We start from the raw sequence: 114104 nt of genomic DNA, 5'->3' as shown, positions 1-114104 counted from the left end.
TTGGCCGACGGCTTTGACCGGGCCAGTGTCGGCAAGGCGCTTCGCGCACGACGCACCTTTGCCACGACCGGCGAGCGCTCGTTCGCCAGTCTGCGCCAGGGCGAACATTTCATGGGCGAGGTCTTCACCGCCGATTCGACCGCCGCGCTGGACTATCGACTGCTGGGAGAGGCCGGCTGGGAACAGGTCGACCTGTTCGACGGCGACCAGCTGATCTGGTCGCGCAACCTGCATCAGGAGCTGGGGTTTTCCACGCAACGCATCCGTCTTCGCCTGGGCGGTGCACGGATCAAGGACCGTTATCGCGGGGCCTACTGGACCGGCGAGATTCGCATCACCGGCGCCGTCATCAAGGGCTTTCAAGCGTTGGGCCTCGATCACCCCGAGCAAACAGTCTGGCGCCAGGATGCTACGGTCCTGGCCTTCCGTACCGACACCAATGGCGATACCGACAGCATCGAAATCGAGCTGTCGCAACTGGCTGGCGCCACGCTGCAGATCCACAGTCGCATCGACAACTACATCAAGGTCGGCGATCCATCGGAACCGCAGTCCTACGTGCATGCGCCTACGGTGCGGATGGAAGTGCCCGGCGAGCAATTGCTGGCGCTATCGGAGGTGGTTGAAGAGCTGCCGGGTGCGGAACTGAAGGTGTCCCTGGAGAGGGTCACGGCTGCGCCGCTGCCTCGCGAGTTGCAAGGGGCGATCGACCTTGCCGGGTTGAATCTGGAGCGAGGTCGTGAACACTCTCTGTTCATTTGCGCCCGGCAACGGGATCAGTCACGGGTCTGGACATCGGCGCTGTTTTTGACCTTGCCTGCCTGAGGTTGCTCCCGGAGCAGATCGCTCTTGCGTCATTCGAGACCTTGTCTAGAACGATTATTTCTTACGGTTATTTACATAGGCATTGATTGCATATCCATAACCGCTCAATCGATTCGATCACTGACAAGGTTTCTGCAATGAAAGCGAAATATGTGCAATGACGGATGATCTGGCGTTCCTGGCTTCGCCAGGCTGCTCGAGCATGCATTCGCGCTGTTGGATCGCCATCTTGTTGGGCTCGACTCAAGGCTTAGAATCCGCGCCATCAGTCTTGTCCACTCTCGATCCTTGAAGGAACACACCATGATGAACGCCATGCAGATGCAAATGCCGATGAACGCCAACATGCCGATGATGGGAATGCCGATGATGATGGCTACCATGACCTGCGAGATAATGGATGACGGCATGATGTGCAAAATGATGCCGGCAGCCGGCATGGACATGGCGATGTTCAAGAACAGCGCCGAAATGATGCAGATGATGATGAACTGCGGCATGCCGATGATGATGCACTGCGGCAACATGAGCATGATGTGCATGTCCCAGGCGAGCATGGCCATGCCGATGGCGAACATGATGATGCCTATGCCGATGATGGGCATGCCGATGCCATCGATGAAATGCGTGATGGAATGCACGGTCATGGCTGACTGCATGATGTGCAAAGTCATGCCGATGGCCGGCATGAACATGGACCTGATGAAAAACTGCTGCAACCTGATGATGAAGATGATGAACGACTGCGGCATGCCGATGATGATGAGCTGCAATGGCATGCCGATGATGTGCTGCACCTGCTGAGTCTTACCAGGACCCCTGTGGCGAGGGAGCAAGCTCTCTCGCCGCAGGTTCACCTGCTTTTCAGTCCAGGCGTTCCGGATAGGTCACTACCAGGTACGCCACCGCTTCGCTGTCGGCCGGGTTGCGATAACGGTGCGCCTGGTCGGCATAAAACAGAATCGAGTCGCCCGTGGAGAGCAGGTAGCGTTCGTCGCTGACGCTGATTTCCAGCACGCCTTGGGATACCACCAGGTTTTCCTGGACGCCGGGGCCGTGTCCATCGGATTGTTCCTCGCCCAACGGGCTCAGGCGCAGCTCGTAGAATTCCGACTGACGTGCGACGTCGAAAGGGAACAGCGTGCGGCTGACAAAGGCGCCATTGGCGCTGACCAAACGTTTGCTCTGGCTGGCCGCCAGCACCGTCACGCCCTCGAAAGCCCGGTGCTCAAGAAATGCAGCCACGGAAACTTTCAAACCCTTGGCGATTTTGCACAGCACTTTGATCGAGGGCACGCTGCGCCCGGATTCGATCTGCGCGAGCATGGCCCGGCTGACACCGCACTGGCGGGCGAGGGCGTCGAGGGAGAGGTGTCGCTTGCCCCGCAGGCGTTGCAGGTTCTGCGCAACCCGTTCGCAGATAGGGTCCTCGTCCAGCGCTTGCAGGTTATTCAGTTCCACTTCAGGGTCGTCGGAACTCGCCAGAAAACGCGAAGGTTCCAGGGCGCTCACGCCTGGTACGTCCGGGTGGGCTGAGAGGCTTGAAGCCACTGGAACGTCGGGTAGCCGGCATTACGCGCGTACATTTCCCACATGGCGTGGGCCCGTTGTTGGGCCTGCTTGCGTTTGCGGAATTGGACGAAGTCGATAACGTTGTCAGTCGGTTTCATAAGGCACTTCACTGTCGTGGACGGTGGCGGAATGAGTTGAGATTACGTGGTTATTTTTATAACCATAAATATTGATTTTTTATTTATTAATTCCTTTTGGTTGTTTTCTGGGGCGGCTGATCAGATGACATGGGCGTTGCGCAATTCGCCGAGGGCCAATGCCTTGAGCCGCGCCAACAACGGGTCGCGCCGGTCCCGCGGGTGCTCCAGTTGCACCGTCAGCTCTTGGCGAATGCTGCTGGGGCGAGTGTCCATCATCAGTACCCGGTCGCTCAGGTACAGCGCCTCGCCCACATCGTGCGTCACCAGCAACAAAGCGATGGCGTGTCGCTCGGCCAGTTGTAGTAGCAGGTCCTGCAATTTCATCCGGGTGAAGGCGTCCACGGCGCTGAAGGGTTCGTCCAGCAACAGCACCCGTGGTCGCGAATACAGGCCGCGGGCAATCGCCACACGTTGTGCCATGCCGCCGGACAATGCCTTGGGCAAGGCGTCGGCGAAGCCTGTGAGGCCGACCTCGTCGATCAACTGCGCAACCCAGGCTTCGTCGTAATCGTTGTCATCGCTGAAGCCGATGTTCTGCTGCACCGTCAGCCAGGGCATCAATCGCGCCTCCTGGAACACGAAGGCCAGTTGTTCGGTGTCGCTGAGCAGATGTCCTTCGAAGTCTTTTTCCAGGCCGGCGACGATGCGCAGCAAGGTGCTTTTGCCGCAGCCACTGGGACCCAGCAGGCTCACGGTTTCCCGAGGTTGCAGTTGAAGGTGGATGTTACTGAGCACCGTGGTGGTGGCGAAGGTCTTGCGCTCGACATGGATATCCAGCAGGGCTTGGGTCATGGCTCATTCCTCGGTGCCGGTAAAGGTGTCGCGCCAGGCCAGGAAACGTTTTTCCAGGCCGGCAAGCATGCCGTCGCTGAGCTTGCCCAGCACGGCGAGCACGATGATCGCTGCCAGTACGATATCCGGGCGCGAGGTTTCGCGGCCGTCGCTCAACAGATAGCCCAAGCCCTTGGTGGCGGCGATCAGTTCGGCGGCGACCAGGAACATCCAGGCCAGGCTCATGCCGCTGCGCAATCCGGTGAACAGGCCGGGCAGGGCGGCGGGCAGGAGAATCCGGCGCACCAGGCGGCGGCGATTGAAACCGTACATATGGCCGACCTCCACCAGCTTGCGGTCGATGTTGCGAATCGCTGCCACGCCATTGAGGTAGACGGGAAAGAACGCGCCGATGGCGATCAGCACCACCTTCGAGGTTTCGTCGATGCCCAGCCACAGCAGGAGCAACGGCACCCAGGCCAGGCTGGGGATCGAACGCAGGCCGGCGAAGGTGGGTTCCAGATAGGCTTCGGCTTCCCGGCTCAAGCCAACCCAGGCGGCGAAGATCAATGCCAGGCTGGCGCCAATGGCGAAGCCCAGCAATACCCGCAGCAGGCTGGCGCCGATGTGTTTCCACAGCGCACCTTCGGCTAGATCGCCCAGCGTAAGGGCGATCTCGCTGGGGGCGGGCATCTGGTAGGAGGGCAGCCAACCGATGCGCACGATGATTTCCAAAATCAAGATGATCAGCACCGGCAGCGCCAACCCCTTGAGCCGCAGGCGCCAGTCGGGGTTGAACGGGGGCGCTTTGCTCGCCAGTGACAGGGCCAGGCGTGGGCTGGAAAGGTCTTTGCTATGACTGCTCATGGTGGTTCTCCGGCAATGGCGAATCCGCGCCAGGCGCGGATCGGTTATTGCCTGGGTTATTGACGGGCCACGGCCTGCTGGCGACCGGTGTCGAGCAGTTGGTCGATCACCTGGTCCACATTCACCCCGCGACGGACCAGTTCCTCGGAGACCAGAATCGGCGCGGCAGCCTTGGAGGCCAGCACATCCTCGGCGCTCAGTTGTGGGTTACCCAGGTCAGTGCGCGACAACTGCAATCTGGCCACTTCCAGCGACAATCCGGATTCGTCGGCCAGCAACTTGGCCAGCTCCTGCGGATGACCGACCGCCCACTCACGCGCTTGTTCGTAGGCGGCCAGCACGGTCTTGATGGTCTGCGGGTGCTCCTGGGCATATTTCTCCGTGACGCTGACCACGCCGTAGCTGTTGAAAGCGGGGTTGCGATACAGCAGGCGCGAGCCGGCCTGGACTTCGCTGGCGGCCATGTGCGGGTCGAGGCCTGCCCAGGCGTCGACGTCACCTTTTTCCAGGGCGGTGCGACCGTCCGGATGTTGCAGGTGCACCAGCTCCACGTCGTCTTTGTCCAGTCCAGCCTGTTGCAGGCTGCGCAGGGTAAACAGATAGGGATCGGTGCCTTTGGTGGCGGCGATCTTCTTGCCCTTCAGGTCGGCGACCGTCTGGTACGGCGAATCCTTGCGCACCACCAGGGCCGTCCATTCGGCGCGGCTGTAGACATACACCGACTTGATCGGGCTGCCGTTGGCGCGGCTCAACACCGCCGCCAGGCTGGCGGAGGAGGCGAAATCGACGCCGCCGCTGTTGAGGTATTCCAGGGAACGGTTGCTGCCCTGGCTCAAGACCCAACTCACCTTGGTCTGGGGCAGGGCCTTTTCCAGATAACCCAAGTGCTTGAGCACCAGACTGACCGGCGAGTAATAGGCGTAATCCAGATGCACCTCGGCAGGCGGGCTTTCTGCGGCCCGGGTCATGGACGGCAAGCCCAGTGCCAGGATGCAGGCACTGATCAGGAATCTGGCACGGGCCAGGGAGACGCGGGAGGCGGGGTTCATGGAACAGCTCCAGGCAAGGCGGCGAGAGGGCGATTTTTTTATTTCCAGAAGATCGGAAGGCAGGAGCAAATCCCGCTTGCCTGGAAGATTGCAGGCTCTGTGCCATAGCTGGGAAAGGACTATTTTCCGGACCTTCAACGGGGTGAGCCCCCTCCGGAAGATGTTGCAGGCCCAACAGTCTGTTACTGCACTGTTGCGCCATGAGCAGTGGAGACAGGTAACGGTGAGCTATGCGCCAATGGAATTTCGAATCAATCGGGGAGGGCGCTACGTTCTATTTTCCCGTGTGTGCTTGATGTCTTTCGACGGTGGGGAGCCGAAGCGTCGAGCGTACTCGCGACTGAATTGGGCGACGCTTTCATAGCCGACTCTCAGCGCGGCGGTGTTCACGTCCACCCGCTCGGTCAACATCAGGCTGCGGGCGGCCTGCAGCCGTAACGATTTCTGGTACTGGACGGGGCTGGTGCCCGTCAGTTTGCGAAAGTTGTGGTGCAGGGTGGAGCAGGCCATGCCTGACCGTTGAGCGAGATCGGCCACGTGCAGCGGCTTGTCGTAGTGGTGTTTCAGCCACTCAATGGCTCTCACAGTGCCTTTGTCCCGGTAACCATCGCGAGCGACGCTGCGCAACCACGGGCCCGCACCGCTGAGCAACAGACGTACGCATATTTCTCGCTTGATAAGATCCGACATCACGCCCGCTTCAAGCGGCCGTTCGATCAGCGTGGTCAAGCGAATGAAGGCGTCGAGCATCTCGCCTGACGCCGCTCCGGATGCGAAGCCGCGTGCGACCGATGCCACTTCCTGCCTGGGGGATTCCAGGGCCTGGATCACCTCGTTGAGCATGGAAAGATCGAGCTTCAACACAACGGATAAATAAGGCGTTCGTTCGTCAGCCGCTGTAACGCGAGCCAGTGTGGGAATGTCGACTGACGTGACGAAGAACGCCCCCTGTCCGAACTCACAGGCTTGCTCACCGAACGTGATCTCCTTTGCACCTTGCAAAATGATGGCCATGCACGGTTCATAAATGCAGTACGTGGGCGTACCCAACTCGGCCATTCGATAAAAAGTCAGGCCTGGGATCGATGTCGGGCAGACCTCGTTCAAGCCAATCTGGCTCGTGACTTTTTCGATGAGCCTTCCAAGTGCCTGGAGGCGTTCGTTGGGCTGGGCGGGTTCGCCTGCGCCCGGGGTGCGGCTCAGACCGAACTGCGAGAAAGAACCGCTAGTCATCACGTATGTCCTGTTCACGGAGTGTCCGAGTGTGCTGAGCGTGTGTGCCTGGCACAAGGGTATCGGCAGGATTGTGCAGAAAATATGGCGTATTTGGCTCACCCGGTTCCGCTTCGTTGCTCTAGTTTCTGGCCTGTGTACAGCCCGTGAAACCCAGTCGCGAAAGGAATGTTGGATGGACAGACGAGATTTTCTTACCTACTCGGCGGCGGGTGCTGTTGCAGCCGCTCTACTGCCAGCCTCGAGCCTGGCCAGTTCAATGACTACCGCCTCCACGGCCGCCGCGCTGACAGAGCGCGGAAGCGTCATGCGTACAGAAGGGCGACTCGTGCGCACAGACCTGCCGGTCAATGCGTCCTCGCATACGATGAGGTACATGACGCCCCAGCGCTTTGGTATGGGCGGAACGCAGATCGGTAATATTTTTGCGCCCATCAGCGATGAGCAGGCGAGGTCGGTTCTGCAGGCTGCGTGGGGCGAGGGCGTACGTCTTTACGATACCTCGCCATTCTATGGGTTTGGCTTGAGCGAATATCGCCTGGGGCGCTTCCTGCATGACAAGGATCCAGACGACTACGTGGTATCCACCAAGGTCGGCCGCGTATTGACGGCCGCGGGTGGCCGGCGTGCGGACCATGCCATCTGGAAATCGCCGGCGCCCTTCAACTACCGCTATGACTACACCGCGGCAGGCGCACGTCGCTCCGTAGAAGACAGCCTGCAGCGTCTGGGCCTGCCACGCATCGATATCGTCTTTATCCATGATCTCTCACCCGATAACACCGAACTGGATGGCGGCTGGGAAGCGGCGTATCGAATTGCGCGCACGGGGGCGATGGTCGAGCTTGAAAAGATGCGTGACGAGGGACTCATCAAAGCCTGGGGCTTCGGAGTCAATGCCCCGGACGCCGTGGTCCGGGCACTGGCCGGTGATGACCCGGTTCCGGACATCGTTCTGCTTGCCTGCCAGTATTCCCTTCTTGACCACGGCGATGCCTTGCGCAGTACCTTACCGGCGTTGAAAAGCAAGGGCACCAGCGTCGTGGTTGGAACCCCCTGAACGATGGATTCCTGGGAGGACGCAATCGATACAACTTCAGCCAGGATCTACCCGCCGGAGCGGTGGAAAAGCGCGCGCGAATCATGGCCATAGCCCGTCGACATGGTATTGATATCCATACTGCCGCCTTGCAGTTTGCGGCGGCACATCCGCAAGTGTCCGCGATCATTCCGGGGGCGCGTTCGTCGGGGCAGGTCGTTTCCAATATCCAGGCGATGAAGGTCGGTATTCCTGCGGCGTTCTGGGATGATTTGAAACGTCACGGACTGATCGATGCCCAAGCGCCGGTACCTTCCTGAGCCCTCATTTGCCGCCGGTCACGTCGAGGAACGTACCGGTCACGAAGGAGGCTTGCGCGCTGGCCAGCCACAGGATGGCCCGTGCCACTTCCTCGGGTTGGCCGCCGCGCCCCATGGGGATCGAGTCCTTGACGCGCTCGACCCGTCCCGGCTCGCCGCCGCTGGCATGCATGTCGGTGTAGATGTGGCCGGGGCGGATGCAGTTGACGCGAATGCCTTCGCGGGCCACTTCCTTGGCCAAGCCGATGGTGAAGGTTTCCAGGGCGCCCTTCGACGCCGCGTAGTCGACATATTCATTGGGGCTGCCGAGGCGGGCCGAGGCCGAGGAGACGTTGATCACCACGCCGCCCGGTCCGTTGTGTCGATGGGACATGCGCTTCACCGCCTGCTGGGCGCAAAGCATCGGGCCGATGGCGTTGACCGCGAAGATACGCTGCATGCGCTCGAAGCCGAGGTCTTCCAGGCGGGACTGGGTTTGCAGCACACCGGCGTTATTCACCAGTACGTCGATGCGCCCGAAGGTGCGGTCGATGGCCGTGAACAAGTCGGCGACCTGCACCGGGTCTGCGCTGTCGGCCCGTATCGCCAATGCCCGACGTCCCTGCGCCTCGACATCTGCCACGACAGCTTGTGCCGCAGGCTCGTTGGCCACGTAGCTGATCGCCACGTCATAGCCTTGCGAGGCGGCCAGGCGCGCGGTGGCGGCACCTACTCCGCGACTGCCACCGGTGATCAGGATCAGCGGTGCCTGCGAGACGTTTTCCATAGGGGTTACCTCCTGCGACGGTGAGAAAAGTCGTGTCAGCCGATGATGAGGATGCCGCTGGCGATCACTGCGCAGGCCAGGATTCGGCGAACGGTGAGTGCCTCGCCGAGGAACAGGCCGCCAATCAACGCCGCGAACAGCACGCTGGTTTCGCGCAATGCAGACACCGCGCCCATGGGCGCTTCGTTCATGGCGTAGATGACGATGGCGTAGGCCAACAGGGAGACCAGCCCGCCGGCCAGGGCGGTCAACAGGCCTGGCCGCACCGCGAACAGGCTACGGGCGTCGCGCAGGCCGATGTACACCATAGGCATCATCACGCCCCACAAGGTGCACATCCACACGGTGTAGGCCAGTGGCGCGCCGGAGAGCCTGGCGCCGATGCCGTCGGTGACACTGTAGGCGGCGATGAAACAGCCGGTTCCCAGCGCATAGGACAGACTCGGAGTGGACAGCTTGCGTCCGCTCAAGGCCAGCGAAATGATGCCGCCCGACACCAGCGCGATGCCGAGTAACGTGCCAGGCGAGATGCTTTCCCCGGCAAAGGCCGCGGCGCCCAAGGTGATCAGGACCGGTGATGAACCACGGGAAATCGGGTAGACCTGCCCCAGGTCGCCGAGCCGGTAGCTGCGTACCAGAAACAGGTTGTAGCCAACGTGCAGCAGCGCTGAAAGCAACGCATAGCCCCAACTGGCGGGCGCCGGCGTCACCATGAACGCGGCGGTCACGGCGCTGGCGATGGCCACGGCAATGCACATGATCGTCATGGACCAGAGTCGATCGGCGCCGCCACGCAGCAGGGCATTCCAGCTGGCATGCAAGAGTGCGGCGAAGAGAACCAGGAGTGTGATGTGGATAGGCATGCGGGCCAGTGTATGCAACGCCGTGCCCGGATTACAGAGAAGTCTCCTCATTGTTTCATGAGCAAAACCTCATGCATCACCCATAGGCTTGCTGGGCTTTCAGCGCCTCGCTCAATAGCCACTGGCGAAAGTTGACGATGTGTGGCTGTGACTCGATGCCTTTCGGACAGACAAAGTAATAGGCAAGCGGGGAGGGAAACGGCACGTCGAACAACCGCACCAGACGCCCATCGCTGATTTCGCTTTCCACGTGCCCGCTGCGCACCAGGGCGATGCCCTGGCCGAGCAGGGCTGCCTCGACCGTCATGTTGGTGTCGCCGAACCTCACGCTTTCCTTGAGCGGGAGGAACTCCAACCCGACCTTCTGGAACCAGACTTCCCATTTCGGCACCAGCTCGGCGCCATCGCGGGTCAGCAGCGGGTAGTGCAACAGTTCGGCAGGGCTCTGCGGTGTCCCGAAGCGCAGCAGCAACTCGGGACTGGCCACCGGAAACACCTGCTCGCCGAACAGGAACTCCGAATGCAGGCCGGGGTAACTCCCCTTGCCGAGCCGGATCGCGACGTCGGCCTGGGCGTTGGAGAAATGAATGATCTTGTCCGTGGTGTCCAGCGAGACGAGCAGTTCGGGATGCAGGCGCGAGAGACCGGGCAGGCGTGGCAGTAGCCATTTCAGAGCGAAGGAATAGGTGGTACTGACTTCGAGCCGGACCCGGTCTTTCTGCTCGCGCAGATCGCCGAGGGTTGCCTCCAGGCTCATGAAGAACTCCCGCACGATGGGCGCCAGCGTAGCCCCCGCGGCCGTGAGGCTCAGGGACTTGCCACGCTCGAACAGCTGCAATCCCCACAGCGACTCGAGGTGTTTGAGTTGGTGGCTGACCGCGCTTTGCGTGACATGCAACTCCTGCGCGGCAGCGGTGAAGGTCGTGTGCCGGGTGGCGACTTCGAAGGCACGCAAGGTGGCGGTCGGTGGCAGATCTCTCATGTAGAGGGGGTCCCGGCAGGTCATCAGAAAGGCTCGTCATGAGCACAAGCTCATGATAGAGCATCCTTAGGCGCTGACGGGTCACCTGATCAGATCACGTCGGTATGCAGGTCCGGTCCGGCTGTGCCGATCAACGTCAGTTCCACCTGCTCAGGCAGGGAGCCGCCTGCGTTGTTCGCCGCACTGAACAGCAGGTTGCTTTCGTTGAGTTGGGCGGTGACGTTGCCATCGATCACCAGTTCGAAACGCTGGCCATCGGCATTGGCCTCGAAGCTTTTCAGGTAGGTGCGGGTGTCGTCGGCGTTGTTCTGGATCGCCAGCGTGCCGGCGTATCCGTTGCCGATGCCGGTGAAACCCAGGGCGCTGAGGTCGATGCGGTCCTCGCTGGGGTTGAAGTCGAGCAGGCGATCACTGCCGGTGCTGTCCGCGGTGCGAAAGCTGTCGGCCACACTGGCATAGCGAAAGACATCGTGGCCTGCGCCGCCGGAGAGCAGGTCGCGACCAAGATTGCCTTGCAGCAGGTCGTCTCCGGCCAGTCCACGCAGGATCTCGTCCGTATTGACGCCCAGCAATTTATCGGTGCTGGAGGAACCCACCAGTCGCGCGTTGCCATCCGGGCTGGCGAAGGTTGTGTCCAGGCTGCCATCGGCGTTCAGCCGGACCGCCGCGTAATCGGAGCCGCCATTGGTGTAGGTATCCCCGCTGAGCAAAATCTTGCCGTCGTCGAGCAAGGCAATTTCACTGCCATAGGCCGCTTCGCCGGGCAGATTGATACTGACCAGGCCTTGCTGGCCGAAACTGAGGTCGGGACTGCCATCGGCGTTGAGCCGCAGTACGGCAAAATCCTCGTATGTGGTGGAGCCGGCAATCAATAGCTTGCCGTCATCCTGCACGACCATGTCGCCACGCAACGTGGTGAAGATGGGCAGCGGGACGCTACCGTCACCGCCAAACTGGGTGTCCAGCTCCCCGTCTGCCGTGTACTTGAGCACGCTGTTCTGGACGCCGGGTGAGCCGTGGACCAGCAGGCTGCCATCCGCCATTTTGAAAATGCTCTCCAGAAAGATGAACGGTGCGGGCGCTTGCAGCGTGAGGAGACCGTCTGTGCCGAACGATGTGTCCAGCGTGCCATCGGCATTCAACTGGGCCACGTTCAAAAGACTGCCTTGCACCGCGCTGACCAGGACGCTGCCGTCGGCATTGGCTTGCACGATGGACTTGGTGCCGAAGCCGCTGGACAGGCTGGCCTCGGCGTTGCTGTTGAACGCTGCATCGGCTTTGCCGTCGGGGCCCCAACGCTGGACGATGGCGGTGTCATCGTGGCCTGCGTGGGTCGTCACCACCGCGCCGTCAGCCTGGACTTGAAGGTTGTAGTCTTTTTCGAAGGGGATCTGTTTATGGATCACCTGTCGCCCGGCGTGACCGTAGCCGGTGTCCACGCTGCCGTCGGGATTGAGGCGGGTGAGCGAAAAGTCCCTACCGTCATCCAGCGCGTTGCCGTAGTCGCTGAAACCGGCGATCAGGATTGAACCGTCGGGCTGTATGACGACGTCCTGGGCGTTGTCTGTACGTCCGGCGATGTCGACGACAAGGAGGCCGGGGGCACTGTAGGTCGTGGTCATGTTGTCGGTCCTTTGAACTTCGCAAAGCGTTGACTCTAGTCCAGTCCTCCTGATGTGCCAGGGGCTCTGGACCGGTGGTCGCGAGTAGTGCTGCGGGTAACGGCAGGCCGGTTGACGTGCCGCTGCCCGGATTGCGACGCCTCATTGAATTTATGCGCCGATGATCGAGTCATTTATTGGGAAGGGTGCGATGCACCTTCGTACCCCACTCTTGAAGCCGCCCCCTGGCTGTTCGCCCAGGCAGTGGGCCTGCCCTAAGGATCGACAATGACTTTTTTCATCTTTCTATTGGCTTGTGCCGCCGCCGCGAGCACGGGGATCATTTTCAAGCCGGGCCCTTGGTACGCGTCCCTCGTGAAACCTGGCTTCACGCCACCCAATTGGCTGTTCCCAGTGGCATGGACCGTGATCTACCTGTTGCTGGCCTGGGCGGGTTATCGCTTGGCGCTGATCCCGGGGAGCCAGACCGTGATCGCATTGTGGGCGGCGCAGATCGCGCTCAACACACTTTGGACGCCGGTGTTTTTTGGTGCGCACCAGATGTTCGCCGGCCTGGTGATCATCACACTGCTCTGGCTGGTCGTGGCCGTCATGGTGGTCCTGACCTTGCGCCTGGACGTGATCACCGGGTTGATCCTGTTTCCTTACCTGGCCTGGTTGTGCGTGGCCGCCGCGTTGAATTTTTCCATCTGGCGCAATAACCGTTAGGGCCGGATTGGCTGGATGGCCCTAACGGTTTCAGCTCGGCCCGCGCGCGACCAGCCCCTTTGCACCCTCAGGACTTCCTGGGGGCCGACAAGGGCAGGTCGATGCACGGGCTGTGCGGTGCGCGCCGCGCGGGCAAGGGAAACAGTGCCGCGAGTTCTTCTTCGACGATCTGATTGCGCAGGGTCAATTCCAGCTCAGGGCAGTCGATGCTCAGGCAGTCACCGTGCTGAAGCGACACTTGGGTGGTGCGGTGGCTCAAGCTGTGGAAGACGTAGTGGACGAGGCCGGGTTCGAGAAACTGCTCATGCTTCTCCAGGAACGCCTGCGAGTATCGACGCAGGCTTTGCCAACCATGCAAGCTCATTCGATGGTGACTGGCTGCCAGTGGCTGGCCGTCGCGTTCCACCTGCACGTTGATGGCCAGGTCGGCCTGCATTTCTCCCAGTATCAATGCCGGGGCCACGGCGCAGGTGCGCAGGCGGGCCTGTGCCGAAGAAATCGCATCACGGCCGTGCAACACGTGATCATGGAGGTCGTTGCCGAGGGTGAAGCCCATGAAGCGCAGCGCGCCAAAGTGGTCGACCCAGTAGAGGCAAACGATGCACGGCTCGCTGCTGATGCTTTGGGCATGGTAAGGCACCTGCAGGGGATCGCCATCCGTCCTGAGCAGGCGTCCGTTACCTTTGTAGTACCAGGCTTGTTCTGTCTTGGCGGTGCAGAGGGTGACTTCGCTGAGCTGCACCGCCAGGTTGTTATCGGGCATGAGCGGTGGCCGGTATTTCACCGCGGCGGACGTGAGCGGGTAGGGGGTCGAGGGCTGCTCCTTGAGGTAGGTTTCCCAATCCAGGTTTCCCTGGGCGCAATGGGTCAGCGCTTCGTACAGGTTGCCCTGCGATGGGCGCACTTCCAGGCTCTGCCCGGATTTGAAATCGAACACACCAAGGCCGCGTTGCGGCTCCGGAGCGTCCAGTAACATCACGTAATGCGTCATGACTTATCCTCCAGGGTCAAGTGAGCGGGTAGGGGGCTGAAGTCGTCGCGCCCGTCGAACGCAGGGTTGGCTTCCTTGAGCCGCAACGACAGCAACCCGCCTGTCAGGCTGCCGGCCAGCGCCAGGAACAGGATGGCGGTCAGTCCCCAGTTCATTGCGATGTAGCCGGCGACCACGGGCGCGACGCCACCGCCCAGAATCTCTCCGCAGCCCACCACCAGGCCCGTCGCGGTGGCCAGCAAGCTGGGTGGCACCGATTCGCTGGTCAGCGGCCCGACGGTGATGCAGATCAGGCTGAAGTTGATGAAGGACAGGAAGAACAACTGGAGGAACAGCAGCCACGGCAAGGGCGGGCTGACGATGAGCAGGCCCACCAGCAGTGCACTGAGCATGAAGCAGACGGAAACGACGGGCTTGCGACCCAGTTGGTCGGACAGCCCGGGAATGACCAACTGGCCAAAAAAACCACCCAGGCCGATCGCGGAAATGATCATGGCCATGGAGAAATCGCTCAGGTGCAAGATGTCGGTGAGGTAGCTGGGGAGCAGGGCACACAGAACGAACTGGCACGTCAGTATACAGAGCATCAACGCAATGTTAAGCCGCACGTTGCCGCTGGCCAGGGCTGTTCGCCACTGGCTGTGGGTAGGGCGGTCGATGGGGGGAGTGTGCGGCCCCTGGGCCGGTTGATAGCTTCTGTACAGGTACCAGGCCACGAGCAGCCCCGGCAGCGAGATGATGGCGAACACCGCGCGCCACGATCCGAAAAATTCCAGCAGGACACCCGCTAGCAATGGCCCGAGGCACAGGCCGATGATGGGAAACAGGGCTTGTTGGATTCCCAGGTTGAGTCCCCGTCGGCAGGGCTGGGACACTTCATCGGTGACGATGATGCTCACGGGCGTGAAAGCCCCTTCACAAACGCCCATCAATGCACGCAGCAGCACCAGGCCGACCAGGCTGGTGATCAATGCTGAAGCCCCGGCCAACAGCGACAGCAGGGTGATCGACAGCACCAGCAGTTGCTTGGTGCCCAACAGCCGGATGGCCGCGCCCATGAACAGGGCCGAGCCGCCCCATGCGAATGCCAGGATCGCCGACAACAGGCTCAAGTCCTGATAGTCCAGCGCCAGGTCACGCATGATCACCGGGAACAGCGGCATGATGATGAACCGATCCAGCCCTACCAGCCCGAAGCTCAATGACAAAAGGACGACCATGCGCCTTTCATAGCCACCCCAAGGTCGGGCGGCCAGATACTTCCTCTCCATGTTCCTTCCCCTTCTATCCTTAGCCCTTTGGAAGCCCTCTTGAACGAGGTGGATGCTTGCGACCAAATACCTGTAGCCGGGGGCAGGTGTGCCCCCGGCTGGGTACCTGTGCAGTGGTTTCGGTGTGTCAGGCGACCCACTTGCCCACGGCCATTTCGGCCGTGAAGCCGGGGCCGAAGGCGGCCAGCATGCCGGTCGCACCCGCATCAGGCCCGCTGTCGAACTGACGTTTGAGCACGTCGAAGACCACCACGCTGGCGATGTTCCCGGCTTCGCTCAAACTGTCGCGCGACTGCGCGACCCTGCCGGGTTCAAGGTCCAGTTGCAGGACCAGTTCATCGAGGATTTTCCGTCCGCCGGTATGGAAGATGAAAAAATCATTCTGGGCGCAGTGCTGATTGAAGGTCTCGTAGTTCAACTCTTCCATCATGGGTGCCACGTCTTTGATGGAGTTCATGACGGCCTTGTCCAGGGTGAAGTGGAAGCCACTGTCCTTGACGTCGTATTTGATGTAATGCTCGCTGTTCGGTAGGAAGTAAGAGCCGGTCTTGGCAATCTTGAATCCAGGCGCCTTATCGTCGGCGCGCATCACGCAGGCAGATACGGCATCGCCAAACAGCGCAGCGGATATGAACGCGTGCAACTTGGTGTCGTCGGGTTGATAGCACAACGACGAGAACTCCAGGGACACGATGAGCACATGGTTTTGCGGCGACAGACTGGCAAAGTCATTGGCCCGGTTAATGGCCGCAGCGCCCGCGACGCAGCCCAGTTGGGCAATCGGCAGTTGTACGGTCGACGTTCGCAGCCCCAGGTCATTGATCAGGTGGGCGGTCAGCGAGGGCATCATGAAGCCGGTGCACGAAGTCACGGCGACCATCCGGATGTCGTCGGTGGTCAGCCCGGCATTCTCGATGGCCTCCCGTGCCGCAAGGGACGACATGCGGCGGGCCTCGCGCTCGTAGACGATGCTGCGATGGGTGAAGCCGGTGTGCACCGCCAGTTCATCGATCGGCAGCACCAGGTGGCGCTCATTGACCTGGGTGTTCTGGATCATCCGTTTTGCAAGGGCCATGCGAGGATGGTCATCGTGCAAGTGTTCCAGATGGTCGATCATTTGTTGCTGGGTAATCTTGTGTGGCGGGAACAGCAAGCTGGGTTTGCAAAGAGTAGACATGACAAGTCCTCGGCTTAAAGCCAATAAAGAGTTAGGTAACACGTTTAAGGCAATGGCGAAGCAGGACTCTGAAGAACAGAATCAAAGTAACGGGCTGATAGGCCGGAAATATCGACTGTTGTTATTAATAACGCGGGATAGGGCGGACAACTCGCTTGTTATTTCACCAGTACGAACTTATAGGCATATTGCCAAGCCAAGTTACTTTCTCGGACATGTTTACGAACTACCATGCGGACAGGCGCGCCGCTGACAACTTGTCGTGGGTCGACCACGTCGACGATTTCCGACGCAATCACCAGGCCGTCATCCAGGCGCACCATCGCCATGAAGCGCGGTACGGTTTCCCCATAGCCCATGGCGGCGAGGATGGGGTTTTCAGCATGGGCACTGACCTGAATCGTGCCGGTGCGCGCGCAGCGGTACGGCTGCACGTTCATCGAGTTGCAGGCGCCGCATACGGTTCGCCGAGGAAAGAAAATCTCCTCGCAATCCTGGCAACGGCTGCCTTCGAGACGGTACTTGCCGCCGTGCTCGCGCCATTCGCGCAACATGCTGGCGGTGGTCATGCGGTGGATTTGTTCTGGGTACAGGGACATGGTCGGCTCCTTAATCGTTGGAAAGCACAATGACGCTGTTATGCGCGGCGTAACCGCCCAGGTTTTGCGAGACGCCAATGCGCGCGTTCTTGACCTGGTTGTTGGACTCGCCACGAAGCTGTCGGAACAGTTCGGTAATGTGCAGGATGCCGTCGCAACCGGAAGCGTGACCGCGCCCGATATTGCCGCCATCGGTGTTCAACGGCAGTTGCCCGTCGAGGGCGATACCGCCTTCCAAGACAAAGTCACCGGCCTGGCCCGGGCCGCAGACACCCATCGATTCCATCTGGATCAGGCCCGCCCCCAGCAAGTCGTAGACCTGTGCCACGTCAATGTCTTTGGCGGTGATGCCGGCTTTTTTGTACGCGATTTCGGCACAGGCAATGGAGTTGGCGGAAACCGCCATGCCCACGTCTTTCGGCAGGCCCGCGTGTTTCAGGGTCGGGTTGTGATAACGCGTCCCGAAGTAATGCGACACGCCGGTGTAGGCGCAGCCACGGATGAACACCGGTTGGCTCGTGTAGTGATGCGCCAGGTGTTCGGCCACCAGGATCGCGCAACCACTGGCCTCGCCCCAGGCCAGCATCGAGCCGCAGGCCTCGCTGTTCTTGAGGGTTTCCAGGGACGGAATCGGCACGCCAAAGCGGGTCGCGGTGGGGGTGTTGTGGGCATAGATGCGCATCTGCCGACCAAACGTGGCCAGGACATCCGCTTCACGTCCCGCATAGCCGAATTTTTCAAAGTATTCGGCCGTCGCCAGGGCGAAGGCGTCGGTGTGTGAAATCCCCAGGAAGTAATCGTACTCACACTCCGTACTGGAGCCGATGTATTCGGCGTAGTTGAAGTGATCGGTCATTTTTTCAAAGCCGCCGCACAGGACGATGTCGTATTCACCTGAGGCGACCATCTGGTGGGCCATCTGGAAGGACACCGAACTGCTGGTGCAGTTGGCAGTGCTCATGAACGTCGGGGCAGGGCTGATGCCCAGGGCATCGGAGATGGTCGGGCCCAGGCCGCCGTACTCGGAAATGCCTTCACCGTGGTAGCCATAGGCGACCGCCTGAAGCTCGCGGGGATGCATCTTGATGGCGTTGAGTGCCTGGTAGGCGGACTCGACGATCATCTCTTTAAAGGTCTGACGAACTCGGGAGCTGCCGGGCTTGGGGGTATAGGCAGCCGAAACGATAGCAACGCGTCGTGCGCACATAGAAGGTGCTCCTTGCTGGATAGATAGAAATCAGAGGTAGGCAGTCAGGGCATAGTCAGGTCGCAAGTACTTGAATTCGTACTTGATCGACGTCCCGTAATCCACGTAATACTTATCCTCCAGCAGCGTGCGCAGCGGGACGTTGGTCTTTTGGTAGGCTTCGATGGCAGGCGTCACCGTCAAGGCAATCGCATCGCTACCCGCGCCAAATCCATAGGACACCATGAGGATCTTCTCACCGGGTCGCGCTCGATCCAGTATGTTCACCAGGCCCAGCAAAGGGCTCGCCGCGCCGGTATCGCCGACACTCTGGGCATAGATGCCCGGCTCGATCTGCGCTGTCGTGAAGCCCAGGCCCTTGCCGAGGGAGAAGGGCGTCGACACCAGGTTCTGCTGCAATACGACATAGTCGAAATCGCCGGCCTGCAGCTTCATCTTGGTCATCAGGCCCGATGCGGCGCGGTGGGTCTGCTCTTCCAGGCCGATGCTGTTTTTGTCGGAGCCCAATCCCATCCCGGAACGGATGTAGCGATCACCCTGGGGACGAATGTTGTCCGCGATATCCGCCGCGCAGGAAAAACTGGCGTCGAATTGCGCGATCACGTTTTCAGTGCCCAGCAGCAAGGCGGCCGCTCCTGCTCCGGCATAGGACTCTGTCAGGTCGCCGGGGGCGGTGTTGCGGTTGATCGTGTCGGCGCCAATGGCCAAGGCGTTGCCGCTCATGCCCGAAGCGACCAGGGCGTAGGCGATTTGAAGGGCACTGGTGCCCGACTTGCCGGCGAACTGTACGTCTGCGCAGAAGGCGTCGTAGCCGCAGCCGAGCATTTCCAGGATGATCGACGCGGATGCGCGGGAGTCATACGGGTTGGTGCATGTGCCGAGGTAAAGGGCATCCAGGTGGGAGAGGGGCGCTTTGTCCAGCGCGCGTTGAGCGGCGAGTACGCCGAGGGTGATGACATCTTCGTCGGGTTGAAGGACGGCTCTTTCAATGACACCGAGCTGGTTCGTGACCAGGCTCAGGTCAGTGTTCTTCCATACGTGGATCACATCCTCCACTTTGAGACGGCACACCGGAATGCCTGCGCCATAGCTCACAATTCCTACTTTATTCACGTGTACTTCCTCCAGATTCCTTTCTCCACCTGCCAGCGGCGTGGCCGTGACGGATGCATGAAATATTTAGAAACTATCTAATGGTGCCCGCAAAGTGTCATTGGCAGTCCTATGCCCGTAAACCGGGGGCTTCAGTGGAAAAAACTGGCGTTCCACTGATGAGCGATGGGTTTATTATCTCCTTTTTATTATGTATGATACGAAACGTACCGTATCGTTAAGGTCGCATTAAAAATTTATGACTATTCTCTCCTTTTCTTTCCACAATGCGGTGCATACCGCTACCGAGGTGCGCGGTTAAGCAGAAGTCGAGATCAAATAATCATACAAAACGAAACGATCCGTTTCATTGCTTTTCGAGAGAATCCTATACCCTGCTTTTCTTTTGTCAAGCGCCATATTGGAGATTTTGAATTATGGCCCGTAAACCGTCTCGGAGCTCCATTGGCTCATTGAGGAGCCCACACACGCACAAAGCGATCATCATCTCTGCCATAGAAACCCTCAAGGAGTGCGGTTATTCAGGGTTGAGCATCGAGGCTGTGGCTCGGCGCGCCGGAGCGAGCAAGCCGACAATCTATCGATGGTGGGGCAACAAGGCGGCGTTGATAGCCGAGGTCTACGAGAGCGAAAGCGAGCAGATTCGCAAGGAGCCGGATAAAGGTTCCTTCAAGGAAAACCTTAATTTTCTGTTGCTCAATCTCTGGAAGGTCTGGCGGGAAACGATTTGCGGGGAAGCCTTTCGATGTGTCATCGCTGAAGCCCAGCTCGACCCCACGACGCTGCCCAAACTTAAAGATGAATTCATGGAACGGCGTAGGGAATTGCCTCGCAAGCTGGTGGAAAACGCCATTCAACAAGGGGAGCTGCCCAAGGACACGTCCCGTGAGTTGCTGTTGGACATGATCTTCGGGTTCTGCTGGTACAGGTTGTTGACCGAGCAGTTGGAAGTAGAGGGGGATATCAACGAGTTCACGACTTTACTGATGAACGGTGTGTTGCGGACCACTTCGGCGGCGGTTTAAGGCGCCGCCGAAGCCTGGTCAAGGGAGGGAAGTGGGTTACGCGGCGCCACTGAACTGTGCATGAAGGCTTGGCAGGATGCTGGCCAGGTGGTTGAACTCACACAAATCATGCACAGCAAATTCATAAGCCAGCGTTTCCAGCTCGGCTTCGCCAAAGCCGTTTTTTTTCAGCAACTGCGCGGCCTGCTCGGCGCCTGGAAAACGTTGCATGGCTGGGTGGCTGCCGACCCAGTAACGGCTGGTCAGGTACAGGCCTTCGGGGCATTCCTTGAACAGGTGGACCATCAGCGAGACAGGCACTTGCGGCTGGTCCGCCAGGCTCATCAGAGCGCTGACGCTGCCATCGATTTTCGATTCACGGTACATGTCCGGGCAGAAACCCAGTTCACAGGGATCTCTGAAATGAATATGCAGGTGCATGAGGCGATCGCCGACATATTCGCAGGCGCAGAAGGTGTTTCCATACAGGCTGTCTTCGAAGCTCAAGCTGTCGTCGACCAGCCGCTCATGATGCACGCAGGGATTTTCAACATGCGCATAGGGAAACCACAAGGTGTAGCGCTCGGCTTCGAGCGGGTGCCACATGAACCACCACTTGAGCATCTGCGCCGTGCAACCGGGGAAGAATTTGCGGCTTTGCACGTAGGCCATCGGGCCGGGCAACAGGGCGTATCCAGCCTCCTCGCTGACAAAGTCCGCCGCCAGCATGCGATTGAGGTCTTCGATGCTGGGCGTCAGCGTGTCGGACAAAGGCATCGGGCCTTGTTGGATTTTCTCGACGGCACTGAGCGGTACGTTGATCTGCGAACGGAAAAAGTCGGCGTAGGGCTTACCCTGAACGGCTTTCTGATTGACCAGGAACTGCTTCTGCATGGGCAATGAGAAGTAGGTGAAAGGTGTCATTACGCGCGCTTCCATGACGGTGATTCCTTGATGAGGCGAGAAAGCCTGCGCACATCCAGGCAGGCCTTCACGCAGGGTTGTAAAGGGGCAGTGACAGGACCAAAATAGGTACGCCAAAATAAAAAGTCAAATTTGAATTAGAACTATCGAGAGATGAGCTCATGGACAATGCTTCTGGCAAGCCTTCCGTCGCCCGCGCTTCGCGACTCGACGGGCGGGCAACGCGGCTGCAGATTCTGGAGAAAGCCGGCGAGTTGTTCGCCGAACAGGGCCTGGCCAACACCACCAGTAAACAGATTTGCGAGCATTCGCAGGCCAACAGCGCGGCCGTGAATTATCACTTCGTCAACAAGGAAGGCTTGTACCGGGCCGTATTGCTCGAAGCCCATGCTCGATTCCTGCAGATGCAAACGCTGGTTTCGCTCAGCGAGCAACCGGGTTCGCCACAGGACAAGTTGCGCGCACTCATCACCCTGCTCGTCGAGCGCATCCACAATCATCCGGATGGTTGGGCCTTGAAAGTGCTGACGCGCGAACTGCTTTCGCCTTCCCCCGAGTTCGAGGCGGTCCTCAGGGAGCAGTCCTTTCCCAAGGCGCACATACTGCGCAGCCTGCTGGGGCAAATCATGAACCTGCCGGCCGATCATCCCACCACGCTGCGCAGCGCGATCAGCGTCTTCGCGCCGTGCCTGTTCTTGCTGATTGCACACCAGCCCTTGACCCGGCATGTGCTGCAAGGGTTGAGCATCGAGCCGCAGGGGCTGATCGAGCACATGGTGAGCTATGCGCTCGGGGGGCTTCAGGCCGTGGCGGCCACGGCACACGAGGCACCGAACGAATGAAGGGAAAATAACCTTGCGCCTCAAGGCGATGAGGCCCTGAGGGCGCGACTTCAGGACCGGTTTACGGCATGCGGGATCGGCTCGCAGCCTTACTCTGCCCAGATCCCCACATCACGAGCATCCACCGATCGGGGCAACAGCCCTGCGGCAAAAAAAGCATCGGCGATTTTCTGCTGCTCATCCAGTTGGTCGGCTTTCACCGGTTGAACCTGATAGCTGCGATGAGCATTGGCCGCTTCGACCGTTTCCACATCGAGATTGCCCCACAACGGGCTCAGGACCTGCGCTGCGTCGCGCGGGTGATTCTTGATCCAGTTGCCGGCCTCCTGCAATTGCCCGTAGACCACCTTGAGCACTTGCGGGTGCGCCTGGGCATAGCGGGTGCTGGTCAGGTAGTAGCGCTTGTAGCTGGCCAGCCCACTGCCGTCGGTCAGGGTTCGGGTGGGCAACTGTCGTTGCACGCCACTGAGGAACGGTTCCCAGGTGACCCAGGCATCGACTTTTCGATTCTCGAAGGCTGCCCGACCGTCGGCGGGGGACAGGTAGGCCGGTTGGATGTCCGAGAATTTCAGGCCTGCCTTGTCCAGAGCCGCGATCAACAGGTAGTGGGCTCCAGCGGCCTTGGTGACGGCGACTTTCTTGCCCTTCAGGTCCGCCAGTTGCTGCAAGGGCGAATCCTTGGCGACAACGATGGCCTGGGCCGAAGGCGAAGGGGCTTCCTGCGCAAAATAGGTCAGCTTGGCCTGCGCCGCCTGGGCGAATACAGGCACGGTATCGGCCACGTCAGCGCTGATGTCGACATTGCCGACATTCAACGCTTCCAACAAGGGCAGGCCGCTGGGGAACTCATGCCAGCTGACTTCGATATTCGCTTCGGCGAGGGCTTTGTCCAGCGTGCCCTGGGTTTTCAGCAGCGTGATCAGGGTCGACGATTTCTGGTAGCCGATGCGCAGGGTTTCCTGAGCCTGGGCCGGTAGCGCGAGAGTGGACACGGCCAGCGCAACGACCAGGCTGGCCAGGGAGGTGCGGCGCCGTATCACGGCGTATTTGCTGAGGGGTTTTGACATGGCGTGCTCGATATTCAAGGAAAAAAGGAGAGGCGCTGGAGAATCCTATGGTTCTAAAAACTAATTTATAAATACTTTTTGGGCATTAGCTTAAGCAGCGATGCCGGGCCTCAAAAAGCGTACTGGAGGCGGGTGTAGTAATAGCCGCCGGTGAAGCCGAAAGGGGAGTAGCTGCCCCAGTTGTCGCCGAACGAAGCGTTACTGACGCCAATATGATCGGGGTATTTGTCGAACAGGTTCTGTGCCCCGAGGGCGACGGTCAGTTGCTTGTTGATTGCATAAGCCACGTCCAGATCAGTGATCCATTTGGCGCTATAGCGGCGGTCCAGGCTCGGGTCGCTTGAGCTGTTGACCTCGGTGTACGTGCCGTAGCGGGTCAGGCGCAAGTTGACATCGAAGTCGTTGATTGCCCAGTCGGCGGAGAAAATCATCTTGCTGCTGGGGGAGGTCTTGGTGATGAGGGCCCGCGACTGGCGCCCCATCAATTCGAAATTGCTGCCCAGGGCGGTCAGTTGCGAAGGTGTTTCGGCGACGCTGAGGATCTTCGTGTGGTTGTAGTTCAGCGCCGCGGTCCAGCGCACCGAGCCATAACGCTCCAGGTTCTGTCGGTAGTTGCCGACCACATCGACCCCGGACGTGCGGGTGTTGGCACCGTTGGTGAAGTACTGCGCGCCCGCGGTCGCCGGCACGCCAATGCCGTCGAGCAGGGCGGCGATTCCCGGGCCCTGGAAGCGTTCGCTCAGGACCAGGCGATCGCGCAGGTTGATCACGTAGCCGTCCACCGTCAGGCTCAGGTCTTCGCTGGGTGTCAGGGCGAAACCGAGGCTGAAATTGGTCGAGCGTTCGGGTTTCAACGCCTCGGCTCCCAGCGCCTGGGCACCCGCCGAATCCACAGGCAGGATCACATAGTTGTAGGGCTGGTAGACGCCATTGATGGTGTCGAAGCCGGTGGAGCGGGCGGTGAAGATCTGGTTGGCCAGCGAAGGGGCGCGAAAGCCGTTACTGATGGTGCCGCGGACTGAGAACACCGGGTTGAACTCGTAGCGGGTGCTCAGCTTGCCGCTGCGGGTCGCGCCGATGCCTTCGTTGTAGTGCTCGTAGCGTGCGGCAAGCCCCAGGTACCACTGTTCGGTGGGATAAAAACCCAGGTCGATGTAGCTGGCGACGCTGTTGCGGCTGACTTTTTGCGCGTCCTCGGGCGTGATGCCGTTGGTGACCTGGGCACCCGGATCGGGCCGCTCCCCGGCGCGTGGATGGCCGGCCGGGAACACGTAGCCGCCGTCGATGTAGGAGGCTTCGGAGCCGGCGCGTGTCTCGTAGCTTTCGCGTCGGTGTTCGAAGCCGAAGGCCACATCCAGCGGTTTCGCCAGGCCGATTTCATAACTGTTCTTCAGGTCCAGGTTGCTGGTCAACTGGTCGGCAATGTAGATGCCCGACGTGAATTTGTTCGGCGTGTTTTCCCCCAGCGAAGGGTTCTGGTTGTTGTAGGTGCGTTGCTTGGCGTAGTTGCGTCCGTAGGTGCTGCTCAGGTCCCATGCCCAGCCGGCGGCTCTTTCACCCTTGGCACCGAACGCGGACTGGAAGTCGGTTTCGTTCACCAGCCAATAGGGGCTGTAGCCACCGGGGTAGCCATTGGGCCCGGTGGTAATGGTGTTGCGCCCGTTGGGCAGGCGAAAGTTTTGTCCGTCGTTGTTTTCCCGGGTGGCCAGGGTGGAGAACGAATAGAGCGTCACGTCGTCGTTCAGCGGCAGGTCGAGGTTGTAGCCGACATCGGCCAGTTGGCTGCGGGGCAATCCGTAGCCTTTGTAGGTGTGGTGGCTTGCGCCGGCCTCGCGTGGGTCGGGCGAGTCGTCGGCTTGCGGGTAGTAATGGTTGCTGTAGCCGTTGCTGCCGGCCTTGTTGTCGCGCTCCTGGTAGCGTGTGTCGAATGAGACGTTGAGCACGCCGGCTTCGCCCACCTGGAACCCATAGTTGAGCGCTTGCTGTGCGGTCCCGCGCTTGCCGTCGTAGCCCTGGCCAAGGGTGGTGTCGGAACTGCCGCCGGTGGTCTGCTTGAGGATGATATTGATCACCCCGGAAATGGCATCCGAGCCGTACTGCGCCGCCGCGCCGTCGCGAAGCACTTCGATATGGTCGATGGACGCCACCGGGATCAGGTCCAGGTCGCTGGGCGCGGCACCGCTGTTGATACCGTTGATGTTCAGTGTCGCGCTGGTGTGCCGGCGCTTGCCGTTGACCAGCACCAACACGTGGGACGCCGTCAGGCCGCGCAGGGTGGCCGAGCGGACCACGCCGCTGGCATCCCAGCCGGCGCGGTCGGGCAGGTTGAAGGAGGGAATGAACTTGCTCAGCGCCTCCAGCAGGCTCGACTTGCCCACCGCTTGCAGTTGCGCGCCGGTTACCACATCGATGGGCGTCGGGCTGCTGGTCACGGTGCGTTCGACGGTGCCCCTGTTGCCGGTGACCACCACGGTATCGAGGGTGGACGCGCTGCTTTCGGCGGCCTCGAGGCTGAAAGAGGCAAGGCCACAGGCAAATGACAGCGGCAGCAGCAACGGGCGATAAGCGGGCGCGGCGAGGTGTCTTTGGCGGTTGGGCATGAGGGTGAGCTCCTGATTGTCGGCTGAGGTCCGTGTCACTTCTTGCGAGCGGCGACGGCTTCGATTTCCACCAGGCCGCCGGGCAACGGCAGCGCGACGACTTGCACGGCGGTGCGTGCCGGCTTGTTCGGTTGTTCGGCGCTGCCGAAGAACGGCGTATAGCCTTGCTGCAATCCGGCGAAATCCAGTTGGCCGCCCTTGGCCGGATCGCCCACCAGGAACACCCGCAGTTGCACCACGTCCGCCAGGTCCAGGCCCTGGGCTTGCAGCACGCCCTTGAGTTTGTTGAGGATCGATGTGGTCTGGGTCGCTGTGTCGCCATAGGCGGCGAAGGAATTCTTGGGCGCGCTCGGATCGTGCAGGTCGGCGAGCAGGCCGCTGACAAACAGCAGGTCGGTTTGTGCCGGCACCGACACCGCCAGGGAAATCGGGAAGTTGGAGTTGGGCAGGGCGATGCGCTTGATGTCGTCGGCCTGGCTGGCGAAGGCGGTGGCGGTCATGAGAAGTCCTGTAAGTAACGGGGTGGTTTTCATCGCAAGGTCCTTTATCGAAAAATCATCAAGCGGCAAGGCCGGCTTGCAGGCGCTCGGCGTGGCGGCCGATCAGCGACACGATGCGGCGCGCCGAGTCGGCGGCGGTGTTCTGCCAGATGCCGACGCCGCCGTGGGCGAGGGCATCGCTGGCCAGGTAGGTGCGGCCCTGGGGTTCGTTGAGGATCCGGTAGGCCTGCTCGCCCACTTCGTCGTTGACGATCCACGGGCCTTTGCTGAAGGGCACCTTCGACCAGTTGATGGCGACCGGTTTTTGCAACTTGGCGCTGTGGCCGGGGTGCAGCAGTTCGACGGCCTGCCTTGAGGAGGCGAACTGCTCGGCGAGGGATTTGCTGCTGAAGGACTGCGCCGTTTCACTGGTGTTGTAGGCGGCCACCAGGATGCCTTCGGCGCTGTTCAGGCGATCGCTGGGGTACCACAGGCCTTTGACTTCATGATCCAGGTAAGACAGCCCGCCAAAGATGTTGAAGTCGGTTTCCCAGAAGCGCGGCGACTGCCACGCGACCTTGTTCGCCTGGTCGCTTTGCGCGCTGAGGATCGCTTGCTTGAAGGGCGTGGTGAAATTGCTCGGCAGCTTGGCCAGCAGCGGCAGGGGCACGGTGACGATGGCGTAGTCGGCGTTCAGGGTGTGGGACTTGCCCGTCTGCCGGTCGCGGTAGGTGATGCGACTGCCTTGCTCCGACGTCTGGATGTCGCTGACTTCGGCATGAAAACGCACCACGTCCTTGAGTCGCTCATGGAACGCCTGGGGAATCCGGTCCATGCCACCGACCGGTTGGAACATGGTGGAAGAAAATTCGGGAATCTCATCGAACACCAGTGCGCCCCAGAGCTTGGGGTTGAGCAGCGTCTGCAACGCGAGGGGTGTGCGGGTGACGCCGGTTTGATCGCCGGCGCCGGGGATGCGGGTGTAGCCCGAGCGCACCGATCCTGTGTATTTGAAATCGGCATTGAGGTCGCCATAGACCTTGAGAAAATTCAGCAGCGCCTGGCGGTCTTCGGTGCTCAGGTCCTGGTCCAGGGCCTTGCGACTGACGGTGCGCGCCAACAGCTCGGACAGTTGCCCCCGCGTATCGTTGACGGCTTGGCGCAGCTGGAAGGCCGGCTGGCGGGCGTCCGGCAAGGCCAGTGCGTTGCGGCTGCTGTTGACCAGCACTTGCAACTCCACGCCCAGTTCGCGGCAGTAGCCGAGGATCGTCTGGTGATGGCTGGGGATGCGCGCCGGGCCTGCGTTGAAGAACTGCCCGTCATCGAAGTCCACGGTCTGGCTGATACCGTCGTCGAACTCGACCCGACTGCCGCGACGCAGGGTCCAGTTGCGTCCGCCCACTCGCTCGCGGGCTTCGAGGATCGTCACGGCGAAGCCGGCCTTGCGCAACTCATAGGCGCTGACCAGGCCGGAGATGCCGGCGCCAACCACCACTACCTGCTTGCCTTTGCCGCTGCTGCCCAATTGCAACGGGCCAAAGCCCGCCGCGACGGCCTGAGGTGTAAGGCCCAGTGCGTCGAGGGCGCCAACTGCGGCGCTATAGCCACCGATGGCGGCAATGCGGGAAATCATTTGCCTGCGGGTGAAAGCCATGATGTCGCTCCTTGGAATGTTGACGTGATGAGTTGGGCGTCGTCGCTGTTCGCGGCCACGCCTGGGGGATTCGCATCGGGGTCAGAGGTCGTAGCGCACAGACAGCAAGAGGGTTCGCGGATCGTTGATGGAGTAGTACCGGGCGCCGCTTGCGGGCACATAGCCGACCGCTTGGGGGTAGGCCCGGTCGAGCAGGTTTTTCACCGACAGCGTGGTGGTCCAATGGCCGTCGCCCGAGATGTAGCGGGTATTGGCATTCCAGAAGGTCTGCTGGGGAATTTCCTGCACGTCGTCGTTCAGCGCGTTGGCATAGGACTTGGTCTGGAACTGGGCATCGGTGCCGGCCAGCCAGGTGCCGGGCAGGCCGGCGGGAATGGTGTAGTTGAAGCCGACGCTGGTGTTCCAGCGCGGTGAGTACACCAACTGCTGGCCGTTGGCATCGATCCCGGCGCCGCTGGCGTTCTCGAAGTCGTCGTACTGGCTTTGCAGGTAGCCGAGGTTGAATGTCAGTTGCAGGTCGGGCGTCAGCGCGCTCAGGGTTTCCAGTTCGACGCCGTAGGTGTGGGCCTGACCGACGTTGGTCCGCAGGCTGACGCCCAGAGCCGGGTCGTAGGCATTGGTTTGCAGGTCTTTGTAGTCGTTGTAGAACAGCGCGAGGTTGGCGCGCAGGCGCCGGTCGAAGAAGTCGCCCTTGAGGCCGGTTTCCCAAGTGGTCACGTCTTCCGGTGAGAACGCCTGTTCGGCGGCGGCCTGGGTCGGCGCACGGTTGTCGTAGCCGCCGGCCTTGAAACCTTTGGCGACGTAGGCGTACTGATTGAGATGGGGTGTCCAGGCGTATTCGAAGCCGAGTTTCGGGCTGGTGGATTGCCAGGATTTACTCGAGTCGGCGCTGAAGTTGGTGCCGGTGATCTGCCGGTCCGGGGTGACGACGTAGTTGGTGTAGTCGAAGTTCTTGTGTTCGCGGGTGAACCGCAGCCCGGCGATCAGAGACAGTTGCGGCGTGATTTTGTAGCTGCCCTGGCCATACAGCGCATAACTTTCGGTGTTGGTGGTGCTGTATTGGCCCTGGCCGATCACCCGGTTACGCGCGATGGAATAAGTCAGGCTGTCGCGCTCGGCGTCGAATTTTTCCCGGTACAGGTACAGGCCCGTGCTGAAGGTGAAGTCGTCGTAATCGCCGTTGAGCTGGAACTCCTGGGTGGCGTAGTCCTGTTTGTAGGTGATCAGGCTGTGCTGGATCAGGGCCGCCTGGCCGGAGTTGTCATAGTCCACCGGTTGGTTGAAGGCGGAGTAGGCGGTGACCGACTTGAAATTCAAGTGATCGTTGATGCTGTAGATCGCCCGCAATACCGAACTGCCCTGGTCGAGGCGGTTCTTCGGGTTGAGGCCGCTGTAGCTCTTGAACTTGTCGAAGCGGCCGTCGGCGTCGAAGGGGTGTAGCTGGTGGTATCGCCGCGGTCGAACGTACCGGCCAGCGTCAGTTGCACGTCCCACGGCGAATCGATGGGGTTGAAGCGAAGCTTGCCTCGGTAGGCCTGGATGTCGACGTTGTTCACGTCTTCGCCGCGGGTGGGGTTGGAAACGGTGCCGTCGCGGGTCAGGCGAATGGCCGAGAAGCTGCCGAACAGGGCGTTGTCCACCAGCGGGCCGCTGATCAGCAGGCGGCCGTTCTGCGCGTTGTAGTTGCCGGCGCCGAGTTCGAAGAAACCGCGGGTTTCCTGGGACGGATCGCGGGTAATCACGCGGATCGCCCCGGCACTGCTGTTGCGTCCATAAAGCGTGCCTTGCGGGCCGCGCAAGACCTCGACGCGTTCGACATCGTTGAAGTCGAGCATCGAGGAAATCGCCCTGGGGATGTACAGGTCGTCGGCGTAGACCGCCACGGCCGCTTCCTGTATCGGGTCGGTTTCGCCGATGCCACGAATCCCATAGGTCTGCGCGCTGTAAGAGATCGACTGGCGGCTGAGGGTCAGGTTCGGTACTTGTCCGGAAAGATCGCGAATGCTCTTGATCTGCTTGTCTTCAAGGGCGGCTTCGTCGAACGCGGAGATCGCCAGGGGCGCTTTCTGCAAATCCTCGCTGCGGTGTTCGGCGGTGACGGTGACCACCGCCAGCGCACCGTCCCGGGTGTCTTCTTCGGCGTGGGCCGACAACCCGAGCAAGGCCAGCGAAACGGCCAGCGTCAGGCGGTTTGAGGTGAAGGTATCGTGCATGGTGGACCCCTGGTGTCTGGTGCAGCGTGGGCGTTGGCATTTATTCCGGGCAAAGCGTCGCCACGGGCCTGGCTCCGGGAGGCAGGGCGAGGAGAGCGTTGGCCGATTTCAGGTTGGGTGTGGCATTGACCGTGGGGTGGTGTCGGCCGGAAAAACGTACAGTTCCGCGAGCCTCCACCTGGTCAGGGGTCGGTGATGGTTGTAACAGTATTTGTATAATGGGTCGCTGTAAAAGTCCGTTTTGTTATAAGTTAATTATAAAAAATAGACATTAAAATAAGAAATTAAATGCGTAATTCTGATGATTATATGGCTCCCTCGAAACGCAGTCGCGGGCCAGCCGTGCTCCCACATGTGTCATGTGGCCCTTATGGGAGCATGGCTTGCCCGCGATGACGGAGAAAGGTGCAGCTAGTACCCGCGCTGTACGTTCGCCAGGTTCTGCAGTGTCGCCCCCGACAGGAAGCGTTCGAGGTTGGCGAGGAAACTGTCGGCAATCTCGTGGCGGCTGTTGCTGGAAATCGCCGAAGTGTGCGGCGACAGTCGCACCCGTGGATGAGTGTAGAAAGGATGGCCGTCCGGCAGGGGTTCCGGTTCGGTGACGTCCAGCGAGGCCAGGCCGATGGCGCCGCTGTCCAGGGCCTCAAGCAGGGCAGCGTGGTCTAGCAAGCCGCCACGCGCGATATTGATCAGGTGCAGGCCCGGCTTGGCGCTGGCAAGCACCGCGGGGTTGACGATATGCCGCGTCGCGTCGGTCAGGGGCGCGGCCAGTACCAGGTGATCGGCGCGAGCGAACAAGTCATGGATCCCCTCCGCGGCTTCGACGCCCTCGACTTCGAACGGTGCCGTGCTCTGGCGCAGCGCCAGCACGTTGATGCCCAGCGTACGGGCCTTGGTCGCCAGGCTGCGGCCAATCGCACCGAAGCCGAGAATCCCCAGGGTGCTGCCCTTGAGCGGCGTCAGCGCGGTGAAGTTCCAGTGCGAGTCGTGCACCCAGATGTCCGGCAAGTGCTTGGCGGCGGCGAAGATCGCGGCCAGGGCAAATTCGGCGATGTTCTCGGCGGCGCTGCCCCGGGAGGTGCTCACGGGCGGGCCGTCGAACAACCACTGGGGATAGAAGTCGATGCCCGAGGACACCACGTGCACCCAGTTCAAGCCGTAGGGCCAGCCCGGTGGTGGTGTGTCCGGCGCCTGATAGCCGCGCACGTTGATCGGGCGGGCCAGCAGTACCCCGACGTCGGCGGGAAGGTCGCTGGGCACGCCGGCCGGTACGTCGAGGACCCTGGCCCCGGGGTGCGTCTGCGCGAGGCGCTGGCGGATCACGTCGTTGAACTCCGTGTCCAGTTGGCTGGCGATCACGAGCGGGCTCATGGGGTGTCCTTTTTCTGGCGTTGGGCGAACACCGCTTTGCCGACGCCTTGCAGCACGGCATCGTTTTGCGGGGTGTGGATGCGGCTGCACAGCACGTCGCGGTAGTGCCGTTGCAGCGGGTTATGCCGCGACAGACCGGGGTTGCCGGACGCTTCGATGGCCAGTTCGACCGCGGCAATGGCGTTGCTGGTCACCAGGTATTTCAATTGTGCGGCGTGCTGGGCCGGCGTGCGTCCTTCGGCGGCGGCATCCAGCAGGCTGCGGTTGGCGAACAGTAGGGTGTCGATCTGGCCGACGGTTTCCTGGAAGCGCGGCAGGGTCGACAGCGCGGCGCCGAGGTTGGACGGCTTGCGTTGCTCCAGCCATCCCACCAGCCAGTCGCGCGCGGCTTGGGCGACACCGTCGTAAACCGCCGAGAGCAAGACCGACATCCACAGGAAACCATCGCTGTCGAGTTCGGGCTGTGGCGCGCTCCAGGGGCTGACGCTGACGGCGTGATCCAGTGGCACCAGGACGTTGTCGAACAGCACTTCGTGGCTGCAGGTGGCGCGCATGCCCAGGTGGTCCCAATCCTCGATGATGCTGAGCCCTGGCGTGTCCTTGTGCACCAGCCAGGCACCCACCAGCGGGTCTTCATCGGTGCTGCGTGCCCAGACGCTGAACCAGGTCAGACCATGGCTGCCGGTGGAGTAGATCTTGCGCCCGCTGATCCGCCAACCTTCGGAGGTGCGCCGGGCGATCGTCGCGGGCAGCCCGCCACGGGCCGGCGTACCCAGGTCGGGTTCGACCCGCAAGGCATTGATCAGCGCGCCGTCGTTCACGGCGTCGCGGGCCACTCGCAGGCGCAACGCCTCGGGCCAGCTTCGATTGTCTTGCAGGCGTGAATGCTGCAGGTACTGCATCACCAGGATCAACGCCGTGGAAGGTTCGCCCTTGGCGACCGCGCTGATGACTTTGCGGGCCTGCACCAGGCTCGCGCCGCTACCGCCCAGCGCCTTGGGCACCGTCAGGGCCAGCAGGCCATGCTCGTGCAGCAACTTGAAATTGTCCCGGGGGAAGGCACCGCTCTCGTCAAGGCGGTGGGCCGTGGCCGCCAATTGTGCACCGATGCTTTCGAGCACGGCGTCGAAGTCGGCGGCCACGACTGCTTGCAACTGGGGTGGGCGTAAGGAAGAAAGGCTCATGGTCAGTTCACTCGATCGAAAAAGATGGAAGCCGGATGCCCGGTTCTGGCGACCCGCTGCCGCGCAGGAGCAGGCCGCTGCAACAGGCTCACAGCGCGAGCAAGGGGAAATTGCGTTCCCACAGGGGGCTGACGTCGAGCCTTTCGCTGAGCACGCCGGCGTCGAAGAACAGGTCGGCGACTTCCTGCTGCGAGGCAATGGCTTGTTCACTCACGGCGATGATCTTCGACGGCTGGCTGCGTTGGTTGTGCATGTCGAGAAACACCGCCTTGTCGACACCCAGCAATCGCGCCGACTTGGTTGCCCAGGGCTCGGGGTTGTCGTTGATCCATTTCAGGGTGCGCGCCTCACGCTGGATGTAATCCTGGATCGCCTGCCGGCGCAGCGGGTCTTCCAGCGCCTTGGGGCGCGCGGCAATCAGGTAGTTGCCGGACAAGTAGCCCAGGGCGGTCTTGAGGACCCGGGCACCGCTGCGGAACTTGGCCAACTGGATGAACACGCCGTAGATCACCCACGCATCGAGTTGGCCGCTCTGGAATGCGCTGAAACCGTCCTGGGGCGTGAGCGCTACGGCGGTGATGTCGTTCATGGTCAGGCCCTGTTCCTTCAGGGCCTTGATCAGAAAGTAATGGGAGGTGGTAGAGCGCACGTAGCCGACCCGCTTGCCGCGCAATTGCCCGATGGACTCGACCGACGATTCCTTGGGAACCAGGAACACCTGGTTGTTCACGTCACCTTGCAGCACCGCGATCAGGCGCGGCTGGCGATGGCTCTGGATGGAAAAGATCGGTGGGATTTCACTCATCCCACCCACGTCCAGGCTGCCGGACGCCAGCGCCTCGACGATCAGGTTGCCGCCGGCGAACTCGGCGTATTCGACCTTGTAGGGCGTGTCGGCGGTGCCGGCATCCTCGAAGAAATAGGAGTCCTGGCCACGGTAGGTGGCCACCCCGAGGGTCAGCTCGGACAGGGACTTGCCCTGGGCGAACGCGCGCGGGGCGAAACCCAGTGTCGACAGGCCCAGGGCGCCAAGGGTGACGGCGCCGGCCATCAGGAAGCCGCGTCGATCGAGCTGCCCTGGCGCGAAGTGTTGTTTCATGACCGGAGGTTTGCTCATGCGACGGCCTCACTGCCCGTTGCCGGCTCAAGGACGTCATGGGTGTACCGGTTCGCCGGCACCGCCAGGCCCAGGTTATCGCGCAGGGTGTGGCCGCTGTATTCGCGGCGGAACACCCCGCGTTGCTGCAGGACCGGCACGACCCATTCGGTGAACGTCTGCAGGCCGTCCGGCAGCAGGGCGTTGATGATGAAGCCGTCGGCTGCGCCGTTGTCGAACCAGTGTTCAATGGCGTCGGCGACCTGTTCGGGGGTGCCGACGAAGTCCCGGCGTGGCTGGGAAAAGCGCAGGGCGACCTGGCGCAGCGTCAGGCCTTCGTCCCGGGCCAGTTGCTTGATCCGCTCGGAGCCGCCTTTCTGGCTGTTGGCGCCCAGGTCGCCCAGCTCAGGGAACGGAGCGTCCAGTGGGTACTGGCTGAAATCATGGTCGTTGAAGGGCCGGCCGAGCGCGACGATGGCGTCCTCGATACTCACCAGCGCCACCGCTTGTCGATAGCGCTCTTGCACCTGCGCCTCATCGCGCCCCACGATCGGACGAATGCCAGGCAGGATCGACAGCTGCTCGGGGTCGCGACCGAATCCGCTGGCGCGACGCTTCAGGTCCCGGTAATAGGCCTGGGCTTCTTCAAAGCTTTCGGCGCTGACGAAAATCGCATCGGCGTTCTCGGCGGCGAAGTTACGCCCGTCCTCGGACGTACCGGCCTGGAAGATCACCGGCTGGCCTTGGCGGGAGCGGGCAATATTGAGTGGGCCCTTGACCGAAAAAAATTCACCTTTGTGCTCCAGCGCGTGCAGCTTGCCGGGGGCAAAGAACTCGCCCCGTTGCTTGTCGTAGACAAAGGCATCGTCCTCCCAGGAGTCCCACAGGCCCTGGACCACTGCCACGTGCTCTTTGGCGATCCGGTAGCGCACCGCGTGGGGCGGGTGCTCGGCCTTGCCGAAGTTGTTGGCGGTGCCGCTGAGCCACGACGTCACCACGTTCCAACCGGCACGCCCGGCACTGATGTGGTCCAGTGAGGCGAATTGGCGCGCCACCTGGTAGGGCTCGGTGTAGCTGACCGTCACGGTGGCCACCAGGCCGATGTTCGACGTCACGGCCGCCAGGGCCGAGAGGATAGTCAGCGGCTCGAAGCGGTTGAGGTAGTGCGGGCTGGATTTTTCATGGATGTGCAGGCTGTCGGCGATGAACACGAAATCGAACTTGGCGCCTTCGGCCAGTTGCGTCTGCTGCTTGTAGAAACCGAAGCTGGTGCTGGCATCGGGTTGCGCCTGCGGATGGCGCCATTCGCCCCAGCCATGGCCGACGCCGTGGACCATTGCACCGAATTTGAGTTGGCGTTGCTTGCTCATGGTTCTGCTCCTTTTAACGCGAAACCTGGGTCAGTGGGGCACGCTGGGTGTTGAAGCGCTTGTCGAAGCCTTGGGAAACGTCGATGCGGCGGGTCAGCAACCCTTCTTCCCGGTAGATGTCGGCGGTCGTCTGCAAGCCGCTGACCACCGCGTCGTCGATCAACACCGGCTGCATCTGGGTCGCCTTGGCCACCTCCAGGTGCACCGCCAATGGCAGGCCGGTGATCCTGGCCTGGGCGGCGGCATATTCGGCAGGGTGTTCGTTGCTCCAGCGGAAGGCCCGGTCGATCCGGGCGACAAAGTCATCCAGTTGCGGGCGCTTGTCGGCGATGGCTTGTTGGGTGGCGGCCAGGTAGAGGTGATTACTCAGCAGGTGGCTGCCGCTGACCAGGACCCTGGCCTGGCTTTGGGCCGTGACCACGGTGGTGAAGGGGTCCCAGGTAGACCAGGCGTCCGCGGTGCCGTTATCCAGCACCAGCCTGGATTCGCTGGGCAACAGGAAGACGAATTCCACATCTCGGGTGCTGAGGCCGACGTTGCGCAGGGCCTTGATGGCCAGGTAGTGCCCGATCGAGCCACGGGTGGTGACGATGCGTTTGCCCTTGAGGTCCGAAACCTCCCGGATGGGGGTGTTCTTGGGGACGAGAATGGCCGTGGTATTGCGCCCTTGCGCATGAATGATGCTGACGACCTTCAGTGAGGCCCCCGCGCCCAAGGCAAACACGTAGGGGGCATCGCCCAGGGCGCCGATGTCCACGGCGCCGGCGTTCAAGGCCTCGCCCAGTGGTGCGGCGGCGGGGAATTCGGAAAACTGGATGGCGTAGGGCACGTCCTTGAGTTCACCGGACACTTCCAGCAGGGCCTTGAGGGTGGATTTCTGATTGGCCACCCGCAGTGGTTGCAGGTCGTCTGCGTGAGCAGTGCCGAACACGAGGGCGATTAACAGTAAGGGTAGGGACAGGCGCATGGGTGGAACTCCAGGCTAAGCGTTGCATTCAGCGCCTCCGCCTGGAGAAGGGGTCGGCTGGTCCGGGTCAGGGCGATCACTCGCCCCCTTTTGGGTTCAGATCACATAGAAACCGTGGGTGCCGTCGCGGGCCAGTTGGTCCACGAGGCCGAACTCCCAATCGAGATAGGCTTGCATGGCCTCATGCGGGTTATCGGTGCCTTCGTAGGGGCGGCGATAGCGATCGATGGGCGCAGACACCAACCGGGTCTCGCCATGCGCCAGCGGCCGCTGGGCGGCGATCCAGCCGGCCGTGCCGTCACGCAGCAGGAACACGGCCTGGCCGGTCAGGCGTTCGACGTCCGGGATTGCCCATCGGGCCAACTGGCCGCTGCCGCAGGTCAGGACATAGCGCTGGGCCGACGGCACCTGGGCCAAGGCTTCGCTCAGTTGACTGCGCAGCACCCACCATGCCCCCGGGATATGCCGCTTGATGTAGTTGGCGCTGCTGGTGAAGTCCAGTACCACGGTGTCACCTTCGGCCAGCCACTGTTCGAGGGTGTCAGGGCTGATCTCTTCGGCTTGCGGCGGGACAGGCACAGGGGCTTTCCAGGGGCCCTGTTCGCTGAAGTGGCCGGGGTGCAGATCATCCAGCACGTGCACCTCCCACCCCAATTGCGCGAGCCAGGACGCCGACATGTTGGCCCGCACACCGTCATCGTCGACCAGGATCAGGCGAGCACCGCGTACGCTGGCGAAATGATCGGTCTCCTGGACCAGTTGCCCGCCGGGCGTGGACCGGGCCCCGGGCAGGTGGCCGGCTTCGAATTCTTCCGGGGTGCGTACATCGAACAGGTAGGTGCTGCGTGTCGCGTCCGCTTGCCAGCGGTGCAGGTCCGCGAGGGTGGCGCGACCGACCCGTGCCTGATCGGCAACGCGGCGGGCATCGCGGGCGGCGATGTCGCGATGTTTTTCCTGGGTAGGGGCGAACCGGCGTGACTGGCCGTGCTCCAGCACCTGGCCGGCCAGGGTCCAGCCAATCGTACCGTTGCGCAAGGCCGACACCGGGTTGGCGAGGCCGGCGTTGATCAACGACTGGGTGCCGATGATGCTGCGAGTACGGCCGGCGCAATTGACCACGATGCGGGTCGCCGGGTCCGGCGCCAGTGCCCGCGCCCGCAACACCAGTTCCGCCCCAGGTACGCTGATGCCGCCAGGAATGCTCATGGTCTGGTATTCGTCGAAACGGCGGGCGTCGAGCACCACGACGTCGGCCTCGCTGTCGAGCAGTGCCTGGAGCTCTGGCGCGGCGATCGAGGGGGTATGGCGCTGGCTTTCCACCAGCTCGCCAAAGGCCTTGCTCGGCACGTTGACGTCGATGAACAACTCGCCACCCGCGTCGCGCCAACCGTCCAGGCCACCTTCGAGCACCGCGACATCGACGTAGCCCAGCGCTTGCAGGCGCTGCGCCGCCAGGCCCGCCAGGCCTTCGCCACGGTCATAGACCGTCACCGGGGTGTCGCGCCTCGGGATGCGCGCAAACACCTCCAGCTCCAGCCTGGACAACGCGATGTTGGCGGCAAACAGTGGATGGCCCTGGGCGAACGGCGCCTCTTCACGCACGTCGACGATGGCCAGCTCTTCGCGGTTCAGCAACGCCTGGCGGATCTCCGAGTAGGAGCGGGTACGTACAGTGCTCATAAGGCTTGGCTCTCTTTGGACAGGTCCCAGATGTTGGGGAGCAGGGTGTTGGAATACCCGGAGATGAACAGCTTTTCGCTACCGTCGGGCTGGTACACCGCGCGGCGTACGGCACCGATGTTGGCGCCATAGACGTGAATGCTGATGGAGACCTGGTCAGCGAAGGCATTGCTGACCTGGTGGATGTCGCCGACCTTGGGCGAGACGGCCTCGACCTGGCCCGGCACAAGCCGTATCGGCGAGCCCTCGGGCACCAGGCTGCCATCAGGGTGGCGAGCGAAGCCTTGAGAGTCTTCGGCGCCGCGCAGCAGGCCGATCAGGCCCCAGACCCGGTGATCATGAATCGGCGTGCGTTGTCCCGGCCCCCAGACAAAACTGACCACGCTGAACCGCTGCCGGGAATCGGCATGCAGCAGGTATTGCTGGTAGCGCTCGGGGTCTGGTTGGGCAAAGGTGTCGGGCAGCCAGTCGTCATGGCTGACCAATTGAGCGAGCAACTTGCCGCCGCGATGCAGCAGGTCGCCTTCGCGAGGGTTGCCGTCGATCAGCTCGGCCAAGGCGCCTACGAATGCTCTGAGTCTTTCCGGGTGTCGGGCCTGGGTCATGGCGATTCCATCGTCGTTATAAAAGGATCTGCCATGATTTAAGCATAATGATTTTTCTTAATATGCTATTTTTTTATGATTAGGTTATAGCTGAAAGGAATTTAGAACCCTTGTGAATAGAGTTAGATGTTATCGATCATTGCGTTGGGCTATCCAGTCACGGGCAATGGCACTATGCTTTTTCGCCATGGGTTATGCTTTTCAAACATTTTATCGACTGTGTTCCATGTGCGGGCCAAATGAAAATTGATGATATCGACGCCTTCGTCGAAGTGATTCGCTGTCAGTCCATCAGCCATGCCGCCGAGACGTTGCAACTCACGCAACCGGCGATCACACGGCGCGTGCAGAACTTCGAGCAGGCCCTGGGGGTGGAGTTGTTCGACCGCAACACCAAGCCGCTCAAGCCGACCCTGATCGGCACGCGAGTCTACGAGCAGTGTCGCCTGATCCTGCGGGAGATGGATGCCTTGCGCGAGCTGGTCGCCACCGATGCGCCGCCTACCGGTTTGTTGCGCCTGGGCGTTCCGCAAACGATCGGCGACGTGGTGCTGCTCGATGCGCTCAAGCATCTGCGCGTCGCGTATCCGGAACTGCGTGCGCAGGTGGCGACGGGTTGGGGCAGCCAGTTGGTCGGCAAGATCGAACGCGGCGAGCTGGACGCCGCGGCGGCGTTGTTTCCCGCCGGCAAAATTTTTCCCGACAACATCATTGGCGAGTCGATCGGCAAGATGGAGTTGGTGGTGGTGTGCGCGAAGGCGCAATTGCCCAAGCGCCCCAGCAAGCTGGCGGACGTCTACCAGAACGGCTGGATTCTCAACCCGGACGGCTGCGGTTTCCGCGCCGGGCTGCAACGCACGTTGTCCGACCAAGGGCTGGCCCTGCGGGTCAACCTGGAAACCTTCGGTACCGAGTTGCAACTGGGCCTGGTCGCCGATGGCCTGGGCCTTGGCCTGGTGCCGCGCCCGCTGTTGGAACGCAGTGTCCATCTCGATCAACTGGCGGCCATGCCACTCAAGGACTTCAAACCGGTGATGGACCTGTGGCTGATCTATCCGCATTTTCTCGGCAACCTGCAAGGGCCGGTGGAAGCCTTCGGCAAGCTGGTCGCCGGATCGTTGCAGAAGATCAAGAGCGCTGCGTAACGCTGCCGGGGAGGCTGTATATAATAAAAAAAAATGATAATTAGCTTAGATTAAAATGTGCTTTTTATTATTTTTGGCCTTCCCCTAGGCTTGCTGGAGATCCTTAAGGCCATCCAGGAAGTCTTGCCATGAGCAGCGTCAGCCCGCTATCCAGCGTCTCGAAACATGTTCGCCAACGCGTCAGTCCCGAAGAGTGGGAAGTGCGTGTCAAACTGGCCGCCGCCTACCGGCTGGCGGCCCTGTTCAAGTGGACCGACCACATCTACACGCATTTTTCCGCGCGGGTGCCGGGGCCTGACGAGCATTTCCTGATCAACGCCTTCGGGTTGCTGTTCGACGAAATCACCGCTTCCAATCTGGTCAAGGTCGACATTGACGGAACCCTGGTCGACGACCCGACGGGCCTGGGCATCAACTACGCCGGGTACGTGATCCACAGTGCGATTCATGGCGCCCGTCCCGACCTTCAAGCGGTGCTGCACACCCACACCCGCGACGGCATTGCCGTTTCCGCCCAGCGCGATGGCCTGTTGCCGATCTCGCAGCATTCGATCGCTTTTTCCGGGCGCGTGGCTTACCACGGTTACGAGGGCATTGCGCTGGACCTGGACGAGCGCGAGCGACTGGTGGCGGACCTGGGCGACAAGAGTGTGCTGATCCTGCGCAACCACGGGCTATTGACCGCGGGTGTCAGCGTCGAGCATGCCTTCCAGCAGCTGCAAAGCCTGGAGCGTGCCTGCAACATCCAGATCGCGGCCCAGGCGGCGGGCAATGCCGAGCTGATCTTTCCTCCGGCCGAGGTGGTGGCCAAGGTCGAGGCACAGGCCGAAGCATTCAAGCGCGGTGACGGGCCGGGTGTCGCGCGGCACTGGAACGCGCTCATCCGGCAGTTGGAAAGGACCGACGTCGACTATAAGGATTGAGTGATCGCACGGGCAGGCTGCTCAGCAGCCTGCCCGTGGCTTTTCGGGGGGCGCGTGTTTCAAGCGACCTTTTCAGCCGCCTGGCGTTCGCGATCGGCGATCAATTGGCGGGTCAGCGGGATCAGGCGCTTGCCATAATCGATGGCGTCCTCGAGCGGGTCGAAGCCGCGAATCAGGAAGGTGGTGATGCCCAGGTCGTAGTAATCGAGCAGGGCTTCGGCCACCTGTTCGGCGGTGCCCACCAGGGCGGTCGAATTGCCTTGCGCGCCGAGCAGGCCGGCGATGCCGGTCCACAGCCGCTTGTCCAGGCGCGAGCCCTGGGCTGCCGCTGCCAGCAGGCGTCGCGAGCCTTCATTGGGTGGCTCGCGACGCACGAACCCATTGCGCTCGGCCAGTGCGCCTGCCTCTTGCAGAATGCGTTCGGCGCGTGCCCAGGCCTGGTCCTCGGTGTCCGCCAGAATTGGCCGCAACGACAGGCTGAAACGAATGCTGCGACCATGCCGGGCCGCTTCGGCGCGCACTTGGTTCACCACCTCGCGCACCTGTTCGTAGGTTTCGCCCCACAGCGCATAGACATCCGCGTGCTTGCCGGCCACGGCAATGGCGGCCGCCGATGAGCCGCCGAAGTACAACGGGATATGCGGCTGCTGTGGCGACTTCACGTCGGAATGCGCGCCCTCGACCTGGTAGTACGTGCCTTGGTAATCGAAGGGCGTCTCGCGGGTCCATTCCTGGCGCAGCACATCAAGGTACTCGTCGGTGCGCGCATAACGCTCGTCCTTGCCGATATGGCTGCCGTCAGCACGCAATTCGCGATCATCGCCGCCGGTAATGATGTGCACGGCGGTGCGTCCGCCGTTGAACACATCCAGGGTAGTGAACTGGCGCGCTGCCAAGGTGGGCGCGGCGAACCCTGGGCGATGGGCGATGAGGAACTTCAGTCGCGTCGTCACGCTGGCGGCATGGGACGCGATCAGCGTGCTGTCCGGGCTGTTGGAGTGGAACGCGATAAGAGCCCGGTCGAAACCGGCCTCCTCGTGGGCGCGGGCCACTTTCTCCACATACGCGGGCTGCAGCACGGGGCCGCTGCGCGGGTGGATTTCCGAGGCGTGGTGGCCGCCGATGAAGCCGATGAATTCAATACTCATGGTGGGGGTCCTTTCAATGAATGGGGTGTTTGAAGCCTCCACCGGGCAAGGGGTCGGTCCGTGACAAAAAGGTAGTCGCAGCCGGGAAGTGCTGTGAAATGCCGATTTGTTCTATGTTAATTATAAAAAATATTGATCAATATTTAGCTTGTGTATCAGTTCTATGCATTTTGTGGGTGGATGTCCGTGCGCCGCGAACGGCGCGGCCCGTGGGTTTTTATTATGCAAAATATTTATCTAACGGCTTGAGTGGCTGATTTCTAATCATATTAGGTTATTCCCAAAAAGAATTTCACTGACATTTTTTATGCGAATAGTATGAATCCAAAGTGGATGCATGGCGCGATTGACCATGTCGATGGAGGAGGGAAGCCTATGGGCGACAAGACATTAGAGACACAGGGCGCCAGCGCGTTTTCAGTCAAGGGGTTGCACCCGTCAGGGAAGGGTGTCGCGGGGTGGCTGCCGGTGGGCTTGCGCCGCTGGCGTACACCCGAAGCGTTGTTGCGGTTGGTCAGCCCGATTGTGTTGCTGCTGCTTTGGGAGCTGGCGTCGCGCTGGGGCCTGATTCCACCGCGAATCATCGCCGCCCCCTCGCAGATCGGCGGCACGCTGTGGAGCATGATCGCCTCGGGCGAGTTGGGCAGGCACTTGTGGGTCTCGCTGCAACGGGCCCTCATGGGGCTGAGCATCGGTGTGTCGATCGGCGTGGTCGCGGCGCTGATCAGCGGCCTGTCCAAGCGCGGCGAAGTGGTCCTCGATTCGCCGATGCAGATGCTGCGCACCATTCCTTCGCTGGCCATGGTGCCGCTGTTCATTCTCTGGTTCGGCATCGGCGAGTTCACCAAGATCGCCCTGATCGTCATCGGCACGACGTTTCCGGTGTACCTGAACCTGTTTGCCGGCATCCGCAACATCGACCCCAAGTTGATCGAGGCCGCCAATACCCTGGGCCTGAATCGTCGCGAGCTGATCTGGCACGTGATCCTGCCGGGTTCCTTGCCCTCGTTTTTCGTCGGCCTGCGCTACTCCCTGGGCATCTCCTGGCTGGCCCTGGTGTTTGTCGAGCAGATCAACACCACCGCCGGCATCGGTTTTCTGGCCAGTGATGCGCGGGACTTCATGCGCACCGACGTGATCGTCATCTGCCTGCTGATCTACAGCGTGCTGGGTCTGCTGATCGATGGGCTGATCCGCACCCTCGAACGCTTCGCTTTGGCCTGGCGCCCATCTTTTGTGAGGAACTGACATGACGACCATCACGGTAGAAAAAACGCAGCCGCAAGTGCCGGTGCAATTGCGCAATGTGGTGCGCCAGTTCGGCCAGCAGCGGGTCATCGACGGCCTGGACCTGGACATCGCTCCGGGGGAGTTCGTCGCGCTGCTCGGCGCCAGCGGTTCCGGCAAGACCACCTTGCTGCGCAGCCTGGCTGGGCTCGACAGCATCGACAGCGGCCAACTGCGGGTACCGAAGGCGCGGGCCGCGGTGTTCCAGGAGCCGCGACTGATGCCGTGGAAGCGCGCCTGGAAGAACGTGATTCTCGGTCTGCACGCCCCGGATTCGAAGGCGCGTGCGGTGCAGGCCTTGACGGAAGTCGGCCTGGCCCATCGCCTGGAGGCCTATCCGGCGACGCTCTCCGGCGGTGAAGCGCAAAGGGTGGCACTGGCACGCGGGTTGGTCCGCGAACCCCAGTTGCTGTTGTTGGACGAACCGTTCGCGGCCCTCGACGCCCTGACCCGGATTCGCATGCATCGGCTGATCATCGAGTTGTGGCGCAAGCACAAGCCGGCGGTGTTGCTGGTAACCCACGATGTGGACGAAGCCATCCTGCTGGCCGACCGGGTCATCGTCTTGGCCAACGGCAAGATCGCCGAGCAACTGTCGATCGACCTGCCGCGGGCACGCAACACCGGCCAGGCCGGGTTCCAGGACATTCGTGCGCGCCTGCTGGGCTTGCTGGGTGTCGAAGTGGACACCGTGGCCGTGGCGGAGCGTCCTCTGAGCCAGGGTACGGTCCGGCGGTTTGCCCATGGTTGATGCAGCGTTCCATTCATTGATCCCGGAGTGTTCTGTCATGGCGATTCGTGCCCGCCGATCGGCGATGGCGTTGCTGTCTGGCGTTGCGTTACTGCTCGGCGGTTGCGGTGACGCCGTCGAGACCCGATCCATATCCGCCGCACCGACGGACCTGTCCGGCGTGACCCTGATGCTGGGCGATCAAGCCAAGGGCTTGCGCACCGTGGTCGAGGCGGCGAATGCCCTGGAGGGCATCGACTATAAAGTGCAGTGGGCAAACTTCCAGGGCGCCGCGCCCTTGTTCGAAGCCCTGCGCGCCGGTGCCGTCGATCTGGCTCCGGCCGGTGATACACCGGTGCTCGCCGCCGCGACCGGAGGCACGCCACTGCGGATCGTCGCGGTCCGGCGCAGTCAGTCGAGGGGCATCGCCATCCTGGTTCCAGCGGATTCGGATATTCGCACCGTTGCCGATCTGAAAGGCCGGAACGTCGTGGTGTCGTCTGCCCGTGGCAGCATTGCCCAATACCTGCTGATTCGCGCGCTGGCCAATGCAGGTGTCGATGAGAAGGACGCCAAGGTCGGGTTTGTCCTGCCGACCGATGCCTTGTCCGCCTTCAACGCTGGCCAGATCGAAGCCTGGGCCACCTTCGGCATCTACCAGGCGTTTGCCGAGCAGCAGGGCGCCCGGGTGCTGATCAGCGGCGAGGGCATCAACACCGGCCTGACCTTCATCACCGCCTCCGACGAGGTCCTGGCCGACCCCCGCAAGCGCAAGGCGCTGAGTGACGTATTACAGCGTTTCGCCAAGGCCTTCGACTGGGCCCGGGAACATCCCGACGAGTACGCCCAAGTCTTTGCCAAGGTCAACGACATTCCCCTGGAGGTTTCGCGACGCCTGCGCAGTTGGGGGGATGAAGCGCTGTTGCCGCTCGAACCCCAGGATGTCCAGGCCTTGCAGCAAGTCGATGACCTGTTCGTGGAAAAAAACATCTTCCCTCACCGTGTCGATGTCCAGGCGCTGACGGATGACCAGGTGTTTTCCCTCAAGCCTTTGACCGTGTCGCAGTCGGAGCCGGAGCGTTAGTCCGGGGCCAGGCACGTGTTCGATTTGAATCTTCACAGGAGTCAATGAATGGGCAATGTACAGAGTGCTGCAAGTGCCCTGGAGGTGTTCAGGCGCCCGGCACCCCGCGGCGAGTTGCTCGAGCTTGGCCGGGTCTTGCGCGAACCCTTGGGGTTGTCGCGCCTGCACAGCACGCCCAAGCGAGTCTTGAGTCGTCGCGAAGGGGTCTTGCTGGGTTTTTTTGCGCTGGTGCTGCACGGTGCAGTGATTGTCTGGGTCAGGCAGGCGCCCTCGACCGTGCTGCCCGTGGTGCCCCCGCAGATTCCACCGATGACGATCGAGTTCTCGCAGCCGGCCCCCCGGTGGTGGTGCCGCCACCGCCCGCGCCGTTGCCACCGCCAGTGGTCGAGCCCCCGCCGCTGGTGGAGGATGAGTTGGCTGTGAAACCACCGCCGCCCAAACCTTTGCCCAAGCCTAAACCGGTGGTCAAGCCGCTGCCCAAACCGGTGGCCAAGCCCGTGGCGCCCACACCGCCACCCGTTGCGCCAGCACCCACGGTCGCCGCCCCCGCGCCGCCGGCTCCCCCGGCACCGACCCCGGTGACCCCGGCATCCGCCAGCGCCGGTTACCTGAAGAATCCGGCGCCGCAGTATCCCTCGCTGGCGATGCGTCGCGGCTGGGAAGGCACGGTGCTGTTGCGCGTGCATGTGCTGGCCAACGGCAAGCCCGGCGAGATCCAGATCCAGAAGAGCAGCGGTCGCGAGCCACTCGATGCTGCCGCGCTGGCGGCGGTCAAGGGCTGGAGTTTTGTTCCGGCCAAGCAGGGCGATGTGCCCCAGGACGGCTGGGTCAGCGTGCCCATCGATTTCAAGATCAAGTAACCCGAGTTAACCACGTACACCGCGGGCCACCTGGCAAAAGGCGCATCGCTAAAACCGATCCATTGTCTTGTTGGAGAACCCGAGCATGAACCTGATTGCATCCCCCTTCGAATCCACCGAACACGCCGTCATCTGGCTGTTGATCCTTTTTTCCGTCGTGACCTGGGGGCTCGCCCTGTTCAAGGGCGTGCAGTTCACCCGTCTCAAGAGGCAGGATCGAACCTTCCACAAGCGTTTCTGGGCAGCGTCGAGCCTGGACGCCGCCGCCGAGCTTGCCCACAGCCAGCCCGGTGCCGCCGCCCGTGTCGCGTTGGCCGGTTATGCGGCGATCCAGGTCAATGACCCGGCCAATGCCGACCTCAGTCAGTCGATCAACCATCAGGACCGGCTCGAAAGGGCCCTGCGCCAGCAGATCGTGCGAGAGCGGCGCTCGCTGGAAACCGGGCTGGCGATTCTCGCCAGTGTCGGCAGCACCTCGCCCTTCATCGGCCTGTTCGGCACCGTCTGGGGGATCATGTCGGCCTTGAAAGGCATCAGCGCAGCGGGCTCGGCAAGCCTTGAAACCGTCGCCGGCCCGATCGGCGCGGCGCTGGTTGCCACGGGTGTGGGGATCGCCGTCGCGGTGCCGGCGGTGCTGGTCTACAACTACTTGCTGCGTCGCCTGAAGCTGGCCGCCGCCGACCTCGATGATTTCGCCCACGACTTCTACAGCCTGGCGCAAAAACACGCGTTCCGAGTGCTGCTGCACCCGGTGCTGAACAAGTCCGGGGCGACCGTCGCCGGCCAAGCTGTCAAGGAGGCCTCCTGACATGGCCTTCTCCACACAAGATAGCGATGAAGTGCTCAGCGAGATCAACGTCACACCCTTGGTGGACGTCATGCTGGTGCTGCTGGTGGTGTTCATCGTCACCGCGCCGCTGCTGACCAACGCGATCCCGATCAACCTGCCCAAGACCGAGTCGGTGGCGCCGGTGGAGCAGAAAGACCCGCTGGTGGTGAGCATCGATGACAAAGGCAAGGTGTTCATCGACAAGGATGAGATCCAGGCGGATCTGCTCGAAACCAACCTGCAGGCGGCCAAGGCGAAGAACCCCGAGGTGCGCGTGCAATTGCAGGCGGACAACGGGGTGAACTACGGTGAAGTAGCACGGGCGATGGCTTCGATCGAACGGGCGGGGATCACCAAACTGTCGGTGATTACCGCGAAGTAGGGGCGCGCGCATCTGGCGCTACTTCGTCGCCGCATATCCCGAAGCCTCGATAGGGTCATGGGATAGAACGGCGTCGGGTGTGGTGATGGGGTGGGTCAAGGAATCTTCCTTGAACAAGAAGGCCCGATTGTAACCCGCAGCAGGTGGGCATCCGCTGAGTACGCTCCGCCGCCGCGCGCCACGAGGTAGAGTGCAAGACATCCCATCAACACGGGAAACTCAATGCCCCGGTCTATCCAGGGCCAGGTCGGCCCGAGCGCGTAACTGATGGCAAACATCTGAACGGCGATCAGCAGCGCGACCCCGCGGGTGGCCAGACCGATCGCCAGCATGACGGCACCCACTGTTTCCAGCAGCATGACCAGAACCGCCAACTGTGTGGCGAACGGCAATTCCATCACGTTCTGGATCAGGTTGATCGATGCGGCCATCGGGTCGGCCATCGAGCCGTGGGCCGTGCCCAGGGCCTTGGGCAGTCCGTGGGTGAACAGCACGAGCGCGAAGACAGTTCGCAGCATGGCGTACAGGCACGGTTCCAAGCGCAGGGCCCGGGCGTTGAGGGCGGCCAGGGCGGCGCGTAGCGTTGGGTTTGCAAGGTGCATGGCAGGTCCTTCGCGCGGCGGCGGGTGACAGGGGCTGGCAAGCATCTTTACGGTTTGGGCCCAGGCGATAAACCCTGTGCGATTGCCATGTGTATTCAACAGCGAAGAACAATCGGCCCATGCAGAGACCGGCATGCGTCCCATATACCGATCACGCCTGGCGGTAGGCGCTGGGCGTGATGCCCACTTCTCGACGGAACACCTGGGAGAAATGGCTGGCGCTGGAATAACCCACCTCCAGCCCGATGTCGATGATGCTGCGATCGGTCTCGAGCAGCAGATGGCGGGCACGACTCATCCGCAGCCGGATGAAATACTGCGAAGGCGACAACCCCGTGGCCCGCTTGAACACCCGGCTGAAGTGGTACTCGCTCAAGTCGGCGATCCGGGCCAGGTGTGCAAGGTGGAAGTCATCGGCCAGGCACGCGTTCATCGCCGTGAGGACGCGGCGCAACTTGTAGGCCTGCAACCCATTGTGGCGTCGCTGGCCGCTGTGCGCGGCGCTGTAGCGACGGATCAGGTGCACGGCCAGGGCCTGGGCCAGACCGTGCACGAACAGCGGGCTGGGTTGGCGTTCCTCGATGAGTTCGACGCGCAACTGATCGAGGATGAAGCTCACGCGTTCGTCCCGTGCTCCGGAGAGGTCGGCAAAGCTCACTGGTGCGCAATGCTCGCCCAGCAGGTCACGGGCAGCCTGGTCGATCAGTGGCAGACCGAGGTACAGGTGCATCACCTCGAAGGCGTCACAGTCGATGGTTTGCCAGCGCATCTCGTAGGGTTCGTGGGTGTGGGTGAGGAAGAAGTCGCCAGCCTCGACCTCGGCGGCTTCCCACGCCCCGTCGAGGGCGCGTTCCTCGACCTTGGCCCGGCCGACCAGGACCAGCACCAGCAGCGGCTCTACCACGGCCGGCACCCGTATCGGCTCGACAACGCTGTGATGGCTGAACAACTGCACTACCACGTCCTGCAGTTGCGGGTGCGAAGGCAACGCCTGCGGGGGCCCGGCAGGTGCTGCGGCATCGATTCGGCCGGGATGCGCGGCGTATCACGGGCGGCCAGGTCATCATGTTCAGGCGGGTGCACGGCAGGCTCCATCGACAAACCCTCAGAGAGGGCGGGCGTCGACAGGGTAACGCAGAAGACGCCGAGCCAGGCATTCACGCCAGCGCAAAACCCCGACAGCGCAGGCAAGCCTGCGAAAGCCCGGCGCGCCCGGTTGCGAGACAGTGAAACCGTCGATCACGACAGCGCCCCACGGGCGCCGAGCCGGCGAATACCTCACCGGCTCGCAACGCAGGAGAACATCATGACGGATATCAAGCACGGTCTACCCCACGAAGTCGAAGGCAAAGTCGCGCTGGTCACCGGCGCCGCCAGCGGCATCGGCAAGGCGATTGCATTGTTGCTGCATGGGCGTGGTGCCAAGGTCGTGGCCGAGGACCGCAACCCCGCCGTCGAAGACCTCGCCCGTCCCGGGCTGGTGCCCCTGGTGGCCGACATCACCGAAGACGGCGCCGCGGAGCGCGCGGTCGGCCTGGCCGTCGAGCAGTTCGGGCGGCTGGACATACTGGTCAACAACGCCGGCATCATCATCAACAAATTGGTCATCGACATGACCCGCGACGATTGGGAGCGCATCCAGGCCGTCAACGCCACTGCGGCGTTCCTGCATTGCCGCGAAGCGGTCAAGGCGATGATGCCCAACCGCGCCGGGGCCATCGTCAACATCGCGTCCTATGCCGCCTATTTTGCCTTTCCCACCATTGCCGCCTACACCGCGTCAAAAGGGGCGTTGGCCCAACTGACCCGCACACTGGCGCTGGAAGTGATCGAGCATGGCATTCGCGTCAATGCCATTGGCGTCGGTGACGTGGTCACCCACATCCTTGATGAAGTGGTCGACGACGGTCCGGGTTTCCTGGCCCGGCACGGCGAAGCCGCCCCCATCGGGCGTGCCGCGCAGCCCGAGGAAATCGCCGAAGTCGTCGCGTTTCTCGCATCCGGCCGCGCGAGTTTCATGGTGGGTTCGGTGGTCATGGTTGACGGGGGAATGACCGTCACTGCGGGTTGATCGCTCCGGTGGACGCCCGGTAATGGTCCCTCGAGGCGGGTCGCGTGCCCTTCAACCCAGGCACTGCGCGCCGGCCTTGGCGACCTGGGCGTCCTGTTCGGCCTTGACCCCGGACACGCCGACGGCGCCGATCACGTGGCCGTCGACAATGATCGGGACGCCGCCCTCCAGTGACGTCAGCAACGGTGCGGACAAAAAGGCCTGGCGTCCACCGTTGACCATCTCTTCATAACCTTTGGATTCGCGCCGGCCGAGGGCCGAGGTGCGGGCCTTTTCAGTGGCGATGTAGGCGCCTATGGGCGCACAGCCATCGAGGCGTTCCAGGGCCAGCGGGTGACCGCCGTCATCGACGATCACGATGGCGACGGCCCACTGATTGCGGTTGGCTTCATCGCGGGCGGCCGAGAGGATCCGGCTGACTTCGTTCTGGCCGAGTATGGCTTTGCTTTTCATGGGCGGCTCCAGGGTGGGTTAAGGCAACGCGGCTTCGACCCACTCGATCCAGTGTCGGACCGGGGTTCGGCCGGCACCGTCGAGATGGGACTGGCAGCCGATGTTGGCGGTGACGATCACGTCGGGGCGCCCGCTTTCCAGGGCATTGAGTTTGTTGTCGCGCAGTTGTCGCGACAGTTCGGGTTGGGTAATCGAATAGGTCCCCGCCGAGCCGCAACACAAGTGGCTGTCGGGGACCTCTGTGAGCTCGAAGCCGAGCTTCGTCAGCACTGCCTCGACGGCGCCGCCCAGCTTTTGCGCGTGCTGCAAGGTGCACGGGCAGTGGAATGCCAGGCGCTGGTCGCTGTGCACGCGCAGGGTTTGCAGCGGTTCTTCGCGCAGCACTTCAACCAGGTCCTTGGCCAGGGCGCTGACAGCCTTCGCCTTTTCGGCGTAGACCGGGTCGTGGCCGAGCAAATGCCCGTAGTCCTTGATGAATGCGCCGCAACCGCTGGCGGTTTGCACGATGGCTTCGGCACCGTTCTCGATGCTCGGCCACCACGCGTCGATGTTGCGCCGGGCACGATCCAGACCCGCGGCCTGGGCGTCGAGGTGATAGTCCACGGCACCGCAACAACCGGCTTCGCCCACGGCCGTCACACTGATCCCCAGGCGATCCAGGACCCGCGCCGCCGCCGCGTTGGTATTGGGTGACAGGCTCGGTTGCACACAGCCTTCGAGCATGAGCACCTGCCGGGCATGGCGGCTGACCGGTCGTGGCTTGGCGGCAGGAACGTGGCGAGGCACCTTGGCGCGCAAGGTGTCGGGCAGCCATGGACGAAACACCCGGCCGCCGCCCACCAGCCCCTTGAGCACACCGGGGTTGGGTACGGCCGCCCGCAAGCCCTCGCGCAACAGGCGTTGGCCAAGCGGCCGTGCCACCGCCGCGTCGACCACGGCGCGGCCGATGTCCAGCAGGTTGTGGTAGTCGACCCCGGAGGGGCAGGTGGTTTCGCAGTTGCGACACGACAGGCAACGGTCCAGGTGCTGCTGGGTCTTCGCCGTGACCGGGTTGCCTTCGAGCGCTTGCTTGATCAGGTAGATGCGCCCCCTCGGCCCATCCAGTTCGTCGCCGAGCAGCTGATAGGTGGGACAGGTGGCATTGCAGAAGCCGCAGTGCACGCACGTGCGCAAGATGCTTTCGGCCTCTTCGGCGCGAGGCAGTTGGCGAGCCGCTTCACTCAAGGTGGTCTGCATGGTTCAAAGCTCCGCGTACAGGCGTGCGGGGTTGAAAATGCCCCGGGGGTCGAGTTGTTGCTTGAGGTTGCGGTGATAACGCAGCAGGGCGCTCGGCAACGGCTGGAACGGACTGTCGACCAGGCCATGGCTGTAGCAGGTCACGTGGCCGCCGGCGCCTTCGACGATCTGGCGGATGAACGCGGCTTCGGCGCCGGACTTGAGCCAGCGCTGGGCACCGCCCCAGTCGATCAATTGCTTGCCAGGCAAGGGCAGCCACGGCGTGTTGTGGGGTACGGACAGGCGCCACAGCGGATGCTCTTCATTGAAGAAGTCCAGGCGCTGTTCGTTCAGGCTTCGCCAGAATGAACCGTCCAGCCGCTCACCGCCCAAACGGTCGCGGGCGGCTTTGACCGAACCTTCGCCACCTTCGAGGCGCAGGTGCAGCCGCGTTCCATCGTGGCAGGCGGCGCTGATCGGCAGTGGTTGCTGGCCCCATTGCGCCAGCCGCTGCAAGGCCTGCTGGCTGTCCATCTCAAGGCTGATGCTCAAGGTTTGCCGAGGTTTGGGCAGCACCTTGAGCGACACTTCGGTGATCACCCCAAGGGTGCCGAAACTGCCCGCCATCAGGCGCGACAGGTCGTAGCCGGCGACGTTCTTCATGACTTCGCCGCCGAAGCGCAACAGCTTGCCCTGGCCGGTGATGACCCGGGTGCCGAGGACGAAATCCCGCACCGAGCCGGCCCAGGGGCGACGCGGTCCGGAGAGCCCGCTGGCAATCATGCCGCCGACCGTGGCGTCGCCGAACGACGGTGGTTCACAAGGCAACATTTGCTGCGCAGCGTCCAGCACCTCGGACAAGACCTGCAAGGGCGTGCCGCAACGAACGGTCACCACCAGTTCCGTCGGGTCATAGCTGACGATGCCCCGGTGCGGGCGAATGTCCAAGAGTTCGCCCGTGACCGGACGTCCCAGGAAGGCCTTGCTGTTGCCGCCCTGGATCCGCAACGCGGTGGCGTTTTCCAGCGCCTGGTTGACCTGTTCGAGCAACGTGTCGCTGGCGTCCCTGTCGAGTGCGCTGTGCATCAGAAACGCTCCAGTGCAGGGAAGGGCAACTGCCCCAGGTGCACGTGCATGGCGCCAAACTCGGCGCAGCGGTGCAGCGTCGGGATGTTCTTGCCAGGGTTGAGCAGGCCGGTGGGGTCGAAGGCGGCCTTGACGGCATGGAACACCGTCAATTCGTCGCTGTTGAACTGCGCGCACATCTGGTTGATTTTCTCGCGGCCCACCCCGTGCTCACCGGTGATGCTGCCGCCGACCTTCACGCACAACTCGAGGATCTTGCCCCCCAGGGCTTCGGCGCGATCGAGCTCGCCCGCCTGGTTGGCATCGAACAGGATCAGCGGGTGCATGTTGCCGTCACCGGCATGGAACACGTTGGCCACCCGCAGGCCGTATTCGGCCGACAGCGCGGCAATCGCCTGCAACACGCCGGGCAGTTCACGGCGCGGGATCGTCCCGTCCATGCAGTAGTAGTCCGGCGAGAGACGGCCCACGGCCGGAAACGCGTTCTTGCGCCCGGCCCAGAAACGTACGCGTTCGGCCTCGTCGCGGGCCTGGCGTACTTCGGTGGCGCCGGCCTGTTCCAGCACCTGGCGCACGCGGTCGCAGTCCTCGTGGACGTCCGCTTCGACACCGTCGAGTTCGCACAACAGGATGGCGTCGGCTTCCACCGGGTAACCGGCATGGATGAAGTCTTCGGCGGCGCGGATCGCCAGGTTGTCCATCATCTCCAGGCCACCGGGGATGATGCCCGCGGCAATGATGTCCGCCACCGCGCGCCCGGCTTTTTCGACCGAGTCGAACGCCGCCAGCAAGACCTTCGCGGTCTGGGGCTTGGGCAGCAACTTGACCGTGACCTCGGTGATCACCCCGAGCATGCCCTCGGAACCGGTGAACAACGCCAGCAGGTCGAGCCCCGGCGAATCGAGCGCATCACTGCCCAAGGTCAGTCGTTCACCCTCGACAGTGAGGATCTCGACCTTGAGTAGGTTGTGCACGGTCAGGCCATATTTGAGGCAATGCACGCCACCGGCATTTTCGGCGACGTTGCCGCCGATCGAGCAGGCGATCTGCGAGGACGGGTCCGGCGCGTAGTACAGGCCGAAGGGCGCGGCGGCCTGGGAAATCGCCAGGTTGCGCACCCCGGGCTGCACGCGGGCGGTGCGGGCGGCCGGGTCGACATGCAGGATATGGTTGAAGCGCGCCATGACCAGCAACACGCCTTTTTCCTGCGGCAGGGCGCCGCCCGACAAACCGGTCCCGGCCCCCCGGGCGACGACGGGCACCCGTCTTTCGTGACACAGCGCTAACACGCCCTGGACTTCGTCGACATGACGGGGCAGCACCACCAGCAGGGGCGTGGTGCGATAGGCCGACAGCCCGTCGCATTCGTAAGGCATGAGTTCCTCGCGCTGGTGCAGGATCTCAAGCGCCGGCAAGCGCGCCTGCAAGGCTTGCAGCAGCGCGGCTTTATCCACCTCGGGCAGCACGCCGTCCACGCGTTCATCGTAGAGAATGTTCATAGTCGGCTGACGACACTCGTTGTTGTTATGGGCAGTCAGATTCCGGGGGTAGCTGACTTGCATGATTGGACCGAGGCGATCTACTGTCTATGGCTTGCGAGGGTGGTCGAACCAGTTTTTGCCCGACCATCTTTTTGTGAAGGATGAAAAGCCATCTAAAAACAATCGGTTGAATGGCATGGGCTGCATGCTTGAGATCCCTGGCTTAGCTGGTCATACCAGTGGGAGGCTGAATGGACGACACCCGGAGCCGTCACGCGCTTCAAGTGGCCGATGTGGTGTGCGAGCGCATCGAGCGCTTGATCGTGGACGGCGTGCTCAAGACGGGGCAGTTGCTGCCATCGGAGCGTCGCCTGACAGAAAAACTCGGTGTTTCGCGCACCGCGCTGCGTGAGGGCCTGAAGCTGTTGCGCGCCCGCGGGATCATCGAGACCGCGCAGGGCAAGGGCTCATTCGTCGCCGACCTGTCGGGCAACAGCGTCGCGTCGCCGCTGATGCACCTGTTCAGCTCACAACCACGCACGCTGTACGACCTGTTCGAGGTCCGCAGCCTGCTCGAAGGCGAATCCGCCCGCCTGGCCGCCTTGCGTGGCACGGAGGCCGATTTTGTCCTGATCACCCGCAGTTACGAGGCGCTGCTCGATGCCCATGCGCGTTCACTGGAGCCCTCCGAACACGCCCGGCTCGACCACGCGTTTCACCTGGCGATCTGCGAGGCGTCGCACAATCCGGTGTTGGTGCAGACCTTGCGTTCGTTGACGGACCTGCTGCTCAGCACGGTGTTCGCCTCGGTCAACAACCTCTACCACCGCGAGCCGCAGAAACGGCAGATCGATCGCCAGCACGCAAGGCTTTACAACGCGGTCACCGGGCGGCTTCCCGAGCAGGCGCGCAAAGCCGCTGTCGCGCATATCCAGAGCATCTGCGACAACCTCAGGGAAATCGAAAGCGAAGAGCAACGCCTGGTCCGTGCCACGTTGCGACTTGAGGGATGGACATGAGCCCGCCCTGTTCATTCGGGCGTTGGCGCCGAAGGTGAGATCCGGCTCGACCGCGAGCCGTGCGATCAATTTACGGCTGATGCCCTGAACGTCAGTTAGCCAACCGCCGCCTGATCAACCCAGCCGCGCGGCGACCGCCTGATTCACCGCCTCATCCCAGGCGGGCGTTTCAGGGAACAACTCAAGCACAAAGGCGATGAAGGCTTTTACGTTGGGGCTCCCACGCCGGCTTTCCGGCCACAGGGCGGTGATGGAAAAGCGCTCCACGGTGAACTGGGGCAGGATCGGAACCAGTTCACCTCGGCGAACATAAGGCGCGGCCACGTAGTGCGGCGTGATGCCGATGCCGCCTCCCGCTGCCATGATGGCTGCTACCGCGTCGCTGACATCCACGGTGAATGCGGCGTCGGGGCTCCACTCCAGCACTTTGTCGCCGGCCTGGTAGGGCCAGCGCAAAGGCTGCCCGGTACTCTGGTAGCGAAAATTCACGCACTCGTGTTGCGCCAATTGCTCGACGGTGGTCGGCGTGCCATTGCGGTCCAGGTAGTGGGGTGAGGCAAACGCACCAATTCGATGGGGCCCCAGGGGCCGCGACACCAGGCGCGAGTCGCTGGGGTTGCCGACGCGAATGGCCACGTCGATCCCTTGCTCGATGATGTCGCAATACGGGTCGCCAAGCCGCAGGTCGATGGCCAGGTTGGGGTATTGCTCACGGAACCTGGGCAACGCCGGCGCCAGGATGTTCACGCCGATGGGGAGCGGGGCGGTGACTGTCAGCACACCTGAAGGCTCGGCGCGGGAGGCGACCGCGGCCTGGTCGATCTCTTCGACCTCTCGCAGGATTCGCAACGCCCGCTCGTACAGGTCCCGCCCTTCGGGTGTGAGGGTCAGGGAGCGCGTGGTGCGGGTGAAGAGCATCAAGCCGAAGTGCTCCTCAAGCCGCTGCACGCTCTTGCTCACGGCCGAGGGGGATACCGAGAGCGCCCGGGCCGCAGCGGTGTAGCTGCCCAGCGAAGCGGCGCGCGCGAATGCGATGAGGCCGGTCAGCCGGTCCAGTCCAATATGTGCCTTCATGGCACTAGTAAAGCGACTTGCGCCCCAATTATCAATCTACGTTCACGATCTTATGCTCCCTCCATCGAACGCCATCCAGGCGTTCCACTGGAGACTCCCATGACGCTCACCCCAGCACTTGCATCCAATCTTCTCGGCCGCACCGTGGTCATCTTCGGCGGTACATCGGGCATCGGCCTGGCCGCCGCGATACAGGCCAAGGCTGCCGGCGCCAAGGTTGTGGTCATCGGCTCGAATGCGGCCCGTGCCGAGCAGGCGGCGCAGGCACATGGCCTGGATGGATGGCGCGCAGCCGATGTGACCCACCGTGAGGCGCTGGAAGCGGCGCTGGCGGATATCGCAGTGGTGGATCACCTGGTGCTGCTCGCCGGTACGTTCGTCACTGGAAGCATCATGAGCGCTGACGTCGAACATTTGCGCCGGGCGTTCGATGAGCGTATCTGGGCGTCCATCAACGCTATCCGTGCCCTGGGTGACAGGCTTTCCAAGGCGGGATCGATCACCTTCATCTCGGGCGCACTCGCCGATCGGCCTAATGCCCATGGCACTGCCGTCATCGGCGCGGCCTCGGCCGCCATGGAGTCGCTGGCGCGGGGCCTGGCCCTGGAGTTGGCGCCGATTCGCGTCAACACGCTGTCGCCCGGTCCGATCGATACACCGATTTTCAGCAAGGCATTGGGCGAAGGTCGTGACGCTTACGTGGCGTCCCTGGAGCAGGCGCTGCCGCTTAAGCGCATTGGCACGTCGGCGGAAGCCGGCGAGGCGGTGGTGTTCCTGATGGGCAACACGTTCATGAACGGTGCCGTGCTCAACGTCGATGGCGGTGCTCGACTGGTCTGACCCTGGTCCCTGCGTTCGAGAAGCTGTCATCCTGACAGCTCACCACCACGGAATGATTGTCCCGTGTCGGCGGGTCAGTCACACGCGTAATCGGGTTGCCGGGACTGTGCGGATGACTCGCTGACTTTCAGGAACAGGCTGACTTCGGCCTTTATCCAGTTGGCGAAAATGTTGATCTTCCAATCGTCTGCCTGTTCCAGCGTGCTGATCAGGTAGTAAGCCATTTCGGTATGGGTTGACGCCGCAAAGACCGGTACCACATGCCCGGCCTTGATCGCCGGCCGGGCATAGACGTCGCTGACCAGGGCCAGCCCCTGGCCCGCGATGGCCGCGTCAATCAACAGTTGCTCATCGGTGAAGCTGCTACCGCGCCGCGATCGGCTGTCTTCGATGCCGTGGGCCTTGAGCCAGAGCTTCCAGTTCGAGCGGCTGGCGTCCTGAAGTAGCGGGTAGTGCAGGCAATCGGCCGGTTGTTCTATTCGTCGGCCTGTCTTGAGCAACGCCGGGTTGCCGATGGGCAGGGTCTTGGGTGTCCACAGTTTTTCGCTGTGATGGCCCGGATGCACGCCCTGGCCATGACGAATGGCCACGTCGATGCCATCGCGGCGTAAATCCGCCGGGTAATGGGAGGTCGACAAGTTGATTTCGATGTCGGGCCAACGTTGTTGAAACCGGGTGAGTCGCGGGATCAGCCAGGCGCTGGCAAAGGACAGGGTGGTATTGACTGACAGTCGGGCGGAACGGGTTCTGAAAGATTCGAAGTCTTCCCAGACAGCTTCGATATTGTTGAAAGACACGGCGAGTTGATCCATCAAGTTTCTTCCGGCACTGGTCAGGCTAATCTCTCGGTGAGAGCGTTCAAACAGCTTGACGGACATTCGGTCTTCGAGGCTTTTTATTTGTTGACTGATAGCGCCTGGGGTAACGCAGAGTATGTCAGCTGTTTTTTTCATACTGTTGTGTTTGCAAACCTCGACAAATATATGGAGCGATGATAATGGCATTGATCGGCTCATCGTTCAGTCCTTGTTTTAATTTAGCCGGGGCGTGTTCCGTGCTGCTAATCAGAAGTACCGTTATGTCGAGGCATGACTTCTCCCTCCACCTTCCAAGAGGGGTGAGCGGGGCGATAAGGTATGACTCGAAAAGGAACGTCCGTGGGGTCAGGAAGTGTTGAGTGAAGTCAGCATTGAGAGTCCCTTTCTAATGGCGTGTCGTTGCTCTGTTGTGGTGCGCCGGGTCCCCCGGTAGCGGTTGTTAGATATCTGGCGCCAAAGTCTGTGGGCCTGGATGAGAGTGGCGAAGTTTCCGTACGCTAATCTCAAAGGAAGGCCTGTTGCAAGCGTGTTAAAAACCTCTATGTTTTGCGATAGAGGAAACTGAATATTTAAAATATTTCACTGAAGCGGTGGTTGAAATGGTTGACGGCATTGCTCAGGCTCTTGTCAAGTGCCGCTGAAATGCGTGAAGGGGCATTGGAAGGTACGTAGTGATTGTAATAACTGGAACCTTCCAGGACCGGCCCGAATATATAAATCCGCTCACGCAAATGCGCGTGCACGAATTCCGGGTGGTGGGCGGACGAAAAGTCGCCATAAGCCAGCGGAGAATAGCTCGACGGTTGCTCGGTTATGGCACTGAGCAGGGTGTGCAGCTCACGCTGGGTGGCCTGGGTACTGAGGTTGGCTTTTATCAGATGCTCGAACTTAAACTGCTGGTAGTCGGGCTTTTCCAGCGTGACAGTGAATGTCTGTGTATCGGGATTGTAATGCTCGGCGGCTGCATAGCCTGGCAGCAGCTCGACCACCCCACTTTGTATCAAGGCAATCAATTCTGCATGCCGTTCTTTTTGTGGGCCGGCCACCAGCCGATTGATCAGCGGGCAATACCGCGTGAAAAAGGCCTGGTGGGACGCCGGGGTCAGGCCTCGATGATCGATGGCGTGGCATAACTGATTGCGCAGGTCGCGCCAGATTTCCAGTGACTTCTTCAGCGGGCTGCGCCGGCAGCCCAAGGCACTGGCGTGTACGTCCTCCTGGAGCTGGCTGACGAACCACTGCGGGTACGTGTCGGCCGTCAGGTGGGGAGGTGGTGTGCAGGTCAGGATGTCCTGGGGCGTGTAGGGCCCGTATTCGCTGGCCAGGCGATCAAAGGTGGCCGATAGGGTTCCGGTGGCCTGGGCCGTTTGCACCTGCTCCCAGACCTGTTGGTAACGTTCCTGGTAGCGATACGCGTTGCGCTCGTCCTGACCGGCGCAGGCGCAGTAGTACGCGGCCGTCATCTCCTGGTAGAGCAACGGGAGCAGGTCTTTCTCGAAATCGAGTCTTCGCCCCGGGGCCTGGTCTCTGAGCCGGTCGATCGCCGCGTGCGTCAGCAGCAGCGGCTGATAGCGGATGACCGCATCGTCCACCTCCGGCCTGGCGCGGTAGGGCATGCCGGAGTTGCTGTACAGGCTGATGCGCGGTTCCTGGCCAGAGGGTCGGTAGCTCAGGCCGCCGGCGGTGTGCTCGAAGACCCCGCCACGGCCCGTGGTCAACGCCGCTACCACGTCCATGGCGGTCAACCCGACACCCTGGACCGCCACGCTCGAATCGCTGGCGATGTCTTCCAGGCTCGCCGGAAGCGGGTAGGGCCGGATAAAGGGGGCGGCGTGGGTCCCGCTCGGCAGCACCCCGTGCCCGGTGCACAGCAGCAAGGTGTCGTAGGCACCGCTCACGATGGGCGATGCGAGCAGCCTGAAGCGTCCGTCCGGCTCTTCTTCGACGCCGCGGATCAGGCGGCACGACGTCTCCAGGCGCACGTTGATGGGAATGTGCTCCAGCAGCCGGGTGAAGTACCACTGCAGGTACAGGCCCAGGTACCGGCGGGGCAGGAAGGCGAAGCGATCCTGTTCGCCACTGATGGCCTCCGGGTGCAGGTGGGCGATCCACTCATAGAGCGAGGGCCGGAAGGTGTGCCGGGGGAACAGGGTAAAGTCGTCGTCCTCGAACATGGAGAGCTGGCCGGCCACCGTGTTGAGGCGCAGGTAGTCCGCCTGGTCGCAGCGATGCACCCCCTGGCCCGGAGCCTGGGCGTCGAAGGCGTGGACGATCACGGACATGTTGGGGTGACGCTTGGCCATGGAAAAGGTCTTGGCCAGGGCCAGCAGGCCGGTGGCACCCATTCCGATGATTGCAATGCGCATGGTTTCAACTCCAGCGGAGGGTGGATTCAAAAAAATCGGTCACCGGCACGCTTTGCTGTTGCGCCTGTGCGATGTCGAAGATTTTCTTGCCCAGCGCCACGTCGAGCACGCCCAGGCCAAACGGGGAAAAGATCATCGGCCGGGACGGGTCGGGGTTGCGCTCGCCGAGCACCAGTTGCGCGAGGGTGCCGTGGATGAAGTCGCGATGGCCGACCTGTTGTTCCGTCAGGTGCAGCGAGGTGTTGGCCTTGAGGCAATGTTCGATGTCATCGGTCACGTTGAACGCGCCGAGGATCTGGCTGGGCGCCAGGTCCCGCAGGGAAATGTTGAGCAGCACGGTCCCGGCCTTGAAGGCATAGCGCTCGTCGATATAGGGCTGCGCGGCATTCGTGGCGAGTACCACGACGTCGTTTTCCAGCGCCTGCTCAAGCGTGTCGAGCACGCGGCAGTTGAACCCCAGCGCGAGGGCGTGGGCCCTGAAGGCCTGGGCGGAATCGGCGTCGGTGTCGTGAATCAGCACTTCGCCGATGGCCCAGCGCGAGACGCGAAATTGCTCCAGGATCGTGCGGGAAATGACCCCAGCACCGACGAACGATAACCGCGGGATCTCGCTGCGTTGGCCCAGCAGGCAATGGGTGGCCAAGACCGCCGAGGCGGCCGTGCGCACGGCGCTGATGATCGACGCTTCCAGCAATGCGATGGGATAACCGGTGGCGAGGTCATTGAGAATCAGCGTGGCCGACGCTCGCTGTAGGTTGTGCCGTGTGTTGCCGGGAAAACTCGCGATCCATTTGATCCCAGCGACCTTGTCCGCACCGTCCATGCAGGCGGCGGGCAGGGCGATGATCCGGTCTGCCGGGCTATCCTTGAACCGCAGGAAATAGCTGTCCGGGTTCTCGGTAGCGCCGCGATGATGCTGCAGGTAGGTCTCCCGTACCGTGTCCTGGGCCAGGTCGGGAAACTGCCTGAGGACTTCGCGAACGGTGCTGCCTTTCACGACATGCAAGGGGGGTGTGGTCGAGTGCGTGGCGTCATGCATGGGCGTATTCCTTATCGCTGGCAAGGATGTCGGGACGGATGCGGTTGAAGTCGTAGTCCGGGAAGCGGGCGCGCACCCAGTCGTCGTTGTAGATCGTGTCCAGGTAGCGCTCGCCGGCATCCGGGGAGATGGCCACGACGGTGGCGTCGGGATGGATGCGGTCCTTCCAGGCCATGACGCCGGCCAGGACGGTGCCTGTGGAGCCGCCGAACAGCAGGCCGTTTTCCCTGGCCATGTAGCGGCACATTCGGATGGTGTCGACCTCCTTGATGCTCTCCATGGCGTACAGGTCGTCGGCGCGGAACAGCGGTGGCATCTGGCTGGACCCCAGGCCGGGGATGTGGCGTTTCCCCGCCGGCCCACCAAATGTCACCGAGCCCAGGCTGTCCACCGCGACGATCTTGGTGTAGGGGCTGTACTTCTTGAAAAAGTCGATGCACCCCATCAGCGTGCCGGTGGTTCCGGCGCCCACGAACAGGTAATTGACCCGGGTGAAGCTGTTGAAGATCGAGCTGGCGGTGGTGCGGGCGTGGGTCTGCGGATTGGCCGGGTTCGAGTACTGGTTGAGCCAGAGGCAGTTCGGGTCGGCGGCGATTGTCTGCCGGACGTAGGCGATGCGGGTGCCCAGGTAGCCGCCGTTGGAGTCCTTGGTGTCCACCTGAACGATCCGCGTGCCCAGGGCCATCATCAACTTCAGGTTGGACTGGGAAATGTTCGGGTCGCACACGCAGACGAACCGGTACTTGCGCTCGGCGCAGATCATGCTCAAGGCCACGCCCAGGTTGCCGGAGGACGATTCGATCAGCGTGGTATTGCGGTTGATCAGCCCCTGTTGTTCCAGGCTCAAGACCAGCCCCAGGGCCGTCTTCATCTTGATCGAGCCGGCGGCGTTGAAGTAGTCGAGTTTCAAGGCGCAACGGATACCCAGGCCCTTGATGGTCAGGAATACGTTGTCAAACACGATATCGGAGGAAGCGTTATACATGTCGACACCTTCGGGCGTTCAGAACAGGGAATGGGTCAGGATGCCGGCGCGCATCGCCAGCAGGGAAAAGGACTGGCCCTCGCCGATGCCGTGGGAGCGTTCGGAAAGGCCATTGACGAAAATCGCGGGCTGGAACGACGCAGTGGTCGTCAGCTTGTAGTTCTGTTCCACCCGCACGCCGTTGTCGCTGCCCAGGCTCAGCCAGGGTTGCAGTTGGGACAGGAGCGAAGGGATGTAGTCTTGCTGGTAGCCTGTCCCCAGGATGACGTAGTCGGCGTCAAGGCTGCTGTGTTCCTGGGTGTAGGGGTCGCACAGGTCCAGGGTGACTCCGGCTTCGGTGGGCGAAGCCGATTCGACCTGGGTGAAGATTTTCAACGCCAGCCGTGGCTTGTTGCTGACCAGGCCTTCGTAGAACAGTGAGTACAACGCCTGGCTTTCGTCGACATCGATGCCCGAGTAGTTGGTGGACTTGACCTCTTCGAGGATCATCGCTTTTTCGGCCTGGCCCAGCTTGTGGAAGTACGCCACCCGCTCGGGATGAAAGGCCTGGTTCGGGAACTGTCCCAGTTGGGCGATCTTGAACCCGCTGCTGCGGTGGATCGAGGTGACCTGGGCGTTCGGGAAACGGTTCAACAAGTCGACGATGGATTCGCCCGCGCTCTGCCCGGAACCGATCACGGCAAAGGACCAGGCGCCCTGGCGGTCAAGGTGCTCCAGGCTGCTGAGATAGCGCGAGGTGTGGATGATCCGGGCGCTGTCGAGCTGGGCAAACTGCCGGGGGATGTTGGGGGTGCTGCCACTGGAGAGCACCAGGTTGCGCGTCAGGTACTGGCCCTTGGAAGTCATGACCCGCAGCAGCGTGATCTCGCCGTCTTCCATGACCGGCCGAATCTCCCGGACCTCTTCCTCATAATGCACGTGCGCGGCAAACGCCTGGCCGACCCAGGACACGTAGTCGGACCACTCGTTGCGACTGGCGGGGCGACCCAGGAGGCCGAACTGATAGAGCCGGCCGTGCTCCTTCAGGTACATGGCGAACGAGTGCCGGCTTTGTGGGTTGCGCGGGGTCACCAGATCGCGCAACAGGTGGTGATTGATGTCGGTGCCATCGAGCAGGAATTCCGGGTGCCAGGCGCAGTTGGAATGTTTTTCCAGGAACAGGCATTGACCCGTTTCCAGTGGCCGATGGGGGGCTTCTTCGAGCGCGCACGCCAGGGCAATGCCAGCGGGGCCGAAGCCGATATTGATCATTTCGTAGTAGTCGGGAGTTCCCTGCATGAGGCACCTGTGATCAAGCAAAAGTGAATGGGACGAAACGTTGATTGCGGACTTTCCAGAGGGCGGCTCGGGTAAAGCGGTTCTCGCCGTCACGAAATTGCACATCGCCCATGACGGTGGCGAAGGTGGTGGTGTGCAGGGCGTCGAGCATCGGCCCGCCATGCCTCAGGGCGCTGGCGATCTGCAAGGCCGCCAGGCTTTCCTGGTAATAGGTTTCGCTGGCGGACAGCCCGACGCCGGCGGTTGCCAGGCCAACGATGCCGAGGCTGTCCAGGGCATCGGTCTGCTCGATGAACCAACTGGAGAGTGCGTCGTCGGTGAGGTAGATCGGCCGGTCGCGCAGCCGCTCCGGCAGCGCGTTGACGTAGCGGATGCTGTTGTTCAGGCGTCCGCAATAGACCACCGCGTCGGCGCGCTCGGGCGACGTGGTGAGGCGCAGGGTGGTGCGCTCGAGAAGGGCCGTGAGGCTGCGCGCCAGGGACTCACCGTGCGCGGTCGAGTCGTGCGTGAGCAGCACGCTGGCGCTCTCGCCATGGGTGAGCAACTGCCTGGCCAGCAGCGTCATCAGGTCGTTATCCGATGGGCACAGGCGAAAGGCGTGGGTGAGCGTGCCAACCAGGTCCTGCTTGGTCGCTGCCGGGAGCAGCACGGGGATGCCCGCGGCTTCGTAGAGGGGAAGGGCGCCGGCCGCCGCGTCCGACGAGAAATGCCCGACCACCACGTCGGCTCCCCGGCTGATCAGTCGCCGGGCCGCGCGACGCCCGCCTTCGGGGCTGGCGTCGTCATCTTCGAAGATGAACGTCAACCCGGTGGTGTCGTGGGTGTTGATGAAGTGGTTGATGGCCGCGAGGAAGGTGCGTGCGTGCACTGTCCTGGCGCTCTCGAAAATGGCCGATATACCGATGCAAAAGGGCATGGCTGTCCCTCCCTGGACGTGGATTCAATGTGTGCGACGAGGGGGTGTTAACGTGATCGGGCGATCTGGTCGTAGAGGCGCGATGCGATCGGGTAGGCGTACTTGTAGCCCACCCCATTGAGGCCGGTCGCCAGCCAGATACGCGAGCCTGGGTACTGCGCGCCCAGCCGGGGCAAGCCGTCGGCGGTGTACAGGTCGGTTGCCAGGTCCATCGACAGCAACGAGTACTCATCGGTCTCGCCCAGCAGACCCCGCAGCCGCTGTCGACAGTCTTCGACCATGAGGCGCAAGTGCCTGCGGTCGCCTTCGATTTCCTCCAGGCTCGGCCTGATGGCCGTGGTGCTTTGCAGCAGCGTGTCGGACAGCGGCAGCGCATAGGTGCCCGCGACGAAGTCGATGCACGGCAGCGTGGGAACCGACGGGCCGCGGAACTTGAAGTACGGGAGGGTGCGCACCTGGCTGTCGTCGATGAGGCTCAGCGCCGGGCTACCGGCGCCGGCCGCGTTGATCACCCAGCGTGCCCGGTAAAGGGTTTCCTGGCTGTGGATTTCGACGTGGGTGTTGCGCTCCATCAGGCGCTGGACATCGCAGCGCTCGATCAGGCAACCGCGCTGGCGCAACGCCGTTCTCAGGCCGTTCATGGTCGAGTGCACATCGCTGACCGCGGCGGTGGCCTCGTGGTAGTACGCGCCGCTGTCGGTGACGGGGCGGCCCACGAGCACTTGTGCCTCGTGGGCCGAGAGCCGCCGCAACGGCGCGTCGCTGGAGGGTGGCGGGCCGTCGGCGGGCAGGCGATAAAGCGCGCCGGTGACCGTTTCGTGGCGGCGCAGAATGGCCTCCACTTCGGTTTCGCCGGGCTTGAGCCCGACGACCTGGGCCATCCGCGCCAACGCCGGGTTCGGCTCGAACGCCCGGCAAATGCCGCCGGTGTGGGCGGTCGCGCCGGCATAGCCGCAGCGGGTCCGCTCCACCAGCAAGGTGTCGATGCCGCGCTCCGACAACAGGGCGGCGGTCGTCAACCCGATGATTCCGCCACCGATGACGGCCACTTCGAAGTCGCTGTTCATGGCAGGCGTCCTAGATGGAGTAATCGAGGAAGTTGGCGTTCATCAGGTTATCCAGGACCAACGCCTCGTTGATCGAACAGCGCTTCTGGATCTGCCGGGACAAGGTCGGCGTGATCGGGGCGCAGATACACGACGCCAGCGCCACCAGGTAGTACAGCGGTTGCTCCGCTTGCAGGCGTTCGTACGCCATCTCGTAGAGCTCCACCGCCAGCGCGGCCAGGTTCCGGCTGGAGAAACTGTCGGCGCTGGTGACCGCGGACCAGCGGTTGTACACCTCGCACAACAGCTTGTGTTCATTGCGTTGCATGCCGTCGAGCCAGAAGTGCGGCGACTCTTGCGTGGCCGCGACGGTGAGCGTCTCCAGTGTGTTTTGGTAGAACGTCTGGTGCCATTCGACGAATTGGGTTTCGACGAAGTCGCTCTCTTGCTCCTCGGGCGCCAGCAGGGCCATGTACAGCCTGACCGAATCGGTGTCGTAGTCGCTGACCAGGTCGCGGATCCAGATGGCGTGGTTACGGCTGGTGGAGAGGTTCAGGCCGTTGAGCTTGAGGAACATGTTGGTGTAGAGGCGCTGTTTTTTCTTCGCGTACGGGCTGCCGGCCAACAGGATCGGGTAGGCGATCCCGTGGCTGTAGAGGCAGTCATAACCCAGGAAACCCACCAGCGTCGTGTCGTCGCTGCGCCAGAAACTGTCGAACAGCTCCGGGGTTTGCTGGTTGACCGTGAAGTGCTCCCGGGTCGCCGCGATGTACCCGGCCATGCCCATGAACCAGGTGTGCACCTTGCCCAGGTGCGGCTGGCCGATGTCCAGGCCCGCATCGCCATGGCGGGTGATTTGCCAATCCTCGGGCGTGGGGGCCAGTTCACGCTCCACGAAGGCCCGCGAGTTGAGGCGCACGGCACTGTCGCCCAGCCAGGCGCGCAGCTTGTGCACGTTCTTGCCGATGTTCAGGTAGGCATGGTCCTTTTCCACCCACTCGTGTTCGCCACCACAGAGCTTGCAGCGGAAGTTCTTCATGTACAGGTAGTTCGGCGCGCAGGCACATTCTTCGCACTGGCTGGCGTCGGAGTCCTGGCCGCAGCTGCTGCACTGGCCGCGACCGAAGGCTTCATAGCCCCAGACGTTGCAGGCCCGGCAGAAGGGCGCCAGCACGGTTTTCTGGTAGATGTTGCGATCGTTGACGCCCTGGTGATAAAGCTCCAGCACGGCGTCGCGAAAGCAGGTGTTGTCCAGGGACCTCATCCAGTGATCGACTTCGATACCGGCCATTTTCAGGCTGAGGTTGATCTTGCGGGTGTTCTCTTCGCCGATCTGCGCCGGCTCGCGCCCTTGCTCGCGGCCCCGGCGCAACATGTAGGACTGGTAGTCGTCGGAGTAGGACACCAGCACGCAGTCGTGGCCTTTCTGGCGCTGGGTCCGGGTGAAGATATCGGCACTCAGGAAGGGGCCGGCCAGGTGCCCGATGTGCAAGTCGCCGTTGGGGGTTGGTGGTGTGATAGTGACGATGAATTTAGACATTCTCGGTCTCCAGGTGAGCGATATCGGCCTTCATGTAGTCACCGGCGATGAACTTGTCCCACCAGATCACGTAGAAGTGAAAGTCTTCGTCACTGTCGTTGATGACGTAGTGGTTGGTGTGCTTGGGAATGGCGGCGATATCACCGGTCTCGAACAGGTAATGCGTATCGCCGATGACCAGCCGGCCCTGCCCCTTGAGGGCGATGAAGATTTCCTGGTCGATTTGCACGTGGGGTTCGCTGCGGGTGTGTGGCCTGACCACGCACCATCCGGCGGCGAACGGCATGGGATAACCGTCCCAAGGCAACAGGCGTTTTCCGTCCAGGTCGTACTCATGCACCAAGGCGGACCAATCCATTTTCCTGAAAATTTCAAAACCCATCGGCTTAACCCTGCGAGTGGAGATGTCACTCGATGGTGTTTGCCGGGGGAATAATTGACAACGCAGATTTATTCAACGCTGGGTTAAGGAGGGCTAAATCCAAGCGGCGGGAGGCCAGGCAGCGCGCTGCCTGGCCAGGGGGGAAGGGTCAGGGGAAAGGGTCAGAACACGGTTTTCTTGAAAGGGCGGCCGGAGACCCCTTGGTAGAACGACAGGATGGCGAGCGCCTGCACCACGACAGCGGCGGTCACGACGGCGATGATCGCCTGGTCCGGTTGGCTGAAGGCGGCGCGCACCAGGCCGAAGGACGCCGGGGCGAAGGCGTAGGTGGCCTGGCTGATGGCGACCATCAGCGCGATGACCCGCGCGGTTTGTTCGCGACTGAACTCGGTCTGCGCGATCAGTGGCGGCAGGGAGGTGGCGTTGCCGATGCCCGAGCCGATCAGCACCACCGCCATCCAGGCCACGCTCGGGTGCAGGTCCAGGCCCAGGAGCATCAGGGTGCCGAGCATCTGGATGACGTAACCCAGGCAAGCCAGCAGCCTGCGGTTCATGCCCTGGGTCATCAGGCGCGCGGCGATGTAGCGCCCGCCCATGGCACTGGCGGTGGCCAGGCCCATGGCGAAGGAGGCGTCGTGGGCCCCATGCGTCCCACCAGGATCGAGTACAGGTGCGCGATCAGGCCGATCTGGGCGAACAGTCCCAGGGACATGCCGGCGGCCAGGGTACGAAAATTGGCCGCCTTCAAGGTCTGCGCGGCGGTCCATGGCGTGGCACTGGAACCGGGCGTCACCGGTTCCGGCTGGTCGGCATTGTCGGGATGCTGTCCGAGGCTTTGCGGGCTCTTGTTGAAGACCAGCAAGGCGAAGGCGCCGATCAGCAGCACGGCAGCGAGGCTGATCACCAGCGCCGCGGTGGCGAAGCCAAATCGCTCGATCAGCAAGACCCACAGCGGCGAAAAGATCACGCCGCCCATGCTGGCGCCGTTATAGGCCTTGCCCAAGGCCTTGGGCCGCTCCTTGACGTACCACGGAGCGATCAGGGTGTTGACGGCCGCGGCGCCCAAGGTCACCCAGCCGATGCCCGAGCACACCGCCCCGGCATACAGCACCCAGAGCTGGTTGGCCTGGGCCCAGATATTCACGCCGATGCCCAGGACAATGCAGCCCAGCAGGGTGATGGCGGGAATGCCGAAGCGCGCGTAAAGCCTGGGCAGGTTGGCGATCACGACGGTGCCGCTGAGAAAGTGCAGGGTGACGGCCATCGACACCTGGGCGATGGGCCAGCCCGTGCGCTCCATCACCGCCTGCATGTAGATCGGCGGCCCATAGAAGCCGATCCCCCAGCCGATGATCGCCAGGATGAACGTGCAGGTCAGTACGGTCTTTCCAAAAAAACGGGTGTGTGTCATCGCCATCTCCTCCATGTGGGCTCAAAGATTATGCTCCTGGCGGCGTGCTCACTTCGAGGCGCATCGAACAATGGATGTCGCCCTGGCTTTAGTTTTTTTCACGCCTGGGTTTAACGCAAATCGGTTTTCATCAAAGGGACGGCGGTCATCATAGGCGATGGAGGACGACATCATGATGCTGACTGAAAGCCAACGGCAAGACCTTGAGAGCAGGCTGATCGCACTGAGGCGCAGCTTGCACCGCATTCCCGAGACAGCCTACCAGGAGGTGCGCACCAGCGACCTGATCTGTGAGCGCCTGGAGACACTGGGCATCCCGTTCCTGCGGGGGATGGCCGGGACCGGCGTGGTGGGCTTTATCACCAAGGGCCAGGGCGGGCCTTGCATCGCGCTGCGGGCCGACATGGATGCCTTGCCCATCACCGAACACAATCGCTTCGAGCATGTGTCGCAGCACGCCGGCTGTATGCATGCCTGCGGCCACGATGGGCACATGGCGATGTTGCTGGGCGGCGCCGAATTGATTAGCCGCCACATGGATTTCAACGGCACGGTGTGCCTGGTATTCCAGCCGGCCGAGGAAGGCCATGCCGGCGCCAGGGCCATGCTCGACGACGGGCTGCTCGAGCGCTTCTCGATCCAGGCCATGGCCGGTCTGCACAATTGGCCCTCATTGCCTGCCAACTGTTTCGCCACACGACCCGGCGCCATGATGGCGTCGAGCAACAAGTTCGAGATCTGCCTCGAAGGCCGTGGCGGTCACGCGGCGCAACCGCATACCGCCACGAACCCGATCATCGCCGCCGCGCAGCTGTGCCTCGGGTTGCAGACCCTGGTGGCCGGAGAGGTCAAGGCCAGCGACAGCGCCGTGTTGACGGTGACCCAATTGCAGGCGGGCAATGGCTTCAATGTCATCCCCGATCAGGTGTCCATCCGCGGCACCGTACGGGCCTTCGACAGCCACACGGTGGACCGCCTGGCCGGGGCGATCGAGCGTCTGAGTGAAGGCATCGGCGCGGCGTTCGGGTGCCAGTCCAGGGTGGATTTTCGTCGCAGTTACCCGGCGCTGGTCAACAATCCGTTCATGGTAGGGTTGGCGGTGGACGCGGCCCGCCAGGTTTTCGCCCCGGGGCAGGTCAGCGCCCTGGCCGAGCCCACCATGGCGGCCGAGGATTTTGCTTTTTTCAGCGAGCGCATACCGAGTGTTTTCGCCTTTATCGGGTCGGCCAGCCACGCGGACGAACCGCCCTTGCACTCGGCTCACTACGATTTCAATGACGCGATCCTGTATTCGGGCGCGGCCTGGTTCGCCGCGTTCGCGCGGACCTGTTTCGCAGCCTTGAGTGCGACCAACGACCTGGGAGGTCAATGCAATGTTTCTGCTGAACGATGATGGATTTGCGGGGGCCGCGGAGCAGGACACCCGCGCGAGCGCATTGATGTGGGAGGCCCTGCGGGTGCAGGCGATGACGGCGGTGTTGCAGCATCCCGGGCTTGGCTGCCTGGTCGGCGAGCCGGTGCTTGGGTGCACGGGCCTGGGCGCGGGCATGGCCACGCGCATTGCGCACCTGCTGGTGCCGCACGATGCCCGGGAGCGTGGCTGGATGCTTGCCATGCTCCTTGAGTTCAGTCCCCGCCGGGATCTGGAGGACTGCATGGCGGCTGACCTGGAGGCGGTGGTTGAGCGCGACCCGGCGTTCCAGAACGAGCTGGAGGTGTTTCTGTTTGCCAAGGGCTATGCGGCGTTGCAGACCTATCGTTTCGCGCACCTGTTACTGCAGCAAGGCCGCCGGATGGAGGCCTTGTACCTGCAAGCCCGTTGCAACGTGGTCCTGGGGATCGACATCAACCCGGCGTGCCGGATCGGTCGGGGTGTGCTGCTGGACCATGGCACCGGCATCGTCATTGGCGAGACGGCGGTCGTGGAAGACCACGTGTCCATCCTGCAAGGCGTCACGTTGGGGGGCACCGGCAAGGACAGTGGCGACCGTCACCCCAAGGTCAGGACCGGCGTGATGATCGGGGCCGGGGCGAAGATCCTCGGCAATATCGAGATTGGCGCCGGCTCCAAGGTCGGGGCCAACAGCGTGGTGCTCAAGGCGGTGCCACCCAGGACCACGGTGGTGGGTGTGCCGGCCGCCGGGGTTGGGCAACCCAGGCATGAACGGCCCGCCCAGGAAATGGATCAATCGGTTAGCTAGTGGCCTGTGTGGCTAATTCGTTTACTCAACTTCGGCGCCAGGACTTGCCAGGCTGCGTTGCCATTCCTTGCCGTAGCGGGGCTACGACTCGTCATGGCGCCTTGCCTGGCAAGCCCTGGCACTCGAATTTGAGTACTCGGATTAACCGTACAGGCCACTAGGCGCCAGGCGCCGAAAAAAAGGCGAGAAGAAGGTCTTCTCGCCGATGCGGCTGGCTCGGGCTCAAGGGGCGATGCGACGGGGATCGAACTCGTCCTTGACCAGGCCGAAGGTTTCATAACCCGGCTGTTGCGACAGGCAAGCGTAGGGACTTTGCCAGCCGTCCAGGCTGGCGATCCGGCCCAGCCAGGCGATCACGGTCTCGGGCAGCTCGACCTGGGCCTGGTTGCTCCAGAACAGGTAGCCCGCCAGGGAGAAGTCGGCGATCGACAGTTCGTCATCGAGGATGTAGCGACGACCGTCGCGCAGTTCCTTGTCGAGCCGGCCGACGTCTTCCTGGAAGCGGCTGGCCAGCCACTGCACGGCGCCCGGCGGGTAGTCGTCCGGGAAGTAATTGCGGGCCAGGCGCAAATGCGGCAGCGACAGCCCGATCTTGTTCGCTTCCCACAGCAGCCATTCCTTGCACGTGACGGTGCCCCGTCGCCCGCTGCCACCGAACAGCCCCAGGGCATCGGCGAGCTCGATAAGGATGGCATTGGATTGCACGTAGTGCGCACCGTCGAGGGTCAGCAGCGGCACCTCGCCAAAACGCGCCAGGCTCAACGTCCTGAAGGGTTCGGGGCGCGCATCCCGATCGACGAGAATGTCCACTTGTCGGTAGGTGTAGTCCACCTTGGCCACGTCCAGCATCAACTTGACCTTGTAGCTGTGTCCGGACTCCGGGTGGCCGTACAGGGTGATCGACGTCATGGTGTTTGCTCCTTGCGGGTGTGGGTCATCCAGTGGACGTCGATCCAGCCGATGGGCGTGTCGATCGCCTCGGGCCAGAGGCCGATGTCCTTGAAACCGGCTTTTCGATAGCAATTGATCGCCAGGAGGTTCTCCTTCTTGACCCCGAGGTCGACCCGGGCGACGTTGAACCGCTCGTAGGCCAAGGCCAGTGCCTGGCGCAGGATGGCCTGGCCGTGCCCCTTGCCGCGGGCGTCGGGGTCGCCGATGAGGATGCGCGCAAAGCGCAGCGACAGGTGCGGCCAGATGTCCGAGAACTCGATGTGGCCGATCAGCTTTTCATCCGGGTCGAGCACCCCGAACAGGCTGCGCCATGGGTAGCGTTCGCCGGCTTTGTCCAGGTAGCGCTGCAACTGCTCCTTGTCCAAGGGGTAAGTGAAGGTCGCGCCGGCCCAGAGCGACAGGGTCTCTGGGCAATCGATCCAGGACATGACCGTGTCGAAGTCGCTGGCCTGGAAGGGTCTGAGGGTAACGTTCATGGTGATGCCTCCGTTGCCTCGCGAGTCAGGGGCGGGTTAGTTCGCTGATCAGGACCGTCGACAGGTAGCTGTCGTAGGTCTCGCTGCCGCCTTCGCTGCCGTAGCCACTGTCCTTGATGCCACCGAACGGTGTTTCCGGCATGCCCAGACCGTAGTGGTTGATCGAGATCATGCCGGCTTCCAGTTCCTCGGCGAGCCGGGCGCATTCGCTGCGGTCTTCGCTGAACCCATACGCGGCCAGGCCATAGGGCAGCGCATTGGCCTGCTCGATGACGCTGTCCAGGTCGGTGAAGGCAACCACTGGAATGATGGGGCCGAAGGGTTCTTCGCGCATCAGCCGGGCGGTCAGGGGGACGTTGGCGAGGATCGTGGGCTGGAAGAAATTGCCCGGGCGGTCCAGCCGAGTGCCGCCCATTACCAGGCTTGCACCCTGGGCCAGGCTGTCGTCGATCAGGGCTTGCAGGCGCGGGATCTGGCGAGCGTTGCACAGCGGTCCCATGCGGGTGTCGGGGTCCATGCCGTCACCGACCTGGAACCGACGGGTTTTTTCCACCAGGGCCGTCATGAAGTCATCGATCACCGACGCGTGGACGAAGAAGCGTGAAGGGGAGATGCAGATCTGTCCGGCGTTGCGCAATTTCGCGTCCACCAGCACGGTGCTGACCTTGTCGATGTCGCTGCTGGCGCAGACGATCACCGCGGCGTGGCCGCCCAGTTCCATGCTGACCCTTTTCATGTTTGCCCCGGCCTGGGCTGCGAGCTTTTTCCCCACGGCGATGGAACCGGTGAAGGACACCTTGGCGATCACGTCGGAGTCGATCAGGTAGCTGGAAATCTGCTCGGGGTTGCCCCAGACCAGGTTCAGGCAACCGTCGGGCAACCCGGCCCGCTGAAAGATGTCGGCGAGCGCCGCGACGGCCGAGGGGGCTTCTTCCGGGCCCTTGAGGATCAACGTGCAACCGGCTCCCAGCGCAGCGCAGATCTTGCGAATCGCCTGGTTGAAAGGGAAATTCCAGGGGGTGAAGGCACAGCACACGCCCACCGGCCGCTTGACCACCGATTGGCGGACCTTGGGGTTTCGGGCGGGAACCAGCCTGCCGTACAGCCGCTTGCATTCTTCGGCGTGCCACTTGGCGTGCTCGGCGCAGAACCGCACTTCCGCCAGGGCTTCGGCCAATGGCTTGCCCTGGTCGAGGGTGATCAATGCCGCGATCGATTCGGCTTCGCTCAAGATGATCCGGTAGGCTTCATAGAGCACCTTGCTGCGCTCTTCGGCGCTGCTGACCTTCCACCGTGCGAACGCCTGCTGCGCCGCTTGCAGGGCCTGGTCCAGGTCGTTTTGGTCGGCGCAGGCCAGGCGCCCGATCCTTTGCTGGGTGCTGGGGTTGGTGATGTCGAGGCTGGGCCTGTCCCCCTCGGGGTAGCGCCACTGGCCGTTGATGAACAAACCGATGTCCTTGTACATATGCCCTCCTTGAAAGTGCCCGTTCAGTGTCCGGACCAGGCGTTGTCGATGATGGTTTTGTAGTCGTGTACCGACAGCGGCTGCGGGTTGGTCCGGGCGGTCGGATCCGCGACGGCCAACTGGGCCATGAGGTCGGCATCGAAGGGGGAGTGGATGAGGTCGCGCAGGTGCGGGGGGATGCCCAGGCTGGCCAGGAAATCCTTGAGCCAGGCGACAAACGATTCGTAGCCAGGTTGCGCCAAGCCCAGGCTCTCGCACAGGCGCACCAGCTTGGCTTCGATCACCGGGCGGTTGTGGGCGATCACATAGGGCAGCAGCACGCCGTTGGTCAGGCCATGGTGGGTGCCATACGCACCGCCGATGCAGTGGCTGATGGCGTGCACGGCACCCAGTCCCTTGTGGAAGGCCACCGCCCCCATCAGGGCCGCGGCGCTCAGGTGGCAGCGGGCCTGGAGATCACTGCCGTCCTGCACCGCGATGGGCAGCCATTGTTTGATGAGGTTCATGGCCTGGAGCGCGATGCCGTCTCCCATGGGGTGGAAACTGTTGGCGCAGTACGCCTCGAAGGCATGGGAAAAGGCATCGATCCCCACCGCGGCGGTCACCGTCGCCGGCACGGTCAGGGTCAGGGCCGGATCGACGATGACCAGCGACGACAGCATCCTGGGGTGGAATATCAGCCGCTTGCGGTTTTCCTGGCTGTCCAGCAACACGGCGGCCCGGCCCACCTCGGCCCCGGTGCCTGCGGTGGACGGCACGCTGATGATCGGCGGCACGTCGGCATTGGCGGCCTGCCACCGGTTGGGCAGGCTCTCGAAGGTCCAGATCGGCTTGGTCTGCACCGCCATGAAGGCAATCGCCTTGGCCAGGTCCAGGGCGCTTCCGCCGCCGATGCCGACCACCATGTCGCGGGCATATTCATTGAAGGTGATGACGCCTTGTTCGAGCATGTCGGTGTCGGGGTCGGAGCGGAAGTTCGAGAACAGCTGCAGGTCGATACCCGACTGCTTGCAGCGCTCCAGGGCGCGCAAGATCAAGGGGTGCTCGACCAGCCGTTCGTCAATGACCACCAGCGGCCGATGCTTGCCGAGAAAGGCGCAGCCGTTGACGAGGTCGTCGACCCGCTCGACACCAAACCAGATTGGCGTGGGGTAGCTCCAGTCGACATGGAATGATTGCGTGTTGAAGATCGGATTGTTCATCTGCATGGCGTTCCTCCTTTTGACCTTTTTAGGTCGATCACACAGGTGATACAACGCACAAAAGCTGAACCCTGGCTTTAGAAAAAATGACCTGAAGACGCCTGCGCAACGCTTAAGATCCGGTCGGGATCGATCCTTGAAAGGTGCGCCGATGGTGGAACTCATTGAGCTGAAGGCACAGGGGCAGGCTTGCCTGATCGTGATACATGGCACGGCGGGCCATCCGCGCTCTACCTGGGAGGCATTCGCCAATCACCTGGAGGGTCCTTACCGGGTCCTGGCCGTTGACTGGTCGCGGCTGGAGCGCGAGAGCACGGTCGCGCAAACCCTTGATGGCCTGGGCCGACAAATTGCCGGGAAGATTCGCGATGGCGGCGTGGGCGGTGTCCACCTGGTGGGGTATTCGCTGGGGGCCGCGGTGGCGGTTGAAGTGGCGAGCGTGCTGGGGCCGCAGGTGCTGTCGCTGAGCCTGATTGCACCGTTCGACAATGCCCGTGACCCGCAGGTGCGGCGAACCTTCGGCTATTGGCAACGGCTGCTCGAAGACCACCCGATGAAGCTGGCGGCCGAGATCGTGACGCGTGGTTTTTCCAGCCCTGGCCTGCGGGCGATGTCCGCAACCCAGGTGACCACGTGCATCGAGGATTTTTACCAGCGGGTTCACTGGCCGGCGGTTGCCGTCCAGATGCGGCTCAACCTGACGTTGGATGTCTCGTCGCAGCTATCGCGGCTCGAATGTCCGACGGCCGTGATCATTGGCCTGGATGACCGCTTGATTCCGCCCTCGGTGAGCGTGGCCCTGTATCGCCAGTTGCCCCGTGGCGCCTTGTTCTCGTTGCCGTGTGGCCACTTGATGCTCGCCGAAGATCCCCTTGGGCTGGCGCGGATTGTCCAACGTTTCGTCTCTGATGAAAAACGCCGCTGACCCTTGGTCGGGACAGCGGCGTCGAGGCCAGGCGCCAACGACTACTGGTAATGCTGCTCGAACGTCGCCACCTGTTCCGGCTTGATCAGTTGGAAGGGTACCCAGACTTCCGACTCTACCGGCTCGCCCTTGATCATCTTGATGGCCGCTTGCAGGGCGATGCTCGCCTGGGCCTTGGGGTCCTGGAACACCGAGGCGACGAGCAACCCGCGCTTGATTGCCGCCAGCCCGTCGGGCAGGCCGTCGATGCCGACAATGGCGATTTCGCCCTTGGCCTTGCCGGCCTGTTGCAAGGCCATGGCCGCGCCGATGGCCATTTCGTCGTTGTTGGCGACGATGGCGTCGAAAGAGGCACCGGCCAGCAGCCAGTTGCTGGTCAGGTCCATGCCCTTGGCCCGCTGCCACTCGGCACTTTGCTGTTCGACGATGGTAATTGCGGGATAGTCCTTGAGCACCTGCTTGACCCCTTCGGTGCGGTCGTGCGTGGCGTTCTGCGCGAGGTCGCCCATGATGATCGCGAGGGTGCCTTTGCCTTTGAGTTTTTCCGCCAGATAGCGCATTTGCAACTGGCCGGCCTCGATGTCGTTCGAGGCCACGGTGACCACGCCCTTGGGCAGGGAGCGCTCGTCCGGGTGCCGGTTGACGTAGACCAGCGGCACCTTCGCCTCGACGGCGGCGCGGGTCATGTTGGTGGTGGCGGCGGTGTCCACGGGCAGGACGATGACCGCATCGACCTTCTGGTTGATGAAGCCCTGGACCTGATTGAGCTGGCGCACGACATCGCCCTGGGCGTCCTCGAACTGGACCTGGACATTGTCTTTCCGGGCGGCGTCTTCCAGGCCGCTGCGCACATAGGTCATGAAGTTATCGTCAACCCGGGCGATGCTGACGCCGATGCGATAGCTGGCGTTGGCCCATTGGCTGAAGACGAGTAGCAGCGTGGCAAAAAACAAAGTGCAGCGACGCATGAGGGTGTTCCTTTTGTTGTTATGAGTCGATCAGGCGTGGCGGTCGGCGGCGCTTGGACCCGTGGCCCAGAGGCGCCGCGTCGTCCTCAGTCCAGTGTGAAGGCTTGTCGGAAGCGTTCAAGGGCCATGTCGCTGTCACCGCTGGCCCAGCCCTCCAGGCCGACGACACCGGTATAGCCGATGCCGAACAAGGCCTTGGCAATGGCCGGGTAGTGGATTTCACCCGTGCCCGGTTCCCTGCGCCCCGGCACATCCGCGACCTGGATTTCACCGATGGCGCTGCCGGCGCGCTGGATCAGCTCGATCAGGTTTCCTTCGCCGATCTGCGCATGATAGAGGTCCAGGTTCATCTTGAGGTGAGGGCTGCCCACGGCCTCGATCAACGCCAGGGTATCGTCGGCGCGTGCGAACGGCGTGCCGGGGTGGTCCACCTCGGTGTTGAGGTTTTCGAGCAGGAAGACCCGGCCGGCGTCTTCGCCCAGGCGGGCGATTTTTTCCAGGGTCTTGCAAGCGCTCAGCCACATGCGACCGGTGGTGAGGGCCACCGGTTTGACGGGCAGGCCTTGGTCGCCCAGGCCCGTGCCGTGCAGGTTCAGGCTTGGGCAGTTCAATCGGGCGGCGACGGCCAGGGATTCGCGCGCGCTGTCGAGCAGTTGCTGGATGCCCTGCGGATCGGTCAGGTTGCCCTCGATGTAGCCGGTCATCGACGTGAAGTCGGCGCCGGTGGCAACCAGGGCGGCGATGTCCTTTTGGGTCCAGTCCCAGATTTCAGCACTGAAGCCCAGCGCATGAATCCGTTCGACCCGTTCGATGAAGGGCCGGTCGAGGAAGACCATTTCGGCGCTGACCGCCAGCTTGAAGGGGGTAAAGCTCATGGCCGGCCTCCTTGCACGCGCACCGGCTGGCCTAGCTGGAACGACTCGATGCACGCGCGGGCAATGGCCAGCGCGGCCCGGGCGTCTTCGCCGCTGGCCAGCGGTTTGGCACCGCTGCGCAGGCAGTCGACGAAGTGGTTGAGCTCGGCCACGTAGGCATCGCGCAGCAGGTCGGTGTCCAGGCGCTGTGTGTCGGCCTGGATGCCATCGGCCAGGTAGCGCACCAGGTCGCCATCGTGCACGCCACCCATGGTCAACATGCCGGCGCTGCCGAACACCTCGCCCCGGACATCGTAGCCATACACGGCCTGGAAGTTCGCCTCGGCGGTGGCGATGGCGCCATTGTCGAAACGCAGGGTCACCGTGGCGGTGTCGAGCAACCCCTTGCTTTTGAATGCCGGGGCGATCAGGGCATCGGCCATCACGAAGACCTCGACCACTTCGGCGCCGGGATTGAGGTAGCGCAAGGTGTCGAAGTCGTGGATCAAGGTTTCCAGGAAGATGACCCACTGTGGCGAATTGGCCGGGTTGTTCAGCGCCGGGTCGCGAGTCAGCGAGCGCAGCAGTTGTGGCGTGCCGATGCGGCCGGCGGCCACGTCCAGGTGGGCGGTGCGAAAGCTCTTGGCGAAGCGGCGGTTGAAACCCACTTGCAGGGTCACCCGGGCATCGGCTGCGGCGGCGATGGCGCGGTCGGCTTCGTCAAGGGTGATGGCCATGGGTTTTTCGCAGAACACATGCTTACCGGCACGGGCGGCGTTGATGACCAGCTCGGCGTGGCTGCGGGCCGGAGCGGCGATCAACACGCTGTCGATCTCGGGGTCGTCAAGCAACTGCTGGGGCTCGGTATAGACCCGCGTCACGTCCAGTTGTGCAGCCAGGCGGGCGGCTTGGCCAGGCGTCGGGTCGGCGATGGCCGCCAGGCAGGCACCGGGAATGTGGCGGGCGGCCGTCAGGCCGTGAAAGCTGCCCATGCGACCGGCACCGATGAGGCCGAGGCGAATGATCTTGGATGTGTTCATGAAACGGGCTTCCTTGTTGTTATGAGCCAGTGGTTGCACTGTGCTGAGAAAGAGCAAGCCCTGTGCCAGTTAATAAGCAATTGATAAATAACGATTTATTTTTGAGTTGATGGAAAAAGTGTTAAATCTAATGACATGCCTATACTGGACATGTCTAAAAAATGAACATTGGAGAAGCCTGTGCTACCGGCGCCCATCGCTGTCAGCGAGCAAGACCTCGACTACATCACTTCTCTCGGTCCGGCGTCGTTGAGTGACGGGCCGATCCCTGAGTTGGAACGGGCCTGGCTGGCATGCCTGGCGGGACGCGTCGAGCGCCCGGCCGGGGTCCGGCAGGTGATCTGGAACTCCTGGCTGCGCAGCGTCGAGGCCGGTCTCGATCCCGAGGATGGCGTGTACCGCTTCGTCGAGCCGGCCGTGCTGACCGCGACGCTGGCCGCCCACCGGGCGATGATTGTGGTGGCCGCCGAGGTCATGGGCGGATTGCTGGCCTACAACCCCAGGGGGCACATCAACCTGACCGATGCCCAAGGGACCACGCTGTACTTCTGCGGCCTCGACCTCACGCCGGTGGGCAGCCGCCTGCTGGAATCGGTGCAAGGCACCAATTGCACCGGCCTGGCGCTGGCGGAAGACCGCCTGGTCTACGTGCTGGCCGAAGAGAACTTCGGCACTGGCCTGCGTCGACGGCGCATGCATTGTGCCGCCGCCCCGATCCGTGACCCGCAGGGCCGGACACTGGCCATCCTGACCCTGACGGCAGAGCCGGGCTGGTTTCACTTCCATACGCTGGGCACCGTCCAGGCCGCCGCTGAAGCCGTCTCGCGACAGATGGCACTCCAGGCGTTGCTGGAGGAGCAACAGACGGTGCTTGAAGTGCTCAACGAAGGCTTGGTCGTGCTGGACGAACGCGGCTGCATCAGGGCCATCAACGGCTACGCGCGACAGCTGTTTGGCGTCGGACGCGACCTGCTGGGCCAGCCGTTCCAACGCCTGGGCCAGAGCGAGCTGAGCGACAAAATGTTGCTGCGTGGCGGAGAAGGGCTGCGAGACCTGGATTGCACGTTCGAACTGCATGACCGCAGTCACCTGGCGTGCCTGGTGTCGGTGTGTGCGCTGGAGCAGGGCGGCCGCATCGTTTCGCTGCGCGAGAACCGGCGCATCCGGGACATCACGCGACGGCTCATCGGCACCCAGGCCAGCTACACCTTCGACACCATCCAGGGCAGTTCCCGGGCGATCCAGGACGCGCTGCACCTGGGGCGCATCGCCAGTCGCAGCGACTCGACCACGTTGATCCTTGGTGAAAGCGGCACCGGCAAGGAACTGTTCGCCCAGGCGATCCACAACGCCAGCGAGCGGCGCGGCGGCCCGTTCGTGGCGGTCAACTGCGGGGCGATCCCGCGGGACCTGGTGCAGAGCGAGTTGTTCGGGCATGTCGAAGGCGCCTTCACCGGTTCGGCGCGCGGCGGCTCGGCCGGCAAGTTCGAGTTGGCCGATGGCGGCACGATCTTTCTCGACGAAATCGGTGACATGTCATTCGGTGCCCAGGTCAGCCTGTTGCGGGTCTTGCAGGAAGGCGAGGTCACCCGGGTGGGGGCGAAGAAATCCCAGCGGGTGAACGTACGCATCATCGCCGCCACCCACCGCAACCTCAGCCAAGCCGTGGCCGATGGCGCGTTTCGCGAAGACCTTTACTACCGGCTCAATGTGCTGAACCTGACGGTGCCGCCGCTGCGCATGCGTCGCGAGGATGTGCCGTTGCTGGCGCAGCATTTCCTCGGCCGCTGCGCCCGTTCACTGCGCAAGGCGGTGCGAGGCATCTCGCCGCAGGCGCTGGATGTGCTGTCTGCCTATCACTGGCCAGGCAATGTGCGGGAGCTGGAAAACATCATCGAGCGAGCCACCAACCTGGCGGTCGGCGAGTTGATCCAGGCGGATGACCTGCCCCTGGAACTCCAGCAGCGTGGCCGGCCGTCACTGCCCGGCAGCGCGGCTGAGCGCTCGCCGGCGATGGGGCTCGATGCCCACGAAATGAACGCGATCGTCGCGGCCCTCAAGGAAACCCGAGGCAACATCCGCCTCGCCGCCCGGCAACTGAATGTGTCCCGGGGCGGGCTGTACAACAAGATGAGTCGGTATGGGTTGAGTGCCGAAACGTTTCGTTGCGATGAGCTAGATCGGGGGCTCGGCAAACAGTAGGGCTTCGACGCCGTGCAGCCGTGCCAAGGCCAGCAGCCGCGGCGGCGCATTCGTCACCCTGAAGGGCTCGGCGCGATGCCTGGCACGTCGGCGCGCCTCCAGCAGCAGGGCCAGGGTTGACGTGTCGAAGCGCGCCAGGGCACTGGCGTCGATACAGCTTGCGTCGCCCAGTTGGCTGAGCAGCGTGTTGAACTGCGTTGCAGTGGCGTGGGCGGGCAACCGCCATGTCGAGGGAGCGTTCACGATGGGTTGCCTTTGCGATTCTGTTCGGCCAGGGCCTCGATGAGGCTGTCTATTCCGCCTTTGGCCAGGAGCTCGGCAAACTGCGAGCGATAGCTGAGCGTGACCCAGATGCCATCCAGGCTCACGTCGACTATTTTCCAGTCGTCCCCCACCTTGTCCAATCGGTAATCGAGTTGGTGCGTTTCCCCGCGGCCCGATGCCCGGGACCGCACGATGACCTGGGACGGTTGGTTGGGGACGGGAAGGGTGTCGGTGACCTCCACCGAGTAATCGCTGATCTGCCGGATGCCGCCCGCATAGAAGTGAATCAGCAAGGTCTTGAATTCCTCTTGCAGGCGCTGCCGTTGGGCAAGCGTCGCATCGCGCCAGCGCGGGCCGACGGCCGAACGGGTGACCCGTTGGAAATCGATCGCCGGAATGAGCGTCGCTTTCACCCGTTCGATGAGGGCGGTGGCGTCACCCGGCGAGGATCGATCGCGCTGGGTGGCGTCGATGACTTCGCTCGAAAGTTGGCGTACCCACGCCTGCGGTGGCGTCTGAGCGTACGCCGAGTCCAGTGCAAGCAGGCAGGCGAGCGCCCACAGGGCACCGCCCGCGAGGGTTGTGAAGAAAATCCTGGAAGGCATCTGCTGTTCCTCTGGTGTTCTTGGGGCATCAGCTGGTGGGGCTGACGCTGCGGGGTTTCATTGAGGGCGAAGCGGGGCGTCGGCCGCCGGCCCGTCCTCGAAGTCTTCGAAGTCCACCGGTGGCGATCCGTCGTGGACCAGGCTCTGGCGCCGTTGCAGATAGGCGTCGCGAGTGAAGCTGTAGCGATCCAACGCAACGTCGTCGAGCAGTGCCGTGGTATCGAGCAGGTTCGCCCGTGCCTGCACCGCCTGCAGCCCGGTGATCGCGACCTGGCCGGCAGTCGCGCTCGCCAATTGGCTGGGCGACGCCAGTGAGAGTTCCGTCGCCACGCCCACTCCATCGCGCACGGAGGAGGGGCCTAGCAGCGGAAGGACCAGGTAGGGACCACTCGCCAGGCCCCAGACGCCCAGCGTCTGCCCGAAATCTTCCGGTTGGCGCGCAAGGCCCATCAAGGTGGCCACGTCGAACACCCCGAGCACTCCCAGCACGGTATTGGTGATCACCCGCGCACCCATCTCGGCACCGGGCTGCACCTTGTTCTGGAGCAGGTGATTGGCGGTCGACCACAGGTCGGCAAAGTTGTTGAAGACGTTGCCCACGCCGCTGCGCACGGGTGACGGGACATGGTCGCGATAGCCTTGGGCGACGGGGGCCAGGACGCTACGGTCCACGGTGTCGTTGAAGGCATAGACCTTGCGGTTCCAAGGCTCCCATGGGTCGACGCGCTGGGCGGCCGGCGATGGGCCTGGAGAGACGCTTGCGCAACCCATGAGCAGTTGCACGGCCACCAGCCAAGTCAGCAGCCGGCTCATGGCTGGCTCCCTGATTCGGCGCCGCGACCCGTGAGGAATTGACCGATCAGGTTCTCCAGCACGACCGCCGACTGCGTCTGTGTGACGGTCGCCCCGGAGGCGAGTGTCAAGTCGTCGCCGCCGGGCTCGATCCCAATGTACTGCTCGCCCAGCAATCCCGAGGTGAGGATTTTTGCGGCGGAATCCACCGGAAATCGATAGCGCTCATCGATGGCCAGAGTGACCACCGCCTGGAAGCGCTCGGGGTCGAAGGTGATGGCGTCTACGCGTCCGACCCTCACCCCGGCGCTCTTCACCGGCGCTCGCGGCCGCAAGCTGCCGATGTTGGAAAAATGTGCGGTCAATGCGTAGGTTTTGCCTGCTTCGAAGTTGCCCAGGTTGGCCGCCTTGAGTGCCAGAAAGAGCAGCGCCAGGAGTGCCAGCAGAACGAACAGGCCAACGAGTGTCTCGGTGCTCTTGAGGGTCATGGGGACATACTCCTAGCGGGGGCTGAACATCAGCGCGGTCAAGATGAAATCGGTGCAGAGGACGCACAGTGAAGCGATGACGACCCCCCGCGTGGTGGCGGCGGCGACGCCTTCGGGCGTCGGCCGTGCCTCGTAACCCTGGTAGAGCGCCGTGGCCGTGACCACGATGCCGAAGAAGAAGCTCTTGACCAGGCCGTTGCCGATGTCGCGCCAGGCATCGACCCCGTTCTGCTGGATCGCCCAGAAGTTGCCGGCATCCACGCCAAGCAGCGGCACGGCAACGACATAGGCACCGAGAATCCCCACGGCGCTGAAGAGCAAGGCCAGCAGCGGCATGACCGCGATGCCGGCGATAAAGCGCGGCGTCAGTACGCGGGCCAGCGGGTCGATGGCCATCAGTTCCATCGCCAGGAGTTGCTCGCCGGCTTTCATCAAGCCGATCTGCGCCGTGAGCGATGTGCCCGCACGGCCGGCGAACAGCAGGGCCGCGACCACCGGGCCGAGCTCGCGCACCAGCGAGAGGTTCACCACCAACCCCAGGGTTTCGGCAGTGCCGTAGGTGGCCAGCGTGAGGTAAAGCTGCAGCGCCAGTACCAGTCCCACTGCGGTCCCCGAAGCCAGGATGAGTGCCAGCGAGCGATTGCCGGTGGCATGCAACTGGTCGACCACGTGCCGGGAGCGACGCAGGGCGGCAGGGATCGCGCGGGTCATCCTGAGGCAGAGCACTGTGGCCTGGCCCAGCGCCTGCACGCGATCGAGGGTGACGTGACCGAGCGCTCGCAACGCCGTCATTGTGTTCGCCCCAGTTGCTCGTCGATGGGCTCGGCGGGGTAGTGGAATCTCACCGGGCCATCGGGTTCGCCCCGGATGAACTGGCGCACTTCGGGATCGCTGCTGGCCTGCAGCTCGGCAGGGGTTCCACGTGCGATCAGCCGGCCCCCGGAGGTCATGAGGTAGGCGTAGTCGCAGACCGCGAACGACTCGCGTACGTCATGGGTCACCATCAGCGTGGTTGCGCTGGTGGCGTCGTTCAGACTGCGGATCAGGTTGGCGATGACGCCCAGGGAAATGGGGTCCAGCCCGGAGAACGGCTCGTCATACAGCAAGAGCTCGGGGTCCAGCGCAATGGCCCTGGCCAGCGCGATACGCCGGGCCATGCCACCCGAGAGCTGATCGATGCGCAGGTTTGCCGCGCCGCGCAGTCCCACCGCATTGAGCTTCATCAAGACGATGTCGCGGATGGCGGGCTCACCCAGGTCGGTGTGCTCGCGCAACGCGAACGCCACGTTCTCGTACACCGTCAAGTCGGTAAACAGCGCGCCGAACTGCAGCAGCATGCCCAGCCTGCGCCGCAGCGCGTGGAGCTGGGTTTTGTCGGTGGCGTCGAAGTGTTCACCCTCCAGGGTCAGATGCCCGGAACAGGGGGCATGCACCCCCGCGACCAGATGCAACAACGTGGTCTTGCCACAGCCGGAACCACCCAGGATGGCCGTGACCTTGCCACGAGGGAAACGCATGGACACGTCGCTGAGGACCCTCCTGTCGCCGTAGTTGAAAGAGACCTGGTGCAGTTCAACGAAGGCCTCGTCTTGCGTCCCTTCCTGGCAGCGGCTGAGAGGGTGTCCAGCACTGACGGCGGACAGCTCCTGGGACGGTGTGGCGTGGCGACTGGACATGGCTCTGCCCCTTTTTAGGGTGAACATTTGAGAGTTGGATGGTACTTATGCGTAAAAATTGAATCAATAAAGATTCATAAGATACGGTTACGATTTGTTTCTTGATGTAATGGTTCGTACGAGCAGCATGACCCCTGAGGTGAGTGGTGAAGATCGCCAGGGACCCTGATAGGATTCACGCCCTCTTGAATTGGTATTTGGTGAGAACCCTGTGGCAGGCCCGGAGATTCAGGCCGATGACAGCCAACTTCTGGCGTCATTGGCGATGGCGATGGTGGAACACCCGCGAGGCACCTTGATGGAGTTGGCCAGGGCAGTGGGGATCAGCAAGGCCACGCTGTACCGCTATTGCCAGACTCGCGATGCGCTGGTCACCCGTTTGATGGTCCATAGCATGAGCTTGCTGAGCCAGGCGATGCACCGCGCAGCGCTCGATTCGTCGCCTCCCTTGGAGGCACTCGGACGCCTTAACGCCAATTACCTCGAGCATCGCGAGCTGATTACGTTCCTGATGTATTTCCGGCGGGAGAAGTACGCGGCCCAGGACGCGAACAAGGCCTCGGAGTGGGAACTGCGCCTTGATGGGTTCTTCCTGCGCGGCCAGCGCGAAGGGGTGTTTCGCATCGACATCCCGGCGGCGGGCCTGACCGAACTCTGGGCCGCCACGATGATCGGGCTGGTCGATGCAGAGCGACGAGGCCGCATTGCCCGGGCGGGTTTGGCCGGGGTGATCGAACAGGCGTTTCTCGAAGGCGTTTGCGCCCGATAGACCCTGCGGCTGGACAAGGTCGATCGCCTGTCGACCCTGCCCAACGTGGCGCGGTTACATGAGCAAGACGATCCGGCCGAGCCGCCGATGCCCCTGTTCGGCGGCCTTGATGACCGACAGCGCATCCGCGAACGGTGCCTCCAGCCCGATGCAACCATGCAACGTCCCTTCGGCGGACAACCTGGCGATGTCCTCCAGGTTCTTGTAGCCGCTGGTGGAGAACGTCATCCGGTAGCGTCCGGATACCAGGCCCCGCAACACTCTGCCGGGGGTCGGATTGATGTCGATGAAGCGGCCCTTGGGCTTGAGTAGCTTCAGCCCGTCGTCGAGCGTCAGCGTACCGAGGGTATCGAATACCGCGTCGTAGAGACCCTCGGCGGCGAACGAGGCTTTGTCCGAGTACGTCAACGCGGGGTTGACCCCGGCAGCCTTCACGGCGGCCAGCGAGGCAGCGCCGCAGGCGCCGGAAACCTGCGCCCCATGGGCCAGCGCAAGCTGAACCGCGCAGCTTCCCACCGCGCCGCTGCACCCGTGAATGAAGATCCTCGAACCAGGGCCCGCGTCTGCGATGCCTAAGATGGCGGCCCACGCCGTCGTGGCCGGGATCGGGAGGCAGGCGGCCTCGCTGAAGGAGAGTGAGGCGGGCTTGCGTACGACCAGCTTGGCGTTGGCGTCGATGACTTCGGCGAACGCACCTTGCCGGCTGATCTCGGTCGTGCCGAACACCTCGTCGCCCACTTGAAACCCGCTGACCTGGGCACCGATCTGCTCCACCACGCCGGCGAAGTCAGAGCCCATGCCTTGGGGAAATTTCCATCCGCTGACCAGCTTCATGTCGCCGCGCCGCACCTTCCAGTCGAGGGGGTTGAGCGCCGCCGCTTTGACGCGAACGCGGACCCTTTGAGGCGCCAGCGGTGGCAGCGTGTAGTCGGCAAACGACATTTCTTCAGGGCCACCGTAGCGGCCAAATTGCACTCTCTTCATGGACGACTCGTCTTGAGGGGTGTGGGGGAACCGGATGCATCGCTGGGGTTGCTGTGAGTCGTCGTCCGCTCGCTCTCGGCGCTGACGCTGTGGGGCTGGGGACCGCCCAGCACGTGTGCCATCACTGAGGTCTGCCAGTCCAGGTAAGGGTTGAAGGTCAGCCGGGCGTGGATCTTTCCTTCTTCGCGATACCCCCAGTCCGAATACCAGACGGGCACGCCCTGCTCGCAGACCTGCGTGTCTTTTTCACGCAAGCCGTTAAGACAGATGCGCAAGCTGCCGCCGTTGCCGTAGAGGGGATTGTCCGCAGAAAACATCAGGCCCATGTGCGAGAACTGACTGATGTGCCATTCGGGCAGGCGGTCAGGGCGGATCAGTACACGCTGCCGATCCACCAGGCCGTCGGGTTCATCGCCATACCAGACCAGGCGGCTGTCCGGGTGCGTGAAGCGCCGTTGGAAAACCTCGAGCAGGTAATCGGTGTTCAGCACCGAGTCGTGTTGGGCGACCACCATGAAGACCGGCTTGTCATAGGTCCGGTCACGCAACAGTTGGCGCGCATTGGCGCTGGTGCGATAGAACTGGGCGAATCCGTTGGCGGGCACATTGAAGTACTTGAAGGCGTTTTGCATGGGCAGGCTGCCGCCCGGCTTGATAAGCCAGGGTCGGAGGCGGGCCACCGGCGGCGCAAGCCAGTCGAAGGGCGAGCTCTTGAACCCGGGGGAGAACAACACCAACCCGGCGATCTGCGGATGGGCGTAGCCGTATTCGAGCACCAGGTTGGCGCCCGTGGAGAAACCGCCCAGGTAAACGGGGCCCTCGACATCCCGTTGCAGTGCATTGGCCTGCTCCCAGACCACTTGGCGCCATTGTTGCGCGGTGGTTTCCAGCAGGTCTTCGGGACGCGTCCCGTGACCGGGGAGCAGGATGGTCCGCACAAGGAAACCCTGCCTGGCCAGCGGTTGCGCCAGGTCCTGGAACGACCAGGGCGAATCGCCGAGACCGTGCACGAGCAGAATTCCTTTGCGCGGCCTGGCGCCTGCGTCGGATGACGCCGGCCGCCACTCCTGCGGCGCATTCCAGGCCAGCTCGGCGGCCGCGTCGGCAAGCTGGAAGCGGCGGTTGGCCTGGATTCGCTGGATGGTGTCGCGCCGGTAGTCTTCGAAGCTGACCGATGCAACGGGCGGTTCGCTGAAATTCGCCGTGGTGCAGCCGGCCATCAACGCCGCGACCGCCGCCGTCATCGCCAGTAGCGCGCAGCCGACCCACAGGCGTCCCACGACGGGCCATCGACCCGACTCAGGCGAGGTCGGCATGATCTTCGTCAGTCAGCTGGATGTTGGCGGCGGCGACATTCTCGTTCAGATGCTGGATCGAGCCCGTGCCAGGGATCGCCAGCATCGCCGGCGACAACGCCAGCAACCAGGCCAGTGCGACCTGGGAGGGTGTGGCAGCGTGCCGCTTCGCTACTCGGTCCAGCCGCGCCTCGTCGAGGTTGCCCGCGCCTCCGCCCAGCGGAAAGAATGGACAGAAAGCTATGCCTGCCTCCTCGCAGGCCTTGAGCAACCCCAAGTCCTGGCGTCTGGCGATGTGAAAGTTGTTTTGGACCGCCGCGACCGGCGCGATGGCGCGGGCTTGCGTCAGATGACCGTGGTCGATGTTGCTCAGGCCAAGGTGGCGTATCAGGCCTTCCTCGCGCAGCGCGGCCAGCGCTTCGAATCGCTCCGCCAGGGACTCGCCGTGGGGCGGCGACATTTCGCCGATGCGCAGATAGACCAGGTCAAGACGATCCAGGCCCAGGTTTGTCAGGTTCGCTTCAACCAGCCCTCGCATCTGGGAACCCGTTGCCGGACGGTGACTGCCATCTGCATTGAACACCACGCCCACCTTGGTGGCGATCACCAAGTCGGACGGGTAGGGGTGCAATGCCTCGCGGATAAGCGAGTTGGCACGCACGGTGCCATCGCTGCTGCGATAGAAATCAGCCGTGTCGATCAGATTGACGCCCAGTTCCAAGGCACGGCGCAGTACCGCGCGTCCGGTTTCAGGGTCGCGCGCCGGCCCTCGAAAGCCGTTGCAGGGCAGGCGCATGGCGCCAAAGCCGAGCCGGTTGATGGGCAGGTCTGCGCCAAGGCGCCATTGACGTGGATTGAGAGCGGGTGTGTTCATGTTGTCCCTCCGGACAAGGCCTTGGCCGATTCAACGGTCGTTGAAAAACCCCACGTGCTGCGGCGCTCAGGGTTCTCCCTGACGCCTCGATTCGAGGCTTGATGCGCCGTAGAGAAACGTCTGGACGGCATGACCGACGATGTCGTCGATCTCGCTGTCGGACAACAGTGAAGAGCGCAGCCCCGAGGCGGCCAGCAGCTTGGTGTGACCCGACACCAGGCTGATGAAGTGTTCGGCCAGGGTTTTTGCCGGGACCGTGTTCGCCAACCCTTTTCCACTTTCTTGCTGGGTCGCGATCCAGCTGGCCAGGATGTCGACGGCCTTGCCGTAGCTGACATCCCACATCGCCTGGGCAATATCGGGAAAGCGCCTGCCTTCATTCACCAGCAGCCGATGCAGCGCCAGCGTGCGTGGTGCCAGGGCCGTGTCCAGCAGGCGCTTGCCGAGAAGCGGCAGCACTTGCTCTGGCTTGCCGTTGGCGATGTTCAATTGCTCCAGCGGCTTGGCCACTTCTACGCACAGGTTGAGCATCGCTTCCTTGAAAAGCCCTTCCTTGCCGCCGAAGTGGCTGTAGATATTGCTGCGCGAGCCGCCCACGCGGGCGATCAGGTCGTCGACGGCTACGCCGTCAAAGCCGCGGTCCAGGAACTGTTCCGCCGCGACAGCCAGCAGGTCTCGAAGACGTTGGGCGCCTTTGGCTGTTCGGTGCTTGGGTGGTGTGATGGGCGGAATCGGGGTCATGGCGGGTGTCTGCAAGGGTTAATTACGTATCGTACTGTACAGTACATTTTGTAACCCGCCAACTGTCCGGCCGCGTAATAAACCAGGGGCCCATGGCAAACCTGTGGTGGCGCCTGGTTACATCTTGAAGTGCTGGACCATGGCATTCAGCTCCGTTGCCAGCAGCCCCAGTGACTGGGACGCACGGGTGGTTTGCTCGGAGCCCGTCGCCGATTGAACCGACAGGTCGCGGATGTTCAGCAAGTTCCGATCGACCGATCGGGCCACGTGGGCCTGTTCCTCGGTCGCGGTAGTGATCATCAGGTTGCGTTGGTTGATGTCGTCGTTGGCGGCCACGATGTCTGCCAGTGCGCTTTGGGTGGCCTGGGCCAGGGAAAGGGTGACGCGGGTCTTTTCGCTGCTGCTGAGCATGGTCGATACGGCCAGGTCCGTTTCGGTGCGAATGCCGCTGATCATGAGTTCAATTTCCCGTGTCGACTGCACGGTACGGTGCGCCAGCGCACGCACCTCATCGGCCACCACTGCAAAACCGCGACCGGCGTCGCCGGCTCGGGCGGCTTCGATGGCCGCGTTCAAGGCCAGCAGGTTGGTTTGTTCGGCGATGGTGCCAATCACGTCCAGCACTTTGCCAATGCCCTGAGCCTGTTCCGCCAGGCCCTCCACCTGCCTTGAACTCAGCTGCACGTTGTGGGTGAGGGCCTGGATCGCACTGAGGGTCTCGACCATGCGTTGCTGGCCACGAAGCGCAGTGTCCCGGGACGCCACGGACAGTTGCGAGGTGGACAGCGCGTTGCGGGCGACCTCTTCGATGGCCGCGGTCATTTCATTGACTGCCGTGGCTGCTTGCTCGATTTCACCGTGCTGCTGGTGGATGTCCTTGCCGGACATCTGTGTGACCGTGTTCAGTTGCGCCGTGGAGAGGGTCAGTTGCCGTGATGAGCTGGAAATCTGGCCCAGGGTCTGGATCAGGTTGTCCTGCATCGTCGCCAGCGACTCCAGCAGGCGGGTGGCCTCATCGTTGCCGGTAGGGTGGATGGGGTGACTTAAGTCACCTTCGGAAATCGTTCGCGCCGCTTTCACCGCCTGGTTCAGCGGCGAGGTAATGCTGCGAGTCAGCAGCCAGGCCACCAGGATCGTACCAATGCCCACCATGACGATCACCAGGACCACGCCACGCACGGCACGCTGGTAGGCCTCGACGCAATGATCGCCCGCGGCTTCGGCCCCAGCGTTGGAACGGTCGATCAGGTCGTCGAAGTTCTGGGTCATCTGGTCATAGGAGTTCCTGATCGTCATCAGGTATTCCCGGGCGCCGGTCTTGTCGCCTTGACGAGAACGCTTGAGCAATTCGAGATGGTTCTGCGCGTACACATCCAGGCTGGCATTGAAGGCCGCCAGGCGGGCTTTTTCTTCATCGCTTTCAAGCAGTCGAGCGTAGGTCTGCATCTGTTCGCGAACCTGCTGCAGGCGTCCGGCGGTTTTTTCTTCATAGGACTGCATGTCTTGTTCACGGGTGGAGAGGATGTGCTGCATCGACCCCATCCGATAGCGGTTCAACGCGGCGTTCGCCGCTCCCAGCGCACGCACCTGCTGGAGCCAGTTGTCCTTGATCTTGAGCGACTGATCCTGCACTTCGTCAATCTGGCGTAACGCAAAGAGCCCGAGCGCCACGCTCAGGAGGGCAATGATGACGAACCCCAGAACCATGCGAGTGGCAATGGAGAGGTGGCGTAAGCGCATGAGAAATGTCCCTTTCGCAAGTGATGGATCCGGGCACCGCCGGATGCGTTCGACGAGGTCTTGATGCGCCAGCCTGGGGCCTGCGCGGATAAACGTGACGGGCATCCCGAGGCACGAATGCCCCGCAATGCCCGTCACTGGAACGTGCAACGGATCGGCGGCTTGAGGGGGGCTCAAGCACCTGCCTGGAGCGGGAACAGCCCCATGACCAGGCACACGCCTAGAAGCAGGAAGCTCAGCGCGAACGCCCATTTGAGGGTGTACTTCTGGTGGTCGCTGAACTCCACGCCCGCCAGCCCGCACAACAGGTAGGTGGAGGCGACCAGCGGGCTGAGCAGGTGCACCGGTTGACCTACCAGCGATGCGCGGCCGATTTCCGCGGGGGAGATGCCGTACACCGCGGCCGCCTTGGCCAGCACCGGAAGCACGCCGTAGTAGAACGCGTCGTTGGACATGAAGAACGTGCCCGGGATACTCGCCAGCGCGGTGATCGGCGCCATGTACGGTCCCCAGGTCTCTGGCAGCATCGCCAGGAAGCTGGCCGACATTGCGTTGACCATGCCCGTGCCCGACAGGATGCCGGCCAGGATGCCGGCGGCGAGGAAGATCGCGATCTGGTTCAAGGCCGTTGGCGCGTGGGCGGAAATTCGTCGGCGCTGGTCATGCATGTGCGGGTAGTTGATCACCAGGGCTATCGAGAACGCGACCATGAACAGGATGGACAGCGGCAGCACTTCCGTGACCAGGCCCGTCATCAAGGCGATGGTCAGCCCGGCGTTCAGCCAGAACAACTTTGGCCGGCGCAGTTCGGCGTTCTCCTCGGACATCGAAGGCAAGCCTTCATCGCCATCATCCTCGAAAAGGGTGGCCGCCGCGCCGGCCGAAAGCCGCAGCTTGCCCAGGCGTTGGCGTTCGCGAATGCCGATGAAACAGGCCAGTGCCATGACGCCCAGGAAGGCCACGACCATCACCGGGATCAGCGGCAGGAACAGGTCCGAGGTGTCGACCTGCAGGGACGCCGCCGCCCGTGCCAACGGGCCGCCCCAAGGCAGGAGGTTGGTCACGCTCGCCGCCAGGATGACCACGCACGTCAGGCACAAGGGGTCCATGCGCAGGCGCTTGAACAACGGCAGCATCGCGGTGATGGTGATCATGTACGTCGTTGAGCCATCGCCGTCCAGCGACACCATGCCCGCGAGCAAGGTGGCGAACAGGACCGCCTTCATCGGGTCGCCGTTGATCAGCGTAATGAACTTGCGAATGATGGGATCGAACAGACCGGTATCGAACATGACCCCGAAATAGAGGATCGCGAACATCACCATGATCGCCGTCGGTGCGACCTTGCGCAGCCCCTCGATCATCATGTCGCCCATCTCCGGGCCGAAACCGGCGATCAACGCGAATACGATCGGCACTGTGGTCATGGCAACCAAGGGTGACAACCGCTTGGTCATGATCAGGGCCATGAAGGTCACGATCATGCCGTAGCCGAGTAGTGAGAGCATTTGTATCACCTTGACGTAAAGTACAATTATTTTTATGGGATCTGCGCGAGGTGCGCATCAAGGTTCCCGAAGGATTGGAATCTGCCAAGCGGGCATGGCTCGTCGAGGGCCCAGGGCGGCTCAACTCATGTGCAGGCCGCCGTTCAGGGAGAAATCGGCACCGTTGGCGTAGCCGGATTCATCGGACGCGAGCCAGGCGCACATGGAGGCGATCTCCTGGGCGGTGCCGAGGCGACGGGAAGGGATGTCCTGGATGATCCGGTCCATGACCTCGGCGGTGGTGATGGACTTGAGCTTGTCGGTGGCAATGTACCCCGGAGACACGGTGTTCACCGTCACCCGCGCGGCCCGACTTCCCGCGCCAAGGCCCGGGTGAACCCGCGGATCGCCGATTTGGCGGTGGAGTAGTTGACCTGGCCCACCTGGCCCAACTGGGCGTTGACCGAGGAAATGTTGATCACCCGTCCCCAGCCTCGCTCGACCATTGCATCGATGACCTGCTTGGTCACGTTGAAGAGCGAATTGAGATTGGTATCGATCACGGCGGCCCAATCGTTGGGCTGCATGTCGTGGAACACCACGTTTCGAGCGGTGCCGGCATTGTTGACCAGGACTTCGACCGGGCCGTATTGGCGTTTGATCTCCTCGAAGGCCCGGCGGCAGGAATCCCAGTCGGCCACGTTGCCTTCGGAGGCGATGAAGGAAAACCCCAGCGCTTTCTGCTGGGCCAGCCAGGCATTTTTCAACGGAGAGTTCGGGCCGCATCCCGCGACGACGGTAAACCCGTCTTTTGCCAATCGCTGGCAGACAGCGGTGCCCAGTGTTCCCATGCCAGCGGTGACAAAGGCGATTTTTTTGCTCATGCGTTAACTCCTGTTGTGTTTTCTTGTGGGGAGTAGTGCCGGTGGCGATGAAGGGCCACTGGCCGCTAATAGACTCCACTGCAAATTGTTTTGCAAGCTAACGCAGTACAATTTGCCGAAAAACAGGCGTCTTTTTTTACGAACGGTGGGTGCTCGGCTATCCGTGCGAGGGGTAGCCGAGGGCGGCAGTCGACCTGATCCTATTGATTTTCCTACCGTTTATTCGTCCCGGCCTCAGGCGTGCAGCAGGTGCCGAAGCTTCAGTACCGCGCTGTCAGGCGTGGTCAGCACTTCGAGCCCGCTGGCCTTGCTGGCGGCCACCGCAGCGCTGGTCATGGAAAACTGCGCAAAGCACAGCAGGTCGCTGCCTGTGATGTCGCTGGCCCGTTCGCTGATCAGTTGGTCATGGCGCGCCTGATTGCCGCGACGCAGCTCATCGAAGGCGTTGTCGCAGACATAGGTGGCCAACGCCAACTCCCGACCCTGCTGGCTTGCATGCTGTTCGAATTCCTCGACCATCGACGTGATGGCCTGGGGGAACGTCGCCAACAAGGCCAGCTTGCCGGTCCTGCGCAGCGCCTCTTCGATCATGGCTTCGTTCGGCTTGAGCACCGGGATACTCAGCGCACGTTTGCACTGGTCGATGGCATCACCGAACGCCGAACACGTGAACAGGATGCCGTCGGCGCCCGACGCCGAGGCGTAGCTCGCCAGCTTCACGAAGCGCTCGGTCAAGGCCGGCGTGAGTTCGCCCGCAGCAGCCAGATCGCGGGACAACGAGTCCTCCAGCAGGTTGGCCAGCCTGGCTTCAGGCCACAGGCGCGCGAAGGCGTCACTGATCGGCGCAATGGAGACGGCAGTGGCGTGGATCAGAAAAATCAGCGGTGCAGTCATGTGTTCCCCGGGTCGTAGTGGTGTGATTGTGTGTTATTTTTTCGCAAGGCCTGGCCTGTGGCGACAGCGTCCACTCTGCGTATCGACCCTAACCTTCTTTGATCACTGATAGCCATGAATTCAGCAGAACCGACTCTTGAACCACCCGCGGGCGATCTGTCCAGGGTCAAGGTCAAGATAAAGAAAGACCTGGCGGAGCAACTGGCGCCCAAGATCATCGACATGGCCCGCGCCCGGTCGATGCGTGCCGGTGACCCCCTGCGCGAAGAATCTTTCGCCAAGGAGCTGGGGGTTTCCCGCTCGCCGATACGCCGTGGATTCGCCTTGCTCGCCGAGCTTGGCCTGGCCGTCAAGGAGCCCAACCGCGGGTACTTCCTGACCGCTGACGCGCGGGGTATCGACAGCGGCAAGTTGCCGTTGGAGGTCGATCCGTTCGAAGACTTCTACCTGCGGGTGGTCGACGACGTGCTCCGTGGCGATATCCCCACGACGTTTTTCGAAGCCGAGCTGATGCGCAAGTACGCAGTGCCTCGTGGGCAACTGCTGAAGGTGCTCAGTCGCCTGGCCAACGAAGCCATGGTCGAGCGCAAGCCCGGGCAGGGCTGGGAGATCAATAGTTTCCTGCACGACTCCAAGGCCCATATCCAGAGCTACCGCTTTCGCATGGCCATCGAGCCTGCGGCCTTGCTCGAACCCGGCTACGTGGTAGACAAGGTGGCCTTCGCCAAGGCGCGCACGGCGCAGCAGCAATTGCTCGACGGCGACATCTTCAAGCTGTCGCGCTCGCAGTTGTTCCAGATCGGTGCACAGTTGCACGAGCTGATCGTCCGTTGTTCGGGCAACGCATTCTTTCTTGAAGCCATCCGCCGCCAGAACCAGTTGCGTCGCTTCATGGCCTACAAGGCCAACGTGGATCGGCCTCGGTTGATCAACCAGTGTAAAGAGCACATCCAACTCCTGGACTTGATCGAAAGTGGGCAGCGTGAAGCGGCTGCGGATTTTTTGCGCAACCACCTCGATGTCGTCGGCCGGCAAAAAACTGAAAAAGAAGCCAGGGACGAGCTGGAGCACCAGCGCAGCCTTGAGGTTTCCGCCCGCCGTTAAGTCGTCTCTGCACGCCTGTCGTCTCCTGTCGCCCCCGTTTTGCGTCCGGCCAGCTTGCCAATGCGACATCGGACGCTCGTGGGACTCAAGCATTGCGCAAATTGTATATTCATGCAATAAAATGCAATCTGTCGACCTGCGAAGGCGATAGCGTCCGGGTTCATGGCCTTGGCGGGGCCCGTGAGCAGTGCTCCGGTCTTCGTTCAAAATTGTACGTTGTGGTGACGATGTACATAAAAGGTCGTTTCAGTCCCGGCCAAACACATCCGCTCAATAAAAAGGTAAGGGGTTAGCGATGCGCATTTTGGTACTTCCTGGTGATGGTATCGGTCCGGAAATCATCGAGTCTTCGATGTCGGTTCTCAAAGCAGCCAATCAGAAGCTCGGCCTCGGGCTGACATTCGACTATGACGATGTCGGCTTTGCCAGCTTGAGCAAATACGGCACCACCCTGCGCGAAGAAGTGCTGGAAAAGGCCAAGGGCTACGACGGCATCATCCTCGGCACCCAATCCCATGCGGATTACCCGGCGCCTGAAAAGGGCGGGCGGAATGTGTCGGCCGGCTTCCGGATCGGCCTGGACCTCTATGCCAACGTCCGGCCAGCCCGTACCCGACCGTTCCTGGCCTCGAACATGAAGGAAGGCAAGGTGATGGACCTGGTGATCATGCGCGAGGCCACCGAGGGGTTCTACCCGGATCGCAACATGAGCCGTGGCTGGGGTGAGGTGATGCCGACGCCGGACATGGCCCTGTCCACGCGCAAGATCACCCGCCATTGCAGTGAGCGCATCGCTCGCCGGGCGTTCGAACTGGCCATGAAGCGCGGGAAGAAAGTCACCGCCATCCATAAGGCCAACAGTTTCCACATGACCGACGGCCTCTTCCTGGAGTGCGTTCGGGACGTGGCCAGGGAATTTCCGCAGGTTGTCCTCGACGACTTGCTGGTCGACGCCTCGACCGCTCACCTGGTGCGCAACCCGGAGCGTTTCGACGTGCTGGTCGCGACGAATTTCTATGGCGATATCCTCAGCGACCTGGCCAGCGAGTTGTCCGGCAGCCTCGGGCTTGCGGGCTCGATGATGGCCAGCGATCACCATTGCTGTGCCCAGGCCCAACATGGCTCGGCACCGGACATCGCCGGCCAGGACAAGGCCAATCCGGTGTCGATGATCCTTTCCGTCGGCATGTTGCTGGCGTGGATGGGCGAGCACCACGGTCGGCCGGCCTTGATCGACGCCGCGCAGGCAATCGACAAGGCGGTCGATGCCGTGCTGGAGGACCCTCGCCAGCGCACCCCTGACCTCGGCGGCGCCTTCGGGACCCAGGCCTTCGGCAACGCGGTCGCGAACCTCATCCTGGGCTGAGCGGCGAGGACGCCGCATCGGCCATGGCGGCCGGCGGCTGTCGGATAACTACATCGGCCTGGTCCCGCACCCACTTCAGGCGAGACCGGGCCCGAGGAGCGAACAGTGAGTCAATTACTACTGGGTTGCATCGCCGATGATTTCACCGGCGCAACGGACCTGGCCAGTACCCTGGTGAGCGGCGGGATGCGAACATTGCTGGTGATCGGCATTCCACAGGGGCCCCTACCGGGGGACATCGATGCGGTCGTGATCGCCCTGAAAAGCCGGACCATTGCCAGCGAGGCCGCCGTCAGCCGGTCATTGCAAGCGTTGCAGTGGATGCGCGGGGCGCAATGTCGGCAGTTTTTCTTCAAATACTGCTCGACCTTCGACTCCACTCCCCAGGGCAACATCGGCCCTGTCGCCGACGCCTTGGCGCAGGCTCTGGGCGTGTCGTTCGTCGTGGCATGCCCGGCGTTTCCGGAGAACCAGCGCACCCTGTTCCAAGGGCACTTGTTTGTCGGCGATGTGCTGTTAAGCGAGTCAGGCATGCGCAATCATCCGCTGACGCCCATGACCGACGCCAACCTGGTGCGCGTGCTGCAACAGCAGACGGGCAGGGCGGTGGGGTTGGTTGCGCACGGGGTCGTCAGGCAAGGTGCGGACGCCATTTCAGCTCGCTTGCAGTCCCTCCAGGCCCAGGGTTTCGGCTACGCCATCGTCGATGCCATCGAAGATGAGCATCTGCATGCGATTGGCACGGCGTTGGCCCACCATCTGCTGATCACGGGGGGCTCCGGCGTGGCCCGGGGCTTGCCAGGCAATTTCCGGCGCGCCGGTTTACTCGGTGAAGCTCAGGCTGCCTCGGTGCTGCCCGTGCTCGAAGGGTTCGGTGCGGTGGTGTCGGGCAGTTGTTCGTTGGCAACCAACGGGCAGGTCGAGCATTGGCGCAAGGAGAGGCCAAGCTTCGCCATCGATCCGTTGCAGTTGGCCAATGGGCAGGACTTGGTGCGCGCCGCCCTCGAATGGGCCCAGGGCCTGCTCGCGGCCGGGCCGGTCTTGATCTACGCCAGCGCTGCTGCCGATTCGGTGAACCGTGCCCAACAGGCACTTGGCGTTGAAGCCGCCGGCCAGCTCGTGGAAGAGGCCTTGTCCGCCATCGCCGTGGGGCTCTACAACCTGGGCGTGCGTAAATTGGTGGTGGCGGGTGGCGAAACGTCTGGGGCGGTCGTCAAGGCGCTCGGGATCAAGGCCCTGAGAATCGGCACCACGATCGACCCCGGTGTGCCCTGGACCCTCGGCCTGCGAGACGATCCGCTGGCGCTGGCACTCAAGTCGGGCAATTTCGGCTCGGTCGATTTCTTCGAGAAGGCGTTGGCCTGTGCGCCTTAGGGCGTTGTTCACCTCGCTGGGGCGGTGGTGGGCGACCCCGGTCGTCGGTGCGGCGGGCGCCTGGCTGGCCAGCGTCTTCCATTGGCCGCTGCCCTGGATCATTGGCTCGATGCTGGCGGTCATCCTGGTGCGTTGCCTGGGTGGGCCCCTGGGGGAAATACCCTATGGCCGCCTGTCAGGCCAATGGATGATCGCCACCTCCATCGGCCTGCATTTCACACCGGCGGTGCTGGAGCAGATCCTCGGGCATTTCGTGATGATGGCGTCCGCGGCGGTTCTGACGATGCTGCTGGCACTGCTGGGCATCGCCTTCATGCAGCGCAGGGGCATGGACCTGACCACTGCATTCTTCGCGTTCATGCCGGCGAACTTCTCCGAGATGATCCAGGCCGGCATCCGGCACAAGGCCAACGTCAGCCAGATTGCCGCTGCGCACAGCATGCGCCTGGTGCTGATCGTCCTGTGCGTGCCGCCGGCGATGTTCTTCACCGCTCAGGTCTCACCCTCGGTGGTTCCCGCGCGCCTGCCAAGTGACTGGTATTGGTTGCTGCCGCTCCTGGCAGGCGGGGCGCTCACGGCCGTCATCTGGAAGCGCTGCCGGTTGCCCAACCCATGGATGTTCGGCCCCATGGCCTGCTGTGCCGTGGTCACGGCTGCCTGCAACGTGCAAACCGCATTGCCGGTGGAGCTCAGTCACTATGGGCAGTTGATGATTGGCTGCGCCCTGGGCGGTTACTTCGACCGGCAGTTCTTCCGCTCCTCTCCGGCCTTCCTGCTCAAGGTGTCGGTGTTCACGGTGATCATGATCATGTCGACCGTGGGGCTGGCGGCGCTCATCGGGCTTTGGCTTCATGTCCCGCTGATGACGCTGGCCCTCGGGATGATGCCGGGCAGCAGCACGGAAATGTACCTGACCGCCGAAGCATTGAACCTGGCCGTGGGGGTGGTGACCGCGATGCAGATCATGCGGCTTGTCGTGGTGATGCTCTGTGCCGAGCCGATCCATGGCGCATGGCTGAAGTATCTGCGCAATCGCCGCATGTGAGGCCGGGAAACCACGGCGCGGCCCCGGCAGGCACTGCTGCATCCGGGGCGCGAGGGCGCCGGCGTCACCAGTTGGCGGCGAAAACGCTGCGCAACTCCTCGATCGCGCGCTCGTCCAGCGGCGCCGGCTTGGGGTCGCTCATCAGCCAGAGCTTTGCCGTCTCCTCCAGCTCCTCCAGCGCGAAGCTGGCCTTCGATACCGAACTTTCCCACACCACCGGACCAAGGCGCTCCAGCATCACGCCCCGCACACGCTGTGCCCATAGCGCCACTTGCGCGGCGACCTCGGGCGAGCCCGGCCGTTGATAGGCGATCAGGGGAATGTGCCCGACCTTCATCACTTGATAGGGCGTCAAGGGCGGGAGGATGTCGTCGTCGTGCCAGACGCCTGCCAGGGTCAGCGCCACGAGCGCGGTCGAATGGGTGTGCACGACGCCGTTGACGGTTGGATTGCGGTCGTACACCTGCCGGTGCAGCGCCAAGGTCTTGGACGGCTTGCTGCCGGAGACCCAACTGCCGTCCCGGCTGACTTTGGCGATCTGCGCGGGCTCCAGCCGGCCCAGGCAAGCGTCCGTCGGGGTGATCAGCCAGCCATCTTCCAGGCGCGCACTGATATTGCCGGCGCTGCCAACGGCATAGCCGCGGGCATACAGGCTTGCGCCAACGGTGCAGATTTCTTCGCGCAGTTGCTGCTCGTGATGACTCATCGTGGGTGTTCCTCGGTGGCCGTGACAGTGCCGTGCTCGGGGTCGAGTGGGCCAGGGGCGTCGGTTGATAATGCGCGCCGCGCCAGGATGGGGGATTTTTCCGCCAACGAGCCGCTCAGGTGCTGGCTCATCAGGCGCGCCGCCTCGACGTTGTCACCCTGTTCCACTCGCTCGATCATCTGGATGTGTTCGGCGCACTGTTTGTAGAAGCGGTTGCGGTCGATCATCGAGCGGTATTCGATCAGCCGCCGCATGTTGTTCATCTGCACCAGGATCATGTGGTAGAGCGGGTTGCCCGAGAGCTGGATGAACGCTTCATGGAAGCGAATGCCGCTTTTGAGCAGCACGTCGGCGGGCAGGGTCTCGATGCCGCCGTCGAGCAGGCTCTGCTGCTCTTTCTTCAATTGCAGAAGTTTGCTGGCATCAGGCTGGTAAGTCTGTTCCAGCAGCGCCGCGGGTTCGATCAGCGAGCGCACCTTGTAGATCTGTTCGAGGCTTTCCGGGGTCTTCGCCACATCCAGCAAGCGCCAGCCGTAACCGGGTTTCGGCGTCACCCAGCCGACGTTCGCGGCACGGTTGAGCACGTCGACGACCTGGGCTTTTGTCAGGTCGTAGCGCGTGCGCAGCATGTGTTCGGTCACTTCTGCGGGAATGGCGTTGTTCAGCCAATCCTCGGAGAGGCGGTAATAGGCTTCCGGCTCCTCCAACGGGACCCCTTCATCGTGGATATTTGTCACGGGGACCAGGGCGTCGAGAACGAAGAAACCACGATTGGGCCGTTGTTCGAGGGCCGATTGGTCCGCCAGCAGCACCAGTGCCTCGCGGGCAGGCGAACGCGAGACGTTGAACTGGTCAGCCACTTTCTGCGCGCTGAGATGATCGCCCGTGGCCAATTCTCCGGTCTGGATTTTCTGCCGGATCTGTGCGGCGATTCGTTGCACCAGGGCGCTTGAAGCCATGTCTGTCGTTACTCAAGGCATTGAGGGAAGGTTGACCTTGCTTCGGCCTCGCTGGACCGGAAAGGTATTTCGCAAGTATTGCATTTTGGTGCACCAATATGAAATCTGCTTGGAGATTTCAGCCGATGGGAGCCATCGCAGGCGTTAAGTTATCCGATTTTTCATAAAATTGTACTTTGTTGCCTTGCAAAGCAATTTAGACTGACGTCTAGTAGGCATGCGGGCTCGCCAGCCCGATGGATCAACGACCGCAAGGCACTCACGCCAGCCTCTCCACCAGGAATCAACGGGTGCGATACGACATTACCAGCCTGGACCTTTTCATCACCGTCGCCGAAGAGCGCAACCTGACCCATGCGGCCCGGCGCCGGCACCTGGCGGTGTCGGCGATCAGCAAGCGCATTTCCGAGCTCGAAGCCCAGGTGGGCTCCTCGCTGTTGATACGTAACGCACGGGGCGTGGACCTCACGCCGGCGGGACAATCGCTGCTGTTCTATGCCCGCCAGGTCAAGCAGACCCTTGAGCAACTGGACCATGAACTGGGCGACTACGCCACCGGCGTCAAGGGCCATGTCCGTATCCATGCCATCACCTCGGCGCTCTCCCAGTTCCTGCCGGACGACGTGTCGCGTTTCGTGGCGCTCTATCCGCAGATCAAGTTCGACATCGAGGAACGGGTGGGGTCGGCGGTCATCCGGGCCGTGGCCGATGGTCGTGCCGACCTGGGCATCATCGCGGCCCAGACGCCGGCCCAGGGCCTGGAAACCCTGCCTTATCGCGATGATGAACTGACCCTGGTCGTGCCGGGAGGCCACCCGTTGGCGGCCCGCGAGTCGGTGCGTTTCAAGCAGGTCCTGGCCCATGAGTTTGTCGGGCCGCACCTGGAAAGCTCGATGCACACGCTGCTGACCGACGAGGCGCAAAAGCTGGGCAGGGCGCTCAAGCTCAGGATCCGTATCAGCAGCTTCGACTGCATGTGCCGCATGGTGTCGACGGGCCTGGGGCTCGCCGTGCTGCCACGCAGCGTGATCAACCAATACCTGCGCAGCCACAGGCTCAAGGCCGTGACCCTGGATGAACCTTGGGCGCGCCGTTCGCTGTTGCTGGTCTGCAAGAAATACGACACCGCTTCACCCACCCTCAAAGCCTTGATCGAACACCTGAGTCATCGCCACGACACCAGAGCGTTCTCCGATAGAGAACGCTGACGTGGCAATTGATCAATTTTCACCCGCAGGGGTTGCTCCTACTATCGGTTGATCAGCGGTAACGACTGGTTAACCCGAGCCCCGCGACCTTATAAAAAAGCCTGAGCGATAGAGCATGACCGAGACTGCCCGCGACTTCATCAATCATCTGCAGATCGATGGCACACCCTATGCCTACATCGATTTGAACAAGATGTTCTCACCCCAGCAGCTATCGAAGCTGCCTTATTCGATACGCATCCTGCTGGAGAACGTCGCGCGCTGTTCCCCTCAAGCGCTGCCCTCGGTCATGGCGCGTGCCATTGGCGAGGGCCCTGATTGCGAGGTGCCTTTCCAGCCAAACCGGCTGATGTTCCACGACACCACATGCCTGCCGGCGCTGGCGGATTTCGCCGGGATGCGCGATGTGGTGGCCGAGCTGGGCGGCGATCCGCAAGCGATGAACCCGTTGATCCCTGCCGTCCTGACGATCGACCATTCGGTGATCGTCGAGCATTACGCCGAGGCCGATGCCGTCGAGCAGAACCTGGACATCGACTTCCGACGCAACAGTGAGCGTTACCGCTTCATCAAGTGGGCGCAGAAGAGCCTGGACAACTTCGGGGTGATTCCCCCTGGCACCGGCATCATCCATCAGATGAACATGGAAGCGCTGGCGCAGGTGGTCTGGGAAAGTCGCAGCGAAGACGGCCAGCGTCTGCTGCACCCGGACGACATGGTCGCCACCGACAGCCATACGCCGATGATCAACGCGATTGGCGTGCTGGGTTGGGGCGTGGGCGGCCTGGAAGGGCAGGCCGCGATGGTCGGCGAGCCGGTGCCGATCAGTTTCCCGAAAGTGGTGGGCATCCGCGTGACCAACGCCCTGCGCCCCGGTGTCACCGCCACCGACCTGTCGCTGCATGTGGCCGAGATCTTGCGCAAGCGCTCGGTGGTCGGCAAGTTCGTCGAGTTCACTGGCCCTGGGTTGTCTTCGTTGAGTTGGGCCGCTCGCGGCACGGTCTCGAACATGGCACCTGAGTACGGCGCCACGGTGGTGTTCTTCCCGTTCGACGACGAGACGCTGGCGTACTTGAAACTCAGCGGTCGTTCCGAGTCGTTGTGCAACCGTGTCGTCGGCTACATGCGCGCCCAACCGTTGTGGCGCCGCGACGCGTTGCCCGAACCCCGGTTCGATGAATGGATCGAGTTGGACCTCGACAGTATCGAGCCGAGCGTGGCCGGACCTCACCAGCCGCACCAGCGGCGAAAACTGTCCGATGTCGCGGCGTCGTTTCGCAACGAAGTCATGGGGGGCGCCAACCTGATTGCCGGGCCGGTCGAGCAGACGTTCTTCGAGCCTTCCTTCAAGGAGCCGATCACCCATGGCGCGGTGGTCATGTCCGCGATCACCAGTTGCACCAACACCGCAAACCCGTCGCAGATGATCCAGGCCGGTCTGTTGGCGCGCAAGGCGCGCCAGTTGGGCCTGCACCGCAAACCTTGGGTCAAGACGTCGCTGTCCCCGGGCTCCAGGGTGGTGGCCGACTACCTGGCGGATGCCGATCTGCTGGAAGATTTCCGCGCGCTGGGCTTTGACCTTGCCGGCTTTGGTTGCATGACCTGCATCGGCAACTCGGGGTCCCTGCAGACGCAGGTCGAGCAGTTTGCCGACCAGGGCCTGAAGGGTGTCGTGGTGTTGTCGGGTAACCGCAACTTCGAGGGTCGGGTCAACCCCAAGGTGCCTGCCGGCTACCTGGCGTCCCCGGCCCTGTGCGTGGCCTACGCCATCGCCGGCACCATCGATATCGACCTGGAATCCCAGGCGCTGGCCACGGACCGCGAGGGCAGCCCGGTGTACCTGCGTGACCTGATGCCGTCGGATGCCGAGATTGCCGCGCAAGTGGTCAAGGTGGTCAAGCCTGAGTTCTTCCAGCAACGCCTGGCCAAGGTGTGGGACGGCACGCATCATTGGCAGTCGTTGTCGGCGGAAGGGAGCGTGCAGTTCCCGTGGAGCCCGAATTCGACTTACCTGCGCCGCCCGCAATACCTGGCCGATATCAGCGCCGAGCCGAAGTCCAGCCTGGCCATCCGCGCGGCGCGCACCTTGCTGGTGTTGGGCGACAACGTCACCACCGACCACATTTCGCCGGCCTACTCGATTCCCGCCGATAGCCTGGCCGGCCAATGGTTGCTGGAGCGTGGCGAACACCCCGAGGACCTGAACCAGTATTCCACGCGTCGCAGCAACCACGAGGTGATGCTGCGTGGCGCGTTCACCAACAAGGCCGTGAAGAATCGCCTGTTGGGCGACAGCCATCCGGGCCTGGGGGCCTGGGCCTGGAACGCCGACCACACCCAGTGCCTGCCGTTGTTCGAGGCTGCCCAGAGCTATGCCAGCCAGCACACGCCCATGCTGGTGTTCGCCGGCATCAACTATGGCGCCGGCTCCAGCCGCGACTGGGCGGCCAAGGCCCAGGCCCTGCTGGGGGTGAAGGCCGTCGTGGCTCGGAGCATCGAGCGTATCCACCGCAGCAACCTGATCGGCATGGGGGTCATCCCCCTGCAATTCATGCCCGGGCAGTCGGTCGACGATCTGGCATTGCAGGGCGACGAGCGCTTCGACTTTTTCGGCCTGGATTACCTCGATGTGGGCGACAACCCCGTGAGCATGGTGATGCAGCGGGCCAACGGCGAGTCGTTGCAGGTGTCGCTGAACGTGCGTATCGACTCCCTCCAGGAGATTCGCTACCTGGTCAACGGCGGTGTGCTGCCGTTCGTGATCCGCAAGGTGGTCCAGCGCACGCAGCGGCCCGTCATCTGATACCCGGAGAATGCCCCTATGTTTGCCTATGTTGGATCAAGAACCACGCGCGAGCGCAACGCTCGCGGCGAGGGCATCAGTGTCTACAAAGTGGACCAGGAGCAGGGCACGCTGGCGCTTGTCCAAGTGGTCAAGGCGCTGGTGAACCCGTCTTTCCTGGCCTTGAACAAGGCCGGTGACCGGCTCTACACCGTTCACGGGGACCAGAGCGGCGTGAGCGCCTTCAGCATCGACAAGACGACCGGCAGGCTGACCTTCCTCAACCGGCAGGGCTGCGAAGGCCAGAACCCGGTGCACCTGGCGCTGGACCCTGGCGAGCGATTCCTGGTGGTGTCGAATCACCTTACCGGCTCGCTGGCAGTGCTGAACGTGGAAGAGGACGGGGCGCTCGGGGCGGTCAACCAACTGCTCGAACTGGAAGGGCCGATTGGCCCGCATCGGGTCGAGCAGCCGTTCTCCAAGCCGCATTTCAATGTCTTCGACCACACCGGCCAGTTCGTGCTGGTGCCGGACAAAGGCCTGGATCGGGTGTTCAGCTTTCGATTCGACGCGGGCCAGTTGTACCCGGCCGCCCAACCCTTCGTGGCGACTCGCGAGGGGGCTGGGCCGCGGCACCTGGCGTTTCACCCCCACGCGCCGTTTGCCTACGTGATCAACGAACTGGACAGCACCGTCACCACCTATCGCTTCGACGCTCGGACGGGGGCACTGGCAGCGCTTCAGAACCTGCCGTCGTTGCCTGCGACCTTCACCGGCAACAGCCGGGCGTCGGAAGTCGAAGTGGATCGCAGCGGCCGTTTTCTCTACGCCTCCAACCGGGGTTACGACAGCGTGGCGGTGTTTGCCATCGATCCGGACAGCGGTTTGTTGAGCCCGGTGCAATTCACGCCCACCGACGGCAAGACGCCCCGTTTCTTCGCGCTCACACCCAATGGGCAGTTTCTTTTCGCACTCAACGAAGACAGCGACACCCTTGTCTCGATGGCCGTGGACCCGGACACGGGTGGCCTTGCCAGGACAGGGTTTTCGGTTTCGACGGGCAGCCCTGTCTGCATGGTCTTCTCGCCCTGAGCGTTCTGATCCACCCCCTGCAATGACACCAGCAGGTTACCGCCTGCTTCAACGAGGTCGCCATGAACAATAACAAGCCTGATGAAGCCGCGATCGTTCGCAAGGTTACCCTGCGAATCATCCCTTTCGTTTTCCTGCTCTACATCGTCTCCTATCTCGACCGTGCCAACATCGGCTATGCCGCCCTGCAAATGAACAAGGAGCTCGCCCTGTCCAGCGAGGCCTTCGGTTTCATCTCGGGGATCTTCTTCATCGGCTACTTCCTGTTTGAAGTGCCGAGCAACGTGATGTTGAACAAGTTCGGCGCCAGGGTCTGGATCGCCCGCATCCTGGTGACCTGGGGTTGCATCGCCGCCCTGACCGCGTTCGCGCAGACCGCCAACCAGCTCTACATCCTGCGTTTTTTCCTCGGTGTGGCCGAGGCCGGTTTTTTCCCGGGCATCATCGTCTACCTGACCTTCTGGTTTCGCGCCAAGGAACTGGCCACCACGGTGGCGTTGTTCACAGCGGCGATCCCGGTGAGCTACATCATCGGCGCGCCCATGAGCACTTGGATCATGGACAACGTCAGCTGGTTCGACTGGAGCGGGTGGCGCTGGATGCTGTTCCTGGAAGGCATTCCCGCGGTGTTCCTCGGTGTTGCCTGCTTCTTCTACCTGACGGACCGCCCCGAACAGGCCAAATGGTTGAAGCCTGAGGAGCAGCAATGGTTGATCGCCGAGTTGGAGCGCGATCGCCTGAGCCGCAAGGACGTCAAGAGCCTGGGCGTCTACAAGACCATGACCCACCCCAAGGTCCTGTACCTGGCGTTCATCTATTTTGTCTACCAGTGCGGCAGCCTCGGCGTCGGCTACTGGATGCCACAGATCATCAAGGGCTTTTCCGAGTCACTGACCCATACGCAGATTGGCCTGATCGCAATGCTGCCGTACATCGTCGCCACGGCGGCGATGATTCTCTGGTCGCGGCATTCGGATCTGCGCAATGAACGCAAGCTGCATTCGGCCCTTCCATTGTTGATGGCCGCGCTGGGCCTGGTCGGTGCGGCGGTGCTGGGCAATCCATTCCTGGCCATGGCGATGATCTGCATTGCGCTGTCCGGGCTCTACAGTTTCAAATCACCGTTCTGGGCCTTGCCGACGCTGTTCCTGGACCGCGCCACGGCGGCGGTGTCCATTGCGGTGATCAACTCCATCGGCAACCTTGGCGGCTTCGTCGGGCCGTCGCTGATCGGCCTGGTCAAGGGCACCAGCCACAGCGCCGCCAATGGTTTGTTGTTCCTCAGCGCGTTGTTGCTTATTGGCTTCCTGATGACGCTGTTCATGCGGGTGACCAACCGGCCAGCGCCCGACGCCGGGGCGGCCTTGGGGCGCCAGGCCCATTGAGACTGACGCCTTGTCCAGGCAAGGCTTTCACTGAACCAGGAGCAAGCAATGAGTGTTATCAGCCAAGCGGTAATCGATCAGTTGGCGCCGCAAGGCCTGCTGCGGGCAGCCATCAACTTTGGCAATCCGGTGCTGGCGCAAAAGGCTGGGGATGGATCGCCCCAAGGGGTGTCGGTCGCCCTGGCACGGGCGCTGGCCGAGGAACTCGGCGTACGCCTGGAGATGATCACGTTCGATGCGGCCGGCAAGGTCTTCGCGGCACTGGAGGAGGGGGTATGGAACGTCGCCTTCCTGGCGATCGAGCCGGTGCGTGAGGAGCAGATTGCGTTCAGCGAACCCTACGTGATCATCGAAGGGACATACCTGGTGGCTGCGGACTCGCCTTACCGGCAGGTGGAAGACCTGGACCGGCCGGGCCTGCGGTTGGCCGTCGGCAAGGGCGCGGCCTACGATCTGTTCCTTTCCCGGACGCTGGAGCATGCGCAGCTTGAGCGCGCACCGACATCCGCGGGCGCGGTGGATCTGTATGTTGAACAGGGCCTGGATGCGGCGGCCGGCGTACGCCAGCCCTTGGAGCAGGTCGCGGCGCGCAACCCACGGTACCGGGTCCTCGACGGCGCGTTCACGTCCATCCGGCAGGCGATGGCCGTGCCACGTCGCTGCGAAGCCGCAGCGGCCTACGTCCGGGATTTCATCGAGCGTAAGAAAGCCGAAGGCTTTGTCCACGCCGCATTGGCCGCCAGTGGGCAGGCTGACGTGACGGTGGCGCCGTCAGCGTGAAGTGAGAGGAGGGTGGGGCTAGCGCTTTCGAAAGCAACCTCACCCCCCTAGGTTGTGTACGAAACAGTTTGAAACGCAGGTTAGGCAAGGCAAAAACCGGCGAGGAACGACCGGGGTCGCGCTCGACTTGACTGGTTGTCAATGAGCATTCCGAGCCGGTTTTTAACGCCGCATAACCAAGTTTCAGGCTATTTCGTACATAGCCTAGGGCAAACCCGTCAGGTCACCACGCGATAGCACGGGACATACGCCGCGCCGCCGGGCAGTTTCATGCGGTGCTGGGCGACGAAGGCCTGGAGCAGGCGGTCGAGGGGTTCCATGATGGCGGGGTCGCCGTGGATCTCGTACGGCCCGTGTTCCTCGATCAGGCGAATGCCCTTGTCCTTGACGTTGCCTGCCACGATGCCCGAGAACGCCCGGCGCAGGTTGGCGGCCAGTTCGTGGGGCGGCAAGTCGCGGCTCAGGCCCAGGCTGGCCATGTTGGCGTGGGTCGGGTCGAACGGGCGCTGGAAGCCTTCGTCGATCTTCAGCAACCAATTGAAGTGGAACGCGTCGTTGCGCTCGCGGCGGAACTGCTTGACCTCCTTGAGGCCCTGGGTCATCTGCCGCGCCACTTCGGCCGGGTCATCGATGATGATCTGGTAATGCTTCTGCGCCGCTTCGCCCAGGGTCGCGCCGACAAAGGCGTGCAACTGGTCGAGGTACGGCGCCGCGCTTTTCGGCCCGGTGAGGATCACCGGGAAGGGCAGGTCCTGGTTGGACGGGTGCATCAGGATGCCCAGCAGGTAGAGGAACTCTTCCGCGGTGCCGGCACCGCCCGGGAAAATGATGATGCCGTGGCCGACGCGCACGAAGGCCTCCAGGCGCTTCTCGATGTCCGGCAGGATCACCAGCTCATTGACGATCGGGTTCGGCGCCTCGGCGGCGATGATGCCCGGTTCGGTCAGGCCCAGGTAGCGACCACCGTGGATGCGCTGCTTGGCGTGGGCAATGGTGGCGCCTTTCATCGGGCCCTTCATCACGCCCGGACCGCAGCCGGTGCAGATGTCCAGGCTGCGCAGGCCCAGCTCGTGGCCGACTTTCTTGGTGTACTTGTATTCTTCGGTGTTGATCGAGTGCCCGCCCCAGCACACGACAATCTTCGGCTCCACGCCAGGGCGCAAGGTGCGGGCGTTGCGCAGCAGGTGGAAGACGTAGTCGCTGATGCCCTGGGACGAGCTGAGGTCGATGCGCTGGCTGTCCAGTTCGTTTTCGGTGTAGACGATGTCGCGCAGGGCGCTGAACAGCATTTCCCGGGTGCTGGCGATCATTTCACCGTCGACGAAGGCATCGGCCGGTGCGTTCAGCAGCTCCAGGCGCACGCCACGGTCCTGCTGGTGAATACGGATCTCGAAGTCCTTGTAGGCTTCGAGGATGGTCTTGGCGTTGTCGACATGGGCGCCGGTATTGAGGATAGCCAGGGCGCACTGGCGGAAGAGGGTGTAGATACTGCCGGAACCGGCTTCACTCAGTTGCTGGACTTCGCGCTGGGACAAGGTCTCCAGGCTGCCCTTTGGGCTCACCGAGGCATTGATTACATGTCTTTGAGTCATTCAGCGTTCCTTGAAAACGATGCCGTGCACACAGAGGCGGCATCTTGAAAAATACGTCCACGGGCAAAGATCGCACGATCCTTGCGGTATCGCCATGGGCTTTGATCCGGATCCTTCGGGTCGGTTGCCGCACACAATGCGCCCCAGCATAGCTAAATCGACCGGGCAGGCGATAATGCGCGACTCTTTTCATGTCATACAAGGAAATTACCCCGCGATGTTCGAGATCAAACCGTGGGACGCCGGGACCTACCGCCAGCAGACCCGACGCAGCACCTTCATCCTGGCCGTGACGTTCCTGGCGCTGGCGATGTTGCTCTCCAGTCTGGCCGTGATGCTGTTCGGCACGCCCGGAGGCGACAACCTGCGCTTCAATCTGGGTGGCGTGATCGTCGCGGTGCTGGCGATGGTCGCATTGCTGCGCGGGTACTTCTGGTCGCAGCCGTGGATGGCCGCGGCGGTGTACGGTTGGCAGCTCAAGCGCAGCCTGATGAGTGTTACCAATGTCATGCACAAGGTGAAGGCCGGCGTGCAGGCCGAGGACCCGGCGGCGATGAAACTGCTGCGGTTCTATCACCTGGGTCTGGCCCAGATGCATCAGCTGGACGCCAACTCCAGCGACCAGGGCTCGTTGGCCCGCGAAGCCGATGACCACCTGGCGAAGATGCAGGCGCTGGGCCTGGAGGGCGAACAACCTCGCCTGGATCCGGCCTGGATCGAAGCGGTTAAACGCGTGCCGGGCGGGCGTTGATCGGCCCGGAGGCAGGCACTGGGTCGAGGGGATCCGCCCGTCGGTTGGTCGCCAGGAAAATCAAACCGGCGTGACCGAGCGTCATTCTCATGTCCTGTCATGGACAGGAGAAACGACATGCCAGGTAAAAGCGTTTATTCAACGTGGGCAGTGCTGTGCGCAGCAGTGGTCGGCTTGACCGGCTGCGCGGGCGGTAACACCGACTCGCCAGTGAGCGCGCCGGGAGTGGCGAAAACGCCGACCACCGCGGCGCTGGAAGTGGGGGCGGGGCTGATGCAGGACAAACCTGCGCTGCGGGCGCTCGACACCTACCTCGACGGCTTCCACTTCTACAACGGCCGGATGTCCGGGCAAATGGAGGCGCATCACTACTGCTCGGCGCTGAACGAGGAAGTGTTCCAGTGTGCGATCTTCGATGGCAATACGTCCGGTGCCAAGTTGATGGGGGTGGAATACATCATCAGCAAGCGTTTGTTCGAAGGGTTGCCGGCCGCTGAAAAGCAGCTCTGGCATAGCCACGTGCATGAGGTGAAGTCCGGGCAGTTGATCGCGCCCGGGATTCCCCAGGTGGCCGAAACCCGCCTGATGGAAAACCTGATCGGCACCTACGGAAAGACCTGGCATACCTGGCACACCGAGTCGGGTCAGGCCCTGCCTTATGGCGTGCCGCAATTGATGATGGGGTTCACCGCCGATGGCCAGATCGACCCGCAACTTGTGCGTGAGCGGGACAGTCGGATGAACGTGGACAGCGACGCCAGGAAAGCGGCCCGCGCCGGTATAAAGACCCCGGCGATAGATAAGGGCGCGGACGCCTGGCAAAGAGGGCAGGTATTTCAAATCAAGGGGCCGGCGGGTGTACCCGCGCATGAATAACAGGTCGCTATGACGGTTTGTCATAAGGGACGGTTTGTTATAAGGATAGTTGTTCGGCATTTGTTTAAACGCGGTGGCGGTGTTGTTCTGTTTGAAGTTGACGATAAAACCGCGCAGCGCTCAAGTGTTTGATTCCCCGGCACCAGGGCGCAGCCAGGCTGCGCCCCAGCGGATCTCAAGGATTAAGACTTCCTGCCACCGCCGCCTTGGCCGCGTTCGTTGCCTTTGCTGCCGGCGCCAGAGCCTTTCTGACGGTCGTTGGTGTTGTTGCCGCCCGACGCCTGTCCGCCTTTCTTACCGGCTTCAGATGCTTTATCACGATCATTTGCGAAGTTGCCTGGGTTTTTGTTTCCGCTGTTAGCCATTTCGAGAATCCTCAGTGTGGTTTAAAGCGAGCAACGTGCCTCGCATTAAATGTGAAAGGCCAGCGGCGGAGTAAGTTTAAAAAAAGCGTTGTGCTGGCGACGAGTGGTCGTACTTTTTTAATTAAGGTGTTATTTTTCCGCTTCGTTTCGTTGTTGTTGGAGATTGAGGGTTTTTATCAGTAACGACGGCACTATCATGTTGAATGATGCCGCGCGCTTAATCTTCGCCGCCGCTGACTTTCCAATGCCTGGCGTCCGCCGGGAACACCACCTGCTCGACCCGATGGGCGATGCCGAAAGCCAGGGAGTTCTCTGCCGGGATGACCCGCTCCTCGTTGCACAGGCACTTGAAGATATCCAGCTGAGTGGCGGCCCCGGCGGTTTCCTTGACGTAGATTTCCACGTACCGCGCCACGTCGTTGTCCAGGCTGGACAGGTATTCGCGCAAGCGCGAGTGATCCACCGATTTCTGCCCGAAATACCAGTTCATGGGATGGATCAGAAAGCGTGAATGGGGCGTGGTGGTGCGGTCGCTGGCGGCCAGGTACATGACGATGCCCATCGACTCGATATTGCCGGCGTTCACCGCACGCACCGGCACCGGCAAGGACTTGATGAAGGTGTACAAGGTAAACCCGAAGTTGGTGCTGCCGCCCACCGTGGACAGATTGAGCATCAGCGAGTCCGCGCCTTTCTCGATGGCTTCCAGGCAATTGTCGCGGAAGCGCTCGGTGGTCCCCTGATCGATCTGGCAATGAAAATGGACAATGTGTTCGGACATCGGAGACTCCTGTCGATTTCACGCGTGTGGTGTTGCGCGAGCGCACAGTTTTGGGAGTTCAGCCTCGGCCGGATGTTCCTGATGGACGAGCCGTCGTTCGTGACCGTCAGTACCCGAACTTCGCCTCGCAGGCTTGCGTGGCTTGCGCCACCCGCTTCAGAAACATCGTCAGCCCGGCTTCTTCTATGCTCAGGCCCTTGCGCACCCGAGGCTTGGGCAGTTCCTTCAGTGTGCCGAGCAGGAAACCTTCCAGCACCGCAGGGTGAATGTAGCATTTGCGACAGACGCTCGGCGTGTTGCCCAGTTGCCGGGCGACCTGCTTGACCATTTCGGCGACGTGTTTTTTCGCTTCGGTCTCGGTTTCCCAATGCAAGGCCCGCAGCCCGGCCAGGGCCGCCGCGCTGCCGGCCCAGGTGCGGTAGTCCTTGGCGGTGAAATCGGCGCCGGTGAGGGACTTGAGGTAAGCATTGATGTCCGATGAGCTGACGGTGTGGCGCTCGCCGTCTTCATCGAGGTACTGGAAAAGGTTTTGCCCGGGGATTTCCTGGCAGCGCTTGATGATCCGCGCCAGGCGCCGGTCTTTCACGGTGATCTGATGCTCGACGCCGCTCTTGCCTCGGAACTGGAAAGCGATGGCGCTGCCGTTGACCTCGACATGCTTGTTGCGCAGGGTGGTCAGGCCGTAGGAGCGGTTTTCGCGGGCGTACTGGGGATTGCCGACCCGGATCAAGGTCACGTCCAGCAAGGTGATCACCGTCGCCAGGACTTTGTCGCGGCTGAAGCCGGGCTGGGCCAGGATTTCCTCCAGGCGCTTGCGCAAGCGGGGCAGGGCACGCCCGAACTCCAGCATCCGCGAATACTTGTCCGCGTCGCGCACTTCACGCCAGCGCGGATGGTAGCGGTACTGCTTGCGGCCACGGGCATCGAGGCCGGTGGCCTGGAGATGACCGCGCGGGTCGGTGCAGATCCACACATCGGTGTAGGCCGGCGGCACCACGAGGGCATTGATGCGCTGGATCTCGGCCGCGTCGGTAATGCGTTGGCCCGCGGGGTCGAAATAACAGAATTTGCCCCGCAACTTCTTGCGGGTGATGCCGGGCGCCGTGTCGTCGACGTAATGCAGGTCGGGCGGCAGGGCATCCGGGGACAGGGTGTCGGGCATGAAAAAATCCTTGGCAGCAAATCCGGTGGCCTATGGAGGATGGACCGCGGGCCCGAGCGGTCGTGCCAAGTTTCTCAAGCTGCCGGTCACCCTGGTGGGAGCGAGCTTGCTCGCGAAAGCGGAGGGGCGGCTGGAATCGAGGTTGAATGTGCCGCCGTCTTCGCCAGCAGGCGGGCTCCCATGGTAGATCGGCGACCTAAGCCAGCACCGCCACGGCCTTGATCTGCGCCCAAAGCGCCTGCCCCGGATGCAACTTCAACTGATCACGGGAATAACGCGTGATACGCGCCAGCAGCGGCGTCCCACCCGCCTCCACGCGAATCAGCACATGAGCGGCATTATCAGCGGCCAACTCACTGACCACCGTGACCGGCAGACGATTGAGGATGCTGGTCTGGGCATCGTTCGCCAAACTGAGGCTGACGTCCCGCGCCTGAACCTTGAACCGCAACGGTTGCCCCAGCCCCAGCGGCGTGTGGGTCACGCGGATGTTCAACTGGCTGTCGGGCAGGTTCAGCGTCAGCAGTTGATAAGCCGGGTCATAGCCGCTGACCTTGCCCTGGATCATCACGCCGGCGTCATCGCCCAGGGCCAGCGGCAGGTCGAGGCGGGCCAGGGTTTCGCCGATCGGTCCGCTGGCCAGGGCGCGACCGGCCTCGAGCAGGACGATATGGTCGGCCAGGCGCGCCACTTCGTCCTGGGAGTGGCTGACGTAGAGCACCGGAATGTCCAGCTCATCGTGCAGCCGTTGCAGGTACGGCAGGATCTCGTTCTTGCGCCGGGTGTCGAGGGACGCCAGCGGCTCATCCATCAGCAAC

At 62.6% G+C, this 114104-nt stretch carries 100 protein-coding genes and 7 pseudogenes (2 of these 107 only partly in view); 33 read left to right on the top strand and 74 right to left on the bottom strand.

Going from position 1 to position 114104, the window contains the following annotated elements:
• On the top strand, positions 1-825 hold the 3' portion of the coding sequence (locus KI241_RS16030) for a hypothetical protein (protein ID WP_212802718.1). The gene continues 1551 nt to the left of window position 1, outside the view; the window shows 825 of its 2376 coding nt (coding positions 1552-2376); its start codon lies beyond the left edge, outside the window; its stop codon occupies positions 823-825.
• 303 nt (positions 826-1128) lie between these two features.
• Positions 1129-1629 carry a hypothetical protein gene (locus KI241_RS27830; protein ID WP_042728427.1) on the top strand — a complete coding sequence of 167 codons (501 nt, stop codon included), beginning with the start codon at positions 1129-1131 and terminating at the stop codon, positions 1627-1629.
• 60 nt (positions 1630-1689) lie between these two features.
• Here the strand turns inward: KI241_RS27830 and KI241_RS16020 are convergent, their stop codons facing one another.
• The 6 genes from KI241_RS16020 to KI241_RS15995 all read right to left on the bottom strand — a co-directional run bounded on the left by KI241_RS16020 (position 1690) and on the right by KI241_RS15995 (position 6457).
• Positions 1690-2280 carry an XRE family transcriptional regulator gene (locus KI241_RS16020; protein ID WP_161796092.1) on the bottom strand — a complete coding sequence of 197 codons (591 nt, stop codon included), beginning with the start codon at positions 2278-2280 and terminating at the stop codon, positions 1690-1692.
• A 53-nt stretch (positions 2281-2333) separates the two neighbouring features.
• Complete coding sequence (locus tag KI241_RS16015; protein ID WP_185057662.1) at positions 2334-2495, bottom strand: hypothetical protein; 162 nt, start codon at positions 2493-2495, stop codon at positions 2334-2336.
• A 120-nt stretch (positions 2496-2615) separates the two neighbouring features.
• Positions 2616-3329: an ABC transporter ATP-binding protein gene (locus tag KI241_RS16010; protein WP_212802716.1), complete on the bottom strand. Its 714-nt coding sequence runs from the start codon at positions 3327-3329 to the stop codon at positions 2616-2618.
• A 3-nt stretch (positions 3330-3332) separates the two neighbouring features.
• On the bottom strand, positions 3333-4175 hold the full coding sequence (locus KI241_RS16005; protein ID WP_042728403.1) for an ABC transporter permease: 843 nt from the start codon (positions 4173-4175) through the stop codon (positions 3333-3335).
• Between the two features lie 56 nt (positions 4176-4231).
• A complete protein-coding gene (locus tag KI241_RS16000) occupies positions 4232-5224 on the bottom strand; it encodes an aliphatic sulfonate ABC transporter substrate-binding protein (RefSeq protein WP_212802715.1) in 993 nt (330 codons plus the stop codon).
• A gap of 267 nt (positions 5225-5491) precedes the next feature.
• Entirely contained in the window at positions 5492-6457 is a 966-nt protein-coding gene (locus KI241_RS15995) for an AraC family transcriptional regulator (RefSeq protein WP_212802714.1), read from the bottom strand.
• A gap of 376 nt (positions 6458-6833) precedes the next feature.
• Here KI241_RS15995 and KI241_RS15985 point away from each other — a divergent pair.
• Positions 6834-7816 (top strand): annotated as a pseudogene (locus KI241_RS15985) (aldo/keto reductase).
• Positions 7817-7820: 4 nt separating this feature from the next.
• Here KI241_RS15985 and KI241_RS15980 read toward each other — a convergent pair.
• From KI241_RS15980 to KI241_RS15965, 4 genes are all read right to left on the bottom strand, one after another.
• The gene (locus KI241_RS15980; RefSeq protein WP_042728407.1) at positions 7821-8582 is read right to left on the bottom strand and encodes an SDR family oxidoreductase; all 762 of its coding nucleotides are present in this window, start codon (positions 8580-8582) and stop codon (positions 7821-7823) included.
• Positions 8583-8617: 35 nt separating this feature from the next.
• Positions 8618-9445 (bottom strand): DMT family transporter, encoded by an 828-nt coding sequence (locus KI241_RS15975; RefSeq protein WP_212802713.1) that lies wholly within the window; start codon positions 9443-9445, stop codon positions 8618-8620.
• 76 nt (positions 9446-9521) lie between these two features.
• Positions 9522-10427 carry a transcriptional regulator GcvA gene (gene gcvA, locus KI241_RS15970; RefSeq protein WP_123578990.1) on the bottom strand — a complete coding sequence of 302 codons (906 nt, stop codon included), beginning with the start codon at positions 10425-10427 and terminating at the stop codon, positions 9522-9524.
• Between the two features lie 89 nt (positions 10428-10516).
• Positions 10517-12049, bottom strand: a complete 1533-nt coding sequence (locus tag KI241_RS15965; RefSeq protein ID WP_212802712.1) for a calcium-binding protein — start codon at positions 12047-12049, stop codon at positions 10517-10519.
• A gap of 267 nt (positions 12050-12316) precedes the next feature.
• On the opposite strand from KI241_RS15965, the gene KI241_RS15960 reads away from it, so the two are divergent.
• Entirely contained in the window at positions 12317-12757 is a 441-nt protein-coding gene (locus tag KI241_RS15960) for a TspO/MBR family protein (RefSeq protein WP_047738968.1), read from the top strand.
• Positions 12758-12824: 67 nt separating this feature from the next.
• On the opposite strand, the gene KI241_RS15955 is transcribed toward KI241_RS15960, so the two are convergent.
• From KI241_RS15955 to KI241_RS15930, 6 genes are all read right to left on the bottom strand, one after another.
• Positions 12825-13748: a fumarylacetoacetate hydrolase gene (locus tag KI241_RS15955; protein ID WP_212802711.1), complete on the bottom strand. Its 924-nt coding sequence runs from the start codon at positions 13746-13748 to the stop codon at positions 12825-12827.
• The gene (locus tag KI241_RS15950) at positions 13745-15019 is read right to left on the bottom strand and encodes an MFS transporter (RefSeq protein ID WP_212802710.1); all 1275 of its coding nucleotides are present in this window, start codon (positions 15017-15019) and stop codon (positions 13745-13747) included. The genes KI241_RS15955 and KI241_RS15950 overlap by 4 nt, the downstream gene beginning before the upstream one ends.
• 127 nt (positions 15020-15146) lie before the next feature.
• A complete protein-coding gene (locus KI241_RS15945; RefSeq protein ID WP_042728412.1) occupies positions 15147-16196 on the bottom strand; it encodes a type III polyketide synthase in 1050 nt (349 codons plus the stop codon).
• A gap of 158 nt (positions 16197-16354) precedes the next feature.
• On the bottom strand, positions 16355-16795 hold the full coding sequence (locus tag KI241_RS15940; protein ID WP_042728413.1) for a zinc ribbon domain-containing protein: 441 nt from the start codon (positions 16793-16795) through the stop codon (positions 16355-16357).
• A gap of 10 nt (positions 16796-16805) precedes the next feature.
• Entirely contained in the window at positions 16806-18002 is a 1197-nt protein-coding gene (locus tag KI241_RS15935) for a thiolase family protein (RefSeq protein WP_047738965.1), read from the bottom strand.
• A 30-nt stretch (positions 18003-18032) separates the two neighbouring features.
• On the bottom strand, positions 18033-19115 hold the full coding sequence (locus tag KI241_RS15930) for a hydroxymethylglutaryl-CoA synthase (protein ID WP_212802709.1): 1083 nt from the start codon (positions 19113-19115) through the stop codon (positions 18033-18035).
• Between the two features lie 416 nt (positions 19116-19531).
• Between KI241_RS15930 and KI241_RS15925 the strand changes: the two genes are divergently transcribed.
• Entirely contained in the window at positions 19532-20140 is a 609-nt protein-coding gene (locus KI241_RS15925; RefSeq protein WP_042728416.1) for a TetR/AcrR family transcriptional regulator, read from the top strand.
• Between the two features lie 36 nt (positions 20141-20176).
• Here the strand turns inward: KI241_RS15925 and KI241_RS15920 are convergent, their stop codons facing one another.
• A complete protein-coding gene (locus KI241_RS15920) occupies positions 20177-21058 on the bottom strand; it encodes a 2,4-diacetylphloroglucinol hydrolase (protein ID WP_123578888.1) in 882 nt (293 codons plus the stop codon).
• A gap of 146 nt (positions 21059-21204) precedes the next feature.
• Between KI241_RS15920 and KI241_RS15915 the strand changes: the two genes are divergently transcribed.
• Positions 21205-21885 carry a TetR/AcrR family transcriptional regulator gene (locus tag KI241_RS15915; protein WP_123578889.1) on the top strand — a complete coding sequence of 227 codons (681 nt, stop codon included), beginning with the start codon at positions 21205-21207 and terminating at the stop codon, positions 21883-21885.
• A gap of 89 nt (positions 21886-21974) precedes the next feature.
• On the opposite strand, the gene KI241_RS15910 is transcribed toward KI241_RS15915, so the two are convergent.
• From KI241_RS15910 to KI241_RS15855, 12 genes and pseudogenes are all read right to left on the bottom strand, one after another.
• Complete coding sequence (locus KI241_RS15910; protein ID WP_053143800.1) at positions 21975-22952, bottom strand: aliphatic sulfonate ABC transporter substrate-binding protein; 978 nt, start codon at positions 22950-22952, stop codon at positions 21975-21977.
• A 110-nt stretch (positions 22953-23062) separates the two neighbouring features.
• Positions 23063-25552, bottom strand: a complete 2490-nt coding sequence (locus KI241_RS15905) for a TonB-dependent receptor (protein ID WP_212802708.1) — start codon at positions 25550-25552, stop codon at positions 23063-23065.
• A 35-nt stretch (positions 25553-25587) separates the two neighbouring features.
• Positions 25588-26085, bottom strand: coding sequence for a RidA family protein (locus KI241_RS15900; protein WP_042728421.1), 498 nt, complete (start codon positions 26083-26085; stop codon positions 25588-25590).
• Positions 26086-26110: 25 nt separating this feature from the next.
• A complete protein-coding gene (locus tag KI241_RS15895; protein ID WP_042728422.1) occupies positions 26111-27685 on the bottom strand; it encodes an FAD-dependent oxidoreductase in 1575 nt (524 codons plus the stop codon).
• Positions 27686-27766: 81 nt separating this feature from the next.
• A pseudogene (locus KI241_RS15890) lies at positions 27767-29898 on the bottom strand (TonB-dependent receptor).
• A gap of 411 nt (positions 29899-30309) precedes the next feature.
• On the bottom strand, positions 30310-31269 hold the full coding sequence (locus KI241_RS15885; protein WP_212802707.1) for a D-isomer specific 2-hydroxyacid dehydrogenase family protein: 960 nt from the start codon (positions 31267-31269) through the stop codon (positions 30310-30312).
• Complete coding sequence (locus KI241_RS15880) at positions 31266-32453, bottom strand: acyl-CoA dehydrogenase family protein (protein ID WP_042728425.1); 1188 nt, start codon at positions 32451-32453, stop codon at positions 31266-31268. The genes KI241_RS15885 and KI241_RS15880 overlap by 4 nt, the downstream gene beginning before the upstream one ends.
• A gap of 88 nt (positions 32454-32541) precedes the next feature.
• Positions 32542-33570, bottom strand: a complete 1029-nt coding sequence (locus tag KI241_RS15875; protein WP_212802706.1) for an ABC transporter substrate-binding protein — start codon at positions 33568-33570, stop codon at positions 32542-32544.
• A complete protein-coding gene (locus KI241_RS15870; protein WP_047738956.1) occupies positions 33567-34919 on the bottom strand; it encodes an LLM class flavin-dependent oxidoreductase in 1353 nt (450 codons plus the stop codon). The genes KI241_RS15875 and KI241_RS15870 overlap by 4 nt, the downstream gene beginning before the upstream one ends.
• A 13-nt stretch (positions 34920-34932) precedes the next feature.
• Entirely contained in the window at positions 34933-35886 is a 954-nt protein-coding gene (locus KI241_RS15865) for an ABC transporter substrate-binding protein (protein ID WP_212802705.1), read from the bottom strand.
• A gap of 96 nt (positions 35887-35982) precedes the next feature.
• Positions 35983-37566, bottom strand: a complete 1584-nt coding sequence (locus KI241_RS15860) for a rhodanese homology domain-containing protein (protein WP_123578897.1) — start codon at positions 37564-37566, stop codon at positions 35983-35985.
• Positions 37563-38171, bottom strand: coding sequence for a cysteine dioxygenase (locus KI241_RS15855; RefSeq protein WP_123578898.1), 609 nt, complete (start codon positions 38169-38171; stop codon positions 37563-37565). Before KI241_RS15855 ends, KI241_RS15860 begins: the two co-directional genes overlap by 4 nt.
• A 239-nt stretch (positions 38172-38410) precedes the next feature.
• Between KI241_RS15855 and KI241_RS15850 the strand changes: the two genes are divergently transcribed.
• Positions 38411-39316, top strand: coding sequence for a LysR family transcriptional regulator (locus KI241_RS15850; RefSeq protein WP_042728666.1), 906 nt, complete (start codon positions 38411-38413; stop codon positions 39314-39316).
• Positions 39317-39444: 128 nt separating this feature from the next.
• Positions 39445-40239 carry a class II aldolase/adducin family protein gene (locus KI241_RS15845; RefSeq protein WP_047738954.1) on the top strand — a complete coding sequence of 265 codons (795 nt, stop codon included), beginning with the start codon at positions 39445-39447 and terminating at the stop codon, positions 40237-40239.
• A 59-nt stretch (positions 40240-40298) separates the two neighbouring features.
• Here the strand turns inward: KI241_RS15845 and KI241_RS15840 are convergent, their stop codons facing one another.
• A complete protein-coding gene (locus tag KI241_RS15840) occupies positions 40299-41387 on the bottom strand; it encodes an LLM class flavin-dependent oxidoreductase (protein WP_123578900.1) in 1089 nt (362 codons plus the stop codon).
• 375 nt (positions 41388-41762) lie between these two features.
• Here KI241_RS15840 and KI241_RS15835 point away from each other — a divergent pair, with 375 nt between their 5' ends.
• The 6 genes and pseudogenes from KI241_RS15835 to KI241_RS15810 all read left to right on the top strand — a co-directional run bounded on the left by KI241_RS15835 (position 41763) and on the right by KI241_RS15810 (position 46559).
• A complete protein-coding gene (locus KI241_RS15835; protein WP_047738952.1) occupies positions 41763-42635 on the top strand; it encodes an ABC transporter permease in 873 nt (290 codons plus the stop codon).
• A 1-nt stretch (position 42636) separates the two neighbouring features.
• Positions 42637-43425, top strand: a complete 789-nt coding sequence (locus KI241_RS15830; protein ID WP_123578901.1) for an ABC transporter ATP-binding protein — start codon at positions 42637-42639, stop codon at positions 43423-43425.
• Positions 43426-43462: 37 nt separating this feature from the next.
• A complete protein-coding gene (locus KI241_RS15825; protein ID WP_123578902.1) occupies positions 43463-44488 on the top strand; it encodes an ABC transporter substrate-binding protein in 1026 nt (341 codons plus the stop codon).
• Between the two features lie 48 nt (positions 44489-44536).
• A pseudogene (locus KI241_RS15820) lies at positions 44537-45348 on the top strand (energy transducer TonB).
• Between the two features lie 85 nt (positions 45349-45433).
• Positions 45434-46156: a MotA/TolQ/ExbB proton channel family protein gene (locus KI241_RS15815; protein ID WP_123578904.1), complete on the top strand. Its 723-nt coding sequence runs from the start codon at positions 45434-45436 to the stop codon at positions 46154-46156.
• Position 46157: 1 nt separating this feature from the next.
• Entirely contained in the window at positions 46158-46559 is a 402-nt protein-coding gene (locus KI241_RS15810) for a biopolymer transporter ExbD (RefSeq protein WP_042728674.1), read from the top strand.
• A 95-nt stretch (positions 46560-46654) separates the two neighbouring features.
• On the opposite strand, the gene KI241_RS15805 is transcribed toward KI241_RS15810, so the two are convergent.
• Complete coding sequence (locus tag KI241_RS15805; protein WP_123578905.1) at positions 46655-47161, bottom strand: DoxX family protein; 507 nt, start codon at positions 47159-47161, stop codon at positions 46655-46657.
• A gap of 151 nt (positions 47162-47312) precedes the next feature.
• A pseudogene (locus KI241_RS15800) lies at positions 47313-48256 on the bottom strand (helix-turn-helix domain-containing protein).
• 211 nt (positions 48257-48467) lie between these two features.
• Between KI241_RS15800 and KI241_RS15795 the strand changes: the two are divergent.
• Positions 48468-49232 (top strand): SDR family oxidoreductase, encoded by a 765-nt coding sequence (locus KI241_RS15795; protein ID WP_042728677.1) that lies wholly within the window; start codon positions 48468-48470, stop codon positions 49230-49232.
• Positions 49233-49283: 51 nt separating this feature from the next.
• Here the strand turns inward: KI241_RS15795 and KI241_RS15790 are convergent, their stop codons facing one another.
• The 4 genes from KI241_RS15790 to glcD are packed head-to-tail and all read right to left on the bottom strand — an operon-like array spanning position 49284 to position 53485.
• Complete coding sequence (locus KI241_RS15790) at positions 49284-49685, bottom strand: heme-binding protein (protein ID WP_047738946.1); 402 nt, start codon at positions 49683-49685, stop codon at positions 49284-49286.
• An 18-nt stretch (positions 49686-49703) separates the two neighbouring features.
• Positions 49704-50921 carry a glycolate oxidase subunit GlcF gene (gene glcF, locus KI241_RS15785; protein ID WP_123578907.1) on the bottom strand — a complete coding sequence of 406 codons (1218 nt, stop codon included), beginning with the start codon at positions 50919-50921 and terminating at the stop codon, positions 49704-49706.
• Between the two features lie 3 nt (positions 50922-50924).
• The gene (gene glcE / locus KI241_RS15780) at positions 50925-51986 is read right to left on the bottom strand and encodes a glycolate oxidase subunit GlcE (protein WP_123578908.1); all 1062 of its coding nucleotides are present in this window, start codon (positions 51984-51986) and stop codon (positions 50925-50927) included.
• On the bottom strand, positions 51986-53485 hold the full coding sequence (gene glcD / locus KI241_RS15775) for a glycolate oxidase subunit GlcD (RefSeq protein ID WP_047738943.1): 1500 nt from the start codon (positions 53483-53485) through the stop codon (positions 51986-51988). The genes glcE and glcD overlap by 1 nt, the downstream gene beginning before the upstream one ends.
• A 233-nt stretch (positions 53486-53718) precedes the next feature.
• Between glcD and glcC the strand changes: the two genes are divergently transcribed.
• On the top strand, positions 53719-54486 hold the full coding sequence (gene glcC, locus KI241_RS15770) for a transcriptional regulator GlcC (RefSeq protein WP_123578909.1): 768 nt from the start codon (positions 53719-53721) through the stop codon (positions 54484-54486).
• A 114-nt stretch (positions 54487-54600) separates the two neighbouring features.
• Here glcC and KI241_RS15765 read toward each other — a convergent pair whose 3' ends face one another.
• Positions 54601-55560 (bottom strand): LysR family transcriptional regulator, encoded by a 960-nt coding sequence (locus KI241_RS15765; RefSeq protein WP_047738941.1) that lies wholly within the window; start codon positions 55558-55560, stop codon positions 54601-54603.
• A 99-nt stretch (positions 55561-55659) separates the two neighbouring features.
• Between KI241_RS15765 and KI241_RS15760 the strand changes: the two genes are divergently transcribed.
• Complete coding sequence (locus tag KI241_RS15760) at positions 55660-56400, top strand: SDR family oxidoreductase (RefSeq protein WP_047738940.1); 741 nt, start codon at positions 55660-55662, stop codon at positions 56398-56400.
• A gap of 74 nt (positions 56401-56474) precedes the next feature.
• On the opposite strand, the gene KI241_RS15755 is transcribed toward KI241_RS15760, so the two are convergent.
• From KI241_RS15755 to KI241_RS15715, 9 genes and pseudogenes are all read right to left on the bottom strand, one after another.
• Positions 56475-57212, bottom strand: coding sequence for a LysR substrate-binding domain-containing protein (locus tag KI241_RS15755; protein ID WP_234407904.1), 738 nt, complete (start codon positions 57210-57212; stop codon positions 56475-56477).
• Between the two features lie 575 nt (positions 57213-57787).
• Positions 57788-59584 carry an FAD/NAD(P)-binding protein gene (locus KI241_RS15750; protein ID WP_123578910.1) on the bottom strand — a complete coding sequence of 599 codons (1797 nt, stop codon included), beginning with the start codon at positions 59582-59584 and terminating at the stop codon, positions 57788-57790.
• A 4-nt stretch (positions 59585-59588) separates the two neighbouring features.
• Positions 59589-61608, bottom strand: a pseudogene (gene sbnA, locus KI241_RS15745) (2,3-diaminopropionate biosynthesis protein SbnA).
• A gap of 18 nt (positions 61609-61626) precedes the next feature.
• On the bottom strand, positions 61627-62886 hold the full coding sequence (locus KI241_RS15740) for a SidA/IucD/PvdA family monooxygenase (protein WP_042728687.1): 1260 nt from the start codon (positions 62884-62886) through the stop codon (positions 61627-61629).
• A 13-nt stretch (positions 62887-62899) separates the two neighbouring features.
• Entirely contained in the window at positions 62900-63802 is a 903-nt protein-coding gene (locus KI241_RS15735) for an ABC transporter substrate-binding protein (RefSeq protein WP_123578912.1), read from the bottom strand.
• Positions 63803-63849: 47 nt separating this feature from the next.
• A complete protein-coding gene (locus tag KI241_RS15730) occupies positions 63850-64869 on the bottom strand; it encodes an FAD-dependent oxidoreductase (protein ID WP_212802704.1) in 1020 nt (339 codons plus the stop codon).
• Positions 64870-64879: 10 nt separating this feature from the next.
• Positions 64880-66388 carry a methionine--tRNA ligase gene (locus KI241_RS15725; protein WP_047738937.1) on the bottom strand — a complete coding sequence of 503 codons (1509 nt, stop codon included), beginning with the start codon at positions 66386-66388 and terminating at the stop codon, positions 64880-64882.
• Positions 66381-66770, bottom strand: coding sequence for a cupin domain-containing protein (locus KI241_RS15720; protein ID WP_042728691.1), 390 nt, complete (start codon positions 66768-66770; stop codon positions 66381-66383). Before KI241_RS15720 ends, KI241_RS15725 begins: the two co-directional genes overlap by 8 nt.
• A gap of 161 nt (positions 66771-66931) precedes the next feature.
• Positions 66932-68181: pseudogene (locus KI241_RS15715) on the bottom strand (MFS transporter).
• A gap of 172 nt (positions 68182-68353) precedes the next feature.
• On the opposite strand from KI241_RS15715, the gene KI241_RS15710 reads away from it, so the two are divergent.
• On the top strand, positions 68354-69574 hold the full coding sequence (locus KI241_RS15710) for an amidohydrolase (protein ID WP_047738935.1): 1221 nt from the start codon (positions 68354-68356) through the stop codon (positions 69572-69574).
• Positions 69555-70382 (top strand): serine O-acetyltransferase, encoded by an 828-nt coding sequence (cysE, locus tag KI241_RS15705; protein ID WP_123578914.1) that lies wholly within the window; start codon positions 69555-69557, stop codon positions 70380-70382. Before KI241_RS15710 ends, cysE begins: the two co-directional genes overlap by 20 nt.
• A gap of 222 nt (positions 70383-70604) precedes the next feature.
• Here cysE and KI241_RS15700 read toward each other — a convergent pair whose 3' ends face one another.
• From KI241_RS15700 to KI241_RS15685, 4 genes are read right to left on the bottom strand one after another with little or no spacing between them, the layout of a single operon-like run.
• The gene (locus tag KI241_RS15700; RefSeq protein WP_080964358.1) at positions 70605-71291 is read right to left on the bottom strand and encodes a glutathione S-transferase family protein; all 687 of its coding nucleotides are present in this window, start codon (positions 71289-71291) and stop codon (positions 70605-70607) included.
• The gene (locus KI241_RS15695) at positions 71288-71809 is read right to left on the bottom strand and encodes a GNAT family protein (RefSeq protein WP_212802703.1); all 522 of its coding nucleotides are present in this window, start codon (positions 71807-71809) and stop codon (positions 71288-71290) included. Before KI241_RS15695 ends, KI241_RS15700 begins: the two co-directional genes overlap by 4 nt.
• A 25-nt stretch (positions 71810-71834) precedes the next feature.
• A complete protein-coding gene (locus tag KI241_RS15690) occupies positions 71835-73274 on the bottom strand; it encodes an NAD-dependent succinate-semialdehyde dehydrogenase (RefSeq protein WP_047738933.1) in 1440 nt (479 codons plus the stop codon).
• 23 nt (positions 73275-73297) lie between these two features.
• Positions 73298-74482: an iron-containing alcohol dehydrogenase gene (locus KI241_RS15685; protein ID WP_212802702.1), complete on the bottom strand. Its 1185-nt coding sequence runs from the start codon at positions 74480-74482 to the stop codon at positions 73298-73300.
• Positions 74483-74627: 145 nt separating this feature from the next.
• Here KI241_RS15685 and KI241_RS15680 point away from each other — a divergent pair, with 145 nt between their 5' ends.
• Positions 74628-75401: an alpha/beta hydrolase gene (locus KI241_RS15680; RefSeq protein WP_047738932.1), complete on the top strand. Its 774-nt coding sequence runs from the start codon at positions 74628-74630 to the stop codon at positions 75399-75401.
• Between the two features lie 41 nt (positions 75402-75442).
• Here KI241_RS15680 and KI241_RS15675 read toward each other — a convergent pair whose 3' ends face one another.
• The 3 genes from KI241_RS15675 to KI241_RS15665 all read right to left on the bottom strand — a co-directional run bounded on the left by KI241_RS15675 (position 75443) and on the right by KI241_RS15665 (position 78263).
• Complete coding sequence (locus KI241_RS15675; RefSeq protein ID WP_047738931.1) at positions 75443-76369, bottom strand: sugar ABC transporter substrate-binding protein; 927 nt, start codon at positions 76367-76369, stop codon at positions 75443-75445.
• A gap of 86 nt (positions 76370-76455) precedes the next feature.
• Positions 76456-77244 carry a TIM barrel protein gene (locus KI241_RS15670; protein ID WP_047738930.1) on the bottom strand — a complete coding sequence of 263 codons (789 nt, stop codon included), beginning with the start codon at positions 77242-77244 and terminating at the stop codon, positions 76456-76458.
• Positions 77241-78263 carry a Gfo/Idh/MocA family oxidoreductase gene (locus tag KI241_RS15665; RefSeq protein WP_053143730.1) on the bottom strand — a complete coding sequence of 341 codons (1023 nt, stop codon included), beginning with the start codon at positions 78261-78263 and terminating at the stop codon, positions 77241-77243. The genes KI241_RS15670 and KI241_RS15665 overlap by 4 nt, the downstream gene beginning before the upstream one ends.
• Positions 78264-78443: 180 nt before the next feature.
• Here KI241_RS15665 and KI241_RS15660 point away from each other — a divergent pair, with 180 nt between their 5' ends.
• Positions 78444-80465 carry a sigma 54-interacting transcriptional regulator gene (locus KI241_RS15660; RefSeq protein WP_212802701.1) on the top strand — a complete coding sequence of 674 codons (2022 nt, stop codon included), beginning with the start codon at positions 78444-78446 and terminating at the stop codon, positions 80463-80465.
• On the opposite strand, the gene KI241_RS15655 is transcribed toward KI241_RS15660, so the two are convergent.
• From KI241_RS15655 to KI241_RS15630, 6 genes are read right to left on the bottom strand one after another with little or no spacing between them, the layout of a single operon-like run.
• A complete protein-coding gene (locus tag KI241_RS15655) occupies positions 80439-80708 on the bottom strand; it encodes an STAS domain-containing protein (protein ID WP_053007409.1) in 270 nt (89 codons plus the stop codon). The two genes, KI241_RS15660 and KI241_RS15655, sit on opposite strands and share 27 nt — an antisense overlap.
• Entirely contained in the window at positions 80705-81334 is a 630-nt protein-coding gene (locus KI241_RS15650) for an ABC transporter substrate-binding protein (RefSeq protein ID WP_053007408.1), read from the bottom strand. Before KI241_RS15650 ends, KI241_RS15655 begins: the two co-directional genes overlap by 4 nt.
• A gap of 57 nt (positions 81335-81391) precedes the next feature.
• A complete protein-coding gene (locus tag KI241_RS15645; protein ID WP_047738926.1) occupies positions 81392-82147 on the bottom strand; it encodes a VacJ family lipoprotein in 756 nt (251 codons plus the stop codon).
• Positions 82144-82614 (bottom strand): outer membrane lipid asymmetry maintenance protein MlaD, encoded by a 471-nt coding sequence (mlaD, locus tag KI241_RS15640; RefSeq protein WP_047738925.1) that lies wholly within the window; start codon positions 82612-82614, stop codon positions 82144-82146. Before mlaD ends, KI241_RS15645 begins: the two co-directional genes overlap by 4 nt.
• A 12-nt stretch (positions 82615-82626) precedes the next feature.
• Positions 82627-83406, bottom strand: coding sequence for a lipid asymmetry maintenance ABC transporter permease subunit MlaE (gene mlaE, locus KI241_RS15635; protein WP_047738924.1), 780 nt, complete (start codon positions 83404-83406; stop codon positions 82627-82629).
• Positions 83403-84290: an ATP-binding cassette domain-containing protein gene (locus KI241_RS15630; RefSeq protein WP_212802700.1), complete on the bottom strand. Its 888-nt coding sequence runs from the start codon at positions 84288-84290 to the stop codon at positions 83403-83405. The genes mlaE and KI241_RS15630 overlap by 4 nt, the downstream gene beginning before the upstream one ends.
• A 211-nt stretch (positions 84291-84501) precedes the next feature.
• Between KI241_RS15630 and KI241_RS15625 the strand changes: the two genes are divergently transcribed.
• Entirely contained in the window at positions 84502-85059 is a 558-nt protein-coding gene (locus tag KI241_RS15625) for a helix-turn-helix domain-containing protein (protein ID WP_234407902.1), read from the top strand.
• Positions 85060-85113: 54 nt separating this feature from the next.
• On the opposite strand, the gene KI241_RS15620 is transcribed toward KI241_RS15625, so the two are convergent.
• From KI241_RS15620 to KI241_RS15585, 8 genes and pseudogenes are all read right to left on the bottom strand, one after another.
• Entirely contained in the window at positions 85114-86043 is a 930-nt protein-coding gene (locus tag KI241_RS15620; RefSeq protein ID WP_047738923.1) for an NADP-dependent oxidoreductase, read from the bottom strand.
• Positions 86040-87263, bottom strand: coding sequence for an alpha/beta fold hydrolase (locus tag KI241_RS15615; RefSeq protein WP_234408029.1), 1224 nt, complete (start codon positions 87261-87263; stop codon positions 86040-86042). Before KI241_RS15615 ends, KI241_RS15620 begins: the two co-directional genes overlap by 4 nt.
• A gap of 79 nt (positions 87264-87342) precedes the next feature.
• A complete protein-coding gene (locus tag KI241_RS15610; RefSeq protein WP_047738921.1) occupies positions 87343-88212 on the bottom strand; it encodes an aldo/keto reductase in 870 nt (289 codons plus the stop codon).
• A gap of 66 nt (positions 88213-88278) precedes the next feature.
• Positions 88279-88953, bottom strand: coding sequence for a TetR/AcrR family transcriptional regulator (locus tag KI241_RS15605; RefSeq protein WP_047738920.1), 675 nt, complete (start codon positions 88951-88953; stop codon positions 88279-88281).
• Positions 88954-89070: 117 nt separating this feature from the next.
• Positions 89071-90693: a methyl-accepting chemotaxis protein gene (locus tag KI241_RS15600; RefSeq protein WP_212802699.1), complete on the bottom strand. Its 1623-nt coding sequence runs from the start codon at positions 90691-90693 to the stop codon at positions 89071-89073.
• Between the two features lie 173 nt (positions 90694-90866).
• Positions 90867-92201: a CitMHS family transporter gene (locus KI241_RS15595; protein ID WP_047738918.1), complete on the bottom strand. Its 1335-nt coding sequence runs from the start codon at positions 92199-92201 to the stop codon at positions 90867-90869.
• A 120-nt stretch (positions 92202-92321) separates the two neighbouring features.
• Positions 92322-93064, bottom strand: a pseudogene (gene phbB, locus KI241_RS15590) (acetoacetyl-CoA reductase).
• 234 nt (positions 93065-93298) lie between these two features.
• Positions 93299-93958, bottom strand: a complete 660-nt coding sequence (locus KI241_RS15585; protein ID WP_053143723.1) for an aspartate/glutamate racemase family protein — start codon at positions 93956-93958, stop codon at positions 93299-93301.
• Positions 93959-94072: 114 nt separating this feature from the next.
• Here KI241_RS15585 and KI241_RS15580 point away from each other — a divergent pair, with 114 nt between their 5' ends.
• The 4 genes from KI241_RS15580 to KI241_RS15565 all read left to right on the top strand — a co-directional run bounded on the left by KI241_RS15580 (position 94073) and on the right by KI241_RS15565 (position 98847).
• The gene (locus tag KI241_RS15580; RefSeq protein ID WP_080964355.1) at positions 94073-95062 is read left to right on the top strand and encodes a GntR family transcriptional regulator; all 990 of its coding nucleotides are present in this window, start codon (positions 94073-94075) and stop codon (positions 95060-95062) included.
• Between the two features lie 295 nt (positions 95063-95357).
• Entirely contained in the window at positions 95358-96428 is a 1071-nt protein-coding gene (locus KI241_RS15575) for an isocitrate/isopropylmalate dehydrogenase family protein (protein WP_212802698.1), read from the top strand.
• Positions 96429-96533: 105 nt separating this feature from the next.
• Positions 96534-97802 carry a 3-oxo-tetronate kinase gene (otnK, locus tag KI241_RS15570; RefSeq protein WP_212802697.1) on the top strand — a complete coding sequence of 423 codons (1269 nt, stop codon included), beginning with the start codon at positions 96534-96536 and terminating at the stop codon, positions 97800-97802.
• The gene (locus KI241_RS15565; protein ID WP_212802696.1) at positions 97792-98847 is read left to right on the top strand and encodes an AbrB family transcriptional regulator; all 1056 of its coding nucleotides are present in this window, start codon (positions 97792-97794) and stop codon (positions 98845-98847) included. Before otnK ends, KI241_RS15565 begins: the two co-directional genes overlap by 11 nt.
• A gap of 64 nt (positions 98848-98911) precedes the next feature.
• Here the strand turns inward: KI241_RS15565 and KI241_RS15560 are convergent, their stop codons facing one another.
• Both KI241_RS15560 and KI241_RS15555 read right to left on the bottom strand, forming a co-directional pair.
• Entirely contained in the window at positions 98912-99553 is a 642-nt protein-coding gene (locus KI241_RS15560; protein ID WP_212802695.1) for an aldolase, read from the bottom strand.
• Entirely contained in the window at positions 99550-100512 is a 963-nt protein-coding gene (locus KI241_RS15555) for a GntR family transcriptional regulator (RefSeq protein WP_212802694.1), read from the bottom strand. The genes KI241_RS15560 and KI241_RS15555 overlap by 4 nt, the downstream gene beginning before the upstream one ends.
• Before the next feature lie 290 nt (positions 100513-100802).
• On the opposite strand from KI241_RS15555, the gene KI241_RS15550 reads away from it, so the two are divergent.
• From KI241_RS15550 to KI241_RS15530, 5 genes are all read left to right on the top strand, one after another.
• Entirely contained in the window at positions 100803-101720 is a 918-nt protein-coding gene (locus KI241_RS15550; RefSeq protein ID WP_053007406.1) for a LysR substrate-binding domain-containing protein, read from the top strand.
• A 115-nt stretch (positions 101721-101835) separates the two neighbouring features.
• Positions 101836-104523 carry an aconitate hydratase AcnA gene (acnA, locus tag KI241_RS15545; RefSeq protein ID WP_212802693.1) on the top strand — a complete coding sequence of 896 codons (2688 nt, stop codon included), beginning with the start codon at positions 101836-101838 and terminating at the stop codon, positions 104521-104523.
• 18 nt (positions 104524-104541) lie between these two features.
• Positions 104542-105594 (top strand): lactonase family protein, encoded by a 1053-nt coding sequence (locus KI241_RS15540; RefSeq protein ID WP_212802692.1) that lies wholly within the window; start codon positions 104542-104544, stop codon positions 105592-105594.
• A gap of 62 nt (positions 105595-105656) precedes the next feature.
• Positions 105657-106979 (top strand): MFS transporter, encoded by a 1323-nt coding sequence (locus tag KI241_RS15535; protein WP_047738908.1) that lies wholly within the window; start codon positions 105657-105659, stop codon positions 106977-106979.
• A gap of 48 nt (positions 106980-107027) precedes the next feature.
• Positions 107028-107759, top strand: coding sequence for a transporter substrate-binding domain-containing protein (locus KI241_RS15530; RefSeq protein WP_047738907.1), 732 nt, complete (start codon positions 107028-107030; stop codon positions 107757-107759).
• 218 nt (positions 107760-107977) lie between these two features.
• Here the strand turns inward: KI241_RS15530 and ppnN are convergent, their stop codons facing one another.
• Entirely contained in the window at positions 107978-109351 is a 1374-nt protein-coding gene (gene ppnN / locus KI241_RS15525) for a nucleotide 5'-monophosphate nucleosidase PpnN (protein WP_042730350.1), read from the bottom strand.
• A 217-nt stretch (positions 109352-109568) separates the two neighbouring features.
• Here ppnN and KI241_RS15520 point away from each other — a divergent pair, with 217 nt between their 5' ends.
• Together KI241_RS15520 and KI241_RS15515 are read left to right on the top strand one after the other, a co-directional pair.
• Complete coding sequence (locus KI241_RS15520; protein WP_042730351.1) at positions 109569-110102, top strand: DUF3087 family protein; 534 nt, start codon at positions 109569-109571, stop codon at positions 110100-110102.
• Between the two features lie 117 nt (positions 110103-110219).
• Positions 110220-110978 (top strand): OBAP family protein, encoded by a 759-nt coding sequence (locus KI241_RS15515; RefSeq protein ID WP_042730352.1) that lies wholly within the window; start codon positions 110220-110222, stop codon positions 110976-110978.
• A gap of 182 nt (positions 110979-111160) precedes the next feature.
• On the opposite strand, the gene KI241_RS15510 is transcribed toward KI241_RS15515, so the two are convergent.
• The 4 genes from KI241_RS15510 to modC all read right to left on the bottom strand — a co-directional run.
• Positions 111161-111343 carry a general stress protein gene (locus KI241_RS15510; RefSeq protein ID WP_042730353.1) on the bottom strand — a complete coding sequence of 61 codons (183 nt, stop codon included), beginning with the start codon at positions 111341-111343 and terminating at the stop codon, positions 111161-111163.
• A 217-nt stretch (positions 111344-111560) separates the two neighbouring features.
• Positions 111561-112124: an ATP-dependent Clp protease proteolytic subunit gene (locus KI241_RS15505; RefSeq protein ID WP_042730354.1), complete on the bottom strand. Its 564-nt coding sequence runs from the start codon at positions 112122-112124 to the stop codon at positions 111561-111563.
• A gap of 106 nt (positions 112125-112230) precedes the next feature.
• Complete coding sequence (locus KI241_RS15500) at positions 112231-113286, bottom strand: DNA topoisomerase IB (RefSeq protein ID WP_042730355.1); 1056 nt, start codon at positions 113284-113286, stop codon at positions 112231-112233.
• Between the two features lie 196 nt (positions 113287-113482).
• A protein-coding gene (gene modC / locus KI241_RS15495; protein ID WP_042730356.1) for a molybdenum ABC transporter ATP-binding protein crosses the window boundary here: on the bottom strand, positions 113483-114104 show its 3' portion. Its footprint extends 458 nt past the window's final position; 622 of the gene's 1080 nt are visible here — the last part of the coding sequence; the start codon falls outside the window, past its right edge; it ends in the stop codon at positions 113483-113485.

Source organism: Pseudomonas sp. Cab53, from assembly GCF_018325965.1.
In the GTDB taxonomy this organism is placed as follows: domain Bacteria; phylum Pseudomonadota; class Gammaproteobacteria; order Pseudomonadales; family Pseudomonadaceae; genus Aquipseudomonas; species Aquipseudomonas chlororaphis_E.
The sequence above is the reverse complement of the archived record's forward strand: the minus strand, read 5'-3'. Positions and strand labels throughout refer to the sequence as shown.

What these genes read in the sequence shown, in the direction of transcription:
- KI241_RS27830 (WP_042728427.1), top strand. Translation starts at nt 1,129, where the DNA reads ATGATGAACGCCATGCAGATGCAAATGCCGATGAACGCCAACATGCCG.
- KI241_RS16015 (WP_185057662.1), bottom strand. Translation starts at nt 2,495, where the DNA reads ATGAAACCGACTGACAACGTTATCGACTTCGTCCAATTCCGCAAACGC.
- KI241_RS16010 (WP_212802716.1), bottom strand. Translation starts at nt 3,329, where the DNA reads ATGACCCAAGCCCTGCTGGATATCCATGTCGAGCGCAAGACCTTCGCC.
- KI241_RS16005 (WP_042728403.1), bottom strand. Translation starts at nt 4,175, where the DNA reads ATGAGCAGTCATAGCAAAGACCTTTCCAGCCCACGCCTGGCCCTGTCA.
- KI241_RS16000 (WP_212802715.1), bottom strand. Translation starts at nt 5,224, where the DNA reads ATGAACCCCGCCTCCCGCGTCTCCCTGGCCCGTGCCAGATTCCTGATC.
- KI241_RS15995 (WP_212802714.1), bottom strand. Translation starts at nt 6,457, where the DNA reads ATGACTAGCGGTTCTTTCTCGCAGTTCGGTCTGAGCCGCACCCCGGGC.
- KI241_RS15980 (WP_042728407.1), bottom strand. Translation starts at nt 8,582, where the DNA reads ATGGAAAACGTCTCGCAGGCACCGCTGATCCTGATCACCGGTGGCAGT.
- KI241_RS15975 (WP_212802713.1), bottom strand. Translation starts at nt 9,445, where the DNA reads ATGCCTATCCACATCACACTCCTGGTTCTCTTCGCCGCACTCTTGCAT.
- gcvA (WP_123578990.1), bottom strand. Translation starts at nt 10,427, where the DNA reads ATGAGAGATCTGCCACCGACCGCCACCTTGCGTGCCTTCGAAGTCGCC.
- KI241_RS15965 (WP_212802712.1), bottom strand. Translation starts at nt 12,049, where the DNA reads ATGACCACGACCTACAGTGCCCCCGGCCTCCTTGTCGTCGACATCGCC.
- KI241_RS15960 (WP_047738968.1), top strand. Translation starts at nt 12,317, where the DNA reads ATGACTTTTTTCATCTTTCTATTGGCTTGTGCCGCCGCCGCGAGCACG.
- KI241_RS15955 (WP_212802711.1), bottom strand. Translation starts at nt 13,748, where the DNA reads ATGACGCATTACGTGATGTTACTGGACGCTCCGGAGCCGCAACGCGGC.
- KI241_RS15950 (WP_212802710.1), bottom strand. Translation starts at nt 15,019, where the DNA reads ATGGAGAGGAAGTATCTGGCCGCCCGACCTTGGGGTGGCTATGAAAGG.
- KI241_RS15945 (WP_042728412.1), bottom strand. Translation starts at nt 16,196, where the DNA reads ATGTCTACTCTTTGCAAACCCAGCTTGCTGTTCCCGCCACACAAGATT.
- KI241_RS15940 (WP_042728413.1), bottom strand. Translation starts at nt 16,795, where the DNA reads ATGTCCCTGTACCCAGAACAAATCCACCGCATGACCACCGCCAGCATG.
- KI241_RS15935 (WP_047738965.1), bottom strand. Translation starts at nt 18,002, where the DNA reads ATGTGCGCACGACGCGTTGCTATCGTTTCGGCTGCCTATACCCCCAAG.
- KI241_RS15925 (WP_042728416.1), top strand. Translation starts at nt 19,532, where the DNA reads ATGGCCCGTAAACCGTCTCGGAGCTCCATTGGCTCATTGAGGAGCCCA.
- KI241_RS15920 (WP_123578888.1), bottom strand. Translation starts at nt 21,058, where the DNA reads ATGGAAGCGCGCGTAATGACACCTTTCACCTACTTCTCATTGCCCATG.
- KI241_RS15915 (WP_123578889.1), top strand. Translation starts at nt 21,205, where the DNA reads ATGGACAATGCTTCTGGCAAGCCTTCCGTCGCCCGCGCTTCGCGACTC.
- KI241_RS15910 (WP_053143800.1), bottom strand. Translation starts at nt 22,952, where the DNA reads ATGTCAAAACCCCTCAGCAAATACGCCGTGATACGGCGCCGCACCTCC.
- KI241_RS15905 (WP_212802708.1), bottom strand. Translation starts at nt 25,552, where the DNA reads ATGCCCAACCGCCAAAGACACCTCGCCGCGCCCGCTTATCGCCCGTTG.
- KI241_RS15900 (WP_042728421.1), bottom strand. Translation starts at nt 26,085, where the DNA reads ATGAAAACCACCCCGTTACTTACAGGACTTCTCATGACCGCCACCGCC.
- KI241_RS15895 (WP_042728422.1), bottom strand. Translation starts at nt 27,685, where the DNA reads ATGGCTTTCACCCGCAGGCAAATGATTTCCCGCATTGCCGCCATCGGT.
- KI241_RS15885 (WP_212802707.1), bottom strand. Translation starts at nt 31,269, where the DNA reads ATGAGCCCGCTCGTGATCGCCAGCCAACTGGACACGGAGTTCAACGAC.
- KI241_RS15880 (WP_042728425.1), bottom strand. Translation starts at nt 32,453, where the DNA reads ATGAGCCTTTCTTCCTTACGCCCACCCCAGTTGCAAGCAGTCGTGGCC.
- KI241_RS15875 (WP_212802706.1), bottom strand. Translation starts at nt 33,570, where the DNA reads ATGAGCAAACCTCCGGTCATGAAACAACACTTCGCGCCAGGGCAGCTC.
- KI241_RS15870 (WP_047738956.1), bottom strand. Translation starts at nt 34,919, where the DNA reads ATGAGCAAGCAACGCCAACTCAAATTCGGTGCAATGGTCCACGGCGTC.
- KI241_RS15865 (WP_212802705.1), bottom strand. Translation starts at nt 35,886, where the DNA reads ATGCGCCTGTCCCTACCCTTACTGTTAATCGCCCTCGTGTTCGGCACT.
- KI241_RS15860 (WP_123578897.1), bottom strand. Translation starts at nt 37,566, where the DNA reads ATGAGCACTGTACGTACCCGCTCCTACTCGGAGATCCGCCAGGCGTTG.
- KI241_RS15855 (WP_123578898.1), bottom strand. Translation starts at nt 38,171, where the DNA reads ATGACCCAGGCCCGACACCCGGAAAGACTCAGAGCATTCGTAGGCGCC.
- KI241_RS15850 (WP_042728666.1), top strand. Translation starts at nt 38,411, where the DNA reads ATGAAAATTGATGATATCGACGCCTTCGTCGAAGTGATTCGCTGTCAG.
- KI241_RS15845 (WP_047738954.1), top strand. Translation starts at nt 39,445, where the DNA reads ATGAGCAGCGTCAGCCCGCTATCCAGCGTCTCGAAACATGTTCGCCAA.
- KI241_RS15840 (WP_123578900.1), bottom strand. Translation starts at nt 41,387, where the DNA reads ATGAGTATTGAATTCATCGGCTTCATCGGCGGCCACCACGCCTCGGAA.
- KI241_RS15835 (WP_047738952.1), top strand. Translation starts at nt 41,763, where the DNA reads ATGGGCGACAAGACATTAGAGACACAGGGCGCCAGCGCGTTTTCAGTC.
- KI241_RS15830 (WP_123578901.1), top strand. Translation starts at nt 42,637, where the DNA reads ATGACGACCATCACGGTAGAAAAAACGCAGCCGCAAGTGCCGGTGCAA.
- KI241_RS15825 (WP_123578902.1), top strand. Translation starts at nt 43,463, where the DNA reads ATGGCGATTCGTGCCCGCCGATCGGCGATGGCGTTGCTGTCTGGCGTT.
- KI241_RS15815 (WP_123578904.1), top strand. Translation starts at nt 45,434, where the DNA reads ATGAACCTGATTGCATCCCCCTTCGAATCCACCGAACACGCCGTCATC.
- KI241_RS15810 (WP_042728674.1), top strand. Translation starts at nt 46,158, where the DNA reads ATGGCCTTCTCCACACAAGATAGCGATGAAGTGCTCAGCGAGATCAAC.
- KI241_RS15805 (WP_123578905.1), bottom strand. Translation starts at nt 47,161, where the DNA reads ATGCACCTTGCAAACCCAACGCTACGCGCCGCCCTGGCCGCCCTCAAC.
- KI241_RS15795 (WP_042728677.1), top strand. Translation starts at nt 48,468, where the DNA reads ATGACGGATATCAAGCACGGTCTACCCCACGAAGTCGAAGGCAAAGTC.
- KI241_RS15790 (WP_047738946.1), bottom strand. Translation starts at nt 49,685, where the DNA reads ATGAAAAGCAAAGCCATACTCGGCCAGAACGAAGTCAGCCGGATCCTC.
- glcF (WP_123578907.1), bottom strand. Translation starts at nt 50,921, where the DNA reads ATGCAGACCACCTTGAGTGAAGCGGCTCGCCAACTGCCTCGCGCCGAA.
- glcE (WP_123578908.1), bottom strand. Translation starts at nt 51,986, where the DNA reads ATGCACAGCGCACTCGACAGGGACGCCAGCGACACGTTGCTCGAACAG.
- glcD (WP_047738943.1), bottom strand. Translation starts at nt 53,485, where the DNA reads ATGAACATTCTCTACGATGAACGCGTGGACGGCGTGCTGCCCGAGGTG.
- glcC (WP_123578909.1), top strand. Translation starts at nt 53,719, where the DNA reads ATGGACGACACCCGGAGCCGTCACGCGCTTCAAGTGGCCGATGTGGTG.
- KI241_RS15765 (WP_047738941.1), bottom strand. Translation starts at nt 55,560, where the DNA reads ATGAAGGCACATATTGGACTGGACCGGCTGACCGGCCTCATCGCATTC.
- KI241_RS15760 (WP_047738940.1), top strand. Translation starts at nt 55,660, where the DNA reads ATGACGCTCACCCCAGCACTTGCATCCAATCTTCTCGGCCGCACCGTG.
- KI241_RS15755 (WP_234407904.1), bottom strand. Translation starts at nt 57,212, where the DNA reads ATGGATCAACTCGCCGTGTCTTTCAACAATATCGAAGCTGTCTGGGAA.
- KI241_RS15750 (WP_123578910.1), bottom strand. Translation starts at nt 59,584, where the DNA reads ATGCGCATTGCAATCATCGGAATGGGTGCCACCGGCCTGCTGGCCCTG.
- KI241_RS15740 (WP_042728687.1), bottom strand. Translation starts at nt 62,886, where the DNA reads ATGCAGGGAACTCCCGACTACTACGAAATGATCAATATCGGCTTCGGC.
- KI241_RS15735 (WP_123578912.1), bottom strand. Translation starts at nt 63,802, where the DNA reads ATGCCCTTTTGCATCGGTATATCGGCCATTTTCGAGAGCGCCAGGACA.
- KI241_RS15730 (WP_212802704.1), bottom strand. Translation starts at nt 64,869, where the DNA reads ATGAACAGCGACTTCGAAGTGGCCGTCATCGGTGGCGGAATCATCGGG.
- KI241_RS15725 (WP_047738937.1), bottom strand. Translation starts at nt 66,388, where the DNA reads ATGTCTAAATTCATCGTCACTATCACACCACCAACCCCCAACGGCGAC.
- KI241_RS15720 (WP_042728691.1), bottom strand. Translation starts at nt 66,770, where the DNA reads ATGGGTTTTGAAATTTTCAGGAAAATGGATTGGTCCGCCTTGGTGCAT.
- KI241_RS15710 (WP_047738935.1), top strand. Translation starts at nt 68,354, where the DNA reads ATGATGCTGACTGAAAGCCAACGGCAAGACCTTGAGAGCAGGCTGATC.
- cysE (WP_123578914.1), top strand. Translation starts at nt 69,555, where the DNA reads ATGTTTCTGCTGAACGATGATGGATTTGCGGGGGCCGCGGAGCAGGAC.
- KI241_RS15700 (WP_080964358.1), bottom strand. Translation starts at nt 71,291, where the DNA reads ATGACGTCGATCACCCTGTACGGCCACCCGGAGTCCGGACACAGCTAC.
- KI241_RS15695 (WP_212802703.1), bottom strand. Translation starts at nt 71,809, where the DNA reads ATGAACGTTACCCTCAGACCCTTCCAGGCCAGCGACTTCGACACGGTC.
- KI241_RS15690 (WP_047738933.1), bottom strand. Translation starts at nt 73,274, where the DNA reads ATGTACAAGGACATCGGTTTGTTCATCAACGGCCAGTGGCGCTACCCC.
- KI241_RS15685 (WP_212802702.1), bottom strand. Translation starts at nt 74,482, where the DNA reads ATGCAGATGAACAATCCGATCTTCAACACGCAATCATTCCATGTCGAC.
- KI241_RS15680 (WP_047738932.1), top strand. Translation starts at nt 74,628, where the DNA reads ATGGTGGAACTCATTGAGCTGAAGGCACAGGGGCAGGCTTGCCTGATC.
- KI241_RS15675 (WP_047738931.1), bottom strand. Translation starts at nt 76,369, where the DNA reads ATGCGTCGCTGCACTTTGTTTTTTGCCACGCTGCTACTCGTCTTCAGC.
- KI241_RS15670 (WP_047738930.1), bottom strand. Translation starts at nt 77,244, where the DNA reads ATGAGCTTTACCCCCTTCAAGCTGGCGGTCAGCGCCGAAATGGTCTTC.
- KI241_RS15665 (WP_053143730.1), bottom strand. Translation starts at nt 78,263, where the DNA reads ATGAACACATCCAAGATCATTCGCCTCGGCCTCATCGGTGCCGGTCGC.
- KI241_RS15650 (WP_053007408.1), bottom strand. Translation starts at nt 81,334, where the DNA reads ATGCCTTCCAGGATTTTCTTCACAACCCTCGCGGGCGGTGCCCTGTGG.
- KI241_RS15645 (WP_047738926.1), bottom strand. Translation starts at nt 82,147, where the DNA reads ATGAGCCGGCTGCTGACTTGGCTGGTGGCCGTGCAACTGCTCATGGGT.
- mlaD (WP_047738925.1), bottom strand. Translation starts at nt 82,614, where the DNA reads ATGACCCTCAAGAGCACCGAGACACTCGTTGGCCTGTTCGTTCTGCTG.
- mlaE (WP_047738924.1), bottom strand. Translation starts at nt 83,406, where the DNA reads ATGACGGCGTTGCGAGCGCTCGGTCACGTCACCCTCGATCGCGTGCAG.
- KI241_RS15630 (WP_212802700.1), bottom strand. Translation starts at nt 84,290, where the DNA reads ATGTCCAGTCGCCACGCCACACCGTCCCAGGAGCTGTCCGCCGTCAGT.
- KI241_RS15620 (WP_047738923.1), bottom strand. Translation starts at nt 86,043, where the DNA reads ATGAAGAGAGTGCAATTTGGCCGCTACGGTGGCCCTGAAGAAATGTCG.
- KI241_RS15615 (WP_234408029.1), bottom strand. Translation starts at nt 87,263, where the DNA reads ATGGCCGGCTGCACCACGGCGAATTTCAGCGAACCGCCCGTTGCATCG.
- KI241_RS15610 (WP_047738921.1), bottom strand. Translation starts at nt 88,212, where the DNA reads ATGAACACACCCGCTCTCAATCCACGTCAATGGCGCCTTGGCGCAGAC.
- KI241_RS15605 (WP_047738920.1), bottom strand. Translation starts at nt 88,953, where the DNA reads ATGACCCCGATTCCGCCCATCACACCACCCAAGCACCGAACAGCCAAA.
- KI241_RS15600 (WP_212802699.1), bottom strand. Translation starts at nt 90,693, where the DNA reads ATGCGCTTACGCCACCTCTCCATTGCCACTCGCATGGTTCTGGGGTTC.
- KI241_RS15595 (WP_047738918.1), bottom strand. Translation starts at nt 92,201, where the DNA reads ATGCTCTCACTACTCGGCTACGGCATGATCGTGACCTTCATGGCCCTG.
- KI241_RS15585 (WP_053143723.1), bottom strand. Translation starts at nt 93,958, where the DNA reads ATGACTGCACCGCTGATTTTTCTGATCCACGCCACTGCCGTCTCCATT.
- KI241_RS15580 (WP_080964355.1), top strand. Translation starts at nt 94,073, where the DNA reads ATGAATTCAGCAGAACCGACTCTTGAACCACCCGCGGGCGATCTGTCC.
- KI241_RS15575 (WP_212802698.1), top strand. Translation starts at nt 95,358, where the DNA reads ATGCGCATTTTGGTACTTCCTGGTGATGGTATCGGTCCGGAAATCATC.
- KI241_RS15560 (WP_212802695.1), bottom strand. Translation starts at nt 99,553, where the DNA reads ATGAGTCATCACGAGCAGCAACTGCGCGAAGAAATCTGCACCGTTGGC.
- KI241_RS15555 (WP_212802694.1), bottom strand. Translation starts at nt 100,512, where the DNA reads ATGGCTTCAAGCGCCCTGGTGCAACGAATCGCCGCACAGATCCGGCAG.
- acnA (WP_212802693.1), top strand. Translation starts at nt 101,836, where the DNA reads ATGACCGAGACTGCCCGCGACTTCATCAATCATCTGCAGATCGATGGC.
- KI241_RS15540 (WP_212802692.1), top strand. Translation starts at nt 104,542, where the DNA reads ATGTTTGCCTATGTTGGATCAAGAACCACGCGCGAGCGCAACGCTCGC.
- KI241_RS15535 (WP_047738908.1), top strand. Translation starts at nt 105,657, where the DNA reads ATGAACAATAACAAGCCTGATGAAGCCGCGATCGTTCGCAAGGTTACC.
- KI241_RS15530 (WP_047738907.1), top strand. Translation starts at nt 107,028, where the DNA reads ATGAGTGTTATCAGCCAAGCGGTAATCGATCAGTTGGCGCCGCAAGGC.
- ppnN (WP_042730350.1), bottom strand. Translation starts at nt 109,351, where the DNA reads ATGACTCAAAGACATGTAATCAATGCCTCGGTGAGCCCAAAGGGCAGC.
- KI241_RS15520 (WP_042730351.1), top strand. Translation starts at nt 109,569, where the DNA reads ATGTTCGAGATCAAACCGTGGGACGCCGGGACCTACCGCCAGCAGACC.
- KI241_RS15515 (WP_042730352.1), top strand. Translation starts at nt 110,220, where the DNA reads ATGCCAGGTAAAAGCGTTTATTCAACGTGGGCAGTGCTGTGCGCAGCA.
- KI241_RS15510 (WP_042730353.1), bottom strand. Translation starts at nt 111,343, where the DNA reads ATGGCTAACAGCGGAAACAAAAACCCAGGCAACTTCGCAAATGATCGT.
- KI241_RS15505 (WP_042730354.1), bottom strand. Translation starts at nt 112,124, where the DNA reads ATGTCCGAACACATTGTCCATTTTCATTGCCAGATCGATCAGGGGACC.
- KI241_RS15500 (WP_042730355.1), bottom strand. Translation starts at nt 113,286, where the DNA reads ATGCCCGACACCCTGTCCCCGGATGCCCTGCCGCCCGACCTGCATTAC.